The organism is Microlunatus soli, from assembly GCF_900105385.1.
Taxonomy (GTDB): Bacteria; Actinomycetota; Actinomycetes; order Propionibacteriales; family Propionibacteriaceae; genus Microlunatus; species Microlunatus soli.
The window spans coordinates 6,366,261-6,481,603 of sequence record NZ_LT629772.1 but is presented as its reverse complement, the minus strand read 5'-3'; the positions used below and the strand labels follow the sequence as shown (position 1 = coordinate 6,481,603).

The 115,343-nt window shown below is 67.4% G+C and carries 99 protein-coding genes and 1 tRNA gene (2 of these 100 cut by a window edge); 50 read left to right on the top strand and 50 right to left on the bottom strand.

The annotated features are described in order from the left end of the window. The 7 genes from secD to BLU38_RS29610 all read left to right on the top strand — a co-directional run. On the top strand, positions 1-136 hold the 3' end of the coding sequence (secD, locus tag BLU38_RS29640) for a protein translocase subunit SecD (protein ID WP_091530913.1). It extends 1,598 nt beyond the left edge of the window; only the last 136 of its 1,734 coding nucleotides appear in the window; its start codon lies beyond the left edge, outside the window; the stop codon is at positions 134-136. Further along, complete coding sequence (secF, locus tag BLU38_RS29635) at positions 136-1,473, top strand: protein translocase subunit SecF (RefSeq protein WP_091530909.1); 1,338 nt, start codon at positions 136-138, stop codon at positions 1,471-1,473. The genes secD and secF overlap by 1 nt, the downstream gene beginning before the upstream one ends. Then, positions 1,470-2,006 (top strand): adenine phosphoribosyltransferase, encoded by a 537-nt coding sequence (locus tag BLU38_RS29630; RefSeq protein WP_091530905.1) that lies wholly within the window; start codon positions 1,470-1,472, stop codon positions 2,004-2,006. The genes secF and BLU38_RS29630 overlap by 4 nt, the downstream gene beginning before the upstream one ends. A gap of 131 nt (positions 2,007-2,137) precedes the next feature. Continuing rightward, positions 2,138-3,157: a potassium channel family protein gene (locus BLU38_RS29625; protein ID WP_091533395.1), complete on the top strand. Its 1,020-nt coding sequence runs from the start codon at positions 2,138-2,140 to the stop codon at positions 3,155-3,157. 534 nt (positions 3,158-3,691) lie between these two features. Beyond that, complete coding sequence (locus BLU38_RS29620; protein WP_091533393.1) at positions 3,692-5,929, top strand: RelA/SpoT family protein; 2,238 nt, start codon at positions 3,692-3,694, stop codon at positions 5,927-5,929. Continuing rightward, the gene (locus BLU38_RS29615; protein WP_157683859.1) at positions 5,926-6,477 is read left to right on the top strand and encodes a GNAT family N-acetyltransferase; all 552 of its coding nucleotides are present in this window, start codon (positions 5,926-5,928) and stop codon (positions 6,475-6,477) included. Before BLU38_RS29620 ends, BLU38_RS29615 begins: the two co-directional genes overlap by 4 nt. A gap of 52 nt (positions 6,478-6,529) precedes the next feature. After that, complete coding sequence (locus BLU38_RS29610; RefSeq protein ID WP_157683857.1) at positions 6,530-8,086, top strand: bifunctional metallophosphatase/5'-nucleotidase; 1,557 nt, start codon at positions 6,530-6,532, stop codon at positions 8,084-8,086. Here BLU38_RS29610 and BLU38_RS29605 read toward each other — a convergent pair. The 4 genes from BLU38_RS29605 to BLU38_RS29590 form a co-directional block, all read right to left on the bottom strand. After that, positions 8,073-8,615: a GrpB family protein gene (locus tag BLU38_RS29605; protein WP_157683855.1), complete on the bottom strand. Its 543-nt coding sequence runs from the start codon at positions 8,613-8,615 to the stop codon at positions 8,073-8,075. The genes BLU38_RS29610 and BLU38_RS29605 overlap by 14 nt on opposite strands. Positions 8,616-8,635: 20 nt before the next feature. Continuing rightward, positions 8,636-9,358, bottom strand: a complete 723-nt coding sequence (locus BLU38_RS29600) for a 4a-hydroxytetrahydrobiopterin dehydratase (RefSeq protein ID WP_091530892.1) — start codon at positions 9,356-9,358, stop codon at positions 8,636-8,638. Between the two features lie 128 nt (positions 9,359-9,486). After that, positions 9,487-10,230 (bottom strand): hypothetical protein, encoded by a 744-nt coding sequence (locus BLU38_RS29595; protein ID WP_157683854.1) that lies wholly within the window; start codon positions 10,228-10,230, stop codon positions 9,487-9,489. A 76-nt stretch (positions 10,231-10,306) separates the two neighbouring features. After that, entirely contained in the window at positions 10,307-10,867 is a 561-nt protein-coding gene (locus BLU38_RS29590) for an RNA polymerase sigma factor (protein ID WP_091533391.1), read from the bottom strand. 189 nt (positions 10,868-11,056) lie between these two features. Here BLU38_RS29590 and BLU38_RS29585 point away from each other — a divergent pair, with 189 nt between their 5' ends. Then, positions 11,057-12,154: a serine/threonine-protein kinase gene (locus BLU38_RS29585; RefSeq protein WP_091530882.1), complete on the top strand. Its 1,098-nt coding sequence runs from the start codon at positions 11,057-11,059 to the stop codon at positions 12,152-12,154. A 70-nt stretch (positions 12,155-12,224) separates the two neighbouring features. Then, complete coding sequence (locus tag BLU38_RS29580) at positions 12,225-13,448, top strand: pyridoxal phosphate-dependent aminotransferase (protein WP_091530878.1); 1,224 nt, start codon at positions 12,225-12,227, stop codon at positions 13,446-13,448. Positions 13,449-13,451: 3 nt separating this feature from the next. Here the strand turns inward: BLU38_RS29580 and BLU38_RS29575 are convergent, their stop codons facing one another. Further along, positions 13,452-14,324 (bottom strand): DMT family transporter, encoded by an 873-nt coding sequence (locus tag BLU38_RS29575; RefSeq protein ID WP_091530875.1) that lies wholly within the window; start codon positions 14,322-14,324, stop codon positions 13,452-13,454. Between the two features lie 281 nt (positions 14,325-14,605). On the opposite strand from BLU38_RS29575, the gene BLU38_RS29570 reads away from it, so the two are divergent. Continuing rightward, positions 14,606-16,084 carry an aromatic amino acid ammonia-lyase gene (locus BLU38_RS29570; RefSeq protein ID WP_091530873.1) on the top strand — a complete coding sequence of 493 codons (1,479 nt, stop codon included), beginning with the start codon at positions 14,606-14,608 and terminating at the stop codon, positions 16,082-16,084. A 21-nt stretch (positions 16,085-16,105) separates the two neighbouring features. On the opposite strand, the gene BLU38_RS29565 is transcribed toward BLU38_RS29570, so the two are convergent. Next, entirely contained in the window at positions 16,106-17,428 is a 1,323-nt protein-coding gene (locus BLU38_RS29565; RefSeq protein ID WP_091530869.1) for a DUF349 domain-containing protein, read from the bottom strand. Positions 17,429-17,459: 31 nt separating this feature from the next. On the opposite strand from BLU38_RS29565, the gene BLU38_RS29560 reads away from it, so the two are divergent. Further along, positions 17,460-18,167 carry an MBL fold metallo-hydrolase gene (locus BLU38_RS29560; RefSeq protein ID WP_091533390.1) on the top strand — a complete coding sequence of 236 codons (708 nt, stop codon included), beginning with the start codon at positions 17,460-17,462 and terminating at the stop codon, positions 18,165-18,167. Positions 18,168-18,201: 34 nt separating this feature from the next. Next, positions 18,202-19,572 (top strand): histidine--tRNA ligase, encoded by a 1,371-nt coding sequence (gene hisS / locus BLU38_RS29555; protein ID WP_091530866.1) that lies wholly within the window; start codon positions 18,202-18,204, stop codon positions 19,570-19,572. Positions 19,573-19,648: 76 nt separating this feature from the next. Here the strand turns inward: hisS and BLU38_RS29550 are convergent, their stop codons facing one another. The 5 genes from BLU38_RS29550 to BLU38_RS29530 form a co-directional block, all read right to left on the bottom strand. Further along, positions 19,649-20,452, bottom strand: coding sequence for a family 1 encapsulin nanocompartment shell protein (locus BLU38_RS29550; RefSeq protein WP_091530862.1), 804 nt, complete (start codon positions 20,450-20,452; stop codon positions 19,649-19,651). Continuing rightward, a complete protein-coding gene (locus BLU38_RS29545) occupies positions 20,449-21,483 on the bottom strand; it encodes a Dyp-type peroxidase (RefSeq protein WP_091533388.1) in 1,035 nt (344 codons plus the stop codon). The genes BLU38_RS29550 and BLU38_RS29545 overlap by 4 nt, the downstream gene beginning before the upstream one ends. An 84-nt stretch (positions 21,484-21,567) precedes the next feature. Next, on the bottom strand, positions 21,568-23,358 hold the full coding sequence (selB, locus tag BLU38_RS29540; RefSeq protein ID WP_091533386.1) for a selenocysteine-specific translation elongation factor: 1,791 nt from the start codon (positions 23,356-23,358) through the stop codon (positions 21,568-21,570). Between the two features lie 58 nt (positions 23,359-23,416). Beyond that, entirely contained in the window at positions 23,417-24,748 is a 1,332-nt protein-coding gene (selA, locus tag BLU38_RS29535) for an L-seryl-tRNA(Sec) selenium transferase (protein WP_091530858.1), read from the bottom strand. A gap of 25 nt (positions 24,749-24,773) precedes the next feature. Beyond that, positions 24,774-24,869: transfer RNA gene (locus BLU38_RS29530), tRNA-Sec, on the bottom strand. Positions 24,870-24,933: 64 nt separating this feature from the next. Between BLU38_RS29530 and selD the strand changes: the two genes are divergently transcribed. The 3 genes from selD (at position 24,934) to BLU38_RS31285 (ending at position 27,589) form a co-directional block, all read left to right on the top strand. Then, positions 24,934-25,941 (top strand): selenide, water dikinase SelD, encoded by a 1,008-nt coding sequence (selD, locus tag BLU38_RS29525; protein WP_091530854.1) that lies wholly within the window; start codon positions 24,934-24,936, stop codon positions 25,939-25,941. 122 nt (positions 25,942-26,063) lie between these two features. Then, positions 26,064-27,437, top strand: a complete 1,374-nt coding sequence (locus tag BLU38_RS29520) for an OFA family MFS transporter (RefSeq protein WP_091530850.1) — start codon at positions 26,064-26,066, stop codon at positions 27,435-27,437. Between the two features lie 2 nt (positions 27,438-27,439). Further along, positions 27,440-27,589: an MFS transporter small subunit gene (locus BLU38_RS31285; RefSeq protein ID WP_172836250.1), complete on the top strand. Its 150-nt coding sequence runs from the start codon at positions 27,440-27,442 to the stop codon at positions 27,587-27,589. Here BLU38_RS31285 and fdhD read toward each other — a convergent pair. Both fdhD and BLU38_RS29510 read right to left on the bottom strand, forming a co-directional pair. Continuing rightward, entirely contained in the window at positions 27,579-28,412 is an 834-nt protein-coding gene (fdhD, locus tag BLU38_RS29515) for a formate dehydrogenase accessory sulfurtransferase FdhD (RefSeq protein WP_091530847.1), read from the bottom strand. The two genes, BLU38_RS31285 and fdhD, sit on opposite strands and share 11 nt — an antisense overlap. A gap of 21 nt (positions 28,413-28,433) precedes the next feature. After that, complete coding sequence (locus BLU38_RS29510) at positions 28,434-29,339, bottom strand: alpha/beta fold hydrolase (protein ID WP_197679921.1); 906 nt, start codon at positions 29,337-29,339, stop codon at positions 28,434-28,436. 63 nt (positions 29,340-29,402) lie between these two features. Here BLU38_RS29510 and BLU38_RS29505 point away from each other — a divergent pair, with 63 nt between their 5' ends. Next, complete coding sequence (locus BLU38_RS29505) at positions 29,403-30,284, top strand: AraC family transcriptional regulator (protein WP_231920095.1); 882 nt, start codon at positions 29,403-29,405, stop codon at positions 30,282-30,284. A gap of 51 nt (positions 30,285-30,335) precedes the next feature. Here the strand turns inward: BLU38_RS29505 and nrfD are convergent, their stop codons facing one another. From nrfD to BLU38_RS29480, 4 genes are all read right to left on the bottom strand, one after another. Further along, entirely contained in the window at positions 30,336-31,433 is a 1,098-nt protein-coding gene (gene nrfD / locus BLU38_RS29500) for an NrfD/PsrC family molybdoenzyme membrane anchor subunit (protein ID WP_091530844.1), read from the bottom strand. Then, the gene (locus tag BLU38_RS29495; RefSeq protein ID WP_091530841.1) at positions 31,430-32,476 is read right to left on the bottom strand and encodes a 4Fe-4S dicluster domain-containing protein; all 1,047 of its coding nucleotides are present in this window, start codon (positions 32,474-32,476) and stop codon (positions 31,430-31,432) included. Before BLU38_RS29495 ends, nrfD begins: the two co-directional genes overlap by 4 nt. Then, on the bottom strand, positions 32,476-35,814 hold the full coding sequence (gene fdh, locus BLU38_RS29490) for a formate dehydrogenase (protein WP_269458146.1): 3,339 nt from the start codon (positions 35,812-35,814) through the stop codon (positions 32,476-32,478). The genes BLU38_RS29495 and fdh overlap by 1 nt, the downstream gene beginning before the upstream one ends. 193 nt (positions 35,815-36,007) lie before the next feature. Continuing rightward, positions 36,008-36,796 (bottom strand): MOSC domain-containing protein, encoded by a 789-nt coding sequence (locus BLU38_RS29480; RefSeq protein WP_157683852.1) that lies wholly within the window; start codon positions 36,794-36,796, stop codon positions 36,008-36,010. Between the two features lie 98 nt (positions 36,797-36,894). On the opposite strand from BLU38_RS29480, the gene BLU38_RS29475 reads away from it, so the two are divergent. Further along, the gene (locus tag BLU38_RS29475) at positions 36,895-37,269 is read left to right on the top strand and encodes a DUF5655 domain-containing protein (RefSeq protein ID WP_091530829.1); all 375 of its coding nucleotides are present in this window, start codon (positions 36,895-36,897) and stop codon (positions 37,267-37,269) included. Positions 37,270-37,291: 22 nt separating this feature from the next. On the opposite strand, the gene BLU38_RS29470 is transcribed toward BLU38_RS29475, so the two are convergent. Then, positions 37,292-37,654, bottom strand: coding sequence for a DUF488 domain-containing protein (locus BLU38_RS29470; RefSeq protein ID WP_231920094.1), 363 nt, complete (start codon positions 37,652-37,654; stop codon positions 37,292-37,294). A gap of 129 nt (positions 37,655-37,783) precedes the next feature. On the opposite strand from BLU38_RS29470, the gene BLU38_RS29465 reads away from it, so the two are divergent. After that, positions 37,784-39,235, top strand: a complete 1,452-nt coding sequence (locus tag BLU38_RS29465; RefSeq protein WP_231920093.1) for a DUF2252 domain-containing protein — start codon at positions 37,784-37,786, stop codon at positions 39,233-39,235. Between the two features lie 21 nt (positions 39,236-39,256). Here the strand turns inward: BLU38_RS29465 and BLU38_RS29460 are convergent, their stop codons facing one another. Then, positions 39,257-39,817: a helix-turn-helix domain-containing protein gene (locus BLU38_RS29460; RefSeq protein WP_091530823.1), complete on the bottom strand. Its 561-nt coding sequence runs from the start codon at positions 39,815-39,817 to the stop codon at positions 39,257-39,259. Positions 39,818-39,891: 74 nt separating this feature from the next. Here BLU38_RS29460 and BLU38_RS29455 point away from each other — a divergent pair, with 74 nt between their 5' ends. The 7 genes from BLU38_RS29455 to BLU38_RS29425 all read left to right on the top strand — a co-directional run bounded on the left by BLU38_RS29455 (position 39,892) and on the right by BLU38_RS29425 (position 46,175). Further along, positions 39,892-41,085 carry a benzoate/H(+) symporter BenE family transporter gene (locus tag BLU38_RS29455; RefSeq protein WP_091533380.1) on the top strand — a complete coding sequence of 398 codons (1,194 nt, stop codon included), beginning with the start codon at positions 39,892-39,894 and terminating at the stop codon, positions 41,083-41,085. A 469-nt stretch (positions 41,086-41,554) separates the two neighbouring features. Further along, positions 41,555-42,478 (top strand): pyridoxal 5'-phosphate synthase lyase subunit PdxS, encoded by a 924-nt coding sequence (gene pdxS, locus BLU38_RS29450; protein ID WP_269458145.1) that lies wholly within the window; start codon positions 41,555-41,557, stop codon positions 42,476-42,478. After that, the gene (gene pdxT, locus BLU38_RS29445; protein WP_091530820.1) at positions 42,472-43,116 is read left to right on the top strand and encodes a pyridoxal 5'-phosphate synthase glutaminase subunit PdxT; all 645 of its coding nucleotides are present in this window, start codon (positions 42,472-42,474) and stop codon (positions 43,114-43,116) included. The genes pdxS and pdxT overlap by 7 nt, the downstream gene beginning before the upstream one ends. 177 nt (positions 43,117-43,293) lie before the next feature. Beyond that, positions 43,294-43,689: a MerR family transcriptional regulator gene (locus BLU38_RS29440; RefSeq protein ID WP_091533376.1), complete on the top strand. Its 396-nt coding sequence runs from the start codon at positions 43,294-43,296 to the stop codon at positions 43,687-43,689. Continuing rightward, a complete protein-coding gene (trxA, locus tag BLU38_RS29435; RefSeq protein WP_091530816.1) occupies positions 43,670-44,002 on the top strand; it encodes a thioredoxin in 333 nt (110 codons plus the stop codon). The genes BLU38_RS29440 and trxA overlap by 20 nt, the downstream gene beginning before the upstream one ends. Positions 44,003-44,130: 128 nt before the next feature. Continuing rightward, entirely contained in the window at positions 44,131-45,408 is a 1,278-nt protein-coding gene (locus BLU38_RS29430; RefSeq protein ID WP_091530813.1) for an MFS transporter, read from the top strand. Between the two features lie 56 nt (positions 45,409-45,464). Then, positions 45,465-46,175 (top strand): hypothetical protein, encoded by a 711-nt coding sequence (locus BLU38_RS29425; RefSeq protein WP_091530810.1) that lies wholly within the window; start codon positions 45,465-45,467, stop codon positions 46,173-46,175. A gap of 117 nt (positions 46,176-46,292) precedes the next feature. On the opposite strand, the gene BLU38_RS29420 is transcribed toward BLU38_RS29425, so the two are convergent. After that, a complete protein-coding gene (locus BLU38_RS29420; protein WP_091530806.1) occupies positions 46,293-47,363 on the bottom strand; it encodes a tellurite resistance/C4-dicarboxylate transporter family protein in 1,071 nt (356 codons plus the stop codon). A 30-nt stretch (positions 47,364-47,393) separates the two neighbouring features. Further along, positions 47,394-47,783, bottom strand: a complete 390-nt coding sequence (locus BLU38_RS29415; protein WP_091533375.1) for a MarR family winged helix-turn-helix transcriptional regulator — start codon at positions 47,781-47,783, stop codon at positions 47,394-47,396. Positions 47,784-47,904: 121 nt separating this feature from the next. Between BLU38_RS29415 and BLU38_RS29410 the strand changes: the two genes are divergently transcribed. The 6 genes from BLU38_RS29410 (at position 47,905) to BLU38_RS29390 (ending at position 56,710) form a co-directional block, all read left to right on the top strand. Beyond that, the gene (locus tag BLU38_RS29410) at positions 47,905-49,806 is read left to right on the top strand and encodes a chloride channel protein (protein WP_197679920.1); all 1,902 of its coding nucleotides are present in this window, start codon (positions 47,905-47,907) and stop codon (positions 49,804-49,806) included. 59 nt (positions 49,807-49,865) lie between these two features. Next, positions 49,866-51,539 carry a DNA polymerase Y family protein gene (locus BLU38_RS29405; RefSeq protein ID WP_231920092.1) on the top strand — a complete coding sequence of 558 codons (1,674 nt, stop codon included), beginning with the start codon at positions 49,866-49,868 and terminating at the stop codon, positions 51,537-51,539. A gap of 27 nt (positions 51,540-51,566) precedes the next feature. Continuing rightward, positions 51,567-55,070, top strand: coding sequence for an error-prone DNA polymerase (locus tag BLU38_RS29400; RefSeq protein WP_091530800.1), 3,504 nt, complete (start codon positions 51,567-51,569; stop codon positions 55,068-55,070). A gap of 110 nt (positions 55,071-55,180) precedes the next feature. Continuing rightward, the gene (locus BLU38_RS29395; protein ID WP_157683850.1) at positions 55,181-55,465 is read left to right on the top strand and encodes a hypothetical protein; all 285 of its coding nucleotides are present in this window, start codon (positions 55,181-55,183) and stop codon (positions 55,463-55,465) included. Continuing rightward, positions 55,429-55,596 carry a hypothetical protein gene (locus BLU38_RS31115; RefSeq protein WP_157683848.1) on the top strand — a complete coding sequence of 56 codons (168 nt, stop codon included), beginning with the start codon at positions 55,429-55,431 and terminating at the stop codon, positions 55,594-55,596. Before BLU38_RS29395 ends, BLU38_RS31115 begins: the two co-directional genes overlap by 37 nt. Positions 55,597-55,816: 220 nt before the next feature. Beyond that, positions 55,817-56,710, top strand: a complete 894-nt coding sequence (locus BLU38_RS29390; RefSeq protein ID WP_091530790.1) for a sugar phosphate isomerase/epimerase family protein — start codon at positions 55,817-55,819, stop codon at positions 56,708-56,710. Between the two features lie 48 nt (positions 56,711-56,758). Here BLU38_RS29390 and BLU38_RS29385 read toward each other — a convergent pair whose 3' ends face one another. Then, positions 56,759-57,277, bottom strand: coding sequence for an NUDIX hydrolase (locus BLU38_RS29385; protein ID WP_091530787.1), 519 nt, complete (start codon positions 57,275-57,277; stop codon positions 56,759-56,761). Between the two features lie 96 nt (positions 57,278-57,373). Here BLU38_RS29385 and BLU38_RS29380 point away from each other — a divergent pair, with 96 nt between their 5' ends. Next, positions 57,374-58,348: an alpha/beta fold hydrolase gene (locus tag BLU38_RS29380; protein ID WP_231920091.1), complete on the top strand. Its 975-nt coding sequence runs from the start codon at positions 57,374-57,376 to the stop codon at positions 58,346-58,348. Positions 58,349-58,374: 26 nt separating this feature from the next. On the opposite strand, the gene BLU38_RS29375 is transcribed toward BLU38_RS29380, so the two are convergent. Together BLU38_RS29375 and BLU38_RS29370 are read right to left on the bottom strand one after the other, a co-directional pair. Continuing rightward, positions 58,375-59,010, bottom strand: coding sequence for a GNAT family N-acetyltransferase (locus BLU38_RS29375; protein WP_157683846.1), 636 nt, complete (start codon positions 59,008-59,010; stop codon positions 58,375-58,377). 367 nt (positions 59,011-59,377) lie between these two features. After that, positions 59,378-60,349 carry a hypothetical protein gene (locus BLU38_RS29370; protein ID WP_091530779.1) on the bottom strand — a complete coding sequence of 324 codons (972 nt, stop codon included), beginning with the start codon at positions 60,347-60,349 and terminating at the stop codon, positions 59,378-59,380. Positions 60,350-60,482: 133 nt separating this feature from the next. Between BLU38_RS29370 and BLU38_RS29365 the strand changes: the two genes are divergently transcribed. The 4 genes from BLU38_RS29365 to BLU38_RS29350 all read left to right on the top strand — a co-directional run bounded on the left by BLU38_RS29365 (position 60,483) and on the right by BLU38_RS29350 (position 64,408). Then, positions 60,483-61,142 (top strand): class I SAM-dependent methyltransferase, encoded by a 660-nt coding sequence (locus BLU38_RS29365; RefSeq protein ID WP_091530776.1) that lies wholly within the window; start codon positions 60,483-60,485, stop codon positions 61,140-61,142. 175 nt (positions 61,143-61,317) lie between these two features. Then, positions 61,318-62,034: a response regulator transcription factor gene (locus BLU38_RS29360; RefSeq protein WP_091530772.1), complete on the top strand. Its 717-nt coding sequence runs from the start codon at positions 61,318-61,320 to the stop codon at positions 62,032-62,034. Then, the gene (locus tag BLU38_RS29355) at positions 62,034-63,377 is read left to right on the top strand and encodes a sensor histidine kinase (RefSeq protein ID WP_091530769.1); all 1,344 of its coding nucleotides are present in this window, start codon (positions 62,034-62,036) and stop codon (positions 63,375-63,377) included. The genes BLU38_RS29360 and BLU38_RS29355 overlap by 1 nt, the downstream gene beginning before the upstream one ends. Before the next feature lie 131 nt (positions 63,378-63,508). Continuing rightward, positions 63,509-64,408 carry a DUF4232 domain-containing protein gene (locus BLU38_RS29350; RefSeq protein WP_157683844.1) on the top strand — a complete coding sequence of 300 codons (900 nt, stop codon included), beginning with the start codon at positions 63,509-63,511 and terminating at the stop codon, positions 64,406-64,408. 33 nt (positions 64,409-64,441) lie between these two features. On the opposite strand, the gene thrS is transcribed toward BLU38_RS29350, so the two are convergent. The 7 genes from thrS to BLU38_RS29315 all read right to left on the bottom strand — a co-directional run bounded on the left by thrS (position 64,442) and on the right by BLU38_RS29315 (position 72,496). Next, positions 64,442-65,752 (bottom strand): threonine--tRNA ligase, encoded by a 1,311-nt coding sequence (gene thrS, locus BLU38_RS29345; protein WP_091530760.1) that lies wholly within the window; start codon positions 65,750-65,752, stop codon positions 64,442-64,444. A 202-nt stretch (positions 65,753-65,954) separates the two neighbouring features. Further along, positions 65,955-68,564, bottom strand: a complete 2,610-nt coding sequence (locus BLU38_RS29340; RefSeq protein WP_091530758.1) for a glycosyl hydrolase — start codon at positions 68,562-68,564, stop codon at positions 65,955-65,957. 93 nt (positions 68,565-68,657) lie between these two features. Continuing rightward, the gene (locus tag BLU38_RS29335; protein ID WP_231920090.1) at positions 68,658-69,335 is read right to left on the bottom strand and encodes an HNH endonuclease family protein; all 678 of its coding nucleotides are present in this window, start codon (positions 69,333-69,335) and stop codon (positions 68,658-68,660) included. Between the two features lie 138 nt (positions 69,336-69,473). Then, positions 69,474-70,448: a D-2-hydroxyacid dehydrogenase family protein gene (locus BLU38_RS29330; RefSeq protein WP_091530751.1), complete on the bottom strand. Its 975-nt coding sequence runs from the start codon at positions 70,446-70,448 to the stop codon at positions 69,474-69,476. A 30-nt stretch (positions 70,449-70,478) separates the two neighbouring features. Then, complete coding sequence (locus BLU38_RS29325; protein ID WP_091530748.1) at positions 70,479-71,480, bottom strand: TRM11 family SAM-dependent methyltransferase; 1,002 nt, start codon at positions 71,478-71,480, stop codon at positions 70,479-70,481. 8 nt (positions 71,481-71,488) lie between these two features. Then, entirely contained in the window at positions 71,489-72,157 is a 669-nt protein-coding gene (locus BLU38_RS29320) for a class I SAM-dependent methyltransferase (protein ID WP_091530744.1), read from the bottom strand. Between the two features lie 45 nt (positions 72,158-72,202). Further along, a complete protein-coding gene (locus BLU38_RS29315) occupies positions 72,203-72,496 on the bottom strand; it encodes a DUF1905 domain-containing protein (RefSeq protein ID WP_091530741.1) in 294 nt (97 codons plus the stop codon). A 184-nt stretch (positions 72,497-72,680) separates the two neighbouring features. Between BLU38_RS29315 and BLU38_RS29310 the strand changes: the two genes are divergently transcribed. Then, positions 72,681-73,217, top strand: a complete 537-nt coding sequence (locus BLU38_RS29310; RefSeq protein ID WP_091530738.1) for a DinB family protein — start codon at positions 72,681-72,683, stop codon at positions 73,215-73,217. Positions 73,218-73,394: 177 nt separating this feature from the next. Then, a complete protein-coding gene (locus tag BLU38_RS29305) occupies positions 73,395-75,200 on the top strand; it encodes an ABC transporter ATP-binding protein (RefSeq protein WP_091533371.1) in 1,806 nt (601 codons plus the stop codon). Positions 75,201-75,227: 27 nt separating this feature from the next. Here BLU38_RS29305 and BLU38_RS29300 read toward each other — a convergent pair whose 3' ends face one another. After that, complete coding sequence (locus BLU38_RS29300; protein ID WP_231920089.1) at positions 75,228-75,719, bottom strand: DinB family protein; 492 nt, start codon at positions 75,717-75,719, stop codon at positions 75,228-75,230. A gap of 13 nt (positions 75,720-75,732) precedes the next feature. Beyond that, positions 75,733-76,689, bottom strand: a complete 957-nt coding sequence (locus BLU38_RS29295) for an NAD(P)/FAD-dependent oxidoreductase (protein ID WP_197679919.1) — start codon at positions 76,687-76,689, stop codon at positions 75,733-75,735. Positions 76,690-76,858: 169 nt separating this feature from the next. Here BLU38_RS29295 and BLU38_RS29290 point away from each other — a divergent pair, with 169 nt between their 5' ends. The 5 genes from BLU38_RS29290 (at position 76,859) to BLU38_RS29270 (ending at position 83,412) form a co-directional block, all read left to right on the top strand. Then, positions 76,859-77,860 (top strand): TRM11 family SAM-dependent methyltransferase, encoded by a 1,002-nt coding sequence (locus BLU38_RS29290; RefSeq protein WP_091530732.1) that lies wholly within the window; start codon positions 76,859-76,861, stop codon positions 77,858-77,860. Positions 77,861-77,877: 17 nt separating this feature from the next. Then, the gene (locus BLU38_RS29285; RefSeq protein ID WP_091530730.1) at positions 77,878-78,201 is read left to right on the top strand and encodes a MazG nucleotide pyrophosphohydrolase domain-containing protein; all 324 of its coding nucleotides are present in this window, start codon (positions 77,878-77,880) and stop codon (positions 78,199-78,201) included. A gap of 94 nt (positions 78,202-78,295) precedes the next feature. Further along, positions 78,296-79,681: a sugar transferase gene (locus BLU38_RS29280; protein WP_091530727.1), complete on the top strand. Its 1,386-nt coding sequence runs from the start codon at positions 78,296-78,298 to the stop codon at positions 79,679-79,681. Positions 79,682-79,834: 153 nt separating this feature from the next. Then, entirely contained in the window at positions 79,835-81,487 is a 1,653-nt protein-coding gene (locus tag BLU38_RS29275) for an extracellular solute-binding protein (RefSeq protein WP_091530724.1), read from the top strand. Then, positions 81,484-83,412, top strand: coding sequence for a heparinase II/III domain-containing protein (locus BLU38_RS29270; RefSeq protein WP_091530720.1), 1,929 nt, complete (start codon positions 81,484-81,486; stop codon positions 83,410-83,412). Before BLU38_RS29275 ends, BLU38_RS29270 begins: the two co-directional genes overlap by 4 nt. A gap of 63 nt (positions 83,413-83,475) precedes the next feature. Here BLU38_RS29270 and aztD read toward each other — a convergent pair whose 3' ends face one another. Beyond that, entirely contained in the window at positions 83,476-84,720 is a 1,245-nt protein-coding gene (aztD, locus tag BLU38_RS29265) for a zinc metallochaperone AztD (RefSeq protein ID WP_197679918.1), read from the bottom strand. 273 nt (positions 84,721-84,993) lie between these two features. Beyond that, a complete protein-coding gene (locus BLU38_RS29260; protein ID WP_091530717.1) occupies positions 84,994-85,176 on the bottom strand; it encodes a protein-tyrosine phosphatase family protein in 183 nt (60 codons plus the stop codon). 598 nt (positions 85,177-85,774) lie between these two features. Between BLU38_RS29260 and BLU38_RS32160 the strand changes: the two genes are divergently transcribed. After that, positions 85,775-86,815, top strand: a complete 1,041-nt coding sequence (locus BLU38_RS32160; RefSeq protein ID WP_091530713.1) for a transglycosylase family protein — start codon at positions 85,775-85,777, stop codon at positions 86,813-86,815. A gap of 92 nt (positions 86,816-86,907) precedes the next feature. On the opposite strand, the gene BLU38_RS29250 is transcribed toward BLU38_RS32160, so the two are convergent. From BLU38_RS29250 to BLU38_RS29210, 9 genes are all read right to left on the bottom strand, one after another. Continuing rightward, the gene (locus BLU38_RS29250; protein WP_091530710.1) at positions 86,908-88,110 is read right to left on the bottom strand and encodes an MFS transporter; all 1,203 of its coding nucleotides are present in this window, start codon (positions 88,108-88,110) and stop codon (positions 86,908-86,910) included. A 6-nt stretch (positions 88,111-88,116) separates the two neighbouring features. After that, positions 88,117-88,869: a respiratory nitrate reductase subunit gamma gene (gene narI / locus BLU38_RS29245; protein WP_091530707.1), complete on the bottom strand. Its 753-nt coding sequence runs from the start codon at positions 88,867-88,869 to the stop codon at positions 88,117-88,119. Beyond that, positions 88,866-89,498 carry a nitrate reductase molybdenum cofactor assembly chaperone gene (narJ, locus tag BLU38_RS29240; RefSeq protein WP_091530704.1) on the bottom strand — a complete coding sequence of 211 codons (633 nt, stop codon included), beginning with the start codon at positions 89,496-89,498 and terminating at the stop codon, positions 88,866-88,868. Before narJ ends, narI begins: the two co-directional genes overlap by 4 nt. Continuing rightward, positions 89,495-91,207, bottom strand: coding sequence for a nitrate reductase subunit beta (narH, locus tag BLU38_RS29235; protein ID WP_091530701.1), 1,713 nt, complete (start codon positions 91,205-91,207; stop codon positions 89,495-89,497). The genes narJ and narH overlap by 4 nt, the downstream gene beginning before the upstream one ends. Continuing rightward, positions 91,204-94,917: a nitrate reductase subunit alpha gene (locus tag BLU38_RS29230; protein WP_091533365.1), complete on the bottom strand. Its 3,714-nt coding sequence runs from the start codon at positions 94,915-94,917 to the stop codon at positions 91,204-91,206. The genes narH and BLU38_RS29230 overlap by 4 nt, the downstream gene beginning before the upstream one ends. 150 nt (positions 94,918-95,067) lie before the next feature. Next, the gene (locus BLU38_RS29225) at positions 95,068-97,398 is read right to left on the bottom strand and encodes an alpha-L-rhamnosidase-related protein (RefSeq protein WP_091530699.1); all 2,331 of its coding nucleotides are present in this window, start codon (positions 97,396-97,398) and stop codon (positions 95,068-95,070) included. 55 nt (positions 97,399-97,453) lie between these two features. After that, positions 97,454-98,110, bottom strand: a complete 657-nt coding sequence (locus BLU38_RS29220; protein ID WP_091530696.1) for a response regulator — start codon at positions 98,108-98,110, stop codon at positions 97,454-97,456. Then, positions 98,107-99,261 (bottom strand): sensor histidine kinase, encoded by a 1,155-nt coding sequence (locus BLU38_RS29215; RefSeq protein WP_091530692.1) that lies wholly within the window; start codon positions 99,259-99,261, stop codon positions 98,107-98,109. The genes BLU38_RS29220 and BLU38_RS29215 overlap by 4 nt, the downstream gene beginning before the upstream one ends. Next, on the bottom strand, positions 99,258-100,103 hold the full coding sequence (locus tag BLU38_RS29210; protein ID WP_091530690.1) for a CPBP family intramembrane glutamic endopeptidase: 846 nt from the start codon (positions 100,101-100,103) through the stop codon (positions 99,258-99,260). Before BLU38_RS29210 ends, BLU38_RS29215 begins: the two co-directional genes overlap by 4 nt. A 380-nt stretch (positions 100,104-100,483) precedes the next feature. On the opposite strand from BLU38_RS29210, the gene BLU38_RS29205 reads away from it, so the two are divergent. Both BLU38_RS29205 and BLU38_RS29200 read left to right on the top strand, forming a co-directional pair. Further along, positions 100,484-101,710, top strand: a complete 1,227-nt coding sequence (locus BLU38_RS29205) for an IS256 family transposase (RefSeq protein ID WP_091532027.1) — start codon at positions 100,484-100,486, stop codon at positions 101,708-101,710. Positions 101,711-101,848: 138 nt separating this feature from the next. Beyond that, positions 101,849-102,589 (top strand): SDR family NAD(P)-dependent oxidoreductase, encoded by a 741-nt coding sequence (locus BLU38_RS29200; protein WP_091533363.1) that lies wholly within the window; start codon positions 101,849-101,851, stop codon positions 102,587-102,589. 18 nt (positions 102,590-102,607) lie between these two features. Here the strand turns inward: BLU38_RS29200 and BLU38_RS29195 are convergent, their stop codons facing one another. Both BLU38_RS29195 and BLU38_RS29190 read right to left on the bottom strand, forming a co-directional pair. After that, positions 102,608-104,536, bottom strand: coding sequence for a heavy metal translocating P-type ATPase (locus tag BLU38_RS29195; protein ID WP_231920449.1), 1,929 nt, complete (start codon positions 104,534-104,536; stop codon positions 102,608-102,610). Positions 104,537-104,806: 270 nt separating this feature from the next. Then, entirely contained in the window at positions 104,807-106,090 is a 1,284-nt protein-coding gene (locus BLU38_RS29190) for a VOC family protein (RefSeq protein WP_091530682.1), read from the bottom strand. Between the two features lie 155 nt (positions 106,091-106,245). Here BLU38_RS29190 and BLU38_RS29185 point away from each other — a divergent pair, with 155 nt between their 5' ends. Further along, on the top strand, positions 106,246-106,842 hold the full coding sequence (locus BLU38_RS29185) for a sulfotransferase family protein (protein WP_091530678.1): 597 nt from the start codon (positions 106,246-106,248) through the stop codon (positions 106,840-106,842). A 53-nt stretch (positions 106,843-106,895) separates the two neighbouring features. Here BLU38_RS29185 and BLU38_RS29180 read toward each other — a convergent pair whose 3' ends face one another. Both BLU38_RS29180 and BLU38_RS29175 read right to left on the bottom strand, forming a co-directional pair. Further along, positions 106,896-107,432, bottom strand: coding sequence for a mycothiol transferase (locus tag BLU38_RS29180; protein WP_157683840.1), 537 nt, complete (start codon positions 107,430-107,432; stop codon positions 106,896-106,898). Between the two features lie 89 nt (positions 107,433-107,521). Then, positions 107,522-108,916 carry an MFS transporter gene (locus BLU38_RS29175; RefSeq protein ID WP_091530672.1) on the bottom strand — a complete coding sequence of 465 codons (1,395 nt, stop codon included), beginning with the start codon at positions 108,914-108,916 and terminating at the stop codon, positions 107,522-107,524. Positions 108,917-109,174: 258 nt separating this feature from the next. Here BLU38_RS29175 and BLU38_RS29170 point away from each other — a divergent pair, with 258 nt between their 5' ends. Further along, positions 109,175-109,765, top strand: a complete 591-nt coding sequence (locus tag BLU38_RS29170) for an NADPH-dependent FMN reductase (protein WP_091530669.1) — start codon at positions 109,175-109,177, stop codon at positions 109,763-109,765. Positions 109,766-109,769: 4 nt separating this feature from the next. On the opposite strand, the gene BLU38_RS29165 is transcribed toward BLU38_RS29170, so the two are convergent. Continuing rightward, the gene (locus BLU38_RS29165) at positions 109,770-112,058 is read right to left on the bottom strand and encodes a family 78 glycoside hydrolase catalytic domain (protein ID WP_157683838.1); all 2,289 of its coding nucleotides are present in this window, start codon (positions 112,056-112,058) and stop codon (positions 109,770-109,772) included. A 38-nt stretch (positions 112,059-112,096) separates the two neighbouring features. Next, positions 112,097-112,933: a phosphotransferase enzyme family protein gene (locus BLU38_RS29160; RefSeq protein WP_091533361.1), complete on the bottom strand. Its 837-nt coding sequence runs from the start codon at positions 112,931-112,933 to the stop codon at positions 112,097-112,099. Positions 112,934-113,330: 397 nt separating this feature from the next. Here BLU38_RS29160 and BLU38_RS29155 point away from each other — a divergent pair, with 397 nt between their 5' ends. Together BLU38_RS29155 and BLU38_RS29150 are read left to right on the top strand one after the other, a co-directional pair. Next, positions 113,331-114,281: a nucleoside hydrolase gene (locus tag BLU38_RS29155; RefSeq protein WP_157683836.1), complete on the top strand. Its 951-nt coding sequence runs from the start codon at positions 113,331-113,333 to the stop codon at positions 114,279-114,281. Beyond that, positions 114,278-115,343, top strand: partial view of an ABC transporter substrate-binding protein gene (locus tag BLU38_RS29150; RefSeq protein WP_091530658.1) — the 5' portion only. It continues 257 nt past the right edge of the window; 1,066 of the gene's 1,323 nt are visible here — the first part of the coding sequence; its start codon is at positions 114,278-114,280; the stop codon falls past the right edge of the window. The genes BLU38_RS29155 and BLU38_RS29150 overlap by 4 nt, the downstream gene beginning before the upstream one ends.

The following is a 115,343-nucleotide window of genomic DNA, read 5'->3' as shown; positions in this document are numbered from 1 at the left end:
CCTGCTCAGCCGGACGAAGTTCTTCGGCGGCGGTCACAAGCTGTCGGGGCTGGACGCCTCGCACCTCGGGGTCCAGGCCCTGCCGGGCGGTCGGAAGCGACCGTTGGCACGACACGCGACCGAGGGAGAAAGCTGATGTCCAAACTTGGTCAGTTCGGTCACCGGCTCTACACCGGTGAGATCTCCTACGACTTCGTCGGCAAGCGTCGGCGCTGGTTCGTCATCTCCGGCATCCTGCTGGTCATCGTCATCGCCGGATTCCTTATCCGTGGCCTGAACCTGGGCATCCAGTTCACCGGCGGCGCAGAGTTCCAGGTCCCGGCGACGGCCAACACCGCAACGGTCAGCAAGGTCCAGGACGCGCTCAGCGGCAGCGGCGTCCGAGCCGTCTCCGACGCCGAGGTGACCAAGGTCGGCAACTCGACGATCCGGGTCGAGACCGAGGCACTGAACTCCGAGAGCGAGGTCCCGAAGGTCAAGCAGGTGTTGGCCGACGCGACCGGGGCCAACGCCGACCAGATCACCTACAGCCTGATCGGTGCGTCCTGGGGTAGCCAGATCACCGAACGAGGGGTGATCGCGCTCGGCGTGTTCCTGGTGCTGGTCAGCCTGCTGCTGTGGGCCTACATGCGGAACCTGAAGATGGCCGGAGCGGCGCTGGTCGCGCTGTTACACGACCTGGCGATCACCCTGGGGGTGTATGCCGTCGTCGGCTTCTCCTTCACCCCCGAATCGTTGATCGGGATGCTGACGATCCTCGGCTATTCGCTCTACGACACGGTGGTGGTCTTCGACAAGGTCCGGGAGAACACCCGTAACCTGACCGCGAACGCGCAGCGGACCTACTCCGAGTCGGCCAACCTCGCGGTCAACCAGACCCTGGTCCGGTCGATCAACACCACCGTGATCGGCGTGCTGCCGGTGGCCGCGCTGCTGTTCGCCGGCGGCGTCGTGCTGCACACCGGTCCGCTGAAGGACCTGTCGCTGGCACTGTTCGTCGGGATGATCTCCGGCGCGTACTCCTCGATCTTCATCGCCACTCCGCTGTTGGCGGCCTGGAAGGAACGCGAGCCGGACATGATCCGGCAGCAGAAGCGGGTCGCCGCTCGCCGTGCCAAGGACGAGGCCAAGGCTCGGGGCGAGGCCGTCGGTGTCGGCGCCGGCCGTGCTGGTCGGGGCCGGGGGACCGGCACCGCGACCGCGGTAGCCGACCCCGAGGTCGACACCGACACCGATACCGGCGACGACGGTGGCCGTGACGCCTTCCCCGAGGACGGCGAGGTCAAGGTCGGCAAGTCCACGATCACGCTGTCGGTCCGCGGCAGCGGATCCGGCGGCAGCCAACGACCCGGTGGCCGATCCACCGGGCGCAGTGACGGCAGCGACGACGCCCGCCGTGACAGACTCAACGACGCTGCGGCCAAGCGTCCGCAGCCACAACGCAAGCCGCGCAGTGAACGGAAGAAGCCATGAACAACCTCAACTGGGTCGATCTGATCCGTGACATCCCGGATTTCCCGGAACCCGGCGTGGTGTTCAAGGACATCACGCCGCTGATCGGATCACCCGGCGGCTTCTCCGCCGTCATCACCGACCTGGTGCAGCAGTCGCCGAAGGCGATCGATGTCGTGGTCGGCATGGAGGCTCGTGGCTTCATCTTCGGTGCACCGGTCGCGTTGGCGCTGGGGACCGGCTTCGTACCGGTCCGTAAGCCGGGCAAGCTGCCCGGTGAGGTGATCACCACCTCGTATGAGTTGGAGTACGGCACCAACTCCCTCAGTGTGCATCGCGACGCCATCGGCAAGGGATCGCGGGTGCTGATCGTCGACGACGTCCTGGCCACCGGCGGGACGATCGCCGCCACGGCCAACCTGATCAAGGAACTCGGCGCCGACCTGGTGGCGGTCGCCGTCGTCCTGGAGTTGGATTTCCTCGGCGGCCGGAAGAACCTCAGTGAGCAGGGGATCGACGAGGTCATCGCGCTGACCCACGTCGACGGCGACTGACCGCCGCCGGCAGTCCCACCACCCGTCCGCGAACCCAGCGTCCCCACCGAGGTCGTCCCGTGTTCGAAAGCTTCCGTCCCGATGCCGCCGACTGGCCCGATGAGCCCGGCGGCCGACGTCGGCGTACGCGGATGTCGTCCACCCGGACCCTGGTCAGCCTGCCGGCCCGGGTGCTGTCGCCGGGACGCCAGCTGGCCTTCCGCGGCCTGTTGGCGTTGGCGCTGCTCGGCCTCGTCGTGCTGATCGTTTTCCTCGACCGGGATGCCTACACCGACAGCTACGACGGCAAGGTCTCGCTGATCGACGCGATCTACTACGCGACCGTCACCATCACCACCACCGGCTACGGCGACATCACCCCGGTCGCACCGCACGCCCGGATCATGAACGCGATCCTGGTCACCCCGTTGCGGATCGCGTTCCTGGTCCTGTTGGTCGGCACCACCCTGGAGGTGTTGGCGAACGAGGGTCGCCGGATGTTCCTGGATTCCCGTTGGAGGAAGCGGATGCGTAACCACATCGTGGTGATCGGCTACGGCACCAAGGGCCGCAGTGCGGTCCAGACCCTGACCGACAGCAAGACCATGCCGAACCAGCTGCTGGTGATCGACGGCCGCCCCTCGGTGATCGCCGACGCCAACCTGCAGGGCTTCGCCGCCATCCACGGTGACGCCACCCGACGCGAGATTCTGCGCCGGGCCGAGATCAGCAAGGCCCGAGACGTCATCATCACCCTGGATCGCGATGACTCCGCGATCCTGGTGACGCTGACCGTCCGACAGATGAACCCGGGCGCGCACATCGTGGTCGCGGTCCGTGAACAGGACAACGCGCCGTTGCTGCGACAGTCCGGTGCCGACTCCGTGATCACCTCTTCCGACGCCGTCGGTCGGGTCGTCGGGCTCAGCTCGATCAGCCCCAACCTCGGCGCGGTGATCGAGGACCTGCTCACCGCCGACGAGGGGTTGGAGATCATCGAACGGCAGGTCACCGCCGACGAGGTCGGCCATCCACCGGCGGACATCCGCGGCGAACGGGTGCTCGGGGTGGTCCGCAACCGCACCCTGCGGCAGTACTACGACCCGACCGTGGCCAGCCTGGAGACCGGCGACCAGCTGGTCGTGGTGCGGCAGGCGCCCGACGACGACTGACCGGCGGCCCCGCCGCCGACGTTCTCCGGGCCCCGCCTCACCCGGGCTGCACAGCTGGGAATTAGACTCGGGGTCAGTTGTGTTGTCACTGTCGAGTGCCGAGGCGTTCGACGGGTGGTGCCGCACACCCTGGGGGGTGCGTGGTGATCGGCCCACCGAGCAGCGTGTGAGCCCGAGCGATCGGGCGAGCGCGATGTCTGGGATCGGCTCGGCACATCTCCGAGGGCGCTGAAGGGATTCGGATTGAACGAACCTGGGACCGCCGTCGGATCCGACACCGATCGAAAGGTGCCCGGCAACGGTAGCCCCGTGGCCGATCAGGATCCGGCGATCGAACGGTCGGCCGATCGACAGGGCCGATCGTCGGATGGTGCTGCGCCCAGCGGCCAGTCCAGCGCGGGCAGTCCGGACCGATCCGAACAGCCGCGGAGCAGTCAGAGCGATCAGGGCGGTCAGGGCAGGGCAGCGCGGGACGGCGGCAGCGTCGCAGTCCCGGTCCGGCTGGCCACCGGCCCGGAGCACCCCCGGGTCCGGATGCGGCAGCGGATCGCCCGGTTCGGCAGCAGCAGACCGCAGTTGCCGGTGCTGGACCCGCTGTTCCGGATCGTCCGAGCCAACCACCCCAAGGCCGATACCGCGCTGCTGGAACGTGCCTACCGGACCGCGGAGGAGTTGCACCGCGGGCAGAAACGCAAGAGCGGCGACCCCTACATCACCCATCCGCTGGCGGTCACCCAGATCCTGGCCGAGCTCGGCATGACCGAGCCGACCCTGTGTGCGGCGCTGCTGCACGACACGGTCGAGGACACCCCGTACACGCTGGCCCAGTTGAGCCGCGACTTCGGCGAAGAGGTCGCGCTGCTGGTGGACGGCGTCACCAAGCTGGACAAGGTCAAGTACGGCGAGAGCGCGCAGTCGGAGACCATCCGCAAGATGATCGTGGCGATGAGCCGCGACATCAGGGTGCTGGTGATCAAACTCGCCGACCGGCTGCACAACATGCGCACCCTGCACTACGTCCGTCCGGAGAGCCAACACCGCAAGGCGACCGAGACGCTGGAGATCTACGCGCCACTGGCACACCGGCTCGGCATGAACACGATCAAATGGGAGCTGGAGGATCTCTGTTTCGCCACCCTGCATCGCAAGGTGTACGACGAGATCGTCCGGCTGGTCGCCGAGGCTGCGCCGAAGCGGGACGAGGTGCTGGCCAAGGTGATCAGCGAGGTCACCGCCGATCTGAAGGCCGCGAAGATCAAGGCGACCGTCACCGGCCGACCGAAGCACTACTACTCGATCTATCAGAAGATGGTGGTCCGCGGCCGCGACTTCGCCGACATCTACGACCTGGTGGGCTTGCGCATCCTGGTCGACACGCCGAAGGACTGTTATGCCGCGCTCGGCGTGATGCACGTCCGGTGGAACCCGCTGCCCGGCCGGTTCAAGGACTACATCGCGATGCCGAAGTTCAACATGTACCAGTCGCTGCACACCACCGTGCTGGGGCCGGGCGGCAAACCGGTGGAGTTGCAGATCCGCTCCGAGGAGATGGACCGGCGCGCCGAATACGGTGTCGCCGCGCACTGGAAGTACAAGCAGGGCGGCGGCAAGGGCACCCCGACGACCGCCAAACCCCACGGCGGCGGCGCCAACAGCAACGATCTGGTCTGGGTCCGGCAACTACTGGACTGGCAGCGGGAGACCGCCGATCCGGGGGAGTTCCTGGATTCGCTGCGGTTCGAGATCAACTCCTCCGAGGTGTTCGCGTTCACCCCGAAGGGCGACGTGATGTCACTGCCGTCCGGGGCGACACCGGTCGACTTCGCCTACGCCATCCACACCGAGGTCGGGCATCGCTGTGTCGGCGCCCGGGTGAACGGCCGGCTGGTGCCCTTGGAGTCGGCACTGTCCAACGGCGACGTGGTCGAGGTGTTCACCTCCAAGGCCGAAGGGGCCGGTCCGAGCCGGGACTGGTTGTCGTTCGTCAAGAGCCCGCGGGCCCGGAACAAGATCCGCCACTACTTCACCAAGGAACGCCGCGAGGAGTCGATCGAGCAGGGCAAGGAGATCCTGGCCCGGCATCTGCGCAAGGCCGGGCTGCCGATGCAGCGACTGCTCACCATCGAGCATCTGACCTCGGTGGCCAACCACTTCCGGCTGGCCGACGTGGACGCTCTCTACGCGGCGATCGGTGAGGGCAATGTCGGTGCCGCGGCTGCGGTCAACCGGCTGATCAGTGTCGAGGGCGGCGAGGAGTCCGCGGTCGACGAGACCAGCGAGGATCTGGTCGTCACCGGTCGCCGGCGTCGCAAGAGCGGGGGCGGGGAGACCGGCATCGAGGTGGTCGGCGCGACGGATCTGTGGGTCAAGCTGGCGAAGTGTTGTACGCCGGTGCCCGGCGATCCGATCATGGGCTTCATCACCCGCGGCTCGGGGGTTTCGGTGCACCGCACCGACTGTGTGAACGCCGCCGACCTGAAGTCCCAGCCGGAGCGGCTGATCGAGGTCGTCTGGGCGCCCGGCGCCCAGAACTCCTATCTGGTGGCGATCCAGGTCGAGGCGCTGGACCGCAACCGGCTGCTGTCCGACATCACCCGGGCGTTGTCCGATCAACATGTCAACATCCTGTCGGCCGCATTGAACACCTCGAAGGATCGGATCTGCAAGGCCAAGTTCACCTTCGAGACTGCCGACCCGACCCATCTTGATCATGTGATCCAGGGGGTCCGCGGGATCCCCGGCGTCTTCGACGCCTACCGCATCAACCAGTGACGCGAGTGCGGACGATCGACGCCGAGGGCTGCCGGTTCCGGGCCGCGTCGCCGGCCGACGACGACCACGTGCTCGGGTTGATGACGGAGTACATGACCTGGGCGTTGGCGACCTTCGAGCAGACCTTCGGCTACCCGATGGGTGGTGACCCGGGACATACGCCGGAGTCGTTGCGACGATTCCGGCCGCCGTCGGGACTGATCGCACTGGCCGAAGTCGGCGGTCTGCCCGTCGGCGTGGCCGCGCTGCGGACCAACGATGACGGCGTGGTGGAGATCAAGCGGATGTTCGTCCGGCCGACGCACCGCGGAACCGGCATCGGCGCCGGCTTACTGGACTGGCTGTTGGACCGCTGCAGTGATCAGTTCGGCGCTCGGATCGTCCGGCTGGACAGCAACCGATTCATGACCGCGGCCCACCGGCTGTACGAATCCCGAGGGTTCACCGAACGCGATCGGTATCCGGGCAGCGAGATCCCGCCCGAGCTGCAGGACCTGTGGCGGTTCTACGAACTGCCGCTCACCCCGGCGACCGGCGACGATCGCTGACCGTTCATCCGGGTGTCACCGGCGCGGAGCACCGCACCCTAGGGTCGTGATCATGAAGAGACTACGCGTGCTCGGGCCGATCCTGGTGGCGATGATGATCATCACCGTCCTGACCCCCGGCCGGGCCGTTGCCCGAGATCGCTGTGGCCAGGACACACCGGGGCCGCCGAAGAACAACTGCACCGCGAGTCTGCTGTACTTCAACGACGCCCACGATGTCCGCCCGGTGGTCACCGACGGCGTCTCCCGTGGCGGGGTCGCCCGGTTGGCGACCGTGCTCCGGACCGATCGGCAGACCGAGCCGTACAGTGCCACGGTGTTCGGCGGCGACCTGGCCGGCGGCACGCTGTTCGGCGGTGTCTATCACGGCCACCCCATGGTCGAGGCGTTCGACACGATCGGTATCGACGTCGCCAACTTCGGTCAGCACGACTTCGACTTCGGGGTGGCGAACACCCGTGCGTTGATGGCGAAGTCGGACTTCGACTGGGTGTCGTCCAATCTCGTGGACGCCGACGGAGCTCCGTTCAGCGGTCTGCCCTGGACCGTCCGACAGGTCGGTGCCTTCCGGGTCGGCTTCCTCGGACTGACCGATGCGATGGACACCACCGGTGCCGATACCGGTGTCGATCAACGTCCGGTGATCGAAGCAGCCCGGCAGGCGTTGGCTCGGATGACGGCCGAGCAGCGGCCCGACGTCGTCGTCGCCGTCACCCAACAGGGGCCGGAGGAGAATGCCGCGCTGATCGACCAGGTGCCCGGCGTCGATCTTGTCCTGACCGAGGAGGTGGCCGAGGATCGGTCGGTTCTGACCCGACATCGGGGCACCTGGATCGCTGCACCAGAAGGAAATATCGGATCCACGATCAAGATCGACATCCGTCGGCACGGCCACCGGACCATGATCATCCCATCAGTGCTGGAGGTCGATGGCAGCGTCCGACCCGACCCCGAACTGCAACGACTCGAAGATCATTATGCTGCGGACCTGGAGCAGCGGCTGGGCAAGCGGATCAGCACCGTACGGACTGCGCTGCCGCTGACCGACAACGCCCATCGGCAGGGCGAGGTGGCGCTCGGTGATCTGGTGGCCGACGCCTTCCGGTCCGGTGCCGGCTTCGCCGACGGCAAACCGGCCGACGTCGGATGGATCCAGGGCGGTGGACTGCGAGCAGCGGTGCCGGCAGGGGACTTCACCCTGGCCAGCGGCTACGGCGTGTTGCCGTTCGGCAACAAGTTGATCAAGGTCGAAGCGACCGGTGAACAGCTCCGGTCGGCCGTCGAGCAGGGCCTGGCCGGCTACCAGGATCTCGGCGGCGGCTTTCCGCAGATCTCCGGCATCAGCTACACCTTCGACCCCGATCGGCCGGTAGGGGCCCGCGTCACAGCGATCACCGTGGGCGGCAAGCCGCTGGACCTGGCGGCGTCCTACACGGTCGCGATGACCGACTACGTCTACCGCGGCGGCGACGACGTCACCGCGTTCGCCGACAGCACACTGCTGGTCGATCCGGCCACCGCGACGATCGATGCGGACGCGTTGAACGCCTTCGTCGGTTCACTGGACGTCGTCGACTATCGCACCGACGGACGGATCATCCGGAGCTGATCGACCGCTCGGGATCGAGATCATCGATCGGTGGCAAACCTCGGGCAGCTCGTGCGCGGTTCACGATGTCCAGTACCAGCGGCTGTTTGCGGGCACCGTACGCCGAGCCGTCCTCCTCTGCTGCTGCGGCCAGCTTCAACTCCTGATACCGGGCCGCGTCGGCCGAGTGGGACCGCAACCAGTCGCGGAACAACCGCTGGTGGCAGGTCTCCCACTGGTCGGCGGTGAAGAAGTGTGCGATATGCGTCCGACACCCGGCAACCTCCTTGACCCGGACCCGATGACCGTGGGGTTGCCGGCGCAGCGACAACCAACCGTTGTCGACGAGGCCCTGGCGCCGATCGTCCAACTCGTCGAAGGACCCGACCCGGACCGCGAGGTCGATGATCGGCTTGGCCGACAGCCCGGGAACGCTGGTCGAACCGATGTGCTCGACCAACCACCTGCCGGTCCCGACAGCTCGGAGTTGCTCCGCGGCCCGGGCGTAGGCAGCCGGCCAGGACGCGTCGTAGTCAACGACCTCGGTCACATCAGAACCCAACCAGCGATTCAGCTGCCCGCGGCCGCTGAGACGTCCACACAGATGACCCCTCTGTTGCCGTCCTGATCGGCGATCACTGTCATCGCCGGTGCATCGCTGTCGTCGACGACGGTCCCGCCTGCTGCGACGGCGGCAGCGATCCGCTGCTCGGCCACCTCAGGGGCCACGTAGACCTCGAGGTGGAACCGCTGGGAGGTGTTCAGCTGCTCATCGCCCTGTGGTTCATCGACGTCGCCGAACCACAGGTTCGGAACGCGTCCGGAATCGTCCCGGATCTCGTCGCTGGGCGTTCCGCGTCCTTGGGCCGCGCTGTCCCCGGTCAGCAGTGCGGCCCACACCGGAGCGATCGTCGACGACCGCGTCGTGTCCAGACCGAGCTCGATGACAGCGACCGCTGCCGGGTCGGCGTCGAGCCGTTGGTCGGCGGCGATCTCGGTGATCCGTCGTGCCAGGTCGACGTCCTGTTGGGTCACCCATTCGACACTGAACTCGGTGCCCTCATCGTTGCGGTAGACGGCATCCTCGGTGACCAGCTTGAGGTCGACATATCCGTCACCGATCGACACCTGCGGGTGGTGTCCGACGGCGTCGCCGGCTTCGCCAACCGCCGTGATGAATCGGGCGCCGGTGGCGAAATCGTCGACCCGATAACGGGCATGCAGCCCCTGGGCCAGCTTGCGCCAGTCGGTCAGGTCCGCCGCTGCGATCCGGTCGCCCTTCAGCATGTCCATGGACCGCGACCCTAGCCGTGAACAGCCGTCAGTGTCGGGACACCGCGACGAATCTGTCGTACGAACTGCCCGAAACCGGTGCGATCGGCGAGGCCGCTCGCACTCGTACGACATTCGGATCGCGGGCACTAGCCGAGCCGCTTGGCGGCGGCAACGGCGAGAGTGCCGAGCTGTTCGGAGTCGGCGCAGAGATAGACCCCGATCGTGCCGAAGCGTTGGCCGTTGCGGATGATGATCTCGCCGCCGCAGGGTTCGGCTCCCTCGGGTGCTTCGCCGTTGGTGTTCTGGTCGCCGGGATACTGACCGATCCAGGCCGCCCAGACGCCCGGCTCGATCAGCTGCTCGCGGGGCTTGCCCAGCACCGACTCGCCGACCTCGGCATGACGGCATGGCGACTCACTGTTCAGGAGCTGGTCGGCGGCGACCTTCGCGTCGGCGGGGGAGTCGGCGACCGCGATCATCTGGTCGGCTGTGCCGTCGTCGCCCTTCTCCTCCCAGGAACCGGTCAGCGACGGGTCGTAACCGGTGAGGTCGCCCAGAGTGCGGTTGCCCGGCCCCGCCTGGTCACTGCAGATCGTCGCTCCGGTGTTCGGATCGCCGTCGCCGCCGAGATGGTAGACCCGGACATCCAGACCAGCCTTGTCGAAGGTCTTCACCGACGCCAGGTCGCTCTTCGTCGGTGGCGTTCGGGCATAGTCGCTCGGCATCGGTTCCGGCCCGGCGGTCGCGTTGCCGTCGGCCGGCGGGGTCGTGCTGTCCGCCGACCACGGCGGCCAACCGACGGTGCCACGGTCGGGGAGCACGAAATGACCCGTGCCGGCCCCCAGCACGACGGCGGCGATCCAGCAGCCGACGCTCACGCTCCTTCTCACCGATCGGCCCTTCTCATCGATCGATCGGCCGATCGATCGGCACTGACCGTTCGACCGGCGGTGGTGATCGACCGCCTCACAACTCTGCTTCCAACTGCAACCGGAGTCGTTCCCGCATGAACTTGCGGGCCTGGTGGATCCGGTCCTTCACGGTGCCCAGCGGCGCATCGGTCAGCTCCGCGATCTCGTCGTACGGCAGCGAGCCGAGGTCGCGCAGCACGAACGGTTCCAGCAGCGCAGGGTGTCGGCGTTCCAGCTCGTTCAGCGACTCCAGCAGGTCCAGCCGGGTGCCGGCGATCACACTGGTCGTCCGCGGGTCGGCCGACTCCGGGACGGCAACCGCCCCGGTGGTCTCGCCGCGGCGTTTGAGCGACCGGTAGGTGCCCCGCGCACTGTTGGACGTGATCACCGTGACCCAGCCCAGGAAGGAGCCGCGCCCGGAGTAGCTGCCGATGTTGGAACTGATCGCCAGCAGCGCATCCTGGGCGGCTTCTTCCGCGTCCTGCTGATGCGGCAGCAGGCGTGCACAGCGCTGCATCACGCGCGGCCGGAGCCGCGTCAGCAGGTCGCCCAGAGCCGCCTGGTCGCCGGCCTGGGCGGAGCGGACCAGCTCATCGAGTTCGGCGTCGTCAGTCATCGTGAGCACATCATGCCGTGGCGGCGGCCGACACCGACGAGTGGCAGGGTGACGGCGGTCAATCGTGACGCGGTTGTGTTCGAGGGGACTGCTGGTGTGGTCCGGTATCCAGTACCGCAAACACGACCACGCCGACGTCGGACCGGCCGATCGGGGTGAAATCGTCGGCAGGCCGGATAATGGGCGGCGATGAAGCAGATCGGACGGTATCGCCTGGATCGGGTCCTGGGCGCGGGCGCCTTCGCGACCGTGTGGAAGGCCTACGATCCCGACCTCGACGTACCCGTCGCGGTCAAGGTGCTGGCCGACAACTGGGCGGTCAACGCCGACGTCCGGGAACGTTTCCTCACCGAGGCCCGGCTGCTGCGCCGGATCCAGAGCCCGCGAGTGGTCCGGGTTTACGACGTCGGTGTGTCCCCGCCGGGCGGTGACCGGCCGGAGCAGCCGTATTTCGTGATGGACTTCATCGAAGGCGGTGCGCTCACCGGCCTGGTCGGTCAACTCCCCGCCGACGAGGCGGTCCGGCTGGCCGCCGAGGCCTCGGAGGCCGTTCAGGTGCTGCACGAGGCCGGCATCGTGCACCGCGACCTGAAGCCCGGCAACTTCCTGATCGACACCCGGCACGCACCGCTGCACGTGTTGGTGGCCGATCTGGGCAGTGCGAAGAAGCTCGCCGACGCCAGCGGCTACACCGTAACCACCGGCAGCCCGGCCTACATGGCTCCCGAGCAGGCGGACCAGTTCGGTGGCTTCGACAGCCGGGCCGACGTGTACGCCCTCGGTGTGGTGAGCTACGAGCTGTTGGCCGGCCGCCGGCCGTTCGCCGGGCTGACCGCGGGGGAGTTGGTCCGGCGCAGTCGGGACGTCCGACCGGAGCCGATCGCTGCCCGGCTCGGTCTGCCGCCGCAGATCGATCAGCTGCTGGCCGCCGCGATGGACCCCGATCCGGACGGCCGCCCGGCCGACGCACACACCTTCGGTACGACGCTGCGGGCCGCGCTGCCGGCCGAGACGGACACCGCCGTCGCCGGTCCGCCCGCCTGGCAGCAGGAACCGACCGTGCTGCAGACACCGCCGCAGCCGCGGGAAGCTCAGCAACAGACCTGGCTGCGCCGCGAGGTTTCGGCCGATGACCGACTCCCGGCACCGACCCGAACCGAGGACGGTACGGTCCTGCTGCCGCCCCCGGCGTCGAAGCCTCGTCGCGGCTGGCCGGCACCGGCGGTGATCCTGGTGGCGGTCGTGCTGTTCGTACTGGCGGCCGCCGTCGCCTGGACCCTGAAGTGAGCGCGGCGGCGCGCTGACGTACTGACCAGCCCGGCGCGCCGGTCGGGACGGCGGCTGGGAAGATGAAGCCGTGCGCGCCATCAAACAGAGCAAGAAGCTGCGGGACGTCCGCTACGACGTCCGGGGACCGATCCTCGTCGAGGCCCAACGACTGGAAGCCGAGGGCCACCGGATCCTGAAGCTCAACATCGGCAACCCGGCCCCGTTCGGTTTCGAGGCACCGCAGGCGATCATGGCCGACATCGTGCACCACCTCCCATCGGCCCAGGGCTACAGCGACTCCCGCGGCATCTACTCCGCGCGGACCGCGGTCGCGCAGTACTACCAGAGCCACGGACTGGCCGACGCCAAGGTCGACGACGTGTTCCTCGGCAACGGCGTCTCGGAGTTGATCACGATGGTGCTGCAGACCTTCGTCGACGACGGCAACGAGATCCTGGTGCCGGCTCCGGACTACCCGCTCTGGACCGGCGCGGTCACCCTCTCCGGCGGCACACCGGTGCACTACCGGTGCGACGAGGACAACGGCTGGCAGCCGGACCTGGCCGACATCGAATCCAAGATCACGCCGAACACGCACGCACTGGTGATCATCAACCCGAACAATCCGACCGGTGCGGTCTACACCACCGAGGTGCTGCAAGGCCTGGTGGACATCGCCCGACGGCACGATCTGGTGATCTTCAGCGACGAGATCTACGAGAAGATCCTGTTCGACGGTGCCGAGCACCAGCACACCGCGACCGTCGCCGGCGACGACGTGCTGTGTCTGACCTTCAGCGGACTGTCCAAGGCCTACCGGGTCTGCGGCTACCGCTCCGGCTGGGTGCTGGTCTCCGGACCGAAGCATCTGGCCCGCGACTTCCTGGAAGGGCTGACGCTGGTCGCCAACATGCGGATGTGTCCCAATGTCCCTGCCCAGCATGCGATCCAGACCGCTCTCGGCGGCTACCAGTCGGTCGACGAGTTGATCATTCCCGGCGGCCGCTACTACGACCAGGCGATGCTCGCCGATCGGCTGCTGAATGAGATCCCGGGCGTCAGCTCGGTGCGCCCACGGGGAGCGTTGTACTGCTTCCCGCGGCTGGATCCCGAGGTGTATCCGATCGCCGATGATCAACAGTTCGTGATCGAGTTGCTGCGGGCCAAAAAGATCTTGGTCACCCACGGCACCGGTTTCAACTGGCCCGACCCCGATCACTTCCGGTTGGTCACCCTGCCCGAGGTCGACGTGTTGACCGAGGCGATCGGCAGGATCGCCGAATTCCTCGAGGAGTATCGCGCGGCCGCGTGATGATCAGCCGACGGCGAGCGCGACGATCCCGGCCAGCACGATCGCCGAACCGATCAGTCGGGGGCGGGGATTGGGCTCGGCGAAGATCAGCCAGCCGGCGATGCTGACCAGCACCACACTGACCTCACGCCCGGGCGCGACCAGGGCAGTCGGGGCGTGCCGCATCGCGTACATGATCGAGATGTAGGCCAACGGCGAACCGATCCCCACGATCAGCGCGCCGATCAGCTGACTGCCGGCGAACTGACTGCGGATGATGGTGCCGATCGGTTGCCGAGGCCGCAGCAGGACCGGCGCCAGCACCAACACCTCGGTCAGGCTGGACAGCCAGCTCTGGATCATCGGCGAGATGCCCAACCGGGTCACGGCATAGGAATCCCAGAGCGTGTACGCCGCGATGGTCACCCCGGTCATCAGACCGAGGACGACCGCACGCGGGTCGAGCGAGACGCCGCGGCTGCCGGCGAAGCCGATCACCGCGACACCGGCGATGATCACCGCGCCGCCGGCCAGCGACACCGGACCGGGCCGTTCGGCCAGGAACAGCACCGAAACGATCATGGTCAACAGCGGGCCGGTGCCGCGAGCCATCGGGTAGACCAGGGACACGTCGCCGACCCGGTAGCCGCGCTGCAGCAGCACGAAGTAGCCGATGTGGATCAGGCCGCTGACGAATCCCGCGATCAGCACCACCGGCACCGCAGCGCGATTGCCGGCGAAGGCCGTCAACGCAAAGGGTGCCACCACCACGGCAGCGACAACGCTGGACAGCCAGACGAACCGCAGGCCGGCGCCGGAGAACCGTTTGGCGGCCAGATTCCAGGTGGTGTGGGCGATCGCGCCGAGCCCGATCAGCAGCAGAGCGACAACAGACACAGGATCCTCTTCTCGCGGCGCACGGTGTGCCGCGGCGGATCCTCCAGGCTTTTGTCCCTTGAGATGACCGGCGGCTCATCGTCAGCAACCGGTGGCGCCGCTCGGACCAGACCGTCCCGACCTCCTGCTGCGATCCGGGACGCGGAACCCTAGGCGCTATCGGGACCGACCCTAGCAGCCGCGACCGGTTGGACTCCCGACCGGGGACGCCCCGGCGCCTCCGCGGCTGATTTCATGACAGCGTAGGAATGCAAGGGTTCCGTGCCGAAGGAGGCGTGCCGATGGCCGATCATGGACCGGTCCGGATCACCGGAAACGACCTGCGCTGTGCCGACATCGTCGAGTTGAGTCGGGACGGCGCCGGCCGGATCGAGCTGGACCCGGCCGCGCTGGAACGTGTCCGAGTCGCTTGCGATCTGGCCACCCACCTGAGCACCTGGGGCAACGTCTACGGTCGGACCACCGGCGTCGGCGCGAACCGGCACGTCGCGGTCGACCCGGACCGCGCCGACGAGCACGGGATGCGACTGCTGCGCAGCCACGCCGGTGGATACGGCAGCCTGCTGCCCGACGCGTCGGTCCGGGCGTTGATGATCATCAGGCTCAACCAGCTGGCGGCGGGCGGCAGCGGGGTGCAGCCCGACCTGGTGACCGGACTCGACGCGGCGTTGCGGACCGACTCGTTGCCGCAGGTCCATTCCCACGGCCGGATCGGCACCGGTGATCTTGCGGCGTTGGCCGAGGTCGGTCTCACCCTCGCGGGCGAACGGCCGTGGGCTACGGGTGGGATCGATCCGGTCAGCATCGGCTCCGGTGACGCACTCGCGTTCATGTCCAGCAATGCGGCCACCCTCGGCGAGGCGGTGTTGGCCGCAGCTGATCTTGGTCGGCTGCTCGCCGCCGGGCGGGTGGTGACGGCGTTGACGTACTCAGCCCTGGGCGGCTCCCCGGAGGCCTACGCCGACGCCGTCCATCGGTCCCGCCCGCATCCCGGGACGCTGCAGTGCGCGGCAGCGATGCGCCGGCTGCTCGGCAACCAGGATCAGCAGCTGCCCGCCCGTCGGTTGCAGGATCCGTTCGGGCTGCGGACCTTCCCACAGGTCGCCGGCGCCGCTCAGGACGCGTGGACCTCGCTGCAGCAGATCCTGACGATCGAGGTCAATGCGGCCGCGGAGAACCCGCTGATCGACTCGGGGACCGGTCGCAGCTACCACCACGGACAGTTCGCCACCCCGCACCTTGCCCAAGCCCTTGATCATCTTCGGGCCGCGGTGGACCAGGTCGCACAGCTGTCGGCGGCCCGGCTGACCAACCTGACCGATCCCGCGCTGACCGAGTTGGCACCGTTCCTGGCCACCGGTCCGGCCGGCAGCTCCGGGATCATGATCTTGGAATACGTCACCCAGGACGCGCTCGCCGAGCTGCGGCACGCGGCCGCACCGGTCACCCTCGGCAATGCGGTGATCTCCCGCGGGTTGGAGGACAACGCCAGCTTTGCGCCGCAGGCGGTCCGGCAGACGGCCACGGTGGTGCGGACCTACCGCACGGTGTTGGCCTGCGAGCTCGTCGGTGCGATCCGGGCGCTGCGGCTGTCCGGGGTCGAGCTGCCGGACGCGCCGGTCCGGACCGCCTACGACCGGGCCGTCACGGTGCTGTCCGACAACACCGACGACCGCGTCCTGACCCCCGAGATCGACCAGGCCGAACGGCTGCTGGAGCCGTTCGCCGATCTGGAGGCCGGCGAGGTCGCCGGCCGGTGATTGTCGGTCAGCCGGAAGGAGTCAGTCGGGACGGAACTCGCTGGCAGCCTGCTGTGCCTGGGTGAGCCACTGCCGGTAGGTGGCGGCGTTGTCCCGTGCCTCCCGGGCTGCCTTGTCGTCACCACGGGCCTCGGCCTTGCCGGCCCGTTCCTCCAACGAAGAGATCTGGGCCTCCAGCTTGGCCGCGGTGTCCTCGGCACGAGCCCTGGCCTCCGGATTGGTCCGGCGCCAGTGCTCGTCCTCGGCATCGCGGATCGCCTTCTCCACCGCGCGCAGCCGGTTCTCCAACCCACGCATCGCCTCCCGCGGCACCTTGCCGATCTCGGCCCAGCGTTCGAGGAAATCCCGGAAGGCTGCCTTGGCTGCGGACAGGTCGGTGACCGGCACCAACCTCTCTGCCTCGTCCAGCAGCGCTTCCTTGGCGACCTGATTCTCCCGGAACTCGGCGTCCTGGGCGGAGAAGGCCTGTTGCTTGGCTGCGAAGAAGCGGTCCTGGATGCCGCGGAACCGCTGCCAGAGATCCTCCTCGACCTCCCGCGGTGCGGGGCCGGCCGCCTTCCACCGCGACATCAGGTCCCGGAACGCGCCGGTGGTCGGGCCCCAGTCGGTGGAGTCGGCCAGCGCCTCGGCCTCGGTGATGATCGATTCCTTGGTGGTCCTGGCTGCCTCGCGGCGTTCGGCCTGTTGGGCGAACTGCGCCTTGCGGCGACGGGTGTAGGTCGTCCGCGCGCTGGAGAACCGATGCCAGAGCGCGTCGTCGGTCGACCGGTCCAGTCGCGGCAACTGCTTCCACTGCTCCAACAGAGAACGGAACCGGTTCACTCCGCCACGCCAGTCGTTACTCTGTGCCAGCCGTTCGGCCTCGGTGACGAACCGCTCCTTGGCTGCTCTGGTCTCCTCCTGTTGTCTGGCTCGTTCGGCCTTACGGACCGCACGCTGCTCGGTGAGCAGCGGACTCAGCTCGTCCAGCCGCCGATTGAGATCGTCCAGATCCCCGACCGCATTGGCCGACTGCACCGATTCCCGCACCGTACGGACCGAGGACGCCGCGTCGTCGGGAGACAGGTTGCCGCCGCGAATGCGTCGCTCCAGCAACGAGACCTCGAGTTCCAGGGCGGTGTAGCGCCGGACGAAGAAGTCCAGCGCCTCCTCGCGGGTGGCATCGGGCACCTGGCCGACCGCCCGCTCCCCGTCACCGCTGCGGACATACACGGTCCCGTCGTCATCGACGCGACCGAACGAGGCGGGCGCAGCAGCAGCCGGCTTCGGGCCGCCGGGTGGCGGCGTGGGGATACCAGACGATGGGGGTGTCGCCTTCGCGGCACCCTGTGCGTCTTCGCTCATACCCCCCATCCTGCCCGATACGGTGTCGGCCGTGGTGATCGCATCCTTTCCGGCCGGGCCGCTGGCGGCCAATTGTTACGTCCTCGGCACCGGTGATGACGATCGCTGCGTAGTCATCGATCCCGGGATGGACGCCGCCGAACGGCTCGACACCGCCTGCCAGGAACTCGGGCTGCGCCCGTCGGCGGTGCTGCTCACCCACGGTCATTTCGACCATGTCGCCGATGCCGCCACGGTGGCCGACCGGTACGGCGCGGGCTGCTGGATCGGGCCGGCCGACCGGCCCTGGCTGACCGATCCGTTGGCCGCGCTGACGCCGGATTTCCATCCACTGGTCGCCGACTACGCCGATCCGGCGACCGCTCGGGAGCCGGCGACGATGTTGACCGCCGAACCGGCCACCGACGGTCAGTTCGCCACGCTGGACGTGGCCGGGCTGCGGATCGAACTGATCCCGGCACCGGGACACACGCCGGGCGCGACCCTGTTCCGGACGCCGTACCACGACGAATCCGGCCGGTACGACCTGTTGTTCACCGGCGACGTACTCTTTGCCGGGACCGTCGGCCGGACCGATCTACCGGGTGGAGATCAGCCGACGATGGACCGTACGCTCAGCTCGACAGTGTTGTCGCCGCCGTCGCAGCTGCCCGACGAGACGGTCGTGTTACCCGGTCACGGGTCGCAGACCACCCTCGGGCGGGAACGCGCCGGCAATCCCTATCTGCTGCACCTGTGACCAGTTCGATCCCCAGAGAGTGAGGCCGACGCCCGTGCCGCGCCCCAAGCCGCTGTCCGGTTTTCCCGAGTTCCTGCCCGAGGCCAGGATCGTGGAGCAGCATGTGCTCCGTCAGCTGCAGGAGACCTTCGAACTGCACGGCTTCGCCTCCATCGAGACCAGGGCGGTCGAGCCGTTGGACCGGTTGAACAAGGGTGGTGAGGAGATCGACAAGGAGGTCTACGTCGTCCGCCGGCTGCACGCCGAGGAGGACGGTCGGGCCAAGGGCGACGACCTCGGTCTGCACTTCGACCTGACGGTCCCGTTCGCTCGCTACGTGTTGGAGAACGCGGGCCACCTGCAGTTCCCGTTCCGCCGTTACCAGATCCAGAAGGTGTGGCGCGGGGAACGGCCGCAGGAGGGCCGCTACCGCGAGTTCACCCAGGCCGACATCGACATCGTCGGCAGCGGGACCCTGGCCGACCACCACGACGTCGAACTGCCGCTGGTCGCGCTGGACGCCCTGGAGAGGTTGCACACCGACATCGGCCTGCCGCCGGTGCTGATGCGGGTCAACAACCGTCGGCTGGCGCAGGGTTTCTATGCCGGGTTGGAGATCGAGGACGTGGCGGGCGTGCTGCGGATCGTCGACAAGTACGACAAGATCGGGCCGGATGCAGTGCAGGACCTGCTGACCGATGACCTCGGGTTGTCCGCCGCCCAGGCCGCATCCTGTACGGCGCTGGCCGAGATCAACAGCGCCGACACCTCGTTCGTCGAGCGGGTCCGGTCACTGGGGGTCCGCAGCGAGCTGCTCGACCAGGGACTCGACCAGCTTGCCGCCGTGGTCGATGCCGCGGCTGCCGCCGTACCCGGCCGGATGATCGCCGATCTGAAGATCGCCCGCGGGCTGGACTACTACACCGGCACCGTCTACGAGACCGAACTGGTCGGTTTCCCGTCGCTCGGGTCGATCGCCTCCGGCGGTCGGTACGACGCCCTGGCCAGCGACGGCAAGACCAGTTTTCCGGGGGTCGGGCTGAGCTTCGGCGTCAGCCGCACCCTGGTCCCGCTGTTGGCCAAGGGCCATCTCACCGCGAGTCGACCGGTGCCGACCTGTGTGCTGGTCGCCGTCGACTCCGAGCAGTCCCGGGATCAGGCGATCGCGGTGGCGACCAGCCTGCGCCGCAGGGGGATCTCCGCCGAGGTGGCGCCGAAGGCGGACAAGTTCGGCAAGCAGATCCGCTACGCCGACCGGCGCTCCATCCCGTACGTCTGGTTCACCTCCTCCGACACCGGTGCCGGCGGCGAGGTCAAGGACATCCGGACCGGCGAGCAGCTGCCCGCCGACCCGGCCCGCTGGGAGCCCGACGAAGCTGATCTACGACCGCAGATCAGCGGTCACTGGGGCACCGAAGGATCCTGAACCCGGCCGCTGCCTGAGCCGGGCGAAGCAACAAGGATCCTTGCCTACCAGGGCGCTCACCCCTCTCGGGCGCCGATCAACTGGTCGGCAGTGCGACACCGGCCTCGGAGGTGTAGGGCAGGAAGGTCAGCGACTCCTGCAGATACAGCTGGATGTGATTGGCATCGTGGGACTGGTAGCCGATCGACAGATCCTGACCCAGGTGCAGCGCGTAGTCGCCGCCCCGGGTGGTGACCAGCAGCGCGCCGGTCATCGCCGGTGCCCAGATGATCTCGCCGTCCCGCAACAGCCGGGTCAGATGATCAAGGATCGGGTAGCCGTGATCGCTGCTCTCGGCGACCGCGGTGTAGACCTCGGCCGACAGCAGCAGGCTGTACGGACCGTTGACCCCGGCCAGCCGCAACGAGCTGACCGCCTGGGCGACCGCGTCCGGGATCCGCGCCGGATCGGACGGCAGCGGAATCGGCGGATTGGAGCTGCTGGCGGCGATCCCGACGATGCCGGCGTCCTCCACACCTTCGAAGACTGCCCGGTCCTCGGCGTAACCGATCGCCGTCGCCGCCTCCTTCACCGGCTGCCAGTCGGAGTCCTGCGATCCGCGTTCGACGTCGTCGACGGCGTCCCGGGTGACGGCGAACGGCACCCGCAACTCCAACAGCGGTTGGCTGAGCCGCTGACGGATGATCACCTCGTCCGACGACGAGCGAAGATCACGCAGATGTCCGGTGCCGACGGCTGCCAGCTCGGGACCCGCCGGGCCGATCACGTCGACCACCCGCCGGGCGGCGATGGTCCGGGTGACGGTACGCCGTGCCTCCTCCTCGATCTGGTCCCAGGCCGCGTCGGTGATCGGGGCCAGTTCACGATGCAGATTGTTCATGCCGTGGTGCTCCTCTTCAGGCTGCCGATGTTGAGCGACCCGTCCCGAACCGTCGGTTCCGAGGTCGTGGCCTGGTCGTTGATCGTGCTTGTTTCGTTGATCATGCTGGGATCTTCGAGGAAGTCCTGGGTGGGGACGAAGAACAGGTTGCCGGTGACGGCGGTGGAGAAGTCCAGGATCCGATCATGGTTGCCCGGCGGCTTGCCGATGAACATGTTGGTCAGCATCTCTTCCAGCACAGCCGGATCGGCGGCGTAGCCGATGTAATAGGTGCCGAACGTCTGGGTCCCAACCTCGCCGAACGGCAGGTTGTCCCGCAGGATGTCAAGATCGTTTCCGTCTGCGTCGGTGATCGTGTTCAGCGCGACGTGGGAGTTGCTCGCCTTGTCGTCGTCGGCGATCTCGATGTCGGACAGCTTGTGGCGGCCGATCGCCCGCTCCTGTTCCTCGACACTCAGCGCCTCCCAGCTGTCCAGATCGTGCAGATACTTCTGCACCATCACATAACTGGCCCCGGTGTGGGCCGGGTCCTCGTCGCCGACCTGTACCGCGGCGAACGCATCGGCTCCGGTCGGGTTCTCGGTGCCGTCGACGAAACCGAGCATGTCGCGCTCGTCGAGGAACCGGAAGCCGTGCACCTCGTCGACAACGTCGGCGGACCCGGACAGCCGGCCGACGAGTTGCTTGGCCAGCTCGAAACACAGGTCCAGTTGCCGGGCCCGCAGGTGGAACAGCAGATCGCCCGGCGTAGCGACAGCTGTGTGGGTGGCGCCGACCACCGGCCGGAACGGATGCAGTCCGGCAGGGCGCGGCGCGTCGTACATCCGGTCCCACAGCTGGGCGCCGATGCCGACGACGCAGCTCAGCTCGTCCTCGGTGCGTTTGAAGCCGACTCCGCGTTTCAGCGAGGCGACATCGGCGAGCAGATCGCCGACGACGTCCTCGGCTCCTGGGCGCACCGTCAGCACCAGGAAGATCGCGGCCGGTGCCGGGTCACGCACCACGTCCTGCGGTCGCGGCTGTTCTGTCACCTGCACCACCCTGTCGTCGTAACGATCTGCCGAGGTGTGATCGACTCTACTGGCGCCCGTCGGGCGCCCGGGAGCAGGACCCGATCAACGCAGCACCTCGCGGTGGCCGGCGTCCAACCGCTTCGTCCAGCCGCGCGCATCGAGGTGCTCCAGCAGCGGGATCGCCACCCGCCTGGTCGTCTGCAGCTGTTGCCGTGCCCGGCTGGTGGTGAAGGGTTGCTCCAGGCCGGCCAGCCGGCGCATCGCCAGCGCGGGCGCGGTCGGCAGCAACACGATCCCGTCTCGCAGCCGGATGATGCGGCCGGCGCGCTCGGCCGCTGCGAGCTGGCGGCTGCCGAGGCCGAGCGCGGTGAGCTCGTCGGCCTCCGGAGCGGCGAACGGATCCGCCCCGAGCCGGACCTCCAGCTCACCGATCGCCGACTCGACGGTGCCGAGGTCGGTTGCGCTGCCCGGTCGACGCAACCGACCGTGCTGCTGCTCGAGCCCGGCGGCGTCACCGACCGCGTCGAGCAGCTCGGCATCGGGTAGCCCGAGCAGGTCGGACGCCTCGCCGCGGGTCAGACCGCCGCGGAGTGGATCCCGGTCGTGCAGTTCATCGACCGCCGACCGGAGCCGGTCCCGCCACGATCGGAAGGTGTCCTCGTGGACCCACCAGCCGCCGACGACCCGCACGCCGTCGGGGCAGGCGCCGGTTGCCAGCCCGAGGCGTCGCAGCTGCTCCCGCCGGACGGCGCCGCGTCGGGCCACCTCGATGCCGGCGTCCCCGGCGGTGTCCAGCCGACCGAGTTCGGCCCGCCGTCGGCTGCCGTCGCCGCGGCGGCTGAGTGCCGGCGGATCCGCGTCGAGTACTCGCACACCGCCCAGCACCCGACGGCTGCCCGGGTCTCGCAGCACCAGCCGATCACCGAGGACCAGCGGCAGCCGGCGGTCGATCGTCAGCCGGGCATGATCATCGTCGAAGCGACGCAACCGTACGGGGATCGCCGCGGTGCCGACATGGGCGGTGAGCTGTTGCGGCAGCGCACCGAGTGGTACACCGCTGACCCGGCGGACGTCGATCACATCGGTCGTCGGCCATTCGCCCGGAGTCAGCAGCGCATCGCCGCGATGAATACTGTCGGCGGCGATCCCCCGCAGATTCACTGCCGCACGCACCACCGGTTGCAGCCGATCGGATGGTTCGCCGCGGGTCTGCAGGCCGCGGACGGTCACCTCCCGTAGCGAGCTCCGGCCGAGCAGTTCCAGCCGGTCGTCGCGGCCGATGCTGCCGGCTGCGAGGGTGCCGGTCAGGACGGTGCCGGCACCGGCGATGGTGAACGAGCGATCGACCCACAATCGCACCCGGTCGCCGTGCGGCGCCGGTGACAGTCGGGAGAGCACCGCGTCCAGAGCGGTCCGCAGCTCGTCCAGGCCGGCGCCCGTGACGGCCGACACGGCGATCGCCGGGGCGTCTCGCAGACCGGTCTCGGCGAGCTCGGACCGGGCCTGCGCCACGACCTCGGAGACCCGGTCCGGAGCCCGGTCGGTGCGGGTGATCACCAGCAGACCGTGCCTGATCCCGAGCGCGGCGACGGCGTCGCGATGATCATCGGACTGCGCCCGCCAGCCTTCGTCGGCAGCGACCACGAAACAGACCACCGGTGCCGGACCGAGACCGGCCAGCATATTGCCCAGGAACCGTTCATGACCGGGGACATCGACGAAGGCGACCCGCCGACCGGACGGCAAGGTGCTCCACACGAAGCCCAGGTCGATGGTCAATCCTCGGCGTCGTTCCTCCTCCCACCGATCCGGTTCCATCCCGGTCAGTGCCTTGATCAACGTACTCTTGCCATGATCGACATGTCCGGCCGTCGCCACCACAAAGTTGATCATGTCCGATCGATCCCTGCCATCAAGTTCCCTGAGCCCGTCGAAGGGCACCTCCTGCCGATCATGGAACCCGACGATGCTCGTCGTCGACGAGTCCGGAGAGCGCGGTCCGGGCAGCAGCCACCAGAACTTGATCATCGGACTCGGGGACGCAGCGCAGATCGAGCAGGCACGCCCCGTCGTGGACCCGGGGCAGCACCGCCGGATCGCCGGTGCGCAGCAGCGCGGCGGCGGCCTCCGGCAGCCGGACAGCCCAACCGTGCAACGGAACTCCGGGCGCACCACCGCCGCCGACCCGTCCCTCGTGGGCGATCACCTCGGCGCCGAGTTCGGCGGCCAATCGGTCGGCGCGAGCACGGAGTCGTCCGGGATCGGCGTGCAGGGCCCGACCGACTGGAGTCTGCCCCGCGGACAGCGTCGCCTCGAGCGCGGCCAGTGCGAGCTTGTCGGCGCGGACCGCCCTGGCCAACGGATGACGTGCCAGCTTCGTGACCGCGGCCGAGCGGCCGAGCAGCACACCGGCCTGCGGCCCGCCGAGCAACTTGTCACCGCTGGCGATCACCAGGTCGGCGCCGGCGGTCAGCGCGGTGCCGATGTCCGGTTCATCAGGCAGCGACGGATCGGGTGCCAGCAGTCCGCTACCGACGTCGACCAGGAACGGCACGCCCCGGTCCGCGGTCAGCGCACTGAGCTCGGCAATGTCGACCGCAGCTGTGAAGCCGTCGATCCGAAAGTTGCTCGGGTGCACCTTCAGCACGCAGCCGGTGTCCGGCCCGATGGCGTCGGCGTAGTCGCGCAGATGTGTCCGGTTGGTGCTGCCGACCTCGCGTAGCCGTGCACCGGTCGAGGCGATCAACTCGGGGAGTCGGAAGCCGGCACCGATCTCGATCAACTCGCCGCGGCTGACCAGCACCTCGCGTCCGGCGGCGAACGCGGTGGTCGCCAGCACCAGGGCAGCGGCACCGTTGTTGACGATCAACCCATCCTCGGCCGCCGGGCAGGCGGTGAGCAGCGCTGCCCGAGCCGCCGCCCCCCGCCGCGAGCGAGCACCGGAGGTCAGGTCGAGCTCGACGTCGACATAGCCGGCAGCAATGACGAGCGCGTCGATCGCTGACTCCGACAGCGGCGCCCGGCCGAGATTGGTGTGCACCACGACGCCGGTCGCGTTCAGCACCGGCCGCAGCGCGGTGGGACGGTGCGCCGTCAGTGAATCGAGCACGGCCGCCGCGACCTCGTCCGGTTCGATCTCGCCCTGCCGGGCGCGTTGCTGGGCGCCGGTGACCAGGCCGCGAACCACGTGATCACCCAACCGGAGCCGGGCCGCGGCGACCGGAGGCAGCGCCAGCAGTTGATCGGTGCGGGGGATACGTCGACGCGGATCGTCCTCGGACACACTCACCCTCCCTGCACCGAACGGCTGGCGGAGGCGGACGGGAATCGAACCCGCCAGGCCGAGATACTCGACCTCACCGGTTTTGAAGACCGGGGGGACCACCAGGAACCCAGACGCCTCCCAGGAGGTTCAACCTAATCCGTCGGCCGAGCGGGACGATGAGCGGGCGCGGTTAGGGTGACGGTATGGCGATCCTCGACGTGGCAGATCAAACGATCCGGTTGACCGGCTTCGCCCACGGCGGGGGCTGTGCGTGCAAGATCCCGCCCGGCGAGCTGGAGGAGGCTGTCCAGGGGCTGACCGGGCAGACCGCCGGCAACGTGCTGGTCGGGCTGGACGACGGCGACGATGCCGCGGCGGTGCTGGTCGCCGATGATCTTGCGGTGCTGTCCACGGCCGACTTCTTCACTCCGGTCGTCGACGACGCCTATGACTGGGGCCGGATCGCCGCCGCCAACGCACTCTCCGATGTGTACGCGATGGGCGGCCGCCCGGTCGTCGCGATCAACCTGCTCGGCTGGCCACGGGAGGTGTTGCCCACCGCACTGATGACCGAGGTGCTGCGCGGCGGACTCGCGGTGGCCGCCGAGGCCGGCTGCCCGGTGATCGGCGGCCATTCGATCGACGACCCGGAGCCCAAGTACGGGATGGCCGTCACCGGCGTCGCTGCTCCGGATCGCCTGCTGCGCAACGATTCCGCCCGACCCGGCCTGCCGCTGACGCTGACGAAGCCGATCGGTGTCGGCCTGCTGAACAACCGGCACAAGCAGACCGGCGAGGTGTTCGAGGCAGCGATCGCCACCATGATCGAACTCAATCGGGACGCGTCGGTCGCCGCGCTGGCAGCGGGTGCCCGGGCCGCCACCGACGTCACCGGCTTCGGACTGCTCGGCCACCTGTTCAAGATGTGTCGTGCCTCCGGTGTGGCAGCGGTGATCGACAAGTCGGCGGTACCGACCGTCGACGGTGCTCTGGACGCTCTGGCCGACGGCTACGTGTCCGGCGGCACCCGCCGCAATCTGGACTGGGTCCGGCCGAACCTTCGGCTCGGTTCGGCGATCACCGAGGATGACCTGCTGCTGTTGGCCGACGCACAGACCTCCGGCGGCCTGCTGGTGGTCGGCGAGGTCCCCGGCTACCCCGTGATCGGCGAGATCGTCCCCGCCACCGACCTCGCGCTGACCATCAGCTGACGCATCAGCGTGGATCCAGGATCAGGGGGGAATCAGCCGCGAATATGCCGCTGAATCTCGCCCACGTCGCGTAGCATCCGCGGAGAACGCCAGAACCGATATCGGGGATCTGGAGGTGTGTCTTGGCTGCGTTGGGATTCTTGGACCGCGAGCGCACGGTGGCGCCGCACGGATACAGCAGATGGTTGATCCCACCCGCGGCGTTGGCGATCCACCTGTGTATCGGCCAGGTGTATGCGACGAGCGTCTACAAGGAGGCGCTGCGGGAACGTTTCGACACCAATCTGACCTCGATCGGACTGATCTTCTCGATCGCGATCGTCGCACTGGGACTGTCGGCTGCGGTGTTCGGGACCTGGGTGGACCGCGTCGGGCCACGCAAGGCAATGTTCACCGCCGCCTGTTGCTGGGCCGTCGGCTTCCTGGTCGCGGCGGCCGGCATCGCCGCCGGTCAACTCTGGCTGGTCTATCTCGGCTACGGGCTGATCGGCGGGATCGGCCTCGGCATCGGCTACATCTCGCCGGTCTCCACGCTGATGAAGTGGTTTCCCGATCGGCCGGGGTTGGCCAGCGGGATGGCGATCATGGGCTTCGGCGGCGGGGCGATGGTGGCGGCACCGCTGTCCAAGCAGCTGCTGGCCTGGTACGGCGTCGAGGCCGCGCCCGGTCCGGCGGTGACGAAGCTGTTCATCACCCTCGGCGTGGCCTACTTCGTGTTCATGATGATGGGCGTGATCACCATCCGGGTGCCGTCCCAGGGCTGGCAGCCGCCGCACTTCGATCCGGCGGCGGTGCGGGCCAAACCCTTGGTGTCGACCGGCAACGTGTCGGCGGCGAACGCGATCAAGACCCCGCAGTTCTGGCTGCTGTGGATCGCCCTGATGTGCAACGTGACGGCCGGCATCGGCATCCTGGAGAACGCCGACAAGATGATCCAGGACTTCTTCCGCGACGGCAGCAATTCGGCGGTGAGTGCCGTCGCGGCGGCCGGCTTCGTCGGGCTGCTGTCGGTCGGCAACATGAGCGGGCGTTTCATCTGGTCGACCGCCTCGGACGGTATCGGGCGCAAACCGACCTACCTGATCTATCTCGGCGGTGGCATCGTGCTCTACCTGTTGCTGGCGTTCGTCGGCGGCGCATCGGTCCCGCTGTTCGTGCTGTTCTGTCTGGTGATCATCTCCTTCTACGGCGGCGGGTTCGCCACCGCTCCGGCCTACCTGCGAGACCTGTTCGGCACCTTCCAGGTCGGCGCGATCCACGGTCGGCTGCTGACGGCGTGGTCGACCGCCGGCATCGTCGGACCGCTGATCGTCAACCGGGTGTTGGATTCCCAGGGCGAGCCGGGCAAGCTGGCGGCCGCCGACTATCGGCCGGCGCTGTTCACCATGGTCGGCATTCTCGCGGTCGGACTGATCGCCAATCTGTTGATCAGGCCGGTCGCCGAACGCTGGCAGCAGCAGGCGTCGACCGGTGACCGTTCCGAGGCCAGGAGTTGATCATGAACGAAGATCACGGATCGGGCGCGGGAGCTCGCACCGAAGGCAAGTACAAGCTGGAGTTGGTGATCACCTGGGCGATCGTCGGGATCCCGTTGCTCTACGGGATCGTCAACGCGATCAAGGCGGTCGTACAGCTCTTCACCGGCTGACCGTCCCCACCCGGTCGGCCCGGGCGTACACATTCATCGAGTGGTCCCGGAGGAATCCGACCAGTGTCAGACCGTTCTCGTCGGCCAGGTCGACGGCCAGCGAGGACGGTGCAGAAACGGCGGCCAGTAAGGGAATCCCGGCCATCACCGCCTTCTGGACGAGCTCGAAGGAAGCGCGGCCGCTGACCATCAGGATCGTCTCGCGTAGTGGCAGCAGGTCGTTGCGCAGCGCGTGACCGATCACCTTGTCGACCGCATTGTGTCGGCCGACGTCCTCCCGTACGCAGAGCAACTGGCCGTCGGCGGAGAACAGTCCGGCCGCGTGCAGTCCGCCGGTCTTGTCGAAGATCTTCTGGGCGTCGCGGAGTCGGTCCGGCAGTGCGGCCAGCACCTCGGCTCCGACCCGCATCGGATCGTCGGCCACCGACCAGGCTGCCGTCGTCCGGACCGCGTCCAGGCTCGCCTTGCCGCACAGCCCGCAGGAGGACGTGGTGTAGAAGTTGCGTTCCAGGGAGGTGTCCGGGACGGGCACGTCGTCGGCCAGGTCGACATCGACGAGGTTGTAGGTGTTGAGCCCGTCGGCGGCAGTGCCCGCGCAGTAGCGCGCCGTCACCAGATCGTCGGCGCTGTGCAGCACGCCTTCGCTGACCAGGAAGCCGACGGCGAGATCGAAGTCGTCGCCCGGTGTCCGCATCGTGACGGTGAGCGAACGTTCATTGACTCGGATCTCCATCGGCTCCTCGACGGCCAGGGTGTCCGGCCGCCGGGACGGCTTGCCGTCACGGATCCGTAGCACCGGCCGTCGTGCCGTCACCCGTCCCATCCCGAATCTCCTTCGCCGACATCAATCGCGACCCGATCCTACGTCCGCGGTGTGTGCTGCGGTGAAGGTGAGGAGGGCTGCGGCGGTCCGCTGCGGATCCTCCAGATTGGGGGAGTGGCCGAGACCGGGCATCATCGTGATCCTTGCGCCCCGAACGGCGTGATAGTCGGCGGCCGCCGCCGGGTCCCACCGCTGATCCTGATCACCGAAGATCACCAGCAGCGGCCTACCGATCGGTGCCAGCCGGTCCGGCAACGGTTGCTCTTCCAGGTAGCTGCGGATGGCAACGGAGACGGCCCCGAAGGCCTCGAAGTCGATCTCCCGAAACTGGTCGACGTACGAAGCCGGGATCGCAAACCCGGGATGGAAGCCGTCGCGGATCGCTGCCCTGATCTGATCATCGGTCAGGTCCGACCAGGCGGCGTTGCGGAGCGGGACGTCGGCGGCGATGTAGGCCGACATCCGCGGTCCGGTGTTGATCAACACGACACCGTCCAGCAGGTCGGGACGGTGCACGGCGAGGGCGGTCGCGAAGACGCCGCCGCTGGAATGCCCGGCGACCACGACCCGGCCGACACCGAGCCGGTCCAGCAGGACACCGATTCGGCGGACCTGATCGGTGACGGCGTAGTTGCCGTCGTCGGGTCGGGATGAGCGGCCGCAGCCGAGCAGGTCGATCCTGATCACCCGATGGGATCCGGTCAGCGACCCCAGCATCGGCTCCCAGGAACGGGCCGAGGCCCCGGTGCCGTGGATCAGCAGCAACGCCGGTGCGTCCGCCGGCCCGTTCTGGCAGACATGAAGGTCGACGCCGTCCAGCGTGATGAGCTCGTCGGAGTCGAGCATCCGGGGCAGGGCGTCGGCGGCGGGATGCTGATCGCCGGGCGCCGGTGGTGCGGTCGAGGTGTGATCGTCAGAAATGGTCATGGCAGCCACCGTGCACCGGTTCCGGAGGGCCGGCTTGGACAAATGTTCCCGCAGGACCAGCCGATGACGCGGAATACTGGGGTCGTGGGCACCGACGAACGGCTACCGGCCCCGCCGGCTGACGGGATGCTGTGGGACATCGCGACCCCGACTCTGTCCAGCCGGTTGCCCGGCGTCACGATGGCCGGCTTCACCGATCGCGGGATCACGCCGCCGGCGCTGCGGCTGATCCCGCATCCGGCGGTGACATTGATCGTGGTCTTCGACGGGTCGATCGCCGTCGAGGACGGAGACGGTCGACCGTATCGCGGCAGCTTCGCGATCGGGCCAGGCTACGGCGATGCGCTCCGCGCCCTGCAGGTCGACGCCTTCAGCTGCCTGCAGGTCCGGCTGTCGCCGGTGGCGGCGCACGCGCTGTTGGGCGGGTCGGCCGCCGAGTTGGACACCGTCATACCGCTGGACGCGTTGCTGGGGCCCGATTCCGATCGGCTCAACGACCGGCTCGCCGCGGCCGGGACGTGGCAGCAGCGGTTCGCCGTCCTGGACCGGTGGTTCTCCGATCGGCGCGCGGCTGCCGGGTCGCCGATCGACCCGGAGGTCGGGTGGAGCTGGCAGCGGATCGCATCCCGGCGGGGCGCCGTTCGGGTCGAGCAGTTGGCGACCGAACTCGGCTGGTCCCGCAAACGTCTGTGGTCCCGTTTCGGGTCACAGCTCGGCCTGAGTCCGAAGCGGGCAGCGAAACTGGTCCGGTTCGATCATGCCGTCCATCGACTCGTGGCGGGCGGTCCACCGGCCCTGGTCGCGGCCGAGGGCGGTTACGCCGACCAGTCCCATCTGCACCGCGATGTCGCCGCGTTCACCGGACTGACGCCGGGTACGGTGACGGCGGAACCGTTCCTGGCCGTCGACGACGTTGCGTGGGGTTGGCCCGGCCGGGGTGGCTGAGGATCGGTGACGTTGCCGCGGAGCTGCGGTGATCGTCTACGCGGCCGCCGGCTAATCGACCGTCGTGATCGAGTCGTCGGTGGTTCCGTCGGCGCGGCGTTTCGCGAGCCGGTTCTTCTGCGGCTCCACGGTGTAGCGCGGATCCTTCGCCGACGCGATTCCGGCCTCCAGGACGCCGAGTCGGGTCAGCGCGGAGGCGGCGACGAGCGCGAGTCCTGAACCGGCGGCGATACCGCGGTTGCGGCCGCCGACCAGGGCGCCCAGACCGCCGACGGCGGTCAGTGCCTTGCTCACGGCGAGCATCGTTCCGGCCCGCCCCTGATGCAGTGGTTCGGCGGCGATCGGATCCATCCGGCGTTCCATCACCGTTGTGGCCGCCAGGTCGCCGGCGGCGCCGATCACGGCCAGACCCCGGGCCGGGCCGGCCTCGCCGACCGGCGTGGTGAGCATGGCCAACCCGCCGGCGGCCATGCTGCCGGATGCGGCGAACACGAAGGGCAGGTCCTCTCGGGCGGCATTCCAGGTCGGTGTCGAGGTGTCGGACAGCAACACCGCGGTGTAGACCGCCAGCGGCGGCGCGAGCAGCGCACTGCCCATCGCGGCCGGGTCCTCCAAGCCGTGCAGCAACCGGCGCAGAGGGCCGAGGGGGAGTCGTTCACCGGTCAGCCGGTCCACCTCGGAGGCGGTGGTGACGGCGACACCGGTGGTGAACGCGCTGAAGATCCAGGCGCCGAGATTCATCGGCGAGGTGACCTTCACCGTACGGAGCAGGTTGAGGAAGCGCTCGGGCCGCCCGAGGTCGGCAACAACCAGTCCGAGCCCGGCGCCGGCCGCTCCCATCGCCGACAGCCGGGCGTTGCGGCGCAGCTTCGGCCGCCGGGTCAGCCGGGCACCCAACCCGAGCAGCGCCGATCCTGCCGAGAGACCGCCGAAGAACAGATATCCGGCGATCTCCGGTCCCCATGGCGCGGGCTTGACCACCGGTCGGCCGTAGTACGACGTGAACTCCGGCTCGGGCACCATCGGCATCTCACGCGTTCCGTCGCCACCCTGACCCGCACCCGTTCGGCCCGCGCGTCGGCGCCGGCGCTTGCCGCCGCGTCGCCCGAGGTCGGGCGGCCGCAGGCTGTCGTATTCCGAGGTGCTCATCGGCGACGTCCTCCCAGGAAGGCGATGGCGGCTGCGGCGACCATCCCGGCCGCGGCCAGTCCGGCCCGCTTGAACATCTGCGGCAGGTCCGCGGTCGGCACCCGCGGGTCCGGCGGCAGACCGTAGGCCTCGGGCTCGTCCAGCAGCAGGAAGATCGATCCGGTGCCGCCGACGCCGTCCAGCTCGTTTGCGCCGTACAGCCGGGCTTCGGTCATGCCCTGGGCATGCAATTCGGCGACCCGTTCCTTGGCGGTGGCCAGCATCTCGTCCCGATCGCCGAACTTGATCGACGTGGTCGGGCAGGTCTGCGCACAGGCGGGAGTCTGATCATCGACCAAGCGGTCGTAGCAGAGCGTGCACTTCTGAGCGATCCCGACCCGCGGCACCTCGGGCTGCTCGCCCTTGCGCTGCCCGCGCCGTTCGCCGGGTTGCACGGTCCCGTCGGTCCGCCGTTCGATGACGCCGAACGGGCAGCCGGCGACGCAGGCGCCGCAGCCGTTGCAGACGTCGGGTTGCACCACGACGGTGCCGAACTCGCTGCGGAACAACGCTCCGGTCGGGCAGACATCCAGACAGCCCGCATGCGTACAGTGCTTGCAGACGTCGGAGGCCATCAGCCAACGGAACTCCGGCGTATCCGGCGGCGCCGTATCGTTCAACGAAACCGAACCGGTGGCAGGATCGGCGACCAAGGGTCCTGAGTCTGTCGACGGACCGTGATCCGAGGGCGGGCCGACGGTCGGCATCCCAAGATCAACAAGGGCCCGGCCGGAGGCTCGTGCCTGCTCGATCCGTTCGGGTCCCTGCTCGATGAAGGCGACGTGCCGCCAGGTGCTGGCCCCGAGTTCGCCGGTGTTGTCGTAGGAGGATCCGAGCAGCTCGAGATCACCGTCGCGGGGAAGTTGGTTCCATTCCTTGCAGGCGACCTCGCAGGCCTTGCAGCCGATGCAGATCGAGGTATCGGTGAAGAACCCCTTGCGGTGTTGATGTTCCGGCCATCGTGCGTCGGCGGCCGGGTCGCTCGGACCGGAGAACTGGCCCATCAGTCCTCCTTCCCCTGATCTGTTCCCGGGCGGTGTCGGTCTCTTCCCTGGCTGCCCGGATCGGTCACGGTCTGGTTGTCGGTCTCGGTCGTCGCCCCGGCTCGAGTCTGGTACTCGGTGACCAGGTCCAGCAACTCCCGGCCGTGCGGACGGCGTCCGGCACGGATGTCGCAGGAGCCGACCTTGGATTCCTGGATCAGCACATTCGGGTCCAGCGTGATGCCGAGCAGGTCGTTGGCGGCGTCGCCGGTGATCACCGCGTCGCTGCCGACGCCCCAGTGATAGGGCATGCCGATCTGATGGATGGTACGGCCGCCGATGATCAACGGTGAGACCCGGTCGGTGATCAACACCCGGGCCTCGATCGCGGCCCGCGGCGAGATCAACGTCGCCCAGCCGTACGGCTCCAGTCCGCGTTCGGCGGCCAGCTGCGGCGACACCTCGCAGAACATCTCCGGTTGCAGTTCGGACAGGTACGGCAGCCAGCGGCTCATCCCGCCGGCGGTGTGATGTTCGGTCAGCCGATAGGTGGTGAAGACGAACGGGTACACGTCGGCGCCCGGGGTGCCGGCGCTCGGCGCACTGAGGTTGTCCGGACGGGCGAACCGCACCCGGGCCGGACTCTGCTGCTGCGGGTAGAGGGCGTTGGCCACCGGCGATTCCTGTGGCTCGTAGTGCGTCGGCATCGGGCCGTCCACCAGGCCGTGTGGGGCGAACAGCCAACCCTTGCCGTCGGACTGCATCACGAAGGGGTCGTCGCCGGCAATCGCGTCGGGCCCGCCGACACCGGGATCGGGTCGGCTGTGCGGGGCTCGATCCGGTACGAAGTCAGGCACGTCGTCACCGATCCACTTGCCCTGCTCACGGTCCCACCAGACGTAGCGTTTCCGTTCGCTCCAAGGGTTTCCGTCCGGGTCGGCGGACGCACGGTTGTAGAGGATCCGCCGGTTGGCCGGCCACGCCCAACCCCACTCCAGTGCCGTCGGGCCCTGATCGCGGCCCGGCTTGCGACGGGCCGCCTGGTTGACTCCGTCGGCGTACACGCCGGTGTAGATCCAGCAGCCGGCCTCGGTGGATCCGTCGGCCCGCAGCTCGGTGTAGGCCGACAGTGGTCTGCCGGCACCGGGCCCGGTGAGTTGCCGGCCGTTGATCTCGGCCAGCACGGCCTCGGAGTCGGGGTTGCCGTGTTCGTCGTCCGGGTAGTCCCAGGTCAGGTCCAGCAGCGGCCGGTCCCGGTCGTCGGTCGAATCGGCCAGCAACGCCCGGACCCGGTTGCCGAGATCGATGAAGAAGTCCAGGTCGCTCTGACAATCGCCCGGCGGCGCGACCGCCTGGTGCCGCCACTGCAGCAGCCGCTGGGTCTGGGTGAACGATCCGGCCTTCTCCACATGCGATGCGGCCGGCATGAAGAACACCTCGGTGTCGATCTCCTCGGTCTTCAGCTCGCCGGTCTTGATCTCCGGGCCGTCCTTCCAGAACGTTGCCGATTCGATCATGTTCAGGTCGCGGACGACGAGCCACTTCAGATGCGACATGCCGAGCCGTTGCATCCGCCCGTTGGCCGAGCCGACCGCAGGGTTCTGGCCGAGCAGGAAGTAGCCCTCTACCTCGTCGGCGAGCATTCCGGTGACGGTCTGGTAGGTGCCGTGCGGTCTGGTGATCCGGGGGAGGTAGTCATAGGCCCAGTCGTTGTCGGCAGTGGCGGCGTCGCCCCACCAGGCCTTCAGCAGACTGATCGTGTAGGCGTCGGCGTTGGCCCAGAATCCCTTCTGTTGTTTGGAGCCGACTGCCTCCAAATAGTCGGCGAAAGTGTCATGATCACCGGCCTTCGGCATCGGCAGGTAGCCGGGCAGCAGGTTGAACAGAGTCGGGATGTCGGTCGAACCCTGGATGCTGGCATGACCGCGCAGCGCCATGATGCCGCCGCCCGGCCGGCCTATGTTGCCCAGCAGCAGTTGCAGGATCGCCGCGCTGCGGATGAACTGGGCACCGAGGGTGTGCTGGGTCCAGCCGACCGCGTAGGCGAAGCAGGTGGTGCGGTCCCGGCCGGAATTCTCGGTGACCGCGCGCGCCAGGTATCCGAAGTCCTCGACGCTGATGCCGCACAGGTCGCGGACCATCTCCGGGGTGTAGCGGGCGAAGTGCCGCTTGAGGATCTGGAACACGGTCCGGGGATGCTGCAGGGTCTCGTCGCGTTCGACCTCGGCATGCTCGAGGGCGGGCCCGCCGCTGCCGTGTTGATCACCGGCCGCCCGCTGCGATGCACTGGCTCCGTGTTCTCCGGGGCCTCGGCGCGTGCCCGGTTGTCCCGTTTCGTCGGTGTCGTGACCTTGATAGGCCCAGCTGGCGGGGTCGTAGGCGCCGGTCTCGGGGTCGAAGCCGGAGAACAGGCCGTCCAGGTCCTCGGGGTCGCGATAGGCCTCGGTCACGATCGTGGCGGCGTTGGTGTAGGCGGTCACGTACTCGTCGAACCAGAGCTCATTGCTGATCACGTAGTTGATCAACGCGCCCAACAACACCACATCCGAGCCGGCCCGGATCGGCAGATGCCTGTCGGCGATCGCCGAGGTGCGGGTGAACCGGGGGTCGACATGGATGATCTTCGCGCCGCGGGCCTTGGCCTCCTCGACCCATTGGAATCCGACCGGATGGCATTCGGCCATGTTGGAGCCCTGGATCACGATGCAGTCGGCATTGGCCATGTCCTGCAGATACTGCGTGGCACCGCCACGCCCGAACGAGGCTCCCAGACTGGGAACCGTTGCGGAGTGTCAAATCCTGGCCTGGTTCTCGATCTGGATCGCGCCGGCGGCGGTGAAGAGTTTCTTGATCAGATAGTTCTCTTCGTTGTCCAGTGTCGCGCCGCCCAACGACGCGATGCCCATCGTCCGGCGGAGCCGCCGGCCCTGGGCGTCGTTCTCCTGCCAGGTGTTGCGTCGGGACTCGATGAAGCGTTTGGCGATCATGTCCATCGCGGTGTTGCGATCGAGTCGTTGCCAGTCCTTGCTGCGCGGCGGGCGATAGAGCACCTGGGTCTGCCGGCCGGGGGAGTTGATCAGTTGCTCGCTGGCCGCGCCCTTCGGGCAGAGCCGACCGCGGGAGATCGGCGAATCCTTGTCGCCCTCGATCTGGACGACCTTCTCGTCGCGGACGAACACCCGCTGTCCACAGCCGACAGCGCAGTAGGGACAGACGCTCTGCACGACCCGGTCGGCGGTCGTGGTCCGGGGCGCGATCTCGCGGGTCCGTTCGGACGTGACGGCCGGACCCCGGCCGAAGAGATCACCGGAGCGCAACTGCCGGACCACCGGCCACTCCAACGGACTCCATCGCGCCATGCGCTGAGCCTAACCCCGTCCGGTTCGTCCCGACAGAGGGGCCGATGGTGTGTCCGGCTGTGCGCGGTCGGCGCCCGCGCCGGCTCGGCTCCACGATCGCCCTGACGCCGACCGGGAGCCTGTCGTTGACCGTCGTGCTCAGATCGGTTGGAACTTTGAACGAGTTGGAACCTGACAACCGGCCGTACTCCGTTCAGCCGTCGGCGTCGACGATCAGTTCGTCCCCGACCGAGATCGTGCCTGGCTGCAGGACTGCGGCGTAGATGCCGAAGAGCGCTCCGGGTCCGAGGACCGAGTCCTGGCGGCCGCGATAGCCGGTGATCACCCGCAACGTCTGCAGGTCCACCTCGCCGGAATCGACGTTGCGGGTGGTCGCGGCACAGCGTTTCACCCCACCACCGGCCCGCAGCACCGCATCGCCGATCTGCAACCGAAGCCCGTTCCAGGAATCCTCGACGTGGGGCACCCCGCCGGAGAATTCGATCAACATCCGGAACCGGCCCGGGTCGATACTGGCAAGGCCGGCCTGTCGCGCCAGTTCCTGGACCGACCCGGTGCCGAGCAACGTCGCAGGCTGCACGTCGACGGCCGGTTCGCGGGCCTGCAGCAGTCGCACCGGGCGACCGATCAGGTCGGAGAAGAAGGTGTGCCAGATCGGGTCGGCGACCTCGTCGGCCGGCAGCGTACGGAGTCCCCACATGTCGGTGTCCGCCGCCGATCCGGGCTCGATCACCCCGGTCAGCAGTTCGTCGGCTCCGCGGCGAATGCTCAACCGCCGGCTCTGCTGCTGCCAGTGCGCGGTCAGACCGTACAGCGCCTGGTTCCGGGTGCAGCTCTGCAGCTTGCCGTTGTCGTCGATCAGCAGGAACTGCCGATCTCCGACAACGCCGCGGGCCGTCAACCGGATGGCATCGGGGTGATGCAGGGACAGGCCCTTCACCGGGGTGGTCGACAGACGCGTGACGGTGTGATCGGTCGGCACCCCGCCCAGCCTGCCATGCGTCGGCCGACCCGGCGGCACCCGCGTCCTGCTGTCGACGATCGCGCCGGGCTGTCGGACCGACGCCCTACGCTGACGCCATGACGTGGATTGTTGAAGATCATCTGCGGGGCCAGCCGGAAGCGTCGGTCGCTCTGTATGACCGGTTTGTGGAGCTGCTCACCTCGGTCGGCGAGTTCCGCTCTTCGCCCTCGAAGTCGACCATCACGTTCAAGGGGACGCACCGCGGATTCGCCGGCGCGCGACCGGACCGTCGCGGCCTGGTCGGCTATCTCGATCTGCAGCGGATCGTCGAGGACGAACGGATCACCAACGTCTCGCCTTACACCGCAAAACTGTTCGTCCATCACTTCAGGATCTCGACATCCGACCAGTTGGACGAAGAGTTCCTCGGCTGGCTCCGGGAGGCGCACGCCGTCGGTGACGGTGCGCACCGCGGCGCTCGTCACCCGTGAGGTTCCGCCGCGTTCTGCGTCGTCACCCGGTGAGCAGGTCCTTCAGCACCTGAGCTTCGCTGATCTCGGGACGCTTTGTCGCGGTCAACAGGGTCAGCGTCGACTGCGCCGCCATCGCCCTGAGGTCCGCGAGCAGGGCGGCGCGTTCCGGCTCCTCCAACTCGGCCCGGTAGCGCTCGGCGAAGTCGTCGTAACTGTCGGGATCGTGGCCGTACCACTTTCGCAACTCGGTGGACGGCGCGATCTCCTTGCACCATTGATCAAGCCGGGCCCGTTCCTTGCTGATGCCGCGGGGCCAGAGCCGGTCGACCAGCACCCGGTGGCCGTCGCCGTCCGCGGGAGGATCGTAGATCCGACGGATCTGCACACGCGCTGCGTTCGTCACGATCATCACGCTGCACCCGGAGCCGGCCGGCGTCAAGGATCGTCGGCCGGCCTCGCGCGTCCCAACGGCCCGACGAACGCCTGCCCCGTACGATGCCTGCGGGGACCAACTCAGGTGAGGGAGGGTTCGGTGGCTGATCCGGTCGGTGGCCACGTGGTGCTGCCATCGGTGCAGAGTGAGTCCTTCTTCTCGCTGCGGCAGCGTCCGATCTCCCGTGAGGAGCGGTACGCGATGGGGCGCGGGCTGCGCGAGCAGGTGCCGCGCCGTGAGTTGGGGGTGTGGTCTCCGGAGCCGGACCGTGCGGACCCGGTGGAGTTGATCATCGAATCTCACCAGGGACGGGTACCCGAGCTGATCCCGATCCGGGTGGCTCGGATGCTGTCCTCGCCCTACGGTTTCCTGCGGGGTACGGCGATCGTGATGGCCGCCGACGTGGCCGGGCTGCCGTCGACCGGGATCATGCCGGTGATCTGCGGAGACGCGCACCTGGGCAACTTCGGTTTCTACGCCTCGCCCGAGGGTGAGCTGGTGATCGATCTGAACGATTTCGACGAGGCGCATCCGGGGTGTTGGGAGTGGGATCTGCGGCGGCTGGTTGCCAGCATCTGGGTCGCCGGCCGGGAGAACGGAGCCCGTGAGGACCAGTGCGGGGACGCCGTCGCCTCCTGCGTCGCCGCCTATCGTCACGAGGTGCGGTTCCTGGCCGACGAACCGCTGCTGAAACGCGCCTACAACCATCTCGACGTCGAACGGCTGCAGGGTGCGGCGACCGAGAAGAGCCTGCAGAAGGAGATCGAACGAGCCGCACGGCGGGCCCGGCGTCGGACCAGTGACCGTGCGCTGCCGCGTTTCACCCGCGAGCATGCCGGGCAGCGGCAGATCGTGGAGGAGCCGCCACTGATCACCCGACTCCCCGCCGAGGAGTACGACGCCGTCGCCCAAGGGCTGGACGACTACCTGTCCACCATCCCGCCACAATGGCGGCGGACCCTCGGCGGCTACACCTTGATCGACATCGCGCACAAGGTGGTCGGTGTCGGCAGTGTCGGTCTGCGTGCCTACATCGCTTTGCTGGAAGGGAGTTCGCCCAGTGATGTGGTGTTCCTGCAGCTCAAACAGGCACGCCGATCGGTGCTGGCGCCGTACGTCCACGGCGACTCGGCCTGGCATGATCACCAGGGCCAGCGGGTTGCCGAATACCAACAGGCGCTGCAGACCGTGAGCGATCCGTTGCTCGGCTGGACGACCGTTGGCAGTAGGCAGTATTACGTCCGGCAGTTCCGCAACATGAAGGGCACCATCGGGCTGGACTCGATCGACGTCGCCGCCCTCACCGACTACGCCGGCATCGTCGGCCATCTGCTGGCCAAGGGCCACGCCCGGACCAGCGGTGCGTCGATGATCGCCGGCTACGTCGGGTCAAGTGACAAGCTCGATCAGGCGATGTGCCGTTTCGCGGCCGGCTACGCCGACCAGACCGAAGCCGATCATGGTCGATTGGTCGAGGCGGTCCGGCACGGCGAACTGCCGGTCGACCAGGACGCCCTCGACATCGCCGGCTCCACCTTCCGCCCGCGCTGATTCGTTCGAGCGAACGACCGCTCAGCGATCCGCCGGCGAGACGATCACGACGATCGCCTCGGCCGGGCCGTCGACGGCGACATAGCGGTGCGATTGATTGCTGGTCCAACCACGGGACTGGCCGGCGGTCAGCGTCGTCAGCCGGCCGGTCGGCCCGACCCGCAGCCGTCCGTGTCCGACGGTGAGGTGTTCGCGTACCTCCGGTCCGTGGGCAGGGGACTCGTGGCTCGCGCCTGCCGGGAACTCCAGTCGGAACACCTCGACAGTGCTGCCGTCCGGCTGGTGTCGGACGTCCAGGGTGATCGCCGACATCCCCGAATGCCCGGTGATCGCCGGACCATCCGCATCCGGCGACAGCGTGGTCCGCGCCGCTTCACCGAGCAGCGCGGTCAGCGGGACCTGCAGCGGGAGTGTCAACGCATACAGGGTCTCCAGGGTCGGGTTCCTGCGGCCGGACTCGATCTCGGACAGTGTCCCCTTGCCGATACCGGCGCGCCGGGCGAGCTCGGACAGGCTCAGCCGGCGCCCCTCACGCAGCTGGGTCAGCCGGCGTCCGACCGCCACCGCGTTCGCTCCGACCATCGGGCTTCCCCTCCTCGGTTACCGACTGCTACCGTTCTGTTCGTGGAACGTTCTGTATCCGGAACGGAGTGCTGATGAGCATAACCCGAAATCAGGCGCCGATCGCCGTCCCCGTCGGGGCCGGTGTGGTGACCGCGCTGGTCGGCTCCAGCAGCTCGTTCGCGGTCGTGCTGTCCGGGCTGCACGGTGTCGGTGCCACACCGGCGCAGGCGGCATCGGGGCTGCTCGCATTGATGGTGTTGCTCGGTGTCGCCACGATGATCCTGGCGCGTCGGTTCCGGATGCCGATCACGGTCGCCTGGTCGACACCCGGTGCGGCGCTGCTGGCCGGGAGTGCCGCGGTCAGCGGGGGATGGCCCGCTGCGGTCGGTGCCTTCTGTGTGACCGGAGCACTGTTCATGATCACCGGACTGTGGCCGGGCCTGTCGACCTTGATCGGCCGGATCCCGACACCGATCGCGCAGGCGATGTTGGCGGGCGTGTTACTGCCGCTGTGTCTGGCGCCGATCACGGCGGTGGCTGCTCACCCACTGACGGTTGCGCCGATCCTGCTGTGCTGGTTGATCCTGCTTCGCCTGGCCCCCCGATGGGCGGTGCCGGCGGCGTTCGTCGTCGCGGCCGTGGTGATCATCATCAGCAGCGCCGGGGCGGATTCGGTGCCGACACTCGGCCAATTGGTGCCCCGGCCGGAACTCACCGTGCCGCACTTCAGCTGGCAGGCGGTGATCGGGCTGGCGATCCCGCTCTACATCGTCACGATGGCTTCGCAGAACCTTCCCGGTGTGGCGGTGATGCGCAGCTACGACTATCAGGTCCCGTGGCGACCGGCGATGTTGATCACCGGCGCCGGCACGATCCTCGGCGCCCCGTTCGGTGGACACGCGATCAACCTGGCCGCGATCAGCGCAGCCCTGGCCGCGGCACCGGAGGCTGACCCGGATCGCCGCCGTCGCTGGGTTGCCGCGTTCTCCGCCGGCGTGACCTATCTCGTGCTCGGTGTCTGCTCGGCTGCGTTCGCCACCCTGGTGACGCTGGCTCCGCCCGGCGTGGTGGCGGCGGTCGCCGGCATCGCCCTGATTCCGACCCTGGCATCGTCGGTCGCCGGTGCCGTCGAACAGGCGGACGAACGCATCCCCGCGGTGATCACCTTCCTGGTCGCCGCCGCCGGATTCAGCGCTCTCGGCATCAGCTCCGCCTTCTGGGCTCTCGTCGCCGGCCTCGTCGCCCGCGCCGTCCTCCGCCGCCCCTCACCCGACCCCAGCCGCTAAGAGCGCGATTTCCGGACACTCGTCCGATCTTCGGGCGAAACCACAGTCAGCCCGATCAGAACATCCGCCAGCTCCCGAGAACGCGATATGTGGACACTCGGCCGATCTTCTGCGCGGATCAGGGCTCCGAGGGCGCGAATCCTGGACACTCGTCCGATCTTGCTGCCAAGTCCAGCCGGAGCAGGGCCGATCCTTGAGGGCGCGATTGTTGGCCTGTCGGCCGATCTTCTGGGCCGGGCGCAGGCCTGAGGTCGCGAAGTCCGGACATGCGGCCGTTCTTCTGGCCCCGGGTTGGTGGGCACCTCCGCGAGGTCTGGACCCGGGTGATCCGGTTCCGGGGGAGGAGGGGTTGGGTGTCCACTCGATCCTGATTGGACTGCTTTGACGTATCCACTCCGACGGCGATTGCGGGAGACTCGTCATGAGCGTCGATCGACGGCGCTGACACCGAGGAGTTCAGGAGCAGGCGATGACCGACACGATCCAGCGGACCGAGCAGAACGGGGCCGACCGGCACACCGGGACCACACCGGTGAAGCGCGGGATGGCCGAGATGCTCAAGGGCGGCGTGATCATGGACGTGGTCACCGCCGAACAGGCGAAGATCGCCGAGGACGCCGGGGCGGTCGCGGTGATGGCACTGGAACGAGTGCCGGCCGACATCCGTGCTCAGGGCGGCGTGGCGCGGATGAGTGACCCGGATCTGATCGACGGCATCATCTCCGCGGTCTCCATCCCGGTGATGGCCAAGGCTCGGATCGGACACTTCGTCGAAGCCCAGGTGTTGCAGTCGCTGGGCGTGGACTACATCGACGAGTCCGAGGTGCTGACCCCGGCCGACTACGCCAACCACATCGACAAGTGGGCGTTCGGTGTGCCGTTCGTCTGCGGCGCGACCAACCTCGGCGAGGCACTGCGACGGATCACCGAGGGCGCGGCGATGATCAGGTCCAAGGGCGAGGCGGGCACCGGCGACGTCTCCAACGCCACCACCCACATGAGGCAGATCCGCAGCGAGATCAACCGGCTGCGTTCGCTGTCCAAGGACGAGCTTTTCGTTGCTGCCAAGGATTTGCAGGCACCGTACGATCTGGTCCGCGAGGTCGCCGAGCTCGGCAAGCTGCCGGTCGTCCTGTTCACCGCCGGCGGTATCGCCACGCCGGCCGATGCGGCGATGATGATGCAACTCGGAGCCGAAGGCGTCTTCGTCGGGTCGGGCATCTTCAAGTCCGGCAACCCGTCACAGCGGGCCGCGGCGATCGTCAAGGCGACCACCTTCTACGACGACCCGGACGTGATCGCCAAGTTCTCCCGCGGTCTGGGTGAGGCCATGGTCGGCATCAACGTCGACGACATCCCCGAGCCGCATCGGCTCGCCGAGCGTGGGTGGTGACCCCGAGCAACTCCCGTCGGCGGGTCGGGGTGCTCGCACTGCAAGGTGACGTGATCGAGCACCTCCGCTCGCTGGAGACGGTCGGTGCCGAGCCGGTCCGGGTCCGACGGCCGGAGGATCTGCAGCGGCTGGACGGGATCGTCATTCCCGGCGGGGAGTCCACCACGATCGACAAGCTGGCCAGGATCTTCGAGGTCCGGGATCCGTTGGTGGCAGCGCTGCGCGAAGGATTGCCGGCCTACGGCTCCTGCGCGGGGATGATCCTGCTCGCCGACCGGATCACCGGTGGCACTCATGATCAACAGACCTTCGGCGGTCTGGACATCACGGTTCGCCGCAACGCCTTCGGCCGGCAGTTGGACTCCTTCGAGACCGATCTCGATCTTGATCTCGACGATCAACCGCAGCAACCGTTCCATGCTGTTTTCATCCGGGCGCCCTGGGTGGAGAAGGTCGGCGGCGACGTCCGTGTCGTCGGTCGTGTCCACCTCGCTGATCCAGCCGCCGGGTCCGTCGATGACGCCGCGGGAGGCGCCATCGTCGCCGTCCGGCAGGAACAGCTGCTGGCGACCTCATTCCATCCCGAGGTTTCCGGAGATCCACGGTTGCATGCCTACTTCCTGCGGATGCTCGACTGACGGCCCGCGATATCGCGATCTCATCGCCACCTGACGGTCCGCTCCAAGCGTGACGGGCGCCCGGCCGTCGGCTTGAGATCGCAATTTCGCGGGTTGATCACTTGACCTTGACACCGGTGTCAACGCTTATCGTCGATGTCTCAGAACATGTAGCGGCGAAGAGGTTCGGTGGACGTGATGCAGATCGGAGAGCTGGCGACCAAGGCCGGTGTGAGCACTCGTTCGGTGCGCTACTACGAACAGCAAGGACTGTTGCCGGCACGACGCCGAGCCAACGGCTACCGGGAGTTCGACGAGCAGGACCTGCAGCTGGTCACCCAGATCCGTCAACTGCTTGGTACCGGCTTCACGCTGGACGACACCCGCCCGTTCGTGGAGTGTCTGCGGTCCGGCGAACCGACCGGTGACTCATGCCCGGATTCGGTCGCGGTGTATCACCGCAAGCTGACCGAGCTGGACTCCGAGATCGCCGAGCTCGTCCGTCGCCGTACCGACCTCGCCGAACAGCTTGCGCGCAGCTGCCCTGGCTGCGCACCGACACCGGAGGAACGCGATGCAGACGCTGACCACTGAGAATTTCGACGCCACGCTCGAGCAGAGCACGCTGCCCGTACTGGTGGACTTCTGGGCCGAGTGGTGTCCGCCGTGCAAGGTGATGGACCCGATCCTCGACCAACTGCAGAAGGAGCTCGCCGATCGGCTGCTGGTTGCCAAGATCAACAGTGACGAACATCCGCAGATCTCCGCCCGTTACCGGGTCCTCGGGCTGCCCACGATGTTGCTCTTCGTCGGTGGCGAACCGGCACTGTCGATCAAGGGCGCCCGATCCAAGCGGGCACTGATGAGCCAGCTCGAACCGCATCTGGTTGCTACGGCTGTGGGCTGAGGCGCCGGTCGGGCCCTGTCCTTCGAAGCCTGTCCTTCGAAGCCTGTGCTTCGACAGGCCCAGGGCGATGAGAGAGCTGCCGACCGAGATAGATAGCCTGGCTTCCGTTCTACGGGAGAGGGCCTTCGATGTCACAGCCGACAGCATCAGCCAAGCTCGACTCCGACCAGCGGAGCGCGTTCGCCGCGTCCTGGCTCGGGTGGATGTTGGACGCGTTCGACTACTTCCTGATCGTCCTGGTCTACGCCGAGATCGGTAAGGACTTCGGTGTTTCGCTGGAACGGATGGCGTTCCTGACCACGATCACGTTGATCATGCGTCCGGTCGGTGCCTACCTGTTCGGGATCTGGGCAGACCGGGTCGGCCGCAGGTTGCCGTTGATCGTCGACGTCTGCTTCTACTCGGTGGTCGGTTTCGCCTGCGCCTTCGCCCCCAATTTCACCGTGCTGTTCATCCTGCGGCTGCTGTACGGCATCGGGATGGGCGGGGAGTGGGGACTCGGTGCTGCGCTGACGATGGAGAAGGTGCCGCGGCACCGACGCGGGTTCTTCTCCGGCATCCTGCAGGGCGGCTACTCCTGCGGCTATCTGCTCGCCTCGCTGGCCTTCCTGTTGGTGCATTCCGCGCTGGGGCTGAGTTGGCGGTGGCTGTTCGCGTTGAGCATCCTGCCGGCGCTGATCAGCTTGATCATCAGGACCAGGGTCCGGGAGTCGGAGGTCTGGGAGACCACCCGGACCAAGATGAACCGCAGCAACACCTCGATCCGTCAGGTGTTCCTCAATCCCAAGGTGCTGCGCCGGTTCATCTACCTGGTGCTGTTGATGGCTGCCTTCAACTGGATGAGTCACGGCACCCAGGACATCTACCCGACCTTCCTGAAATCGACCGAGCACGGCGGCGCCGGGCTGGCGGCGACCACGGCCAGCTGGATCGCGGTGATCTACAACATCGGCGCCGCGGTGGGCTGCGTCATCTTCGGCTCGCTGTCCGACCGGTGGGGGCGCGGCCGCAAGGGCACCATCATCCTGGGTGCGGCACTGACGCTGCCGATCATCCCGATCTTCGCCTTCTCCCAGACCGCCGGCTGGCTGTGCCTGGGGTCTGCGCTGATCCAGGCCACCACCCAGGGCGCCTGGGGCGCGATCCCGGCCCATCTGAACGAGCTGTCACCGAACGCGATCCGCGGCTTCTATCCCGGCGTCACCTACCAGCTGGGCAATCTGATCGCCGCCTTCAACCTGCCGATCCAGCAGGCGCTGTCCGGCCACGTCGGCTATCCGACGGCGATGGCGGTGACCGTCGGCGGAGCAGCGATTGCGGTCATCGTGCTGACCGCCTTCGGTCGGCAGGCCAAGGCGATCGACTTCAGTTCCGACGAACCCGCGGAGTTACGCAGCACCGGCTGAGACCTCGGGTCCTGCCAGGACTTGACCAACTCGAACTGTTGTTCGAATATAGAGCGATGACCGTCACCTCGCTAGCCAACGTCCGGAGTGCTGAGCAGAAGCTCGCCAGCATCCAGGAGCTGCGGCAACAGGTGCACCGGATGCAGGGGACCGCCACCTCCCAGCCGCTGCCGACCTTGCCCGCATTGTCCGGACTGGTTCAGCTGCGGACCGGAGCCAGCTATGCGGTGTCCACCCCGGGGCTGGCGATGTTGGCGATGGCCGGACCGTCCGCCGCCGGCTCCTGGTCTGCGGTGATCGGGATGCCGGACTTCGGTCTGGAGGCAGCGGCCGAGCTCGGAGTCGACCTGGACCGTACGGTGCTGGTGCCGGAGCCGGGGGAGGCCTGGCTGGAGGTGACCGCGGCGTTGGCCGATGTGCTCGGCGTCGTGGTGCTCCGGGTGCCCACCGCCCGATCCGGTTTCCGTCCGGTCAGCCAGCATCAGGCTGCCCGGCTGGCGCCCCGGATCCGGCAACACGACGCGGTGTTGATCTCGGTCGGTGACTGGCCACGAGCCGAGGCACGGTTGAGCATTCGTGATTCTCAGTGGACCGGGATCGGCCGCGGGCACGGCCGACTGACCGGGCGTCGAGCTCGGGTGATCGCCGAGCTGGCCACCGGCCAGGTCCGCGAGGCGCACCTGCTGTTGCCCGGTGACGATCATCAGGTACGGGTCGTCGACACCCCCGACCGCACGCCGGAGCTCTACGCCGTACGCGCCGGATGATCCTGCTGACCGGTCGACTCCTCACGGTTCAGGAACAATGCGTCGAGCCTGCCGTGATCGCGGCTAGCGGTGCGCTGCCGATCGGTTAACGCGATGCTAAGGGGGCCAGGCTCGCCCCTATCGGAGCAGCACGTCACGCGCGAGATGGCGGATCCCGGCCAGCGCCGTCAGCAGCCAGGCGCCGAGGCTGATCCAGACCCAGAGCGTGCCGAGCGTTCCGAGATAGGGCAGTCGATCGGCCCGGGCGATCGAGGTGCACGCCATCCCGTACATCCCGAGCGGGAAGACGATGCTCCACATGTTGGCGTCGTAGCGCAGCGGGACCCGATGGGTGACATGCCGCCACCAGCCCATGGCCACCAGGGCCGGCAGCAGCCAGCTCGCGATCACCCAGGCGAACAGCGCAGCAGGCCGGATCGCCGGCCGGACCAGATCGGCGAACGGCCCCGGTGGCAGCGTCGCCACCTTGCTGCCGGCCAGTGCGGTGATCGCGGCCGCGCCCATCGCGACCCAGTAGGGTGGCGTCAGATCTCTTGCTGTGAAGGGATAACTCAACAGCCGCATCACCACGAACACGCCGTCGACCAGGTAGAGGAACAGTCCCAGGCACCACGCACCCACTGCGATCAAGGGCAACCACTGCCCGGCTCCGAACGGTGTCAACACCGCGGCGGCCACCGAGATCGACTGAGCGCCGACCGCCCAGATGAACCAGGTGCCATTGGCGGCGGCTGCGATCGGGTGCTCGCCGGCGCCCAACCGGGTGGTCCAGGGGATCAGGTATCCACGAGTCAACCAGAGCACGATGGAGATCGAGAGCAGCACGGTCGCCACGACATGCTGGGTCAGGGCGATCCGGACGGCCACCACATCGATGGCGGCGACAAAGGTGTAGAACCCGAATCCACGCAGCGGATGGGTGAAGTCGTGGAGCAACTCGTGGCGGTGCGCGACGAAGCGCCAGACGTTCAGGGCGAGCAGTGCGACGAACGCACCGATCGCCACCACCAGCATGATCCGGGAGAGCACCGGGAAGTCGTGGGCGGCCAACTCGATCGAGATGATGCCGGTTGCCATCACCGCGGCGAAGTATCCGGGCGACAGCTCCCGGAGTGCCTGGTGCATCCGTTGCTGCACGGTCGGCAGCCGCGGCTCCCGATCAGCAGGATCGCCACGGAACACGATCATGACGTCGACCAGTTCATGGCGTCGATCACATCATGGCGTCGGGGGATCGAGCCAGGGGCCGAGGCGGTGCAGTTCCTCCAGGTGAACCGCCGTCAGTGCATCGAGCACCTGTCGGCCGTCCGCACTGAGCCGCAACTGGACGCGCCGGCCGTCGTCAGCATTCCTGATCCGGTCGACCAACCCGAGTCGCTGCGCACGATCGACCAGCTCGGTCGCCGTGTGGTGCCGGATGATCAATGCCTCGGCGATCTCACCGATCGTCGGGCCACCCGCGGTCCGGCTGCCGCGGATCGCCAGCAGCAGCTGGTGCTGAGTGTGGGTCAGCCCGTGTTCCTCGGCGGCCGTACGGCTCCACTGATCGAAGCGTCGTAGGGCGGTGCGGAAGGCCAACAGACGTTGGTACTGCTGATCGGTGGGCACCGATTCAGAATAGTATGTCGTGTCACGATATTGTTTGTCCGTGTCGTGCACCCGAGCACGACACGGGCGCGACGGCGCGCCGGAGGATCAAACCGACGCCCGCGAAGGAACCAGTCCGACCGTGTCTGCTGCTGCCCGGCCAACGCCTGCCCGTTCCGTCCTCACCCGGCCCGGCCGTCGGCATCGCGCCGCCGAGGTCCGCGATGTGCGACACCTCGGCGACTTCACCGCCACGCCACGGATGCTGTGGATCGCCGTCCTGGCCGTCCCCATCGGCGCTGCCGGCGCCGGCGCGGCCTGGTGCCTGTTGCGGCTGATCGGGTTGATCACCAACGCCGTCTTCTACCAACGGGTCTCCACCGAACTGATCGCGCCGGGCCGGCACGCCTGGTGGTTGGTGCTGTTCGCGCCGGTCGTCGGCGGCCTCGTGATCGGGGCGATGGCCCGCTACGGATCGGAGAAGATCCGCGGCCACGGCATGCCGGAGGCGATCGAGGCGATCCTGCTCGGCGGCAGCAAGGTGCAACCGCGGGTCGCGGTCCTGAAGCCGGTCTCCTCGGCCGTTGCGATCGGCACCGGCGGACCGTTCGGCGCGGAGGGCCCGATCATCATGACCGGCGGTGCGCTGGGGTCACTGCTGGCCCAGTTCCTGCATCTGACCGCCGACGAACGCAAGGCGTTGCTGGTCGCCGGTTCGGCCGCCGGGATGGCGGCCACCTTCAACTCGCCGCTGGCCGCGTTGCTGCTGGCGGCCGAACTGCTGCTCTTCGAGTGGCTCCCTCGCAGCCTCGTACCGGTGGCCTCCGCGGTGGCGGTCGCGACCGTGATCCGGCACCACATCCTCGGTCCCGGGCCGGTCTTCCCGGTCACCTCCGCGCTGCATCTGCACGACGTCGACTACCTCCTCGCCGCCGTCTCCGGTGTCATCGCCGCTCTGCTCGCCATCGTGGCCACCGTGCTGGTGTACGCCTCGGAGGATGCCTTCCATCGGCTTCGGCTGCATTGGATGTGGTGGCCGGCGATCGGGGGCTTGGTGATCGGAGTCGGCGGCCTGTTCGTCCCGCAGGCCCTCGGGGTGGGCTACGACGTGATCGGCGCCGAACTCGACGGTTCGATCAGCCTCGGCCTGGTGGTCGGCATCCTTGTCGTCAAGACCCTGATCTGGTCGCTGTCCCTCGGATCGGGTACGTCCGGCGGTGTGCTGGCGCCGATGTTCATGATCGGTGGTGCACTCGGAGCGGTCGAGGCGCACATCTTCCCGTCGGTCGGCCCGGGCTTCTGGGCCCTGGTCGCACTGGCCGGTGTGCTCGGCGGGGTGATGCGCTCACCGATCACCGGCGTGGTGTTCGCGCTCGAGCTCACCCACCGCTGGGATGCGCTGCTGCCGATCATGATCGCCTCGATGACCGCGTACGGCGTCTCGACGGTGCTGCTGCGACGGTCCGTGCTGACCGAGAAGATCGCCCGCCGCGGCTATCACCTGAGTCGCGAGTACGACGTCGACCCGCTGGAGATCGTCTTCGTCAGCGAGGTGATGACGACCAAGATCGTCGAATTCAGTCCCGATCTGCGGATCAGTCAGGCGTTGGCCGTACTCAACGACCCGACCGACGACTACGCCGGCTGGCGCCAGCAGCTCTATCCTGTGGTCAAGCAGGGAACTCTGATCGGCGTGGTGACCCGTGGTGCACTGCTGGCACGAACGGAGTCGCCGACGGGGATCATCAACGACGAGTTGCACGCCGAGCCCGTTGTCACCCATGCCGACCAGCCGCTGCGACAGGTTGCCGAGACGATGGCGGTCAACGACGTCAGCACCCTCCCGGTCGTCGACCGCCGGGACGACACCAAGGTGGTCGGTGTGGTCTCGCTGCCGCAGTTGCTGGACGCCCGCCGTCGGGATCAGCAGGAGGCGCGGCAGCGCGAACGGGTGCTGTCCATCAAACTGGTGAGACCCACCGGCTCGGCGCGGGGTGCCGCCGCCGTGGCAGAGGACACCGAGGAGCCCGCACCGCGCGGCTGACCCGGCATCGAGACGGCCCACATCTTGACTTGTTCGAACAGAAGTTCGAATATGGAGAGGTGAAGGGACACCAGCAGACTCTCCCCGGGATCCGGAGGCACAACGCCCCCGAACAGGTACGCACACCCCGACCCAAGCTCCCTGAGCAGCCCACCAAGGTCCCCGAGCCTGTCGAAGGGCCACGGTCCCTGAGCCTGTCGAAGGGCCAGGAACGCACCACCCGGGTGATGGCGGTCTGGTGCCCGGACTGGCCGGTGATCGCGGCGATGGAGGCGGAAAATCTGCCGCCCCATGCTGCCGTCGCGGTGGTCGCCAAGGGCGAGGTGTTCGCCTGCTCCTCAACTGCCCGGACCGAGGGTGTACGCCGCGGGATGCGCAAGCGGGATGCCGCCGCCCGCTGCCCGGAGTTGATCATCATCGACCACAACCCCGATCTGGACAGCCGTGCCTTCGAGCCGGTGCTGTCGGCGATCGAGGAGTTCAGCCCCGGGGTCGAGGTGATCCGGCCCGGCCTGTGTGCGTTGACCGTGCCCAGCCGCTATTACGGCGGCGAGGCCGAAGCTGCGGCACTGCTGGCCGAAAAGCTTGTCTCTGCAGGGATCTGGGACCTGCGGATCGGTATCGCCGACGAACTCTTCACCGCCGAGCAGGCGGCCCGGCTCGCCGTCGTCCAAGATCATCAGATCATCGAGACGGGCAGGTCGGCTGCCTTCCTCGCCGGTCTGCCGATCGGCGTCCTGGCCGAGGACAACCTGGTCGGACTGCTGCTCCGAATGGGCATCAACACCCTCGGTGACTTCGTCCGGCTGCCGGCCAAGGACGTGCTGACCCGTTTCGGACATGCCGGCGCCCGGGCTCACCGGCTCGCCGGTGCCCGCACCGGACGCAAGCTGAGCGGACGGTCGGTGCCACCGGAACACCAGCAGCAGGTGAGTTTCGCTCCCGGCTTGGAGACCATCGAACCGATCGCGTTCAGCAGCAGGCAGACGGCGGACCGCTTCGTCGCCGGGCTGGCCCGCAACGGGCTGGTCTGCACCGCGATCCGGATCGAGGTGGACACCGAGAACGGTTGGCATCATGAACGCCGCTGGGCACACCCGCGGTGGTTCGACTCGAGCGACATCATCGACCGGTTGCGTTGGCAGTTGCAGGCCGATCCGGCGCCCGATCCGGTGGTTCAGATCCGGCTGCTGCCCGATCAGTGCGAGTCGGTGGGCACCCAGTCCGAGGGGCTGTGGGGTAGTGCGCCGGATGAGAAGATCCAACGCGGGATCGCCCGTGTGCAAGGGATGATCGGCTTCGACGGAGTGTTGGCGGCGGGCATCCAGGGCGGCCGGGAACCGGCCGATCGGGAGTTGCTCACGCCGTGGGGTGAACAGCCGACCAGTGTCCGGCCGACCGGACTGCCGTGGCCGGGCAGCCTGCCGCCACCGGCTCCGACCCGGGTCTTCGAGCAGCCGCTGCCGGCTGTCGTGCTCGATCTGGAGGGGCAGCCGATCAAGCTCACCGATCGGGGCGGGATCAGCGGCGAGCCCGGCCGGTTCCGGCCGACCAAGGACGGAGATTTCGTCCCGGTCGAGGCCTGGGTCGGTCCGTGGCCGATCGACGAACGCTGGTGGGAGGAGCCGGACTCCCCACTCCGAGCCCGGTTCCAGATCGTCGCCCCGGACGGCAGCGCCTGGCTGCTGGTCGCCACCGGCAGCAGCTGGTTCACCGAGGCGAGATATGACTAGGGCGTGTCCGTTAGGGGGCACGCCCTGATGGCGTACAACAATCCACCGATCTCCTGGTCGGAGCTGGAACGCAAGTTGTCCGGTCGGCCTGCCAAGCCCTGGGAGAATCCGCACGGTGACAATGGCCCCGGCTGGTCGCATCATCGCGAGGAGTATCTGGCCAAGGACGAGGTCAAGCGACCGGACGGCCCGGTGCTGCCGTACGCGGAGCTGCATGCGCATTCCGACTTCAGCTTCCTGGACGGAGCCAGCGATCCGGAGACCCTGATCGAGGAGGCCGTCCGGCTGGGTCTGAACGCGCTGGCGCTGACCGATCATGACGGCTTCTACGGTGCTGCCCGGTTTGCCGAGGCGGCCAAGGAGTACGACCTGTCCACCGTCTACGGAGCCGAGCTGTCGTTGGAGCTGACCGCAGCCCAGCTCGGCATCCCGGATCCGCAGGGCAGCCATCTGCTGGTGTTGGCCGATGGCGTGGAGGGTTACCGCCGACTGGCCGGTGTGATCACCGAGGCACAGTTGCGTGGCGGCGAGAAGGGCAAGCCGGTCTACGATCTGGAGGAGGTGGCGGCTGCGCACGGCGGTCACTGGATGATCTTGACCGGTTGCCGCAAGGGACTCCTCCGACAGGCTCTGCGCAGTGAGTCCGGTGCGGCGGCACACGAAGCAGCAGCCGCAGAACTGGACCGGTTGACTGCGTTGTTCGGCCTTGATCACGTCACGGTCGAGCTGATCGATCACGGCCTGCCGGGAGACTCGCTGATCAATGACGAGTTGGCCGTGCTCGCTGCTGATCATGGCCTGCCGACGATCGCCAGCAACAACGTGCATTACGCCGCACCGAAGGACTATCGGCTGGCCAGTGCGATGGCGGCGGTCCGGGCCCGGCGCAGTCTGGCCGAGATGGACGGCTGGTTGCCGCCGCCGACCGCGCACCTACGCTCCGGTGCGGAGATGGCCCAGCGGTTTGGCCGCTATCCCGGTGCGGTGCGGCGAGCTGCTGATCTTGGTCGCCAGCTGGCCTTCGATCTGCGAGCCGCCAAGCCGAGGTTGCCGAAGCTGGACGTGCCGCCGGGGCACGATCCGACGAGTTGGCTGCGGGAGTTGACCCGAAGAGGCGCAGATCAGCTGTATCCGGACATCCGTGAGCAGGCCCAGGCCCGGTTGGACAAAGAGCTCGCGGTGATCGCGGAGAAGGGCTTCGAGGGCTACTTCCTGATCGTCCGGGACATGGTCACCTTCGCCAAGGAACGCGGGATTCTTTGCCAGGGCAGGGGATCGGCCGCCAACTCGGTGGTCTGCTACACCCTCGGGATCACCGCTGTCGACCCGATCCGCTACGACCTGCCGTTCGAACGGTTCCTGGCCACCACCCGGGAGGAGGAGCCGGACATCGACGTCGACTTCGATTCCGACCGACGCGAGGAGGTGATCCAGGAGGTGTATCGGCGCTACGGTCGGCGGAACGCCGCCCAGGTCGCCGACGTGATCAGCTATCGACCCAAGTCGGCGGTCCGGGACATGGCCAAGGCGCTCGGCTACTCACCGGGCCAGCAGGACGCCTGGTCCAAGCAGATCGACAGCTGGAGCACGGTCACCGACGACGATGATCATGAGATTCCTCGGCCGGTGGTCGAACTGGCCAACAAGTTGATCACCGCACCACGGCACCTGGGCATCCACTCCGGCGGGATGGTGCTGACCGAGCAGCCGGTCGGCGAAGTGGTCCCGATCGAACACGCCCGGATGGAGAATCGAACGATCCTGCAATGGGACAAGGACAGTTGCGCCTGGATGGGGCTGGTCAAGTTCGACTTCCTCGGGCTCGGCATCCTGAGCGCGATCAGCCACACGCTGGCGATGATCGATCAGCACCTGGGGGAGCATTGGGAGTTCGCCACCTTGCCCAAGGAGGAGCCTGCGGTCTACGACATGCTCTGCCGGGCCGACTCGGTCGGTCTGTTCCAGGTGGAGAGCCGGGCCCAGGTCGGCACCCTGCCGCGGCTGCGCCCACGGCGTTTCTACGATCTGGTGATCGAGGTGGCGTTGATCCGTCCCGGCCCGATCCAGGGTGGTGCGGTGCATCCCTACATCCGACGGGCGACCGGCATCGATCCGGTGACCTATCCGCATCCGCTGCTGCAGCCGGTGCTGGAACGGACCAAGGGGATCCCGCTGTTCCAGGAACAGTTGATGCAGATCGCGATGACCGTCGGTGGTTGCACCGGTGACGATGCCGACCTGCTGCGCCGGGCGATGGGTTCCAAACGGGGCGTGGAGAAGATCGAACGGCTGCGACAGAAGCTCTTCGACGGGATGGCCGCCAATGGCATCACCGGTGATCTGGCCCAGGGCATCTACGACCGGATCGAGGCCTTCGCCAACTTCGGTTTCGCCGAGAGTCACGCCCTGAGCTTCGCCCTGATCGTGTACGCCACCGGCTGGCTGAAGCTGCACTATCCCGGTGCCTACCTGGCCGGCCTGCTCCGCGCCCAGCCGATGGGCTTCTACTCACCGCAGTCCCTGGTCGCCGATGCCCGCCGGCACGGTGTCACCGTGCTCCGCCCCGACATCGTCGCGTCTGCGGTCGACACCGGCCTGGAACCCGAAACAGGACCTGAGCCTGTCGAGGGACCGGAAGCCGATGTTCAAAGAACGACCCCCTTCGACAGGCTCAGGACATCGCTTCGACAAGCTCAGGTCCCTACCGGAATGGACAGCTGCCTTGATCAACATCAGCCGCCGGTCGGTCCGTTCGATCCGGGTTGCGATGATCCGACTCCCGCTCATCGTCGCGATGGTGCTCTCGCCGTACGACTCGGACTCACCACGGTGCAGGGGCTGGGCGAACCGGCTGCCACCAAGATCGTCGAAGAGCGTGAGCGACGACCGTTCAGCAGTATCAACGATGTCGTCCGGCGAGCAGGATTGACGGTCAAGCAGGCCGAAGCACTGGCGACGGCAGGTGCCTTCGACAGCTTCGGGGTCAGCCGCCGGCAGGCATTGTGGGATGCCGGCTACGCCGACAGTCAAGATCAGCTCGAGGGGACTGCGATCGACGCTCCGCCGCCGGAGCTGCCCGGGATGAGCATCACCGAGCTGACCCTGGCCGACATCTGGGCGACCAAGATCTCTCCCGGTGAGCATCCGATCGCCCATCTGCGGACGGAGCTGGATGATCTTGGCGTGGTTGCGATCAAGGACTTGTTCGCGTCCGGTCCGGAGTATGACGGGCGTCGGATCAAGGTTGCCGGGATGGTCACCCACCGACAGCGCCCGAGCACGGCCGGCGGTGTCACCTTCCTCAACCTGGAGGACGAGACCGGGATGCTCAACGTCATCTGCACCGAGGTGCTGTGGAAGCGCTATCGCCGGATCGCACGGAACACCGCAGGCATGATCATCCGCGGAACGATCGAACACACCGACGGTGTCACCAATCTGTCGGCCGATCGGCTCGACCGGTTGGTCCAGGTGATCCCGCGGGCCGCCCAGGTGATCCCGCGCAAGTACGTCTCCCGTGATTTTCGCTGATCGCCGACCCTCGTCAACGAAGACTCACGTGTTTCGACCCATATCGAATCGCGATCAGCCTGCCCCGAACCCTCATTCAATCTTCTGCGACGACGATCAATCCTCAACCAGTGAAGGAAAACACGATGATGCGACGTATCGTGATGCTTGCGATCGCTGCTGCCGCGGCACTCACCATGACGACGACGCCCGCGCAGGCGGACGGAGGAGCCGACACCGCCGGGAAGAACGCCGGCACCGTGTGGTTCCAGTCCTACGGCGAGCACTTCACGGTCAACGACTGGACCGCGGATGGCAAGGGTGTGCGCGGAGTGATCGAGGTGTTCAGCCGAACCCGGAGACCGGGTATCGCGAGTGGATGGAACTCGACAGGGTGTTCAACGGCAACGGACTGAACGGCGCGGCAGAGCATCGCAACTACAAGATCGTCGAGAACAAACCGGTCAGATACATGGTGTGCCTGGTCGACAGCAAGAACGACAGCACACCAGAACGCTGCAGCGCCTGGGAAGACGACGTCGCCTGACTCACTGCGCCGACTCATCGCCCGAAAACGACGAATGGTGCTGTCGAGTCGGCCGGTGCCGAGCCCACCGATACCAGCGCATCATGGGTTCCCCGACGACAGGTGACTCCGAGGCGTCTCCGCCATGCCACTGTGGAATGCTTCTGGGCGGCGGAGTGAGTCTGCGACGACCTGCAGGAATCGCGGCTCCGCTGTGAGTTGACGAGAGGAGTGCGGGACGATGGCCGCGATCGGCGTGATGACAACAGAGTTCGATGGTTCGGACCTGGCGGAGGTGGCGGATCGGATCGTCGAACACGGCATCGACACCGTCCAACTCCAGCTGGGTTCGGCCGTGGCGGAGGTGGCAGTTCGCGACGCGCTGCTCTTCGGTCTGGATGTCCTGGGTCCCCATCTGGACGCGGACTTCGCGGCGCAGACCAGTGAGGTATTGCGAACCCGCGGGATCCGCGTCGCTGCGGTCGACGGCACCTACAACATGATCCACCCGGACCCGGATCGTCGTGAGCGCAATCTCCGACATCTGATCACTTTGATCGATCTGACACACCTGTTCGACACCGACATCGTCGCCGTCTGCACCGGAACCCGTCAGGACATCATGTGGCAGCACAGTCCGTTGAATGCCTCCGACGAGGCATGGTCGGACCTGCTCGATCAGCTGCGACCGGCGGCCCGGGCCGCCGAAGCCGCACAGGTGCGGCTGGCATTCGAGCCCGAGTACAACAACGTCGTCAACTCTGCCCAGAACGCTCGTCGGTTGATGGACGAGATCGGTAGCCCGGCGGTGAAGGTGCTGATGGATGTGGCCAACATCTTCCACGCCGGTGACCTGGAGCGGATGTCGGATCATCTGGACGCGGTCTTCGATCTTGTCGGTGACGACATCGTGCTGGCTCACGCCAAGGATCTTGATCATGACGCGGACGCCGGTGGACGCGCCGCAGGACAGGGCAAGCTCGACTATGCCCACTATCTGCTCCAACTCCAGCAGCACCGCTTCGACGGCGCGATCGTCCTGCACCAGTTGAAGGAATTGGCTCCGGACCGATTCGACGAAGCATTTGACCACGTCCGCCGGCAGGCACCGGCCGGTTACCTGACCACCTCCTGAGGCGAGCAGGCCGAGGCGTCCAATTGTCGGAGCTCGAGCATTGCGGGCTCAGTGATCACGGGCCGATAGGACGCTGTCCAGCCGGTCCAAGGCCGAATCCCAGCCGTAACCGGCGGTCAGCCCGGCGGTGTTCCGAGAGCGGAAGGTCAACCAGAACAGCATTCCTTCGTCTTCCTCACCGGCGGTCACAACGTGTGACCACCGGTCGGGAGCGTCCGCCGGCGCGGCCACCCAGAAGTAGTGCCGGACCATCGACGGCGCGACCGCCTGGTCCCAGATCCGGGATTCCAGATACACCGCCGGCGACCTGCTGTGCAGCCCGGTCTCCTCGGCGAGCTCCCGAACGGCTGCCGCTGCCGGCTGTTCGCCCGGTTCGACGCCGCCGCCCGGCACCTGCACGCCGGCCGTGGGATATTCGTCGGTGTGTTCCAGCACCAACAGCTCGGACGGATCGCGGGTCAGGTAGATCAACACCTTCTCCCGCCAGCCATTGCGGGCCGCGGTCAACCGCGCTTCGGTGAGTGGGACGACATGATCGAGTCGGTGTGGGCCGGGTGTGCTCGTCACCCGTGGAGTCTAGGGAAGTCATCAGCGGTTCCCTAGAACCGGGAGTCGAGATCGGCCCGCGGAGCTGCACTCGGCGGTCCGATAGGCTCGCCTACCGTGTCCGAGGAAGCACTGGTCCATAGGTCGGGGATGCTAGCTGTCGGTGACGGGCACGAGGTCTTCTGGGAGGAATCGGGTGCGCCCGGTGGCATCCCGGCTCTGTACCTCCACGGCGGTCCTGGTGGCACGCTCGGACGCGGCGGTTACCGGGAGAAGTTCGACGCGTCGCGGTTTCGCATCATCGGTCTTGATCAACGCGGTTGCGGCCGGTCGACTCCACACGTCACCGCCCCGGGCTACGACCTCGCTCAGAACACCACGGTGCAGCTGATCGGCGATCTTGAACAGTTGCGTGAGCACCTCGGTGTTGATCGTTGGCTGATCAACGGCGTCTCATGGGGCTCGACACTTGCACTCGCCTATGCCCAAGCGCACCCGGAACGCAGTCTCGGAATCGTTGCAATGGCAGTGACGACGACTGATCGATTTCAGGTCGAGTGGATCACCGAGACGGTCGGAGCGATCTTCCCGGAGGCATGGAACCGGCTGGCCGCGCATGCCGAGCAGGCAGGGATCGGGTACCACCGCGGTCAGGGCCGCGTCATCGACGCCTACGCGCAGCTGATGACCCATCGGGACCCCGCCATCCGAGATGCCGCATCGATCGCTTGGGCGGAGTGGGAGGACCACCACATCTCCATCGGCGCAGGTTTGCACCGCGACCCACGCTGGGACGACCTCGAGTTCCGACATGTCTTCGCAACCCTGGTCACGCATTACTGGGCCAACGATGCGTTCCTCGCCCCATCGATCCTGGAGCGAGCAAGCGAACTGTCGGGGATACCTGCCACGCTGATTCACGGTCGACGGGATGTCAGCGGGCCGGCCGTCACTCCCTGGCAGCTGCACCGGGCATGGCCGGGCAGCGAGCTGATCATCGACGAGGGAGAAGGGCACGGCGGGCAGAACATGATCGACACGTGGCGGGCGGCCAATACCCGGCACGCAGACCGCATCGGGGCACGTGGCTGATCTGCCTGACGGGCGACACCTTCCAGTCAGGACAACCGCGGTCGCAGTGCTATCTGGCGGCAGTCTGCGATGAAGCCGAGCCGTTCGGCGATTCGGAGCGATGCTCGGTTCGTACTCAAGGCACGCCAGCGCGCGATCCCGAATTCCTGAACGGCGTAGGTGGTGGCGACCGCCGCGACGGTTGTCGCAGCACCACGGCCGCGCGCACCCGGATCGGTCAGCACTCCGACATCGGCGGGCTGCCCGTCGAAGGGTGTCAGGTTGGCGGCAGCGACGGTCCGGCCGGCATCGTCGGTGGCGCGCCACGCCAGCTCAACGTCACCGCCGGCAAAGCCGCTTTCGCCCCATTCGGCACGATCCACTGTCGACTGCAGGTCGCGGAGTCGGCCCGGTGTGATCGGTTCGATCCGGAGTTCCGTGGGCTGCACGCTGGTCGATGGGGACGCGTCGGTGAAGCCGTGAATGCTGGGGCCCAGAACTTCCCAGTCCGGAAGGTGCAGGTGCCACCAGTTGGCGTCGGTGACAGTAACGGTCGTCGGCTGCCATTGGCGGATCGATGCCACGACGTCGGCGGGCGCCGAGACGTGCACAGTTTCGTGGCGAAGGACCGCATAGATTCCGGGGGAGTCGCGGAGCTCTGGGATGCGATGTCGAGTGATCACGGGACCGATTGCGCGCTCGGACACACCGAAGATCCGGCGCCAGAACGTATCAACGCGATCCAGCCACCCCAGGTCCACCCGAGTAGTTCAGCACAGCAGGCCGCACACTCACGTCGATTTCATGTCAGATGCCCGACCAGACTGGGCGAGGATGCAAAGAAGAGGGCATCCCTCCAAGCCTGTACGTGTCCATCGACCGACGACCGGCAGACCGGAATCGTGGACACTCGCGTCGTTTCGTCCGCTTGAGTCGAGGACGGGTCGGGAGAAGTGGACGTGTGTCCGATTTTCGCGCGACTCCTCGGCTCCGCAACTTCTCGCCGGTCTGAGGGCTGCTGCTGGGCTATCGCGTCCGAGGCTGAGGGCTTCAGAGAGGGATCAGGATCTCGCCGCCGACGTCGATCCGGCCGGCGCGCAGGGCGGATCGGTAGGCGGTGACGTTGTCGGTGTGGATGGTGCCGAGCAACAGTTGATCATCGTCCAGCGGCAGTGCGCGGGCCAGCAGCAGGCTCAGCTGGTTGCCGTAGCCGCGGCCACGGAACCGTTGATCAAGTGTGAGTTCCTGGACCACGGCGCCGTGGATGCCGCCCTTGCTCTCGATCTCGGCGGCGACGACGCCGGCCCACTCACCGTCGACTAGGACGTCGAAGATCATTCCCGCTTCGGCGAGCCGGACGAAGTCCTCGCGGTCCTCGGGCTGTGCCCACCTGCGGCGTACCCGGTCGGCTGCCTGGTCGCGTTCGTAAATCGCTCGGTAGCCCGGGTAGCCGTCGACGTGATGGGGGCGGGTGTCGAGCCCGGGGGTGACAGGTCGGGACCGGAGTTCTCCGATCTCGCCGACCAGCAGCCGCTTCTCCGACCGGCAACCGGACCACGCCGACAGCGGAGTGGAGGAGGAGAGCAGCACGAACTTCGGCTGGAAGGGGGCGAATTGGGTCCGCGCCAGGCCGATCAGCGACTCCTTGTCGGCCGGTCCCAGCACCCGATCGGCGGCCGTGATGCCGACGAAGGGCAGTTCGGGATCGCGGCCGAGATAGCGCGGGCCGGCGAGTACCGACGCGTCGGGCGACAGCGGCAGCCAGCGATCCAGGTACGCCGAGACCGGTTGGCCGATCGACGGTGCATGGGCCGCGAATCCACGGGCATGGTCCAGGTCCTGGGCTGCGGTGTTCAGCCAGAAACCGATCTCCGCTGCCAGCGCGGCAGCCCGCTCCGCCTGTCGAACCCGCTGACGGATCCAGGGGTGCAGCCCTTGGTCGGCCGACGTCACGAGCGTCGTCAGGTCGGGCAGTCGACTGCCCGAGCCGCCCGCGGCGGCCGTCTGTTGATCATCGGTCATCGACGGCAGGCTGCTGGATACCGCACGACGACGCAAGTCATTTCACTCCGACCATCGGTCGGCTCACCGGGCGGACCGTGGGCGGCGGACAGTAGGGTTTGACGGTGACCGACACGTCAGGAGGATGCCCGTCATGACCGACCACTCCGACACGCAGGAGCAGCAGGCCGCGGCAGCCGATGCCACCACCTTCTGGGATCGGCGCTATCAGGAGAAGGACCAGATCTGGAGTGGGCGGGTCAATCCGGTGCTCGCCGAGGTGGTCGGCGAACTGGAGGTCGGCAGCGCGCTCGATCTGGGCTGCGGCGAGGGCGGCGACGCGGTCTGGCTGGCCGGGATGGGCTGGCGGGTCACCGGGATCGACATCTCCGAGACCGCGTTGCAGCGGGCCCGTACCGCCGCTGAGCAGCAGCGGGTGGATGCCCGGACCAGCTTCGAACGTCACGATCTGGCGACCGATTTTCCCAGTGGCACCTTCGATCTGGTCTCCGCGCAGTATCTGCACTCGCCGGTGGACTTCCCCCGTGGAGCGGTGCTGCAGCAGGCCGCCCGCGCGGTCGCACTGGGCGGACGGTTGCTGATCGTCGACCACGGCGCGCCGCCGCCGTGGATGCCGGAGGGCCACGAACACCCGCCGTTCCCGACGGTGCAGCAGACCTTCGACGAGCTCGGGCTGATCCAGGACCATTGGCGGGTCGAGCGGCTGGAGGCGATCGAACGGCCGGCGGTCGGCCCGGACGGTCAGCAAGGCGTGCTGCTGGACAACATCATCCTGGTCTGCCGACTGGCCTGACCGCCCCGCCTCGCCGCCTCGGCGCCCTCCCGGGCGTTGGATCCCGCCCTGTGTAAGGTCGGCCTGCTGCAGGTCGGGACATCTCGGTCGGGGCACGGTCGGTGGGCCTGTCGGGACCGGAGGCGCAATCGTGCGACCGTTGGCATGTTGACTGGATCCGGTGGAAGGACGGCAGATGGCGACAGCAGGCAGGTTGCTGCTGGTCGAGGACGACGAAGTGATCGGCGAGGCGACCCAGCTCAATCTGGAGCGCTACGACTACGACGTCAGTTGGGAGCGTGACGGCCTGGACGCCTGGCGGACGTTCACCGGTCGAGAGCCGGGGACCGAGTTCCAGATCGTGCTCTGCGACGTGATGCTGCCCGGGCTGGACGGGATCAGCCTGTGCCGGCGGATCCGGGAGGCCGGCAACACGCCGGTCGTGATGATCTCGGCCCGTTCGGAGTCGATCGACATCGTGTCCGGCCTGGAGGCCGGTGCCGACGACTACGTGACCAAGCCGTTCGACATCCAGGTGCTGTTGGCCCGACTCCGCAGCGTCTCACGGCGTTCCGAACCGGCGCCCGCACCGGCGCCTGAGGCGACCCCGACGGCCGACGCCGGCGACCACGTACGGATCGGTGATCTTGATCTTGATCGGCGAGCCCTGGAACTGACCCGGTCGGGCACGTCGATCAATCTGACCCCGACCGAGATGCGATTGCTGTTGGAACTCGCCGCCAGCCCCGGGGTCGTGCTTTCCCGATCGGCCCTGTTGCAACGGGTCTGGGACTACCCGGAGTGGGAAGAAGATGATCACCTGGTGAACGTCCATGTCCAGCGGCTACGCGCCAAGATCGGCAACGACCGGATCGAGACGGTCCGCGGGTTCGGCTACAAGCTGCGGCGCTGATGGCCGCCGCCACGCTGCACCCCGGACTTCGGGTCCGGATCGCCGCGACGATCGCCTGCATCGTGGTGGCAGCGGTCGCGATCCTCACCCTGGCGGTGCACTTCCTGGTGATCCAGAACCGGATCGATCAGCAACGGGAGGCGGCGAACACCAATCTGATCGCCGCGATGGGCATCTACCGCTCGACCGGGTTCAAGAGCTTCGACGCCGAGCTGAACGATCCGCGGGTGCCGGCCGATCTGCGCACGGCACTGACCCACGACGGAGCTCACGGCACCGACATCAGCGGCGGCCAGACCCGGGTGGTCTGGGCTGCGGGCCGGGTCGGCGACGACCTGCTGAGCATCCGCACCACCTTTCCGGCGGTCGACGCGTCGGTGCAGGCGGTCGACCGTGCGTTGCTGATCGCCGGGATCGGGACCGCGATCGCGGCCACCATCGGCGGGGCGCTGTCGGCCAACGGGCTGTCCCGGCGGTTGCGGTTGGCGGCCCGGACGGCTCGCGGGATCGCCGCTACCGCGACCGGGACGACCTCGAGCGCAACGCTGCTGCCGGACAACGGTGAACGATCGCTCCGGGCAGCGGTCGGCCCGGGCGAGGACGAGGTCGGCGACCTGGCCGACGCCGTGGACGCAATGGCCAATCGGCTGGCGGCCCGGCTGCGTGCCGAGCAGCGGATCACCGCCGACGTGGCTCACGATCTTCGGACGCCGCTGACCGGTCTGACCACTGCAGCGGCACTGCTGGACGATTCGCGTCCCTCGGAGATGATCCGGGACCGGGCCAACGCGATGGCGAGCCTGGTCGAGGAACTGCTCGAGATCGCCCGTCTGGACAGCGGTGTCGAAACCGCCCAGTTGGAGTGGGTCCGCGTGTCCGACGTCGTCACCCGCGCCGTCCAACGGGGAGTTTCCAAGGGTGAGTATCCGGTCGAGGCGCTGACGGTACGCCCGGACGCCGATACGGTGACCGTGCTGACCGACGCACGTCGGCTCGAACGGGTGTTGAGCAACCTGATCCGCAACGCGCTGCAGCACGGACAGCCGCCGATCGTGATCGAGGCCTCCGGAGGCCGGATCGTCGTCACCGACAACGGTCAGGGCTTCGGCAAGGACTTCCTGGCCACCGGCCCGCAGCGGTTCCACCGGTCCTCGGCCAGTCGGGGAGGCGGTCACGGGCTCGGGCTGATCATCGCCTCCGGTCAGGCCTCGGTCCTGGGCGGACGGCTGTACTTCGACAACGCGCCCGGTTCCGGCGCCCGGGTGACCATCGAGCTACCGACCGCCCCGCCGGGGCAGGAGCGGCCACCGGGGCAGCAGGAGGTGGACACCGTCAGGCGGTGATGACGCGACGGTATGACGGTCACCGGCATCGGTGCGGTGCAGGTCGGGCTGCGGATGGAAGGTCACGAATGAGACGTGGTTGTGATGGGCACGAGATGGGCCCGCGAGACCGACACCGTACTCTCTCCGACATGACCCCACGCCGACCGGTTCGCGCTGCCTTGACGCTGGTCGTCGGCATCGCCGCGGCGGCCACCCTGGTCGGCTGCGGCAACGGGATGCAGGTTGCCGGACCGAGCGACCCGCACGAATCGGTCGTCTCCGGGCGAGCGACACCTTCCGCCGCTGGGCCTGATCAACCCACCCCCGAGCCGTCTGCCGACGACCAGAGCCCGACGCCGTCCGCCGAGCCGACCGACCAGGACGAGCCGAAACGCGACGGTTCCGGCGGCGGTTCGGCCGATGAGAAGACGTCCGACGATGCCCCGAAGCACCGCAAGGGGTCCAAGCACACCAAGAAGTCCGGCGACGGTCACCGATCCGGATCGGACGACAAGTCAGGCGAGGGTTCGCAGGACACGTCCGGCAGCAAGGACAAGTCACAGCCGGATCCGACGACAGAACCGACCGAGGAACCGTCCGACAAGCCGGACAGCACGCCGACCACGTGCACCCTGGAGGACCTGTCGATCGGTGCCCGGATCCCGGAAGGCAGCGGAGCCGCTGGCAGCAGCTATGTATTGATCACCTTCACCAACACCTCCGGATCGCCGTGCACGATGTACGGCTACGCCGGTGTCTCGTTCGTCGGCAAGAAGAACGGCACCCAACTCGGCAAACCGGCCGCCCGGGATCGATCGGCGAGCCCGGAGAAGGTCAAGCTCTCCGACGGCGAGGTGCAGACCGAGTTGCTCCGGATCGCCAACGCCGGCAACTTCGATCCGGCCGAATGCGTCCCGACCACCTCCGACGGCTTCCGGGTCTACCCGCCGTCCTCCTACACCTCGGCCTACGTCAAGTTCGAGACCGACGTCTGTCAGAGCAAGTCGGTACGCCAGCTGACCGTCTACCCGGTCGGCACCAAGAGCTGATCGAGCTGTCGGCCGCCGCCGAACAGTCCACGATCACTGCGGCCAGTTGATCTTCACCGCACGAGACGACGCTGCACCGCCGAGGATGTCGATCAGCTCACCCGATCGCAACACCGCGGAGATGTCGGCGCGCGGATCGATGATCGAGACGGTGTCGGCGGCACGCTCGGCATCACCGACCACCCCCAGGACGGCGTCGCGACGTTTGCGCGCGGCCCGGATCCTCCTGCCAAGGGTGCCGTCGGACTCGACCCGGGCCCGCAGTGCGGCCGCGGTCATCCGGTCCGCCAGCCGCCGGACATGATCATGGTGGTCGGGGTGCACCGGGAGCAGGCAGAGCTGGACGGGGGCCAGCCACAGCGGGAGCCTGCCGTCGTGGATCTCCAACAGGAAGCCGACCATCCGCTCCATTGCTCCGAGGACACCGCGGTGCACCATGATCACACCGCGATCAGAGCCGTCGGCGTCGACATACTTCAGACCGAATCGCTCGGGTTGGTTGAAGTCGACCTGGACGGTGGCCAGACTTTCCTGATGGCCGCGGGCGTCGAGCACCTGGACGTCGATCTTCGGGCCGTAGAACGCCGCTTCGCCGGCGGCTTCGCGGATCTGCAGCCCGGGACGAAGCGCGCCGACGCGGTCCAACACGCCGCGGAGTTGATCTTGGGCATCACGCCACTGATCATCATCACCGAGGTAACCGTCGCCGTCGTCCCGCAGGGAGAGTCGAAGGTGATCGATTCCGACTCCGAGGACGGTCAGCCCGCGCAAGACACAGTCCAGGGCGAGCTCCGCCTCCTGGGCGATCTGATCCGGCCTGCAGAAGACGTGGGTGTCGTCGAGGTTGATCTGCCGGACCCGGCTGAGACCGGAGAGCACCCCGGAGCGTTCGGCGCGGAACATGGCGGCCATCTCGTGGTAGCGGATCGGCAGATCCCGATAGCTGCGCTGCTCGCTGGCGAAGATCAGCGCGTGGTGCGGGCAGTTCGCCGGCCGGAGCACCAGCTGGTCACCGGCGTGATCATGATCGCCGACGTCCATCGCCGGGAACATGTCGTCGGCGAACTTCGCCCAGTGACCGGACCGCTGGTACAGCTCCTGTTTGGCGAGCACGGGGGAGTAGACCTCCGCACAGCCGCTCTCCATCGCCAACTGGTGGGCGTACTGCTCCAGTTCGCGACGGATGATCGCGCCGCCGGGAAGCCACAGGGGCAGCCCGGAGCCGATCAGGGGATTGCTGGCGAAGATGCCCATCTCGCGACCGATCACCCGATGGTCGGACGACGGCAGGGCCGCCTCGGAAGATAACGCCTCGGGCAGTGGGTCGGTGTGGTTGTCGATCATGATGTGCTCCTGGTGGACGGGGAGTTCGGACCCCGAGCACGACAAAGCCCCGGAGTCATCGACTCCGGGGCTTGGAACGAGCTGTGGGTCAGGACAACTCGGATCGGACGGCGCCGGAGTGGACCGGCGTCGTCGTTGCTGAGCGATGACCTGACATGCCGTCCAGCGTAGGCCCAGCCGTGCTCGTCCGCAACAGAGTTGGTCAGCGGCGTCGTCGGATGATCTTCGGGACCGTCAGCAGGCCGGAGCTCACTCCGTCCAGGGCCCGATCCAGGTCCTGCATCACGAACCGCTGGCCGTATTGACCCCGCGACACCTGGACCGCCCGGTCGATCGCCGTGTCCTGGGACAGCGCATTCGCGGCCGTGTTGCTGACCCGGATCTGTACGGCGTTGCTGCCGGTGACCAGCAGGTCGGACAGATCGACCTGGTAGGGCGGCGCCCACACCACCCCGGCGGTGCGGCCGTTGATGATCACCTCGGCCACCTCCCGGATCGGCGCCGCACCCTTGACCCGGTAGGACCGACCGCGGATCCCGTCCCGATCGTCGGAGCCGAGCTGGGCCGGTTGCAGCTCTCCGAAGTCCATGATCAACTGCGCCGGGTCGCCCGACGGCGTCCCGTCCGGCTGATCACTGCTCAGCTCGATGGTGCCGCGATAGACCGCGCTGCCCGAGTAGCCGTCCCGGTCATCCTCCCAGCGATGGGGAAGCGTGACGGTCCGGGGCTCCTGATCGTCGTACTGAACGGTCCAGTCCGACCCCAGCGGCATCTCCTCACCGGCTCCGGGAACGGTGGACGAGGTCGGGTTCGCGCCGTCGTGGCTGACGATCACGACGCTCTGATAGGGCTCCAGGACGATCGGGATGCTGCTGTCCGAGAACGTGCCGACCGGCTGGCCGGTCATCGGATCCCAGAGCTCGTGTCCGGCGTGCGACGTCCGTGGTGTCGCGCTGAACTCGCGACGGTGCGGTCCGGTGTTGATCAGCAGATAGGCATCGACGGCACCGGCATCACCATCGACATCGCCAGCGAGCCGGCGGTGCACCATGCCCACCTCACCGCAGACCGGCGTGATGGAGAGATCGGGGGCGAGTGCGCCACGGATCGCGGCGTCGAGATCGGTGACGGCGCCAGGGGTGCCCACGGTCGACGATCCTTCGACGGCCAACACGATTCCGCCGTCGGCCTGATAGTCGGCCAACCACTGGCGCGTGCGCTCCGGCAACCGGTCGACGGCCGGCAGGATGAACACCGGTCTGGTCGTCGGGTCGATCAGCTCCAATGCGTCGTCGTCGACCAGATCGTAGTCCCAGCCACCCGCGCGGATGGTGGCGACGATCGTCGGATCGACCGTTCGGTTGGTCTCCCGCCACAGGTCGAGGCTGCCACCGACCTCGCGGCCGAGGTGCGGATACAGATCATCGGACGGGACGTAGAGCGCGATGTCGGCCACCGGCGTGCCCTGTCGTTGCAGCCAGCTCAGCCGTTGCAGGTAGCGCATCAGGCCGGGCATCGCCGGCCACCACGGATTACGGTCGTCCAGTGCGCCGGCGGCGTAGAAGAACCAACCCAGTCCGTCCCGTTCGGTGCCCGACGGGGAGTAGGGCCAGCCGTGACCGATGAACTGGTTGACCCCGTCCAGCAACAGTTCGTGCGCCTCACCCAACAGGTCGAGCGGGGTAGCCCGGAACGTCGGCGAGTGCACCCAGGTCCAGGATTCCGCCGAGACGACCGGCAGCCCGTCCAGGTGTGCTGCCGACGACGCCCACCGGGTCTGGGTGATCGTCTGCCAGCCCCAGCCTTCACCCTCGTACAGATCGGCAAAGCGGTAGCTGCTGATCTTGGCCGGCGGTGCACCGTAACCCTGGATCCGGAACCGGACCCCATGATCGGCGGCCCAGCGCTGGAAGACCGTCACGAAGTTCTCTTCGTACAGCTCGGTGAGGGTGCGGTAGTAGTCGATCCGCAGCTGGTCGGAGGCGTCGGTGTTGATGATCAACTCGTACAGCCGGGGGAGCAGCGGATAGCCGCGGCGGCGTTCGAATTCGTCGACCAGGTCGGGTGTCCAGTTTGCGCCGTACACCTCGAGACTGTCACAGAAGACCGAGCCGATCAGCTCCGCCGGCACCGCGGCCAGCAGCGGTTCGGCGAACGTGTCCAAATGCGCTCGCGCGGCGGACGCGGAGTAATGGTCGAGGACCGGCCCGTCGGCGCCGGCGGCCGCCCGCTTGACGACCTGACCGGTCGGCCGTTCGATCGCCAGCAGCAGTTGCCGCGGTCCACTGCCTCGGGGGATCTGCAGCCGGTCGTCCGCGATCTCCAGCCGTACGCAGTCGGTCGGCGGTTCCTGTGCGCTGCCGCCACCGAGGTAGGCCGCCACCAGCCGGTCGCCGGGCCAGGTCCGGATCGGAAGATCGACCGGTTCGCCGGTGATCTCCCGACGCTCCCAGTCCAGCTGCTTGGCGGCATGGTCGGCGTCGATGTGCGGACCGCCGAAGGACCAGCCGCTGCCCAAGGTGAGATCGAAGCGGAGGCCGAGATCACGTGCTCGTTCGGCGGCATAGCGGAGATGATCAAGGAACTCGGGGCCGAGCAGTTCGGGGCTGTCGGCGCTCAGCGGGTACACGTAGGAGACTTCGACGCCGCCGATGCCGGCCTCGGCCATCACCTGGAGTTCGCGATCAAGCTCGGCCCGGGTGACATCGGGGCCGAACCACCACCAGCGCATCATCACCCGGCTGTCCGGTGACGGTTCGGCGAATCCGGAACGCAACGCGGTCAACTGGTCCGAGGGTTTGCCTGATGACATGACGGGACTCCGATGTCGAACGGTTGAATGGTTTCAACACGGAGTGTAGCGGCCACCTCACGGGCCGCGGTGGCATGGTCGGGCGACCGCGCGTCAGACGATCTCGACCGAGATCGTGCTGTTGGTACAGCCGGCGGCCAGGTCCTCCATCGCCGATTTCTCCGCGCTGTCCACCGCCAGTGTCCAGCGGATCTTGACCGCGACATACTCCCGCAGGTAACGGCATTGCTGCTGATCGGGCAGCCACTCGGCGAGATCCTGATCGCTCTTGGACTGGTTGACCGAATCGGTGACGCCGACCAGTGTCCGATAGTCATCCAGGTCGTTGGCGTAGGCCTCCCGGCGGTCGGCGGTCCAGTCGCCGGCACCGGAGTCCCAGGCCTCGGCCAGTGGGACGACGTGGTCGATGTCGATGTCGGAGGTCGAGGTCTGCGAGACGCCGTCGTAGTAGGAGTACCACCGGCCGCCGCTCAACGAACAGCCGGAGCCGACGTCCGGAGCATCCTCGGCCTCGGAGATCAGCACCTCATCGCGAGTGTCGCAGCCGTCATCGTCGGCGTCGATCCAGAGATTGAACTTGTCCCGTTCATAGCCGTCGCGATGCTCGGTCGCGACGCTCAAGTCGCCGATCGCGGTCTGCAGCGGCTCGGAGTAGCTGGTCACAGCCGAGGCTCTCAGGGCCGGGGTGAGCAGCACGCCGATCAGGATGATCATGGACGCCATCCGCAACAATGCGGCGGCGGGCAGGCGTCGAGCTTGGGTCGTGATCACGGAAGTTGCCTTTCCGTCAGGGGGCACAAACCGTCCTCACTCAACCTCAGATCGGCGCTGACGGCAATGACCGGTGTCGTGCACCAGCGGTAACACGTCGCCGACACCGAGATTGCCGACCGGTGTCGGCGGTCGTCGTCAGCGGGGCAGCACCCGGATCGGCGAACCGTCCTGCAAGGCCATGATGTCCTCGACCGCGTCGGAGAAGAAGCGCCGGTAGGTGTCGACGGTCACGTAGCCCAGATGTGGGGTCAGCACGGTGTTCGGCAAGGATCGCAACCGATGATCGCTGGGGAGAGGTTCGCGGTCGTAGACGTCCAGCGCGGCTCCGCCGATCCGCCGCTGGTCGAGGATGTCGAGCAGGGCCGACTCGTCGACCAACGGTCCGCGGGAGGTGTTGATCAACCACGCCGTCGGCTTCATGATCGACAACTCGGCAGCACCGATGGTCCCGCGGGAGCGGTCGGACAGTTTCAGATGCAACGAGACGACGTCGGACCGGCGCAGCAACTCCTCCTTGGCGACCGGCGTGACTCCCAGCTGCCGGGCATGCTGCTGGTCCAGATGGGTCGACCAGGCCAACACCTCCATGCCGAAGGCGATGCCGATCCGCGCGACTCTGCTCCCCAGTCGACCGAGGCCGATCACACCGAGGGTGTGCCCCTCGAGATCGGTGCCGATCGTCGTCTGCCAACCGCCGTTGCGCATCGATCGATCCTCGTCCGGGACGTGACGCAAGGCGGCCAGGATCAACGCCCAGGTCAATTCGGCCGCGGAACCGTCGATGCCGCGGGTCCCGCACACCTCGATACCGCGGGCGCGGGCCGCGTCGAGGTCGATCGACGCGTTCCACATACCGGCGGTGACGATCAGTCGGAGCTCCGGCAGTTGCGCCAGAATCTCGGCCGGCAACGGCGTCCGCTCCCGCACGGCGACCACCACCTGAGCGTCGATCAGCGCATCGATCAGGTCGCTGCCCTCGAGATGCTCGGCCAGGAAGGTGACGGTGCTCTCGGCACCGAGCCGTGACCAGTCGGCCGAGGACCCGATCAGTTGCTGATAGTCGTCCAGGACGACGACGTGAAGCTTCGACGGCAGCGGCTGTGTGGTCATGCGACCATCATGGACCAACCCTGCGGATGATCACCGTCGGCGGCGGGTGATCACATATCCGGTCGGCGTGGCGCCACCGTAGCGGAATCCGGCCTGATTGATGATCTTGAGCCCGCGGGTGCGTTGCACGCTGTCGGTGAACAGGCGCTTGTCTTCGGTCAACAATACGGCCCGACCGTCGGCGCTGAGCCGACGGGCAATGCCGTCCAGCAACGCGGGGTAGAGCCGTTCGTTGTCGCGATGGCTTCCGACCTGTTTGCCGAACGGCAGGTTGCCGATGATCCGATCGACCTCGCCGACCCCCTTCATCGTTCCCAACGCCTCGGCATCACCGACACGGAGGGTCGCCGGGAGCCGCAGGGTGTCCAGGTTGCGGGTCGCGACGGCGACCGCCTCGGGATCGCGATCCACCCCGTACAAGGTCGTTGCGCCGGCAAGACCGGCGGCGACCAGCAAGGTGCCGCTGCCACAGCAGGGATCCAGGACCCGATGTCCAGCTCTGATCTTGGCCATCCTGACCAGGACGTCGGCCAATGCTGCCGGCGTGGACCAGGGGAGACGTTCCAGCTTTGCGTTCCGGCGGCTCCAATGCAGCGGACCGATCTGGGCGGACCAGCCGTCATCGCCCGGGACCAGATTGAGCACCCAGTTGCTCGGCTGCTGGCGCCAACCGATCGCGGCGGTGATGGAGGCAGCGATCTCATCCCGTGCCTCGGTGGACGGTTCGGCCACCCGAAAGCCGTGATCACCGGCGAATCCCGCCTTCTCCATGATCATGATCAGCTCCGAGAGAGCGGCATCGAACGCCGGCTCCCGGGGTATGCCGGGCAGCGGGACGGCCACGCCGGTGAAGCACCGCGCGGCGGCGAGCCGTAGCAGTCGGTCGGCGACCTCCTGCACCCCGTCGTCCGGAGCGCCGCGCAACTCGACCCAGCCCGCGCCGATCGGACGGGCCGTGCCGTGGTCAGCCAGCTCGGCAGCGAGGACATCCTCGGCTCCCTGCACCGTGTCCAGCCGAAGCACCAGTGTCATCGCCCGGCTCAGCTGCGAGTCGCGGTGATGACGAACAGGGTCGGCAGCGCGGTCGACCGCTCGTCGAACCGGGTCGGCTGCAGGCCGGCCGCGAGGACGGCGTTCAGATAGCTGGACAGCTTCCGGTGGTGGGCACCGACGTGGCCGCGGACGCCACTCTGGCCGGTCGTCCACCAGCCCTCCGCGTCGTAGCCACGGTCCGGTGGCCAGCTCGGCAAAGATGTCGGATCCTGCGGGTCGCCGGGGTAGCAGGGGTGGAACAGGGTGGCGGTGAACCAGCCGCCCGGCCGCAACACCGAGCGCACCGTTGCCAGTGCGGCGTCGAGATCATCGATGTCCATCAGCGCCATATTGCAGACCACACCGTCGAATGCGGTGCCGTCCCACCAGTCCGTGGCCGTCGCCGACCCGACGTGATAACTGACACCGCGCGGTTCTTCGGACTCCTGCTGTCGGGCCCGATCGATCAGTTGGCCGGCGAGATCGACGCCGACCACGGTGGCGCCGCGATCTGCCAGCGGGCGGCTCAATTGGCCGAATCCGCAGGCCAGATCGAGAACCCGTTGATCGGAGAGATCCTCCGGCAGGTAGTCGGTCGCCGCCGACCTCCAGTCGCTGCTGTAGTCGATGAACCAGTCCGCGTGACTGTCGTACCGCGCTGTCGAAGTGGTGGACATCGGTCCAGACTAGCGACGAACACACCCGTCCACCCTCGGCACCGATCAGCCGGGCTCGCCGAGGGTCAGCCGGACCGTGATCCGATCGCCTTCTCCGATCCCCTCGGCCCGGCGGACAGCATCCTTCAACGGCACCGCGTAGCCACCGTCCTTGGGGAAGAGCGAGGTGCCAAATTCGGTGTCCCCGACCCGAACCGTCACCGGGATCACACCCCAGCCGTAGGTCAGCGCCCTGGCGACCTCTTTGATGTCGAGACACTCTTCGTCCGGCACACTGACGAAGTAGTACGGCGCCGGGCCACGCCAATGCCAGACGCTGCCACTGAATCGCAGCTCCATCGCTGCCCTCCTCCTGGTGGCCTGATGAGGGTGGTGTCCAACATCCTCGGGTTGCGCATTCTGTCAGCAGGCCCCGACACAGCGATCAGGGACACAGCGATCATGCTGCGCACCGACACGCCCCGGCGTTATCGTGGCTGTCCGGACCCGACGCGGGTCGCCGACGCGAGATGGCGGGTGGCTGATGAGTCAGATCCAGCATGCCGTACCGATCGCGGTGCAACGCTGCGTGATCTGCGGATTCGACTTCGGGACCGGGCTCGACGACTGTGTCACCCACGCGACGGAACTTCCCGAGCTGCTGCAGGAGACGCTCGGCAAGGTCGATTCGGCGGCTGTCCGGCACCGGCTGGCGCCCTGGGAGTGGTCGATGCTCGAATACGGCGCCCACCTCGGTGAGGTGATTCCGTGGTACCTCGGCCGGGTGCAACAGGTGCTTGATGAGGATCGTCCACAACTGCAGCCGATGGATTGGACGATCGAGGCCGAGGTCGGTGAATACCGGCGGCGCAGCGTGCAACGGGTCTGCGCCGACGTCGACCAGGCCTGCCGGTCACTGATCGCGATGATCAACTCCCTCGACGATGATCATCTGCGACGGGAGGGGATCGGCAGCGACGGATCGCCGCGGACGATCGAGGTGCTGCTGACCCGGGCCGATCACGAGATCATCCACCACGAGCGGGATCTGCGGCGAGCATTGGATCGCTTGCAGGGGTGACCTGAGGATGCCTGGCTGCTAGATTTGTCGTGTCCAGGCCACTCTGCCTCTGAGTCCGGGGAATCCGGACGTCATCGCATTTGGCAACGGGCGCAGCGATGCCGGCTCGACCCATGAGGATCTTCCGATCGTCATGATCAACTGTGCTGCGCTGTCGCCCTGCCCATGCCCGTGTCGATGTGTGCAGAGGTTGCCGTGTCCCGGTCCCGTCGTGTTTCGCCGTCCTCAGACCTGTCCTTCCGCAGTGCCATTGCCGTTGCGGCTCGTACGGCCCGGCGCGGGCTACGGGACGCCGCCGGCCAGGCCCGCCGGTGGTTCCTGGTTGCCGGCCTGTTGACCCTGGTGCATGCCTTGGTCCCGCCCGCAGAGGTGTGGCTGTTGAAGGCTCTGCTGGAGCAGGTCGATTCGCCGAGTCCGCAGGACGCCCGGCTGGCGATCACCCTGGCGGGATTGACGATCGTCGTCGGACTGAACTTCTCCCTCGGGTATCTGGCGCTGTCGGCGTCGCAACGGACCGGATTCCGATTGGCCCATCATTACCGGTCCCGGCTCGCCGCCGCTGCGGCTGGTCTGCATCCGCGGCAGCTCGCCGAGGCGGCCACCAATACCCGCCTGCAGGCCGCTGCCCTGGCCGTCGATCGGATGACCCGGGTGCCCGGCGACACGCTGCAACTGGTCGGCACCGCGTTGACGTCGATCGGCCTGTGCGCAGCGATCTTCGGCTTCTCCGCGGCGGCCGGCATCCTGGTGCTGTCGGCCCTGCTGCCGACCGTCCTGGCGATGACCTTCATCGCCCGATCGGAGTCGGTGGGTTGGCCGCCGATCGCTGCGGTGGAACGACGATCGACCTACGCCATGGAACAGTTGGTGCAGCAACGCACCGGCAGTGAGCTCGCGCTGCTCGGCAGCGGCCACAAGGTTGCCTCGTTGGTGTCGCAGACCCAACGACAGAAGATGATCATGCTCGACCGGCTGATCGCGATCGACATGCGATGGGAGTCGGCGGCCTCGGCGGCGACCGCCCTGCTGCTGGCCGCCGCTCTGGTGTCGATGATCATCACCGACGTCGGCGCAGCGTTGGCCGCGGCGGCTGTGGCTGGCATCCTGTCCGGTCTGTCGGCGATCCGGTTCACCGGCTTCGCGTTCGGCAACATCGTCTCCACCGCACCGCAGGCCGAGGCGTATGCCGCGGTCGTCGGAACCGCCGAGCCGGACGATCCGACGTCCGGGCCCGCGACCGTCGGACGGCTGACCGCCGAGGCAGTGAGCGTCAGCTATCCGGACGCGGCCGGTTGGGCGGTCCGGGACGTGTCCCTGACCGTCGAGAAGGGCGAGGTGATCGCCCTGGTCGGAGCCAACGGTGCCGGCAAGACGACGACGGTGAACGCCATCCTCGGTGTGGTCGAACGACAATCGGGGACGATCATGATCGACGGGATCAGTGCAGACGACCTCACCCATGCCGACCTGTTGAGCCGCATCGGTCTGCTGACCCAGGAATTCGGACGGTACGAGTTCCGGGTCCGCGATGTGGTGGCGTTGGGACGGTCGGCCGGGGAGGTCGCGGACGAGGAGCTGTGGTCGGCGCTGCGTTCGGTCGGGCTCGCCGAACTGGTGGCGTCGATGCCGGACGGCCTGGACACCCAGCTGGGGCAGCAGTGGGGTGGCGTCGGTTTGTCCGGCGGACAGTGGCAGCGGTTGGCGCTGGCCCGGATCCACCTGCGCGACGCCGGAATCTGGATCCTCGACGAGCCGACCAGCGCGGTGGATGCCGAGGCCGAACGAGAGATCTTCGCCGAACTGCAGCGGACGAAGGGGAACCGGATCACCATCGTGGTCTCGCACCGCGCCTGGACCTTGAAGGGAATGGACCGGATCTATGTCTTCGATCGGGGCCGGGTGGTCCAGGTCGGCAGCTACGACGAGTTGCTCTCCCGTGCGGGACGGTTCGCCGATCTGTTCGCCGAGCAGCTTTCCGGCTGAACCCGGCCACCGACGGAGCCGATGGGTTCATGCTCCGCGGCGACCGTCGAGCAGCTCGGCGAGGATGTCCAGGTGGCCGAGATGGCGGGCGGTCTCCTCGATCAGATGCTGCAGGATCCACCGCAACGACAGCACGGGCATCCCCTCCGGCGCATAGCGTTCCAGCTCGTCGAGCTGGTGCGCGGCCACGATCCGGCGGGACACCTCACACTGTCGGAGGTAGCGATCCACGAGACTGTCCAGCGGCTCGTCGTCGACCCAGCCGTCGTCGTCCAGCGGGCCGGCAGGTTCACCGAGGAACGACCCGACCAGCCAGTGCCGTTCGACGGCGATGAGGTGACTGACCAGTCCACCGACGGTCATCTCCGGCGACGTCGGCAGCAGCCTGCGACGAGCCTGCTCGTCGGTCAGGCCCGCGCACTTCAGCGGTACCGTCTGCCGCTGCCAGTCCAGCCAGCCGGTGATCATGGCTCGCTCGTCGGCAGACGAAGCCGGTCGCAACCGCTGATCGTTCTGCATGCTGATGATCCTGTCACTCCTCGCGCATCGCCTCGACCGCGCGTCGGGTGTCCTCGGCGATCAGATCCGCGTTGATCATTCCGCCGGCCAGCACACCGGCGCCGGCAGCCGGTGCGACGGAGGCCGAGAGGTCACTGGCGTTGCCGACCGCGTAGACGCCCCCGATATCGGTGCGACCGCCGGGGTCGGTCGGAATCAGCACCCCGTGCGGATGCTCGGCCGGCTGCCCGCCGAGTTGCTCGTAGAGCTCCGTCCGGGCCCGGAAACGCGGCCCGACGACGAGCGCATCGACCGGTATCGTCCGACCGTCGGTGAGCGTGACGCCGTCCAGCATGCTGCCGGTGCCGTCGAGATGATCGACAACGCCGGCGACGACGCTGATGCCGAGCGCCCGGAACTGTTCGGCCTGCTCGGGTTCAGGATCACCGGCGGTGTGGGTGAAGAAGGTGATCTTGTCGCTAAGCTGTCGGAAGAGCAAGGCCTGATGCGCCGACATGCCGGTGGTCGCGAGGATTCCGATCATCTGGTCCCGGACCTCCCAGCCGTGGCAGTAGGGGCAGTGCAGCACCGTCGTTCCCCACCGTTCGGCCAGGCCGGGGATGTCCGGCAGCTCGTCGACGAGTCCGCCGGCCAACAACACCCGCCGTGACCGGACGCTGGGTCCGGTGGCGGTTGCGATCTCGAACACTCCGTCCTGCTGTCGGGCGGTGGTCACCTCGCCGTCGACGATCTCGACGCCGTACCCAACCGCCTCAGTGCGCCCGAGGGCCAACAGTTCCCGAGGCGGGATGCCGTCCCGGGACAGCACGTTGTGGGCTCCGGCGGCGGGCGCATTGCGGGGTCGGCCGGCGTCGATCACCAGCACCGAGCGACGGGACCGCCCCAGGGCGATGGCCGCGCTGAGACCGGCGGGGCCGCCGCCGACCACGGTCACGTCGTAGAGTGCCTGAGCTGTCGGGTTGTCGCGCATGTTCGGGTCCTTCGGTGAGAGCGTCGGTGATGTCTCCATGGTCACCGGGGGACGACACCTGGCAAATCTTCTTGCCGAAGCGGCAAGGAGCGGAACAGTCCGACCGAGGGGCGGAGGTCGGGTCCGGCGTCGTACAGCGACCAGCCGGTAGGGTCGAGGAGTGCGAGTGATGCTGTTGCATGGCGCAGGTCTCGGCGACCTCGTCGATGCCGCCATGGCCCAGGACCTCAAGGCGACCAAGATCTACGCCGACGACAGCGCGATGATGATCGACACCGCTGGCGGCGCCTCGAAGATCACCCGGCTCGGGTATCTCAAGAATGCCTACCGGGTGATCGGATCGGTGCCGCGTCGGGGCGCGATGCAACGGTCCCTGGACGAACTCGCCCGGCGGGCGTCCGGCTGGGAACTGCCCGGCGGCAAGCAGCCGTTCCGGGTGATGTTCTCCGAGGACGGGCAGCTCGCGTCGGTGCCGCCACGATCGCGATCCCGGCTGGAGGAGTCGATTGCCCGCCGGACCCGTGGCACGGTCAACCGCCGGGGTGGGCGCGGCGGAGAATATTGGGTGCTCACCCGCCGGGACCTGGACGAGGTGCTGTTGACCAGCAGGATCCAGCTGCCCAAGCCTGGCCAGCAGCAGCCCGGCGCGCTGCGACCGGACCTGGCCAACCTGTTGGTGGGGGCGGCCGGACGGCGGCCGACCGACGTGTTCCTCGATCCGTTTGCCGGGAGTGGGGCGCTGGTCGCTTCCCGGCTCGGTAGTCCGCTCCGGCAGGCGATCTATTCCGATCTCCGCTACGGCAGCCGATCGGGTCCCCGGATCGATCCTGCACTGCAGCGGTCCCGACAGGTCACGCTGCTGAGCGAGGACGCCCGAACGCTGCCGTCCGTCGACGACCACACCGTCGACGCGATCGTGACCGACCCGCCGTGGGGCGAGTTCGAGGATCTCGGAGCCGACTACGAGGAGTTCATCGAGGACGTCCTGACCTCGTTCGACCGTGTCCTGAAGACCGACGGACGGGTCGTGATGATCACCGCGCGACGCCTCGTCGGCGCCACCCTGCGGCACTGGCAGGCCCATCGGCTGGCCGTCGATTCCAGCCACGACGTGCTGGTCAACGGCCATCCCGCGACCGTGATCGTCGGCCGGCGACAACGGGCACGCTGAACCGGCAGACTGGCCGGATGGAATTGCAAGCCTTGCAGGAGGCCGCGCGGACGATCAGGTCCCGGTATGCCCGCTACGAGGAGCGACAGTACGGTCGATCCTGGACACCGGAGGAGATCATGCTCGGGTTCGTCGGCGACGTCGGCGATCTTGCCAAGCTGACACAGTCCGCGGCCGGTGTCCGCGGTTCCGCCGAGGTTCAGGACAAGCTCGCCCACGAGCTGGCCGACTGTCTGTGGAGCGTGCTGACGCTGGCCGACTGCTACCGGATCGACCTGGAGTCCGCGTTCGGAGCGACCATGGCCGAGATCGACCGGTGGCTGGAACAGCATGAGGCATGACCAGCATGAGGCATGACCAGCATGAGGCATGACTGGGCCTCGGTTGGGCGCGGCGGATAGCGCTCGCCGCCCGGCTGTGGTGTGATCGTCAACGATGACCGTTCCGGCGAGCGACCCGCAGCGACGGCCGCCGAAGACGCGCACCCGGCCGCGGCTGACGGTGGTGCGCGCGATGAATCGCCGCGGCATCCGGCTGCTGCACGTCGCGGATCTGCTGATCGTCTACGGGCTGCTGTTCGCGATCACTGCGGTCATGATCCAGGTACGCCCCGGATTCAATGCCGCATCGCACCTGAGTCGCTACGTCTGGTCCTACGGGATCGTCGCGATCATCCACCTGGCCGTCTTCTCCTTCGGCGGCCTCTACGACCGTGAACGTCGGCTGGTGGTCCCGCCGTCGGCGTCCCGATTGATCACCCTGGTCTGGTTGGCGTCGCTGATGATCGGCGTCACCAGCTGGTTGTTGGGGGAGTTCCTGATCCCGCGAAGCGTTCTGCTGGCCTACGCGATCGTCGGGCCGGTCGGGCTCTGGATCACCCGGGCGGTGTCTCGGCGCCTCCGCGAACGCAACGCCGGCCCGGCGCGGGTGTTGTTGATCGGCAGTGCCGAGGCCTGCCTGCGGGCAGCCGAGCATCTGGGTCAGACGACGGCGGTCGTGGTCGCGGGTCAGGTCCGGGGGACCGATGACCTGGAACAACGGGTCGACCGCTACGCCGCTACCGGTGTCCTGCTGCTGGACGGCACCGGGCTGAGTGATCTTTACGCCGACGCGTTGTCCCGGCTGGAACTGCGAGGGGTGGAGACCCTGCAGCTGGTGCGTCCCCACGACTCTCTGCTGGGATTGCGCACCGTGGGTGAGATCGGCGGGATGCCGGTGGTGTCGTTGTCGGCGCACATCCTGACCGGTTCGCAGCAGCGGCTGAAGCGGTGGATGGACGTGATCGTGTTGGTGTTGACCGCACCGCTGACCATCCCGTTGATGATCTTCACCGGCGTCCTGGTCGCCGTCCGGGCCGGTGGGCCGCTGCTGTTCGTCCAGCATCGGGTCGGCCGCGACGGGGCGCCGTTCCGGATGTTGAAGTTCCGCACCATGCGACGCGACGCGGAACGGTTCTCCGGACCGGTGCAGGCGACCACCGACGACCCGCGGATCATCCGGGGGCTGGGTTGGCTGCGGAGCACCAGGCTGGACGAACTCCCGCAATTGATCAACGTGCTGGCCGGCCAGATGACCATCGTCGGCCCGCGCCCGGAACGGCCGGAGGAGATGGCCGAATACGAACGGCTGATCCCCGGCTACCGTCGACGTCACCAGATCGAGCCCGGCATCACCGGCCTGGCCCAGGTCTACGGCCACTACCACACGCATCCGGAGTTCAAGCTCGGCCACGACCTGCAGTATCTGGCGAACTGGTCACCCTTCCTCGACATCCAGATCATGCTCCGTACCGCTTGGGTCATCCTCGCCCGACGGCTGTGAACCACCCGACACCTTCGGGGTGCGTATGGCAACTTTTTGGCAAATGGGCCGAGCTATGGCGGTTGGGGTAGCGGTGCTGATGATCTTGGCCTAGGGTCCGGAAAGGCCTTTCCGATCATCATCGCGGACCACCATGCGTTCAAGGGAGAACCTGTGTCAGCATTCAGTGCCCTGCCCCTGATCGACCGCCGGAAGCTGCTGATCGGCGCGGGCGGCACCGCCCTGGTCGCCGGCGGACTGAGCGGTTGCAGCAGTTCCAAGGCGGAGACCAACTCGGCCAGCACCAACCAGTCGGTCAAGCTGCCGAGCTACATCCCGATCGAGGGCGCCAAGCCCGATTTCCCCGGCACCACCGAGGGCGTCGAACCCGCCTACAAGCTGTTCCCGACGGAGCGGAAGAAGACGGTTCCCGAAAAGCCCGGCACCGGGAAGGACACCATCACCGGGATGGTGATCAACTACGCGACGGTGCCGCCAGGAGTCAGCAAGAACCCGTTCTGGCAGGGACTCAACGAACGGCTCGGCATCGATCTCAAGCTCCAGATCACCCCGAACGCCGACTACATCCAGAAATTCTCCACCGTGATCGCCGGCAACGAGTTGCCGGACATGATGCTGACCCAGGTGGTGGCCAACTTCCCGTCACTGCTGGAGAAGCGGTTCAGCCCGCTGGACGAGTATCTGGGCGGCGACGCGGTCAAGGACTACCCGAATCTGGCCAACATCCCGACCCAGGTGTGGAAGTCGGTGATCTACAACGGCAAGATCTTCGGGCTACCGCTGCCACGCGGCCTGATCGGCACCTACAACTTCATCCGCGCCGACCGGTTCAAGGAAGCGGGGGTCTCCACCGAACCCAAATCGCTGGCCGAACTGCTCGATGCCGGGAAAGCTCTCACCGATCCCAAGAAGCGGCGGTGGGCGTACTCCATGATCGGTCAGCCGCGGGCACTGCTGGCACGGATGAACGAGGAGCCCAACGTCTGGCGCAACGAGGGTGGCACCTTCACCCACGCCTACGAGACCGACGCCTACAAGCGCAGTGTCAGCGATCTGATCGCAATGTGGAAGTCCGGCGTGATGCACCCCGACGCGTTCAATCCGCAGCAGCCGTTCAAGGAGCTCTTCGCCGCCGGCAACATCGCGATCAACGCCAGTGACGGTTACACCGGCTTCAACAGCTATCAGAGCACCGGTGCGGCCAGTGAGGGTTTCGAGCTCGGCCTGATGCCGGTCTACAAACGCGACGGCGGCGAGCTCGCGCCGTGGGCCCTGGGATCAGGCAGTTTCGGCATGGCGTCGATCAAGAAGATGGACGCCGAGCGGGTGAAGCTCTGCCTGCGCCTGGCCAACTACCTGGCCGCACCGTTCGGCAGTGAGGAGTACTACTACCTGTCCTACGGCGAGGAGGGCGTCGACCACAAGGTCGACAAGGCCGGCAACCCGACACTGACCGACTCCGGCAAGGTCAACGTGGCGATCCCGATGCGCTACCTCGGCGACGGGCCGAAGGCCAGCTACTCCCCGGGGCGGCCGCAGGACGCCAAGAAGCAGCACGACTACCAGTCGATGGAGGTCCCGCACGGCGTGGCCAATCCGGCGATCGGGCTCTTCTCCAACGCCCAGGCGACGAAGAACGCCACCGCGGACAAGGCCTTCCTGGACAGCGTCAACGAGATCATCCAGGGCCGCAAACCGTACTCCGGCTTCGGCGACGTGCTGTCCACCTGGAAGTCCGCCGTCGGCGACGAGATGCGCAAGGAATATCAGGACCAGCTCCAGAAGAAGGGATCGGGCGACAAATGATCATGCCCGTTCGCAGCGCCGTCACCGAGCCCCGACCGTACGCTCTTCCCGACGATCCCGATCTGCCGTACGGCCGCGGCGAACTGACCGCACTGATGCCGCCGTCGCTGGTCCGATCGGTCTTGGGCGACTGGCATCCCTTCCCGACCGTCGACGAACGGGAGCCCTGGCGCAACCTGCCCGATCAGGTACGGGACCGGTCGATCGAGACCGCCGATCAGGCGCTGAACGAACCGTGGCCGGATCTGCGGGCCTCGGTGTTCGCCGATTTCCAGCGCAACGGCAACCGGTCCCGCTTCGAGTTGTCACACTTCGGCCGCCGTCGGATCCTTCGCGATCTGGTGCTCGGTGCGGGCCTGACCGCCGAGGATCGGTTCACCGATCCGATCATGGACGCGGTCTGGTCGATCAGCGAGGAGTCGTTCTGGGGCGTGCCGGCGCATTCCTTCTCCCGGCGCCACGTTCGGCTGCCATTGCCGGCGACCGACGAGCCGGTGATCGATCTGTTTGCGGCCGAGACCGGCGCTCAACTCGCCTGGACCCGCTACCTGATGGGGGATCGACTGATCGCCGCCGGCGGCGATGCCTTCGACGCCAGAGTGGTCGGCGAGATCGACCGGCGGTTGATCACTCCGCTGTTGGAACGGGACGACTGGTTCTGGCTGTCCCAGCAGGGCCGGACCCCGAACAACTGGAATCCGTGGGTCTGCTCCAACCTCCTGGTGGCCACGCTGTTCACCGAGAACGACGCCGATCGTCGGGCGGCGGTTGTGAGCAAGATCATCGCCGCACTGGACGCCTATGTCGATCAACTGCTGCCCGACGGCGGGTGCTCCGAAGGTCAGTCCTACTGGGCGGTCGGGCCGGCCAAGTTGCTGGACTGCCTGGACGCCTTACGCGGTGCGAGTGACGGACAACTGGACGGATTTGCGCTGCCGGCAGTCGCTGCGCTGTCCCGCTACCCGGTGGCGATGCATGTCGACGGTCGGGACATGATCCAGCACGCCGACGGCCACGGGCAGTGGCTGCTGGAGTCCTCGGTGCTGCACCGGGCCGGTCGACTGTTGGGCGATCCGCAGGCCGAACAGTTGTCGATCTTCCTGCGCGACGCTGCCAATCCTCGACCGGAACGAGCGCGGACCAATCTGTGGCGCGGTCTGTCGGAGATCTTCGAACCAGGCTTCCTGGAAGCACCTGCCACCGACGCTCCGTTGATCAAGGAACGCTGGTTTCCCGATCTTCAGGTGTTGGTCGCGCGGGAACAGCAGGGGAGCAGCGATGGGTTCCTGCTCTGCATGAAGGCCGGACACAACGCCGAACATCACAACCAGAACGACGTCGGCGGCTTGTCGATCGCCGTCGACGGCCACCCGTTGATCGTCGACCCGGGTGTCGGTGTCTACAGCAAGAAGACCTTCAGTCCGCAGCGCTACGAGTTGTGGGAGATGAACAGCGACTGGCACTGCCTGCCGATCATCGACGGCACCGTGCAGTCGGCCGGCGCAGAGTTTGCCGCGAGGTCTGTGCAGCAGGTCGACGACGACCAGGGGGTCAGCGTGTCCGCGGAACTGATCGACGCCTGGCCGTCGGGGACGGGGATGGACAGCTACCGGCGGACGGCGCGGTTGGATCGAGCACGGCGACAGGTGGTGATCACCGACGTGTGGCAGGGGAACGGCAGCCCGACCGTGGTGCTGCCGCTGACCTGCGCCCGGGAGCCACGGATCGACGGCAGCGCCGTGACCTTCGGCGTTGCCGGCAGCTCGGTCACGCTGCGAGTCGACGGGGCAACGTCGATCCGCAGCGAGACCAAGCAACTCGACGACCCCAACCTGATCGGGCTCTGGGGACCCGAACTGTGGCGGTTGTTGATCACTCCGCAAGCGGTCGATCATGGACGGCTCGAGTTGACCTTCACCCGATAGTCCAACGGTTCCTGAGCTTGTCGAATGGGACCTCTGGCTCAGGGATCTCGGTCGTCCTGGGGATCAGCTGTGGTCGGCGGGCTCGCCGACTCCGCTGATCTCGTTGGGTACCTGCGGCAGCTTGACGGTATCGACCCGCTTCCCGGTGGGCAGATAGACCACGTGCACCGCGGAGTTGGCCGGATCGGTCACCCAGGCGGTGTCACCCTCCACCAGCAGTGTCGGGCGTGGGTCCTGCCAGGCCACCGGTTCCTTCCAGGCATCCAGCACCTTGATCCGTTGGGTGACCTTGCCGGTGTCGGGATCGATCACGTGCAGCTTGCCGTCGGTGCCGAGGACCAGCGCTTCACCCTCCGGCCCGCGACCGAGGGAACGGAAGGAGTAGCTGGCGCCGATCTCGACCAGCCGGAACTTCTCGTCCTCGGTGTCGATCAGGCTGATCCTGGTCGGCCGTTCGATCTCGGCGTCCGGATCGGTCTTGTAGTCGCCCAGGACGACATCGGACTCCGGTGACCCTGCCTGATTGCCGACCCGTCCATAGTTGTCCGGACTGTCGACCTTGACGAACTTGCCGTCCTTCCACAGCAGCACACCATCGGTGCAACCGGCGAGGATCGTCCCGTTGCCGGCTGCGGCCTCGCCGTGCAGATCGGGACAATCGTCACTGGCCGCTATCTGCTGGTGGTCTCGGTCCAGCACCGCTGCTCCGGTCCGACCTTCCTCGGTCCCGACGCTGACCAGCATCCCGCCCTGCTCGGTCGGGACAGCGACTCCGTGATGCGGTGCGGGAGCGGTCCACACCGGTTCGGCGGCCGGCTTCGCTGCCACCGTGGCGGGATCCAGCAGTCGGACGGTGCCGGCGGCGTCACTGAACAGCGCGACCTTGCCGGCATGGCGGACCACGTGCCCCGGCTCCGGCGCGGTGTAGCTGACGTCGGTGAGCGCCGCACGACCGGCGAAGTAGTGGCTGTGATCGCCGTGCGCCTTGACCTCGACCCCGGTGTCGAGCACCCGGAAGCCGTCGCCGGTCGACACCATCAGATGCCGTTGGTCCCCGGCCGGGTTGAGCCGCAGGAAGCCCGGTAGCTTCAGATCGGCGACCGGCTGCAGGTTGTCCCGATCCAGCACCAGGATGCCGCCGTCGTAGCTGACCGAGATCCGTGTCCCGGTCACCTCGGTCCGTTCGGCGGCAGGGGTGCGTTCCGGAGCCGCACTCGGTCCGGAATCGGCGGCACAACCGGCAGCGGTCAGCAGCCCGGCCGTCGCAGCTGCGATCAGCCCGGCTCGCCAGGGTCGAGTAGTCGTCATGATCAAACTTTCTAATGAGAATGATTGTCGTTACGACCTTAAGTGATCGGATGCCGGTGTGCAATCACCGGGCACAAGCCTGGCTTGGATGGCTGCCGCCGGCCGTGAAGTGGGTGACATGCAGGTGCGCCGACCAACGGCGAGCCAGTTCGGGTGCGACAGTCACGAGGGTGCGACAGGCGATCGGGTGCACCGAGCTGACCGCGGCTTCCGGTGAGCCGGTTTCCCAGAGCTGTCGGCCGGATTTTCACCGGGACGGCTACACAGCGGACGCTACGCAGGAACGGGGCGGTTCCAGTCGGCGAACTGGGCGACGAGCGTTTCCTGATCGGGGGTTTCGATCGCCTCCGCGCAGTAGAGCTGCCGGACCCATCCGACGGCGTCGCCGGCGGACAGGTGTCCGGTCAGGTCGGCTGAGCGCAGCCAGCGCGGTACCGGTACGTCCGTGACCTCCACGGCAGCCGACCTCGACCCGCTGGCCGGCCGCGCCGCGACGCCGGAGCTCCTGGAGTGCAGCCGCCATCGCCGGCCGGTCGCCGGGGACGCCGAAGCCCGGCCGATCGAGCAGTGCGTGCTGCCACGGAGGCTGCCAGCGGCGATCCGATACAGTCCGAAGTCCGGTATGTGGACGCGCGCACACGGTTCGAGCGGATCGAAGGAGACGGCCGTGACGCGGGTCCCGTCCGGAAACCGATCGGGTCCCGGTGCCGATGCATCTGGTGGGTCCGATGATGATGTCGGGAGTCGGCACAGGGCGCCGGATCGGCCCGAGCGGCCAGCTCAGGCCCTGCTCGGCACAAGCAATAATTGTGCGGATCTCCACCACGTCGGGCTCGGAGGTTCCTCTCCGACTGGCTCAGGAATACGTCGGTTCTTTGCCCACCGTATTGCTCTCATTGTCTCGAAACGATAACGTCCAGGACCGTGCCCGGGAATCCCCGGTCATCGTCGCCGGGGAAGCCGGCTCGATCACGGACCAGAAGACGTCCGAGATCTCCTGCTGGTCGATGCCAAAGAGCATCGGGGCGACGCCAGGAATCGAGGGGAGAAGTACATGCCCGCAACCGGCCGACAGCCGGTCGCTCGACGTGTGGATCTGAGTCGTCCCGCCGAGCCGGCAACGTTTTTCAAGCGAGCTCATCAGCAGCCCCGGCGGGCCGTCGCGCCCGCCCGTACCGCGCAGCCGAGCAAGGCACCCAAGGCCGCTGTCGGCGTCCTGGCCAGTGCTGCACTGGTCGGCGGGCTCGGACTGGCGACCGCTGAACCGGCGTCGGCCGCACCGATCGGACACGACCTGCCGAAGCTGAGCAAGGGCAAGTCCGGAGCTGCCGTCACGCGGCTGCAGCGTGAGCTGTCGGCCTACGGCCCGAACGTGTCCGACACCGGCTACTTCGGCACGAAGACGACCAAGCGTGTCAAGCGCGTGCAGCGGCTCAACGGTTGGAAGCAGACAGGTGTCGCCGGAAGCCGCGTCTGGCACGAACTGCTCACCGACGGCCACCACGTCAGCTCGCCGAAGATCGCCTCCTTCACCGGCGGCAAGCGATCCAGCAGCGCTTCCACCAAGTCCAGCCGTCCGCGGCTGCACCACGGCGATCGCAGCGGATCGGTCAAGAGGCTGCAACGCGAACTGTCGAAGTACGGGCCGAGCGTCCCGACCACCGGATACTTCGGCGACATCACCAGCTCCCGGGTGAAGAACCTGCAGCGGCGCGAGGACCTCAAGGTCACCGGCGTCGCCGGCAAGGCCGTCTGGAGGGTCCTGCTGAATGACGACAACAAGCCGTACAAGGGCTCGTCGCACAAGAAGGCCCGCAGCTCGAGCAAGAAGGTGAAGGCCGCCAGCTACAGCTCGCGGAACACCGTGTGGGACCGGCTGGCCCAGTGTGAGGCCGGCGGTAACTGGTCGATCAACACCGGAAACGGGTTCTACGGCGGGCTGCAGTTCACGCTGCAGACCTGGCGGGGCTACGGTGGCTCGGGAATGCCGCACCATGCCTCCCGCGCCGAGCAGATCCGGATCGGCAAGAAGGTCCAGAAGGGTCAGGGCTGGGGCGCCTGGCCGGCCTGCAGCAGCAAGCTCGGACTGCGCTGACACCCCGAACACAACAACACCCCGGGCCACGGTCCGGGGTCAGAGCCTCAATCATCGGCCGTCGACGCTGCTGCGTCGGCGGCCGATGGCGTTCAGGCCCGATCGATCCTGTTCAACAGCGTGAAGGCGAGTCCGCCGGCTGCGAGCAGGGTGAGCAGCCCCAGCCCGAAGCCGTAGTCGGGGAGCAAGACCTGGTACGTGGCTCCCATGATCAGCGGCGGGAAGAAGCCGCCCAGACCGCCGACCGCGCCGACCACACCGGTCACACTGCCGACCCGGTCCGGCGGCGCCAGCACCGCCACCCAGGCGAACACCCCACCGGTGCCCAGGCCGAGGAACAGTGCCAGCAGCACGAAGGTGCTCCCGGACCCCAGGTCCGGCGGCGGCTGGAACGCCACCACCACGGCCAGGATCGCGGTTCCGGCCAACGAGATCGCCACCACCTGGCGCGGGCCGAGCCGGTCGGAGAGTGCGCCGCCGATCGGGCGGGCGATCACCGCGGTGATGGCGAAGATCGCGGTCCGGGTGCCGGCCTCGGTGAGATTGAACGAGTAGACGTCCTTGATGTAGCTCGGCAGGTAGGTGGAGAACGCGACGAATCCGCCGAAGCAGATCCCGTACAGGAAGGCCATCTTCCAGGTGATCGCGAGCCGCGCCGCGCCGGCGATCTTGGGGAGGACGGGCAAGTCACTGGGCCTCCAGGACGGCGCGTTCCGCAGGGCGAACCAGCACATCGCCGCACCGAGCAGGACAGCGACGGCAATGATCAGGTGGGTCGCGAAGTAGCCGAACCACTCCACGAAACGCGGCGTGAAGAAGGCAGAGAAGGCGGTTCCGCCCATCCCCGCACCGAAGATGCCGGTCGCCATGCCTCTCTTGGCCGGCGGATACCAGGCGTTGACGAACGGAATACCCACGGCGAAGGTCGTACCGGCGATTCCGAGCAGGAATCCGAAGATCAACAACAACGGGTACGAGGCCGCCGCACCGGCGACGCCGACCAAGATCACGAACGGTGCGGTCAGCGCCAGCAGCACGGTGAACATCAGCCGGCCACCGAACTTGTCGGCGAGCGCCCCGGCGATGATCCGGCCGAGCGAGCCGACCAGCACCGGGATGGCGACCAGGAATGCCTTCTGACCACCGCTCAGGCTCAGCAGCTCGGTGTAGTGCACGCCGAGCGGAGCGATCACGTTCCAAGCCCAGAAACTGATGCCGAAGGCGACGGTCGCAGCGGCGAGGTTGCGGGACTGTCCGCGGATCGCGGTCGGTGCGGACGCTTCGGTGGTGGCCATGCCGGATCACCTCGTGCGGTCGCGGTCCCGGGTCCCGACCGGGCTCCAGCCGGGGCGCGGTGCCCGGCTCCCGGTGGGGCCGGCGTCGCGGCTGCGGTAGACGATGTAGGGACGGAACAGGTAGTGCACCGGCGCTGTGAAGGCGTGCACCAGTCGAGTGAACGGGAAGATCGCGAACAGCAGCATCCCCACCAGGGTGTGGATGTGGAAGGCCAGCGGCGCTGCGGCCATCGAACCGATCTTCGGCTGCAGGATGAACAGCGAGCGGAACCAGGGCGAGACACTCTCCCGATAGTTGTGGGCCTCGCCACCTCCCAGACCGCCGTGGAAGAGCGTGGTGAAGAGTCCTACCACCAGCGCCGCGACCAGGACGACGTACATCGTCTTGTCGTTCTTGGTGGTCGCCATGAACACCGGTCCGGTGGTGCGTCGCCGGTAGATCAGGATCGAGATCCCTGCCAGGGTGCAGATACCGGCCACCGTGCCCAGCCCGAGGGCGATGATGTGATAGCCCTCTTCGGAGAGCCCGATCGCGCTGGTCCAGGACTCTGGTATGACCAGGCCACCGAGATGGCCACCGATCACCACCAGGATGCCGAAGTGGAACATCGGCGACGCCCAGCGCAGCAGGCGGGATTCGTACAGCTGGGACGACCGGGTGGTCCAGCCGAACTTGTCGTAGCGATAGCGCCAGATCGTGCCGCCGATCAGGACCACCATCATCAGGTAGGGGAGAATGCCCCAGAGGAAGAGATTCATCGGTATCCCTCCAGCCCGACGGCCTCCACCGGTGGCGGCCCGGCCAGTTCCTGCACTCCCGCGCGATCCTTCGGGGATTGACCGGGCAGCGTCGAACAGACCGCGACCAGGACGTCGGCGAACGGCGACCCGCGGTCGGCCAGGGCCAACCTGATCAGCTCCAGCGACGGTCGGTACTGCTGCAGCAGCCGGGTGCCGGCCTGCGGGTCGACGATCGCCGCGAACTCCAGCACGATCGTCAGATGATCGGGGAGTTCTTGATCATCGGTCAGCCGAAACCCGCTGAGCCGGTACTGCTGCTTGAAGTCCGCCAGGGCCTGCCCGCGCCGCCGGGTGTCGCCGTCGGTCCAGTAGGACAGGTGCAGCGCGAGGTGCCGATCAAGATCGAAAAGCTCGACGTAGGTCCGTCGTCGCTGTGCCGCCGGGGTCGAGGACCAGGTGTCCAGGAAGCGCAGCAGCGCGTCCCGGCCGGTGCCCGGTGCCAGCTCGGTCATCGCCGCGGTCAACTGTGGCAGTCGATCGGACACCTCCTGGTCGGGATAGCTCAGGCACCACGAGGCGACCTGCCGGATCAACCGATCGGCGGTCGAGGTCTTCGGAACCGAGCGACCGATCTTCTCGATGATCATGATTCCGAGACCTCGGCCGGCTGCTCGGCTTCCTCCTGTTTCGACCCGCTCTGTCTGGACGGCTCGGGGAACAGGCCGGCGGGGGTGCCGTTTCCGTCCCAATTGAGCAGATTGACCCGGCCGCGGAGATCGCCGGCGTCGGTCGAGGTGTCGGACTGCTGGCGCTGCCGCAGTCCCTCGAAGGTCTCCATCGCGACCGGCGTCGGACGGCCGCTGGCCTCGCCCATCGGGCCGGAGGCGTACATCCCGGGTCCCTCGTCGAAGTCGAGCGAACAGCCCAGTTCCTCCAACTCGTGGGCCTGTTCCACGTGGGCCGGCGGGATCACGTAGCGGTCGGAATACTTGGCCAGGGCGAGCAGTCGATACATGCTCATCACCAGTTCCTCCGACATGCCGACCGCGTCGGCGATCTCGGACCGGCCGGGTCTGTCCAGGGTGATGTCGCGCATGTAGGCACGCATCGCCGCCAGCCGGTGCAGGACACCGAGGATCACGTTGGTGTCACCGGCGGTGAACAACTCCGCGAGATACTCCACCGGGATCCGCAGCGACTCGATCGCCCCGAACAGGTTGCCGGCGTCCTCGCCGTCATGGCCCTGCTCGGCCAGCAGGTCGACTACCGGCGACAACGGCGGGATGTACCAGACCATCGGCATCGTCCGGTACTCCGGATGCAGCGGCAGGGCCACCCGATAGACCTTCGCCAGTTGGTAGACCGGGGATCGTCGGGCCGCGTCCATCCAGTCATCCGGGATGCCCTGTTCGCGGGCGCCGCGGATCACCTCGGGGTCGTTCGGGTCGAGCATCAGGTCCAGCTGGGCCTGGTAGAGATCTTGATCGTCGGGTACCGAGGCGGCCTCGGTGACCGCGTCGGCGTCGTACAGGAAGAGCCCGAGGTAGCGCAGCCGGCCGACACAGGTCTCGGCGCAGACGGTCGGGATGCCGACCTCGATCCGCGGATAACAGAGCGTGCACTTCTCGGCCTTACCGGACTTGTGGTTGAAGTAGATCTTCTTGTACGGGCAGCCGGTGATGCACTGCCGCCAGCCGCGGCAGCGTTCCTGGTCGACCAGCACGATGCCGTCCTCGCTGCGCTTGTAGATCGCGCCGGACGGGCAGGAAGCCATGCAGCTCGGGTTGAGGCAGTGCTCGCAGATCCGCGGGAGATAGAACATGAACGTCTTCTCCAGCTCGAATTTGATCTTGTCCTGCGACTCCTGCCGGACCTTCTGGACCAGCACGTCGTCGTCACCGTGCTGAGCAGAGCCGCCGAGATCGTCGTCCCAGTTGGCCGACCAGGTGATCTTGGTGTCGTCGCCGGTGAGCAACGACTTCGGCCGGGCCACCGGGGTGTCGTCGTCGAGCGGCGCGTCGATCAACATCTGGTAGTCGTAGGTCCACGGCTCGTAGTAGTCGGAGATGTTGGGTTGCACCGGACTGGCGAAGATCGTCGCCAGCCGCCGCAGCCGGCTCCCGGTCCGCAGCCGCAGCCTGCCGCGCTTGTCCAGCTGCCAGCCGCCGCGCCACCGGTCCTGATCTTCGTACCGTCGCGGATACCCTTGTCCCGGCCGGGTCTCGACATTGTTGAACCAGACGTATTCGGTTCCGGCACGATTGGTCCAGGTCTGCTTGCAGGTGACCGAACAGGTGTGACATCCGATGCATTTGTCCAGGTTCATCACCATGCCCATCTGGGCCATCACCCTCATCGGTACTGCACCTCCTGGCTGCGACGGCGGACCGTGGCCACGATGTCGCGTTGGTTTCCGGTGGGCCCGAGATAGTTGAACGTGTAGGAGAGCTGGGCATAGCCGCCGATCAGGTGACTCGGCTTGACCAACAGCCGGGTGACGGAGTTGTGGATCCCACCCCGGCGGCCGGTGCGTTCGGACTTCGGGACGTCGATCGTCCGTTCCTGGACGTGGTGGACGAACACCAGCCCGTCGGGGATGCGGTGACTGACGATCGCCCGGCCGACGAAGACGCCGTTCGCGCTGTCACACTCCACCCACTCGTTGTCCTCGACGCCGATCGCGGTCGCGTCGCCGGTACTCATCCAGACCGTCGGCCCGCCGCGGGAGAGCGACAGCATCAGCAGGTTGTCCTGATACTCGGAGTGGATCGACCACTTCGAATGCGGTGTCAGGTATCGGACGGTGACCTGCGCGCCGTCGCGACCGAGTCGAGGTTCGCCGAACAGTGTGTGCATGTCCAGCGGCGGCCGGTAGATCGGCATCGCCTCGCCGAGATCGGCCATCCAGTCATGATCAAGATAGAAGTGCATCCGACCGGTCAGGGTGTGGAACGGCTTCAGCCGTTCGATGTTCTGGGTGAACGGTGCATAGCGGCGGCCACCGGTCTCCGACCCGGACCACTCCGGTGAGGTGATCACCGGCTGCGGCGAGGTCTGGGTGTCGGCGAAACTGATTCGGCGTTCCTCCGATCCCTCGGCAAGATCGGCCATCGGTCTGCCGACCCGACGCTCGAGCTGGCGGAAGCCCTGGACCGCCAGCGCGCCGTTGGTCGTCCCGGAGAACCGGAGGATCGCCTCGGCCAGCTTCGCGTCGGTGTCGATCGCGGGCCGTCCGTCGGTGCTGCCGCCCAACATCACACCGTTGCTGTGCTTGAGGCCGTCGACCTGTTCGGTGACGTCATAGGTGATGGCTTTGACCGTGAAGCCGAGTTGGTCGGCCAGGGGACCGACCGCGGCCAGCTTGTCGGCGATCTTGGTGTAGTCGCGTTCGACGACGGTGAAGTTGGGCATGGTCCGGCCCGGCGCAGCCTCGACGCTGTCGTCGGTCAGCCAGTCTCGGACCTCACCCCGTGGTTGTGACGTTTCGCCCGCCGTGTCGTGCTGCATCGGCACTGCGACAAGGTCGCGACGGGTCCCGAGATGATCTTCGGCAAGTTCGGAGAAGCGACGGGCCAGGCCGTGGAACAACTCGAAGTCGGTACGACTCTGCCACGGTGAGTCGATGGCGGGGGAGAAGGCGTGCACGAAGGGATGCATGTCGGTCGAGGAGAGGTCGTGCTTCTCGTACCAGGTCGCTGCCGGGAAGACGATGTCGGAGTGCAGTGTCGTCGACGTCATCCGGAAGTCGGCCGACACCAGCAGGTCGAGCTTGCCCTGCGGTGCCTCGTCATGCCAGGCCACCTCGATCGGGCGCGGCGCCTTCGGGTTCTCACTGCCGAGCACATTGGCCTGGGTGCCGAGCAGATTCTGCAGGAAGTATTCGTCACCCTTGGCCGACGACCCGAACAGGTTCGACCGCCACAGCACCAACGTCCGCGGCCAGTTCTGTTCGGCGTCGATGTCGGCGATCGCCGGCTGCAGCCGCCCGGATCGCAACTCCTCGGCCACGTAACCGGCCGCGCTGTTGGCGGTGCCGGACGAGACCGCTTGTTGCGCCTGGTCTGCGACATCGAGGGGGTTGGCCGCGAACTGCGGATAGAACGGCATCCAGCCCAGCCGCGCTGACTGGGCGATGGTGTCGGCGGTGTGCTTGCCACGGAGGCGGTCTCCGGCCAACGGGGAGAGCAGCGAATCGGCGGTGTAACCGTCGTTGCGCCACTGCCCGGTGTGCATGTACCAATAGGAGGTGCCCGGCACCGTCCGCGGCGGACGGGACCAGTCCAGGGCATTGGCCAATGAGATCCAGCCGGTGATCGGCCGGCACTTCTCCTGGCCGACGTAGTGCGCCCAGCCGCCGCCGTTGCGCCCTTGGCAACCGGTCAACATCAACAACGCCAGCACCGCCCGATAGGTGGCATCACCGTGGAACCACTGGCAGATGCCGGAGCCCATGATGATCATGGAGCGGCCTTGGGAGTCGATCGCGTTCTGGGCGAACTCGCGGGCGATCCGGATGCACTGCTCGGCGGGGACACCGGTGATCTCCGCTTGCCAGGCAGGGGTGTAGGGGTGTGCGACGTCGGTGTAGTCGGTCGGCCACTCGCCTGGCAGACCGTCCCGGCCGACGCCGTACTGGGCCAGCATCAGATCGAAAACCGTGGTCACCAGGTGATCACCGACCGTCGTGACCGGAACACCGCGGCGCAGCACCTCACCCTCGCCGGTCGGCGAGGTGAACGCCGGCAGCATCACCTCGGCGACGTCGCCGGAGCCGTACAGGCTCAACCGCGGTGTCATCCCGTCAAGATCAAGATTCCAGTGGCCCTCGCCGGACTCCGCATAGCGGTGACCGATCGAGCCGCCGGGCACCACCGGCTGCCCGGTCGCATCGTCCAGCAGCACCGTCTTCCAGGTGTCCTCCGGTGCGGTCTCCCTGGTGTCCAGGTCCGCGGCAGTCAGGAACTTGCCGGCCGCGAGTGAGCCGTCGTCCCGCAGTTCCAGACGGATCAGAAACGGCAGGTCGGTGAACTGGCGGACATAGGAATTGAAGAATTCGGTCTGCCGGTCGACGAAGAATTCGCGCAACATCACGTGCCCCATGGCCATCGCCAGTGCGGCGTCGGATCCGGCCTGGGCAGGCATCCACTCGTCGGCGAATTTCGTGTTGTCGGCGTAGTCCGGACTGACGGCCACGACCTTGGTGCCGCGATAGCGCACCTCGGTCATCCAATGTGCATCCGGGGTGCGGGTGACGGGGACATTGGAACCCCACATCATCAGGTAGGTGCTGTCCCACCAGTCGCCGGATTCCGGGACATCGGTCTGGTCTCCGAACACCTGCGGGCTGGCGACCGGGAGATCGGCGTACCAGTCGTAGAACGACGTCATCACACCGCCGATCAATTGGATGAATCGGGTCCCGACACAGTGGCTGACCATGGACATCGCCGGGATCGGCGAGAAGCCGGCGCAGCGGTCCGGCCCGTAGGCCCTGATGGTGTGGACGTGCGCGGCTGCGGCGATCTCCAGTGCCTCGTCCCAACTCACCCTGATCAGGCCGCCCTTGCCGCGAGCCTGTTGGTACCTGCGCCGGGTCGTCGGATCGCCGACGACCGCCGCCCACGCATCGACCGGATCGCGATGCTGCCGTTTGGCCGCCCGATAGGCCTCGATCAACACCTCGCGGGCATACGGATAGCGCACCCGGGTGGGGGAGTAGGTGTACCAGGAGAACGCGGCGCCGCGAGGACAACCGCGAGGCTCGTACTCGGGACTGTCCGGGCCGACCGACGGGTAGTCGGTGGCCTGGCTCTCCCAGGTGATCACCCCGTCCTTGACATACACCTTCCATGAACAGGATCCGGTGCAATTCACGCCATGGGTGGAGCGCACAATCTTGTCGTGGCTCCACCGATCGCGATAAAAGGCGTCGCCCGAGCGGCCGCCTTTACGGAAGACGACGCGGCGGTCTTCGGATTCTTCCCAGCGGGTGAAGAATCGACCTGCTGTCAAGAGTGCGCCGGCTGCTGGACCATCGACCCCCGAGGAGGATCTGCTCCCAGTCATGATCACCACGCAACCACCGATGTGGAGTCGGCGCAAGGGGTCAGCCGGTGATCAGCAAATGTATTTCATGCCCGATCAAGCCGTCTTTGACCGATATTTCTCCTCGTCAGACGCCGAAAATCACCACGACGTCGTCACCGGTTGTGGAGATCACCGATCCAAGAGCATCCCCGTCGGAAGATCGATCGTCGGCTCGGCAGCTGCCTCGGCCCGCACCGAAAGAGCACCGAACGGCGTGGGCACCGTTGCCTCGGCCCATTCCAGCGGCCCCAGCTGCGGGCGGATGATCACCCGACTCATGCCGGGCTCGATCGGACGAATGCCGAGCAGTGTGGTGGCCGTGTGCACGATCGGATGGGCGCCCCAGGCATGGCAGTCGCTGCGGGTCGGCTCCGGCTGTTCGACAACCGTCCGCAGACCGGTGTCGAGCAGGTCGAACCACAGTCCCATCCTGTTGATCATCGCGTCGGGGCGACCGATCCGGCCGTAGGCATCGAAGAGATAGTGGTCGAAGTAGACCGTCGTCCGAGCCAGGTCGGGATCGCTGCTGTCGATCGTTCGGGCGACCGCGTCGGCACCATCGGCGGCCCCGGCGAACAGCGCCAGACATTGGGCGTGCTCGCTGAACGTCGTCCGACCGAGATCGTCGGCGTACAGTCCGCGCTCTGCCGACCAGAAATGATCTTCGGCCGCGGAGCGCACCGTGTCGGCGAGGGTGCGGTGGTGTTCGGCCAGGACTGCGGCGCCGGCCCAGTCCTCCAGATCGGCGGCCAGTCCAGCGACGTGCGCCAGCTGGAGATTCAGCACCCCGGAGACGCCCCAATGAGCGTCCACCGGCGCGCCGTCGGACCATCTCGGCACCCAATCGGTGAAATTCCACCCATCCAGGCCGTGGAACAGACCTTGCCCATCGACGCCGCGGCGATGCGCGTCGAGGACCGCTCGGACGCCTGGCATCAGATCGGCCACGAAGCCCAGATCACCACGCCACAAGGCGAAATCGTGCACCATGGCGATCCACCACAGGGAGAACGGCGGGATGGTCTGACGGATCCGGGACGGGTAGCGACTCCTGGTCAGCCCGTCGGTGCCGCGGCTGCGGTCGAAGGCGAGCAACGCCTGCCGGGCCAGCCGGTCGTCCCCGGTGGCGACGTAGGCGACCAGGTTCTGGATCCTGGTGTCCCCGGCATACTGCAGCTGCTCGTAGTAGGGACAGTCCATCGTCGTCTCGTGCGAACACATCTGGAGCGTTCGGAAGGCGAGCTTGCGCACCGCGGGCAGCCGCTGGTCGGAGGCGTCGAAGGCCCCGAGATCGTCGAACGGATAGTGATTCTCCACGAAGGTCAAGGACTCGATCGTCAGCGGCTGGTCGGCCGTGCTGACGACGATCTCGACATAGCGACCCGCTTCCCACCACAGCGTGGTGTGCAGTTCCTGTTCACCGCCACCGGCGATGAACAGGTCACCGACACCGTCCTGGTCGGCGCCGCGGGATGCGAACCGTTTACCGTCGACCTGATCGCGATCCCCTTTGCCGCCGTCGGCGTCGAGGAGACTTTCCTGCCAGTGCACGCGAATCATCGCTGCCTCGCCTCCGCTGAGCCGGAGCTGCGGGTAGGCACAGACGTAGTCGTCGAGGTCGATGATCACCCGGCGACCGGTGCCGGCCGGTACCACCACCGCAGGCCCGCCCGTCAGCAGCTGCTGCCAGGCTTTCGCTTCCGTCGGCAGGTCGTCGGCCGGGGAGATGATCAACCGGTGCGTGTCGCCGCCAGGATGGTCGGCGACCTGCCGGACCCGGCTGCCGGTGAACTCCTGCGCCCGTTGGGGCGGCAGCAATGTCGGTAGCAGCAACCGGGTCGGCGGCACGTCGTTGGCGTAGGCGGCGCCGAAGCCCGGCTCGGCGCTCTCGGCCGGATCCCAGGTCAGACCGTCCGCGCCGCTGGCCCATCCCCAGGGAAAGAGTCGGCCGTCGAGTTCCAGTTTGGCGCCGCAGCCCCAGGCAACTCCCTTGGATCGGAGCCGGTGCCCGGGCAACTCGGCGACCTGCCACGGAGCGCGGCCGGTGCTCAGACGGCCGTCCTGATCGGCGAGCAGTAGTCCGGGAGACCGGGAGAACTGGGCCAGTGGTGCGTCGTCGCCGAGACTCCACACTCGGGCAGCCAACCGGTGCTGCCCCGCACCGGCGGTGAGCAGGTAGCTGGCGAAGGACCAGTGCTCGAGGTCGCCGCGGTCGGGGCCTCGGTCGATCAACTCGCCGTCGAGATAGAGCTCGTAACGTTCGTCGGCGGTGACGTGGATGGTCGTCTCGATCGGGCCGGTGAACTCAAGGCGGTATCCGGTGACCATGCCTTGCTCCGATCGCCCGGGGCGGCGGATCCAGGATGCCGGCCAGTGTGCCTTGTCCGACCAGCCTCCGGTCGAGGAGGCGACAAAGGGGTCGGTGTCGATCATGATCCGTCGGCAGGTTGCGGTAGCCATGACCTCAGTCTGTCCTACCCGGTCGGGCGATCGCGGACGGGTGCCGCGATCATGATCAACTCACCAGGCCGCGGCGGTAGGCGTACACGACGGCCTGGACCCGATCGCGCAGATCGAGTTTGGTGAGAATGCGGGAGACGTAGGTCTTCACGGTCTCCGGACTGATCACCAGGGCGGCGGCGATCTCGCTGTTGGACCGTCCGTCGGCGATCAGCCGCAGCACCTCCAGTTCCCGCGGTGCGAGTGGAATATCCTCCGGCGCTTCGTTGGCACGGATCCTGGAGGCGTAGCGGCCGACCAACTGGCGGGTCACCTCAGGTGCCAGCAGCGCGGATCCGGTGGCGACGGTCCGGATGCCGGTCAGCATCTGGTCGGGCGGCGCGTCCTTCAGCAGGAAGCCGCTCGCTCCCGCCCGGAGTGCCCGATAGACGTACTCGTCGAGGTTGAAGGTCGTCACCACCAAGATCTTGATCGGATCGGTGACCTCGCTGCCGGCCAGCTGCTCGGTTGCTTCGATCCCGTCCATGACCGGCATCCGGACGTCCATCACCACCACGTCGGGGCGCAGTCGACGAGCGAGGTCGACCGCCACCCGGCCGTCCGCGCATTCGCCGACCATGATCATGTCGGGTTGGGCGTCGATGATCGTGGCAAAGCCGGTCCGGATCAACGCCTGGTCGTCGCAGACCAACACCCGGATCGGGCCCGTCATGTCGGATCTCCGGTCGGAATGCTTGCTCGGACGACGAACCCACCGTTGGGCTGGGAGCCGGCAGTGAAGTCACCACCGAGGATCTGCACCCGCTCGTCGAGGCCTCGCAGTCCGCGGCCGCTGCCTCCGGGAGACGTCGGGACCGCAGCCGAGCCCTCGGTGATCACCTCGACGCTGATTTCTCTCGTGTGGTGGGAGATGCGAACCACCGTGGCACGGCCGTGTGCATACTTCATCGCGTTGGTCAACGCCTCCTGGACGACCCGGTAGGCCGTCGACTCCGCACTGTCGAGGCCATCCGGCGCGGTGCCCTGCTCGATGAGTTCGACCGGCTGGCCGGCATCACGAGCCTGCCGCACCAGCGCCGACAGATCTGTCGGCTGTGGCGCTACCGGTGCGCTGCCGTGGCCGGGATCAAGGAGATCGAGCAGCTGGCGTAGGTCGGTGATGGCTCGGCGGCCGGTCCCGGTGACGGCGGTCAGTGCCTGATCCAGACGTTCCGGATCGGCCGTGAGATACCGCGCCGACTCGGCCTGGACGACCATCGCGGTCACGTGGTGGGTCACGACGTCGTGGAGTTCTCGAGCGATCCGGGTGCGCTCGGCGGTTCGGGTGTCGACGGCGATCCGGTGACGCCGTTCGGCTTCGATGCTCCGGGTGTGACGCAACCAGGCGCCGACGGCCCAGCCGAGTGCCAGCGCCAGGTAGAAGAAGATCAGGTCGTCCGGCCGCTCGGTCGACCCGAGCCGAACGAGGACGAGCACGAACAGCAGGTATCCCACCGAGAGCAGCACCGCGGTCAGGCGTCGCCGCCGATCGAGATGGGCGCCGGCGCTGACCAGCGCGAGTAGCAGGGCGGTGCCGGCGACAGTGTGATAGCCGAGGAACTGATCGAGAGCGAAACCCACCGCGACCAACCAGACGCACACACCGGGCCGACGTCGCCGTACGACCAGCGGCACGCATTCCAGCACGATCACCGCAAACGCGGGAGCGTCGAGCGGTCTGTTCGGCAGGCCTCCGATCTGCGTCCCGTAGCCGGCGAACGCCGGCACCAGTGAGGCGCCGGCGAGCAGCACAGCGAGCGGAGCGTCCCGGAGGGTGACGTCCAACCGACGCCACCGATCATGGATCCGCCGAAGGTCGTTCACCGGGAGAGCGTAGCGTTCACGTCGGCCACGACCCGACGCCGTCGGATCGGCACCAGTCGGCCACGCCGATGGGCGACGATCATGAACAGCACCGTCACGGCGGCGCCGGCCAGTACCGAGAAGATGCTGGCCTCGGGTCCGAACTCGCCACCGGTGAGCACCGTCGGGCCGGAGGTGACGCCGTTCAGCAGACCTGTCGTCGCCCCGTTGCCGGACACCTCGGTGCCGAAGATCGCGGCCTCGGCGAGGTTCCAACCGAAGTGCAGGCCGATCGGTAGCCACAGCGAACGGGTCGCGGCATAGGTCGCTGCCAGCATCCCACCGGCTTCGATGGCGATGGCGATCGCGCCCCACAACGTGGCGTGCGGGTTGAGCAGATGCGACAGACCGAACAGCAGACCGGTCAGGGCCAAGGCGATCCAGCTACCGGTACGTTCCTCGACGATCCGGAACAGGACACCGCGGAACAGCAACTCCTCGGTCACGGCAGCCGCTGCCATGAAGCCGATCAATCCGACCAGGCCGCCCAGCGAGCCCCAGCCGGCGATCCGATAACCACCGAGCAGTGCAATGGTGGCGATCACCGCGGAGAACAGTGCCAGGCCGAGCACGGAGCCGGCGGCGATCCTGCGAGCGGCGCCGGGCCATCCCGCCTCCGACGGTGGTCGACGTTCGGTCAGCCGGACGATCCACCGATAGCCCACCACGGCCAACACCGCAGTCGCCAGTCCGAAGATCAATGTCAAGGCCGGGTTGCCATCCACCGCAGCCACTGCCTGGCTGCCCACGAAGGCGATCACCGCCACAATTCCGAGCTGTCCGATCTGCTTCACCAATCGCATGCCGACTCCCTCTTCAGATGCCGCCGGCCGGGTGCCGCGGACCTCTTGAACGCTACGGATCGGGCGCTGCAGAAACGTCGCCGTCCGGTGGACACTTTCGTGTAGCTCGTACGGGGGACACGGTCACCCCTCGCGCTGCACGAAGGTGCGTGAGCAGGATCTACGACCCGCGAATCTTGGACATTCGGCCGCAAATCGACCGCATCCGCCCAGCCGCTGTGCGCGATTTTCGGACAGTCGTCCACTATTCGACCCGCTCCAGGTGTGAGTCCCTTGGAGTGGTGGGGTTTCGGGGTTCGGTGAGTCGTCGCTGTTGAGGGCGCCACCGGCGGGATTCTCGGTGTGTACCGCCAAGTACTCACTGAAGGATGGTCCCACCGATGGCGTTGTCCCAGTCTGTCGCATCCGAGCTGCTTGCAGCGTTTCGTGCCGGTGAAGGCGTTGACCTGATCCGGGAATCGGTTCGGATGGTGATGCAGGAACTGATCGAGACCGAAGCGACCGAACAGATCGGCGCCGGCCCTTATGAACGCACCGACACACGCACGACTCAGCGCAACGGATCTCGTCCGCGGCTGGTCTCCACCCAGGCCGGTGATGTTCAGCTCCAGATCCCGAAGCTGCGGCAGGGATCGTTCTTCCCGGTGATCTTGGAACGCCGACGGCGGATCGATCAGGCCTTGTATGCGGTGGTGATGGAGGCCTGGGTGAACGGTGTCTCGACCCGTGCAGTCGACGATCTTGTCGTCGCTTTGGGCATCGGGACCGGTATCAGCAAGTCCGAAGTGAGCCGGATCTGTGCCGGTCTGGACGAGCAAGTCACCGCGTTCCGGACCCGGCCCTTGCACCACACCAGCTTTCCCTACGTGTTCCTCGACGCGACCTACCTGCATGTCCGACGCACCGGACAGGTCACCTCGATGGCCGTGGTGGTGGCGACCGGGGTGACCGCCAGCGGCGGCCGGGAGATCCTCGGTATCGACGTCGGCGACAGCGAGGACGAGGTGTTCTGGCGCGGTTTCCTCCGCACCCTGCGCGAGCGTGGCCTGTCCGGAGTCCAACTGCTCATCTCCGACCAACACGCCGGTCTGGTCGCCGCTCTGGACCGGCAGTTTCAAGGGGTGGCGCATCAACGCTGCCGGGTCCACTTCGCCCGCAACCTGCTCGCGCTGGTGCCCAAGTCCCACAAGGACATGGTCGCCTCGGTGTTCCGAACCGCGTTCGCCCAACCCGACCCAACAGCAGCTGCAGCGGTCTGGGACCAAGTCCGAGACCAACTCGCGCAAACCTTTCCCAAGATCGGTCCGCTGATGGACGACGCGAAAGCCGAAGTCCTTGCCTTCACCACGTTCCCCCGTAGTCACTGGGCCAAGATCTGGTCGACCAACCCGATCGAACGGATCAACCGCGAGATCAAACGCCGCGCCCGCGTCGTCGGAATCTTCCCCAACGAGGCCAGCGTCATCCGCCTCGTCGGCGCCGTGGTCAACGACCTCCACGACGAATGGCAAGTCGCCGAACGCCGCTACCTCTCCGAAACCAGCATGGCCAAACTCCGCCCCGACAGCGATACTGGACCCGTTGCCGCGATCGAGACCGGCAACTAGACACCGAGAATCAACTCGAAAACCCACCACTCAGCGGGGCTCTATCCGCTCCAGCCGTGCGGGGCGCGAATCTCGGGCACTCGGCCACATTTCGATCGCGGAATGTCACACAACCTGCTCAGCCGGTGTCCGGTGAGCATGACGCAACCACAGAGTTCGGTACTGATCACCGGAGCCAACAAGGGACTCGGGCTGGAGGCCGCGCGCCGACTCGGGTCCCGAGGCTGGCGGGTGTTCCTCGGCTCACGCGACCCGGGGCGTGGCCGAGCAGCCGCGGACAAGCTCGCCGTCGCCGGGATCGACGTGATCATGGTCCCGTTGGACGTGACCTCGGATGAATCGGTGACGGCGGCGGTCGACGTCGTCGGCCGGCACACCGATCGGCTGGACGTCCTGATCAACAATGCCGGCGCGCCGGGGCATGTCATCACGCCGGCCGATGCGACCGTCGACGAGCTTCGTCCGGTCTTCGCTGCCAACGTGGACGGTCCGGTCCGAGTCACTCACGCATTTCTCCCGCTGTTGAGGACTGCCGACCATCCCCGGGTGGTGATGGTGTCCAGTGCCGGCGGTTCGTTCGCCGTCGTCACCGACCCCGATCAGCCGGTCGCTACCATGCACGAGCTCGCCTACAGCGCATCCAAGGCCGCGTTGAACATGATCACCGTCCGTTACGCCCAGGCGTTGCCGGAGATCAAGTTCAACGCGGTGACTCCCGGAGAGGTCGCCGAACACACCTTCGCTGCCACGGACATGAATCATCACACCGGTCAGCTGACGGTGACCGAGGGCACCGATTCGATCATCGCCGCCGCCCTGATCGGCCCCGAGGGGCCGACCGGGACCTTCACCGACCGGGTCGGTCCGGTCGGATGGTGAGCAGCCACGGTGATCGGATCAACGGGGTCGTAGATCCAATCGGCGCAGCAATTGAGCATTGCCGGCGACGATGATCGTCGACAGCGACATCAGGATCGCACCGACCGACATCGGCAGCACGAACCCGATCGGCGCCAGCACGCCGGCGGCCAACGGCACCGAGATCAGGTTGTAGCCGGCCGCCCAGGCCAGGTTCTGCCGCATCTTCCGGTAGCCGGCCACGGACAGCCGGATCACCGAGAGCACCGAGCGCGGGTCGGAACTGGCCAGGATCACGCCTGCCGAAGCGATGGCGACATCGGTTCCGGCGCCGATGGCGATCCCGACATCGGCCCGGGCCAGCGCCGGTGCGTCGTTGACGCCGTCGCCGACCATCGCCACCGTACGGTGCTCGGCCTGCAGTGCCGCGACGGTCTCGGCCTTGTCCTCCGGACGCACTTCGGCGTAGACCCGGTCGACGCCGATCCGGTCGGCAACCGCCCGGGCGACCGGCTCGGCGTCACCGGTGATCATCACCACCTCGATTCCCAACCGGTGCAGGTCGTCGACGGCACTGACCGACTCCGGCCGGACCTCGTCGGCCAAGGCGAGCGCACCGATCAGTTGATCATCGTCGAGCACGTGCAGGACGGTGGAGCCCCGTTCCCGCCATCCCGCTACGGCGTCCAGTTCCTGCCGACCCATCTCGGCGAGCAGGCGCGGACCGCCGACCCTGATCCGGTGACCGTCAACGGTGGCCGACACACCGACCGCGGGCGAGGAGGAGAAGTCCGTCGCTGCGGGGACGGCCAGGGCCTTCCTGCCAGCGGCCTGAACGATCGCCCGTGCCAACGGATGTTCGCTGTCGGCCTCGGCGGCAGCGGCCAGTGCCAACGTCCGATCGGCATCGAACTGATCACTGCCGACGACATCGGTCACGGTCGGCTCGCCCTTGGTCAGGGTGCCGGTCTTGTCGAACAGCACCGTGTCGACCCGGCGCATCGTCTCCAGCGCCAGTCGGTCCTTGATCAACACGCCGCCCTTGGCAGCACGTTCGGTCGCGATCGACACCACCAACGGAATGGCCAGGCCCAAGGCATGCGGGCAGGCGATCACCAGCACCGTGATCGTCCGGATCACCGCATCGTCCGGTGATCCCAGCAGCGACCACACAACCGCAGTGATCACGCCGGCGCCCAAGGCGAACCAGAAGAGCCACGCCGCGGCTCGGTCGGCCAGACGTTGTGCCCGCGAGGACGAGTTCTGTGCTTGCTGCACCAATCGTTGGATCCCGGCCAGCGCCGTATCGTCGCCGGTTGCGGTCACCTGCACCCGCAGTCCGGAGTCGGTGGCGACGGTTCCTGCCACGACCTGATCGCCGACCGAGCGGCGCACCGTACGGGATTCGCCGGTGATCATCGACTCGTCCAGCTCGGCGGCGCCGTCGACGATCCGACCGTCGGCAGGTACTGCGCCGCCGGGGCGCACCAGCACGGTCATGCCGGTGGTCAGGTCCGCCGGGGCGATCCGCTCGATCTGTTCGGCACCGTGCGCGTCGGAGCTGACCAGCTCGGCCTCATCGGGCAACAACGCCGCCAGCGAGTCCAGCGCCGAGGTCGTCTGGGCCAGGGAACGCATCTCGATCCAGTGGCCGAGCAGCATGATCACGATCAGCAGCGCCAGCTCCCACCAGAAGTCGAGCTGGCTGTCCAGGACCGACAGGCTGGCGCCCCAGGAGGCGAAGAACGCAACGGTGATCGCCAGGGCGATCAGCAGCATCATGCCCGGTCGGCGAGCCCGTAGCTCGCTGACGGCACCGGTGAGGAACGGCCGGCCACCCCAGCCGTACATGATCGTGCCCAGGACCGGCGACACCCAGACCAGCCAGGGCCACTGGGGGAGCGGGTAGCCGATGATCATCGCGAACTGTCGGGACGCGATCACTACCGGTATCGCGATCACCAACATCACCCAGAACAGCCGCCGGAACTGACCGACGTGATCATGATGTCCACCATGTCCACCATGTCCGCTGTGATCGCTATGGCTGGAGTGGTCAGCGTGGTTGGTGTGGTCAGCCGGGTCCGATCGGTCGTGATGGCTCGCGTGGTCGTGATGGTCCGCGTGATCGTGGCGATCCGCTGGGTTCCGGGTCAACTCATTCATCGTGTCCTCCGCAGTGCGATACCCCTAGGGGGTATCTGTCGCACTCGGTTATACCCGCTTCCTGCCCGCAGTTCAAGGGGTCGGCGGAGGATCGGCGATGGCCTTGCCGATGTCCACCTCGTTGCCCTCCGGGTCGGCGATCGTGCCGCCGTCGCCGCGGGTGTAGTGACCGCCGGCGGCAAGTGCTGCCTGTCTGCGTGCGGCCACCTGGTCGTCGGGTACGTAGAGATCGAGGTGGATCCGGTTGCGTTGCTCCCGTCGGGCCGTGTCGGACGGGTCCATCGCCTGGAAGATCATCGGTCGATTGAGCCGTCGGGGATCGTAGATGTCGGTGACGTACTCCCGCGGATCGGATCGATAGCCGAGCACCGCCCGCCAGAACTCCCTGACCGACGACACGTCCACGGCGTCGATGCAGACCTGGACGAAGCGCAGCCTGGTCGGATCAGCGGTCAGGCCCAGGCTCCGGGCGAGATGCTGAACGCGACGGGCGGCCACCGGGAACCGGTCGTCCTCCCATCGGTCCTTCCCGGTGTCGATCATCACCCCGGCAGATCGAAGGTCGATCATCAGCGACAGTCCGACATCGTCGGCAACCCGAGCCACACCGTCGGCGAGGTCGACGGACTGCTCGAAATCTGTGGTGGGGTAGAAGACCATGCCACCGAACGGCAGCCACCAGTCCGCTGTCTCAGGCCCTTCGTCCAGGCCACGGGCCGGGACGTAGTCGACCTCGTTGCCTTCGGCATCGGTCAGCAGCAATCTGCCGTCGGTCGGTGCCCAGTCACCCTTCCCGCCGAGATTCCGCGCGGCGGCGACCCGTTGTTCGGCGACCTCGGCGGGGACGGAGACGTCAAGGTGGACCCGGTCCCGCAGCGGACGCGGTGTCGCCGGGTAGAACCAGACCCGAGGATCTCGTCGCAGCGGGTCGAGCAGGTCGTCGTGCTCGGTGTCCTCGTAGCCGAGCAGGGTCTGCCAGAACGGCGCCAATCTCGCTCTGTCCTCGGTGTCGATGCCCCACTCCATGTCCTGCAGCACCGACGGATCCGCGGTCAGCGCCAGGGCACGGGCAGCGGCGGAAATGCCCTGCGCCAGTGCGAGATCGGCGGTGGTCCACCGTCCAGACGAGGGGATCGGGATCCGGACCTGGACACCGACCCCACGAATGTCGACATTCGGTTGCAAGCTGCCGGCCACCTGATCGTCGGCCCGCAGCTCGATGATCCGACGCAGCAATGCCACACCATCGCGATGTGACGCCGCCCCGAACCAGGCACCGACGCCGGCGGTGCTGAGCACCCGCCAGTCCTTCGCCCCGTCCTGGAACTCCCAACCGCGAATCTGATCTGCCGCCATGTCGGCAGCCTGCCAGCGACGGCCGCCATCCGCCAGAGTGCCCGATGCACCCGAGTCCGTTGCAGCACAGAATCCTGGGCGCCCTTGGACCGCTGACGGTATCGTGATCGATCGATCAACGGAGATCGATGATCCGGGCATTTCAGGAGAGTGGCATGCTGCGCATCGTCGGAGCCGGACTGCCCCGTACGGGCACGGCGTCCTTGCGTCGGGCCCTGGAGCGGTTGTTGGGCGGACCTTGTCTGCACATGTCGGCGATTCCCGGGCACCCCTTCGATCTCGGCGCCGATTGGGACCGCGCACTGGCCGGTCGAGCGGTCGACTGGGAGTCGACCCTGACCGGATATCTGGCGACCGTCGACTGGCCGGCCTCGGCATTCTGGCGAGACATCCTGGCGGCCCACCCGAAGGCGAAGGTCCTGCTCTCCCGCCGCGACAGTGCGCAGACCTGGCTGCAGAGCATGGAGACGACGATCCTGCCCGTCGCTCGGCTGGCATCCCAGCCCGGCTGGAACGGCGGACGAGGCTTGAACACGTTGCTCGAACGCTTCGCCGGCACAGAGGCCTGGGACGACTCGGCCATATTGACCGCCCGGTACGAACAGCATCTCGCCGATGTCAGAGAGGACGTGCCCGCCGAGCGTCTCGTCGAGTGGCAGCCCGGTGATGGATGGACTCCGCTCTGCGCCGCTCTTGATCTTGAAATCCCCGACATCGAGTTTCCATGGCTGAACCGACGTGAGGACTGGTAGCCGGCGGCCTCATCAAACGCGACGGCGAGATCGCGCGATCGGTCGCTCGATGATCAGGGCGGGTCGTTGCCGGTCAGCCCGTCGATCGATTCACGGACGATCGATGCCTGGCCGGTGTGCAACAGATTCTCCTCCAGGATGTCGACCAGGGCACAGCGACGGTTGACGATGTAGTCGTCACCGCCCCACGGCACGGTCTTGTCGAGCCCGCCGTCCTTGATCATGACTTCCCAGGCCTGGCGGGAACGAGCGATGGTGTCGTACCAGAGCGCGTACAACTGCTCCGGGTGGTCGGTGACCGCAGACTCCCAGTCCCACCGCGGCTGTGCGGCGCGATCGACCGCGTCCCACGGGGCCGGAACGGACTGTTCCTGGGCCCAGGCGGTCCAATGCGCCTCGACGCCGGCGAGATGCTTGATCAGCCCGGCGATCGTCAGCTTCGACGGTGGATGGACTTGCCTCAGGCGATCGGCATCCAGTCCGCCGGACTTCCAGGCGAACTGGCGATGGACCCGATCGAGGGCGAACAGCAACAGCTCTCCCTCGCTGCCGCTCGGACAGTCCTCGATCGGTATGTCGTTGTAGTCCATGAGCGGAGCATAGAGCCGTTCCCTGTGGCTTGGATAGGCCTTCGTGACGACCGCGCAGGCACGCGATCGGCCCGCCGCAGCGCGGTCCATCAGGCCCGGACCGAGACCTGCTCCGACGCCTGGGGCGCGCCGACCCGCCGTGACATGATCACCGCAACGGCACAGAGCGCGGCCACCACGACCAAGATCAACTGACCGCCGGAACCGACCCGCTCGATCGCGATCCGGCCCAACAGCATGCCGACAATGATCACCGCGCTGGACCCGCTGGTTGCGGTCAGCAGACTTGCGGCAGCGGCACCGCGTCCTTGCTCGGACTCGGGCGTCAGCGCCAGTCGCGTCACGTTCAGCGTCGGCGAGACGATGCCGATGCCGACGCCGGCCAGGGCCCAACCACCGTACGGAACGGCCAGCGGCACCAGGTCGACCATCGGGAGTGTCCCGAGCAGCAGGCTGCCGATCATGATCAACGAGAAACCGAGACGGAGACGTCGTCGGACAGACGTCCGGGACTGGACCTGGTTGCTGCTCTGCAACCAACTGCCGATCGCCCAGCAGACCCCGGTGATGGTCAGCACGAGTCCGGCGATCGCCGGTGAGACCCCGCGGGTCTGTTGCACGTAGAACGGGAGAAAGCTTCCGACGGTGCCGAAGGACAGATTCAACACGGCCAGCAGGGCGAAGACCGCCGGTAGTCCCGGGCGGAACCGGAGGAGCCCTGGCGGCCCGAGGCGGCTCATCAGCCCGACAGTGGCCACCGCGAGGAGCAGGGCGATGATCATGGTGATGGTCGACCATGGTTCACGGCCCTTCCCGAACGGTGTCAGGACCGACATCGCTGCCATCAATCCGGTCCCGAGCACGGCGTAGCGCAGTGGCGTGCCCTGGGCTTCGCCGGCCGCGCCGGTATTGCCGGAACGAGACAGTCGGATCAGGAGGACGCCGACCGGTAGCGCCAGCAGCGCGCAGCCGAAGAACACCGGTCGCCAACCGACCAGCTCGGCGGTCCAGCCGGCAAGTTGTGGCCCGAGAATGGAGGGCAGCAACCAGGCAGTGGAGTAGAGAGCGTAGATCTTCGGGCGCAATGCCTCCGGAAGGGCGGCGACGACCATCACCGTCAGCGCGATGTCGAACATCGCTTCGGCGAACCCGGCGAAGATCCGACCCAGGACCACCGTGATCATGCTCGGGCTGGTGGCGACGATCACGTTGCCGAGGATGAAGCAGACGACACCGGTGATCAGTGGCTGACGTGCGCCCGACCGGTCGGCCCAGACCCCGGCCAGCGCGGCCCCGAGCAAGAAGCTCACCCCCGGCGCGGCAAGAGCGAGACCGAACCAGGCAACACCATCGAGTTGCCGTGCTGCGTTGGGCAACACGGTCGAGGTGGCACGATCGGCCAGAGCGCCGAGGGTCACCAAGGTCACCGCGCCGATCACGAAGGGCGCATAGGCACGCTGCAGCAAGGATTCTTGGCCGGGCATGGACCAACTGTGCAATCTCAACCGCAGTTGAAGTCCAGTCCCTGTCCGAATCCGGTGCGCCGTCCGCAGCGCACTACCGATGACCAGCACTGAGGAATCGGTGTCGAGGGCGAACGTCGTCCGACCGGCTGTTGATCATCACGACGCAGCGTTCCGTCACCCGCCCAGCGCACCAGTCCGGCCGCCGAACGTCACCGTGCTGGGGATATCCTCGGCTCGGTCTGGTGGATCGGACGCAAGTCGCGGACCGTTGATCGCATGACCAGACACAAGTTGATCATCATCGTCGGAAGCACTCGCGAGGGCCGGTTCGGGCCGGTGGTCGGGTCCTGGATCGCCGAACAGGCTCGCGATCACGGCGGATTCGACGTCAACGTGATGGACCTCGCCGCGGTGGACATTCCCTTGTCCCTACCCGCAGCGCCGCCGAAGTTCGCCGGCGACTCCTATCCGAGGCCCGTCGGGATGCAACCGCTGACCCGTGCGCTGGGGGAGGCGGACGCGCTGATGATGGTGACCCCCGAGTACAACCACAGCTTCCCGGCGTCCTTGAAGGCGGCGATCGACTGGCACTTCGACCAGTGGGTGGCCAAGCCGGTGGGCTTCGTCAGCTACGGCGGAGCCGGGGGCGGTCGCCATGCGGTCCTGCACCTGCAGAACGTCCTCACCGAACTGCACGCCGTGCCGCTTCCCGACGGTGTCGCCTTCCCCAAGTACTTCAGCAGCTGGGAGGACGGCCAACCGTCCGAGCCCGATGCCGCCGGCCAGGCGAAGCTGCTGCTCGACCAGTTGGCTTGGTGGGCAGGCGTCCTCGGGCCCGCCCGTGAGCATGATCGCTTTCCCGGCTGACGGCTCATCGGGTGGCCGTGCAGCGGATGGTGTGGCGCCCTGCCGCCAGGTCGTTGTCGAGCTCCAGCCAGCGGCTGTCGAGCCGGGTTCGGACCGGCCGGCCGTCCAGGTCGATCGTCTGGTCGGTGGCCTCGGCAGCCGGCAGGCCGAACCGTGCGCGCGTGCCGGCCGGCACCGTGATGACGTAGTCGGCCCCGTCGGCAGTCCGTCGTCCGTCGACCTCGATCGAGCCGGTCGGCACCGGGATCCGAGCCGCCGCCTGGGTGAGGGCGCCGAGTTGCGGCCGCACCAGGAAGCGTCGGAATCCCGGCTCGATCGGACGAACGCCGAGAATTCCCTGTGGCAGCAGGAAGGCCGGGGTCGCACCCCACGGATGGGAGTGGGTCAGATTGGGCTTGAACTCGACATCCCAGGCCTCCATCGCGGCACCGGCGCCGACCTCGAGCATGTGTCGCCAGCTCCGATTCCCTGGCGCGGTGATCATCGGGATCGCGACCTGACCGGCGCCATGATCGAACAGGCCTTCGAGCAGGACAGGTGCACCGAAGACACTGCACGCCATGCCTCGACCGGCCAGGAAGCCGATCACCGACCCGACCCGGTCCTCAGGCACGACCCCCGCCCACAAGGCGTAGGCAGCGGCGTGGATCGCGTGATGGCCGAGTCGGCGGCCGCTGTCGTCGAGTCCGTCGACGTAGCTTCCGTACCCGGAATCGAACAGCAATCGGTCGATCGCCGAACTCAGCCGACCGGCGATAGCTCGGTACTCGTCCGCCACGCCGGGGTCGCCGACAGCGTCGGCCAACTCGGCTGCCGCCCGGAAGCACCGGTAGGACAATGCATTCAGCACGGTGTTGACCGCACCGAATCGGTAGCCGTCCCGCTCCGAGGGCGGCCAATCGACAAGATCACGGTCGAAACCGCCACGGTCCATGTCACCGGTGGAACCGTCGCTGCCCGGTTTGCGGACCAGGCCGGTGCCGGGATCGATCCATCGTGTCGGCAGCAACTCCGTGAGCCGCTCGTATTGTGGGCGTAGTTGATCAAAATCACCGGTGCTGTACCACAGATCGTGGATCGCCAGCACGGCGAACAACGGCCACTCGGTCGGCCACGTCCGGTGGGCGATGGTGAAGTCGACGGAGTAGCGGGCCAGGGCCGGGTCCCGGTCGAGCGCCAGATGGGCCCGTTGCTGCAGATAGGCATCTGCCTCGTACGGCAGCCGTTCGCGCGTCCAGGAATCGACGTACAGGTTGAGGTTGAGGGCCTTGACCGTGTGCTTGCACAGATCCCACACCCGATCCAGGACGAGGTCGGAGGAGGAGAACTCTGCGGCATCGTCGTCGAAGTCGTAGATCAGTGCGGCCGCTCGGATATCGGTCAGGTCGGGGTGGCCGTCGAGAAAGCGGATCTCCAGGTAGCGGAAGACCCGCAGCCCCCAGGTCGCCAACTCCTGCTCACCCTCGGTCAGAGTCCAGGTGTCGCGATACACGTTGCCCGCGGTCAACTCGAACCGCACGTGCGGATCCGGCGAATCGGTGTCCACCAGGACCTCGCCGAATCGGAGCTCGATCCGATCACCGGCCTGCGCGACGGCCCGGATGATCGCCCCACCGGCCCAGCTGCGGCCGAAATCGAGGACGATCCGCTCCCGGTCGGCGGACAGCTCCCGAGCGACCGGGAACGCCTCCCGGCGCACCGGAGCGAGCGGCGAACCGACGGGACGATCGAAGGCGGGTCGAGCGACGGCGGCCGGCCACTCCTGCTCGAACTCGGCTGTGTCGAATCCGTGCGGATAGTGTCGGGCGTCGAGGTCCTCTGCCGGAGCGGGATAGCACGCAGTGCCGATACTGGCCGCCGGCGGATAGCACGCAGCACCGGAGATCGCTTGCCAATCAGTGCCGGTCCCGACCCGCGTCAGGTTGCCGTCGACGAGTTCGATGACGAGTTCGGCGGCGCAGCGATGGTCGTCGGTCGTGTAGAGCAGTGCGCCGATGGCGTTGGATCCATCGACGATCAGATCGGTGACGTCGTAGCGGTCGACCCGTGTCTCGCCGCCGATCGGGCGTGCAGGACCGACTCCGACGACCTGCCCGTTGAGGTGTGCCCGATAGACGTATTGCCGGGACGGCTCGGTCGATGCGGCCGTGATCAACAAGGTCGCCCGGGTCATCCGACCATGATCAACGACCACTGTCTGTCGGACGAAACACCAGTCGGCCGACGCGTCCACACACCAGATCGGTGTCGCTCGGATCATCAGGTCTGACGGCTCTGTCAGCTCGGTCTGCATCGCAGGAATACTACTGTCCGGTCGCCACGGGTCGTGGATCAGCCCGCCCTGTCGATCGCAGCCCTGATCTGATTCGTCCACTCGATGCCGATCCGGCGGCCGTCGGGGAACTCGTCGTTTCGATCCCAGCGCCACATGGTGATCATGGCGAGCATCAGCAGCCGGCACTGCTGTAGGAGCTCTGGGTCGGCCCCGGGATACACCTCGCCGACACCATCCGGCGCATGAGCAAGATCGAATTCGACCGGACCCCGACAGCTGGTCTCCAGGTCGACGAACACCGGACCGTCGGCGGTCGACACCAGGTTGCCCGGATGCGGCTCGCCGTGCAGCAACTGGTCCGGTGCGGCCGCCGAGGTGACGGTCTGTCGCAGCCGCCGCAGCGTTTCGTCGAGCATCTCCCGATCTGCATCGCCGAGTTCCGGGGTGTCCGCCCTGTTCGTCACCAGTTGCTGAGCCTCAGCCACCCGGTCGGTGAAGTGCGGGGTCGGGAAGTCCACCGTCCGCATCCCGGCATGCAGCCGTGCGAGGGCGGCGGCATACTCCGTCGGCGGAGGCTCGGCAGTGGTGACGGGCCGGTAGTGGGTCCAGAAGGTGATCATGAAACCGTCGCGGTGGTGGACGATGGGTTCGATCCGTCGATCCGGGACAGCCACCGGGCAGTCGGCAGCAGCGAGCTGCTGAGCAAGATCGATCTCGAAGCGGCCGTCGCCCTGGCCAGGAGGAATGATCCTGGCGACCACCTCGGCCGGCGTCACGCGAACGGTCAGTTTGTTCGAGTTGTGCAGGACGACGGCATCGTCGGCACGCAGGCCGTGAGATTCGACGACCGACGTTGCTGCCGCAATGGCCCGGCTGACCTGTGCATCCTGCATGGAAGGTCACGCTAATGTCTTGCGCCCGAAATCCGCTACATCATTCGACCGCCTGGAGCAGCGATCTGCTGCGTGGGCGTCGGCTGACATGCGCCCGGTCAGCGCGACTCCGCCGCCTTGCAGCGCACTACTCCAGACGCCCGACCGACGCAGCGGGTTCCGAGTGCAGGACACCAGCCGCCCGGGCCGTGCACCGCATCGAGATCGTCAGTGTGGACGGCGGCTGTCCCGAGTGAGGTCCGAGGCGTTCTCAGCGTGCGGACAGGGAGTTTGCCAAATCCTTGTCAACACGGGTAGACCTATTGCTCAACACGCGTCACACGCGTGTGACATCCCACCTCGGGCCGGAGCCCGGACCGAGGAATCCGGGGAAACAAAGCGACAGAAGAAGGTCACTGTGGAACGGATCATCCTGGACGTCGATCTCGCGATGGGCGCGCCGGGCAGCGACATCGACGACGGCTTCGCCCTCGCGTTGGCCCTGGCCGACAGCGACATCCAGCTGGACCTGGTGACGACGGTCAACGGCAACACCGATGCCGGCACCGCGACCGCCCTCACCCTCGAGCTGCTGCATCGACTCGAGCGCACCGACATCCCGGTGCACCGCGGCGCGGAGCGACCCCTGCTTCGTCCGCAGGCACGACAGGGGAGTGTGCCCGACGATGTCGAGATCCGCTCGCCGCAGCCGCAGCCGGCGCCGGCGGCGATGGTCGAGCATGTGCTGGCCCATCCCGGCGAGATCACGTTGGTGGCGGTCGGACCGCTGACCAACGTTGCACTCGCGCTGCGACTGCATCGCGACTTTGCCGGCTCACTCAGGCGGTTGGTGATCATGGGCGGGATCTTCAACGGCCACACCCACAGCGCGTCGATGCCCGGCGAGTTCAACATCTGGAACGATCCCGAGGCAGCGCAGATCGTTCTCGAATCGGGAGTACCGACTCGTTGGGTCGGGCTGGACGTGACCACCCAGGTGCAGTTCACCCGATCCGAGGCGCAGACGCTGGCAGCCGATCAGCGGCCGTTCGCGGCCTTTGCCGGCGAATACACCGTCGCGTGGATCGACCACTTGGCCGAGTCCCGCACCGAGACCGATTCCTGTGCGATGCACGACCCGCTGGCGGTCGCCGCAGTGACCCATCCGGAGCTGCTCACCTGGCGTGATGCGTACGTGCAGGTCGAGACGACCGATCGGTCCCGGGGAGCAATGATCACCGACTACCTGGACGTCGGCTGGACCCCGGACGGCTCGACGAAGTCGGTCAGCGCCAACGCCGAGGTCGCTGTCGCCGTCGACATCGACGGCTTCCATGATCATCTGCTCGACCATCTGAAGCTGCTGTGAGGCGACGAAGCCTGCTCGGCCTGGGTGGCCTGTTGGCGGTGGCCGGCTGCGCCGGAGGCGGCGCAGATCAGGCGGCCACCACCCGCAGGGCCGCCGATTGGGACATCCCGGGCACCGATCCGGAGGCCGTGCTCAACGTGGTCGGCATCATCGATCCGCAGACCGACACGATCAATGACGTGATCGCCGCCTTCGAGAAGGCCCATCCGCGGATCAAGATCAACTATCAGTACGTTCCGTTCGACAGCCTGAACAGCGTGCTGGACTCCCGGATAACCTCCCGGACAGGCGACCCGGACGTCTTCTGGGTGGATCAGCCACGAGTACCGGCGTTGGCCGTCCGCGGCTATCTGACCGACCTCACCCGGCAGTTCACGCCACTGACCGGCGCACTGCAGCCGTCCTCGGTGCGCAACGGTATCTACGAGGACAAGCTGTACGCCCTGCCACTGTCGGACTCGACCCAATTGCTGTACTACAACAAGGAGATCCTCGCCGAAGCCGGCATCGCCGAACCTCCGGCTGCGCTCGACAAGCCGATCAGCTGGCAGCAGCTGCGCCAGGACGCGCGCCGCGCGCAGCAACGGGCCGGCGCCCAGAACGGTCTGCTGCTCGGTCAGGTCAATCGCTATTACCAGTTGGAGCCGTTGCCGGTCTCCGCGGGCGGTGGGGCCGGTGGATCGGGACCACACAACCTGACGCCGGCCGTCGACAACCCGGGCTGGAACTCCGCGATGGACTTCTACCGATCACTCTTCTCCGATCGGATCAGTCCGCGGGGGATGGCACCGGAACAGGTCGACTCGACCTATCTGGCCGGCCGCACCGCCTACCTGATCGAAGGCGACTGGATGGTGAGCAAGCTCAACGACTCCGACCTGCGTTGGGGTGTGGCCAGGCATCCGGTCTGGCAGGGCGGCAGGCCAGCCACCCCGAACGGTTCCTGGTCGGTCGGCATCAACCCGTTCTCCGGTCAGAAACCGGCGGCGGCGATCTTCCTGCGTTGGCTGGCCGTCGACGGCAAGGGCGGCTACTCCAGCTACCGGAGCGCGGCCGAACTGC

Bases quoted from the DNA above. Each gene is read 5' to 3' on its own strand.
- BLU38_RS29455 (WP_091533380.1), top strand. From the start codon at position 39,892: ATGAGCATAACCCGAAATCAGGCGCCGATCGCCGTCCCCGTCGGGGCC.
- BLU38_RS29295 (WP_197679919.1), bottom strand. From the start codon at position 76,689: ATGCGCGACAACCCGACAGCTCAGGCACTCTACGACGTGACCGTGGTC.
- aztD (WP_197679918.1), bottom strand. From the start codon at position 84,720: ATGACGACTACTCGACCCTGGCGAGCCGGGCTGATCGCAGCTGCGACG.
- BLU38_RS29175 (WP_091530672.1), bottom strand. From the start codon at position 108,916: ATGCCCGGCCAAGAATCCTTGCTGCAGCGTGCCTATGCGCCCTTCGTG.
- BLU38_RS29220 (WP_091530696.1), bottom strand. From the start codon at position 98,110: ATGACGGGCCCGATCCGGGTGTTGGTCTGCGACGACCAGGCGTTGATC.
- nrfD (WP_091530844.1), bottom strand. From the start codon at position 31,433: ATGAGCACCTCGGAATACGACAGCCTGCGGCCGCCCGACCTCGGGCGA.
- narJ (WP_091530704.1), bottom strand. From the start codon at position 89,498: ATGATCATCGAGAAGATCGGTCGCTCGGTTCCGAAGACCTCGACCGCC.
- BLU38_RS29370 (WP_091530779.1), bottom strand. From the start codon at position 60,349: ATGACCGATGATCAACAGACGGCCGCCGCGGGCGGCTCGGGCAGTCGA.
- BLU38_RS29195 (WP_231920449.1), bottom strand. From the start codon at position 104,536: ATGTTGGTGATCGCGATACCGGTAGTGATCGCGTCCCGACAGTTCGCG.
- BLU38_RS29160 (WP_091533361.1), bottom strand. From the start codon at position 112,933: ATGCAGGATGCACAGGTCAGCCGGGCCATTGCGGCAGCAACGTCGGTC.
- BLU38_RS29270 (WP_091530720.1), top strand. From the start codon at position 81,484: ATGATCATGCCCGTTCGCAGCGCCGTCACCGAGCCCCGACCGTACGCT.
- BLU38_RS29310 (WP_091530738.1), top strand. From the start codon at position 72,681: ATGAGTCAGATCCAGCATGCCGTACCGATCGCGGTGCAACGCTGCGTG.
- narI (WP_091530707.1), bottom strand. From the start codon at position 88,869: ATGAATCTCTTCCTCTGGGGCATTCTCCCCTACCTGATGATGGTGGTC.
- BLU38_RS29430 (WP_091530813.1), top strand. From the start codon at position 44,131: ATGTCACAGCCGACAGCATCAGCCAAGCTCGACTCCGACCAGCGGAGC.
- fdhD (WP_091530847.1), bottom strand. From the start codon at position 28,412: ATGGGACGGGTGACGGCACGACGGCCGGTGCTACGGATCCGTGACGGC.
- BLU38_RS29325 (WP_091530748.1), bottom strand. From the start codon at position 71,480: ATGACACTGGTGCTTCGGCTGGACACGGTGCAGGGAGCCGAGGATGTC.
- BLU38_RS29570 (WP_091530873.1), top strand. From the start codon at position 14,606: ATGGCCGATCATGGACCGGTCCGGATCACCGGAAACGACCTGCGCTGT.
- BLU38_RS29390 (WP_091530790.1), top strand. From the start codon at position 55,817: ATGGCCGCGATCGGCGTGATGACAACAGAGTTCGATGGTTCGGACCTG.
- BLU38_RS29185 (WP_091530678.1), top strand. From the start codon at position 106,246: ATGCTGCGCATCGTCGGAGCCGGACTGCCCCGTACGGGCACGGCGTCC.
- BLU38_RS29165 (WP_157683838.1), bottom strand. From the start codon at position 112,058: ATGCAGACCGAGCTGACAGAGCCGTCAGACCTGATGATCCGAGCGACA.
- BLU38_RS29350 (WP_157683844.1), top strand. From the start codon at position 63,509: ATGACCCCACGCCGACCGGTTCGCGCTGCCTTGACGCTGGTCGTCGGC.
- trxA (WP_091530816.1), top strand. From the start codon at position 43,670: ATGCAGACGCTGACCACTGAGAATTTCGACGCCACGCTCGAGCAGAGC.
- BLU38_RS29360 (WP_091530772.1), top strand. From the start codon at position 61,318: ATGGCGACAGCAGGCAGGTTGCTGCTGGTCGAGGACGACGAAGTGATC.
- BLU38_RS29330 (WP_091530751.1), bottom strand. From the start codon at position 70,448: ATGACCACACAGCCGCTGCCGTCGAAGCTTCACGTCGTCGTCCTGGAC.
- narH (WP_091530701.1), bottom strand. From the start codon at position 91,207: ATGAGGGTGATGGCCCAGATGGGCATGGTGATGAACCTGGACAAATGC.
- BLU38_RS29550 (WP_091530862.1), bottom strand. From the start codon at position 20,452: ATGAACAATCTGCATCGTGAACTGGCCCCGATCACCGACGCGGCCTGG.
- BLU38_RS29460 (WP_091530823.1), bottom strand. From the start codon at position 39,817: ATGGTCGGAGCGAACGCGGTGGCGGTCGGACGCCGGCTGACCCAGCTG.
- BLU38_RS29290 (WP_091530732.1), top strand. From the start codon at position 76,859: ATGCTGTTGCATGGCGCAGGTCTCGGCGACCTCGTCGATGCCGCCATG.
- BLU38_RS29510 (WP_197679921.1), bottom strand. From the start codon at position 29,339: ATGACCATTTCTGACGATCACACCTCGACCGCACCACCGGCGCCCGGC.
- selB (WP_091533386.1), bottom strand. From the start codon at position 23,358: ATGATCAACTTTGTGGTGGCGACGGCCGGACATGTCGATCATGGCAAG.
- BLU38_RS29600 (WP_091530892.1), bottom strand. From the start codon at position 9,358: ATGGACATGCTGAAGGGCGACCGGATCGCAGCGGCGGACCTGACCGAC.
- BLU38_RS32160 (WP_091530713.1), top strand. From the start codon at position 85,775: ATGCCCGCAACCGGCCGACAGCCGGTCGCTCGACGTGTGGATCTGAGT.
- BLU38_RS29355 (WP_091530769.1), top strand. From the start codon at position 62,034: ATGGCCGCCGCCACGCTGCACCCCGGACTTCGGGTCCGGATCGCCGCG.
- BLU38_RS29305 (WP_091533371.1), top strand. From the start codon at position 73,395: ATGTGTGCAGAGGTTGCCGTGTCCCGGTCCCGTCGTGTTTCGCCGTCC.
- BLU38_RS31285 (WP_172836250.1), top strand. From the start codon at position 27,440: ATGAACGAAGATCACGGATCGGGCGCGGGAGCTCGCACCGAAGGCAAG.
- BLU38_RS29285 (WP_091530730.1), top strand. From the start codon at position 77,878: ATGGAATTGCAAGCCTTGCAGGAGGCCGCGCGGACGATCAGGTCCCGG.
- BLU38_RS29440 (WP_091533376.1), top strand. From the start codon at position 43,294: ATGCAGATCGGAGAGCTGGCGACCAAGGCCGGTGTGAGCACTCGTTCG.
- BLU38_RS29420 (WP_091530806.1), bottom strand. From the start codon at position 47,363: ATGATCGTGTTCCGTGGCGATCCTGCTGATCGGGAGCCGCGGCTGCCG.
- BLU38_RS29280 (WP_091530727.1), top strand. From the start codon at position 78,296: ATGACCGTTCCGGCGAGCGACCCGCAGCGACGGCCGCCGAAGACGCGC.
- thrS (WP_091530760.1), bottom strand. From the start codon at position 65,752: ATGATCGACAACCACACCGACCCACTGCCCGAGGCGTTATCTTCCGAG.
- BLU38_RS29585 (WP_091530882.1), top strand. From the start codon at position 11,057: ATGAAGCAGATCGGACGGTATCGCCTGGATCGGGTCCTGGGCGCGGGC.
- BLU38_RS29610 (WP_157683857.1), top strand. From the start codon at position 6,530: ATGAAGAGACTACGCGTGCTCGGGCCGATCCTGGTGGCGATGATGATC.
- BLU38_RS29180 (WP_157683840.1), bottom strand. From the start codon at position 107,432: ATGGACTACAACGACATACCGATCGAGGACTGTCCGAGCGGCAGCGAG.
- BLU38_RS31115 (WP_157683848.1), top strand. From the start codon at position 55,429: ATGGAACTCGACAGGGTGTTCAACGGCAACGGACTGAACGGCGCGGCA.
- BLU38_RS29170 (WP_091530669.1), top strand. From the start codon at position 109,175: ATGACCAGACACAAGTTGATCATCATCGTCGGAAGCACTCGCGAGGGC.
- BLU38_RS29190 (WP_091530682.1), bottom strand. From the start codon at position 106,090: ATGGCGGCAGATCAGATTCGCGGTTGGGAGTTCCAGGACGGGGCGAAG.
- BLU38_RS29495 (WP_091530841.1), bottom strand. From the start codon at position 32,476: ATGGGCCAGTTCTCCGGTCCGAGCGACCCGGCCGCCGACGCACGATGG.
- BLU38_RS29475 (WP_091530829.1), top strand. From the start codon at position 36,895: ATGACGTGGATTGTTGAAGATCATCTGCGGGGCCAGCCGGAAGCGTCG.
- BLU38_RS29205 (WP_091532027.1), top strand. From the start codon at position 100,484: ATGGCGTTGTCCCAGTCTGTCGCATCCGAGCTGCTTGCAGCGTTTCGT.
- BLU38_RS29620 (WP_091533393.1), top strand. From the start codon at position 3,692: ATGCGGCAGCGGATCGCCCGGTTCGGCAGCAGCAGACCGCAGTTGCCG.
- BLU38_RS29200 (WP_091533363.1), top strand. From the start codon at position 101,849: ATGACGCAACCACAGAGTTCGGTACTGATCACCGGAGCCAACAAGGGA.
- BLU38_RS29230 (WP_091533365.1), bottom strand. From the start codon at position 94,917: ATGACTGGGAGCAGATCCTCCTCGGGGGTCGATGGTCCAGCAGCCGGC.
- BLU38_RS29340 (WP_091530758.1), bottom strand. From the start codon at position 68,564: ATGTCATCAGGCAAACCCTCGGACCAGTTGACCGCGTTGCGTTCCGGA.
- selD (WP_091530854.1), top strand. From the start codon at position 24,934: ATGGCGATCCTCGACGTGGCAGATCAAACGATCCGGTTGACCGGCTTC.
- BLU38_RS29425 (WP_091530810.1), top strand. From the start codon at position 45,465: ATGACCGTCACCTCGCTAGCCAACGTCCGGAGTGCTGAGCAGAAGCTC.
- BLU38_RS29505 (WP_231920095.1), top strand. From the start codon at position 29,403: ATGACGCGGAATACTGGGGTCGTGGGCACCGACGAACGGCTACCGGCC.
- BLU38_RS29400 (WP_091530800.1), top strand. From the start codon at position 51,567: ATGGCGTACAACAATCCACCGATCTCCTGGTCGGAGCTGGAACGCAAG.
- BLU38_RS29250 (WP_091530710.1), bottom strand. From the start codon at position 88,110: ATGGCCACCACCGAAGCGTCCGCACCGACCGCGATCCGCGGACAGTCC.
- BLU38_RS29210 (WP_091530690.1), bottom strand. From the start codon at position 100,103: ATGCGATTGGTGAAGCAGATCGGACAGCTCGGAATTGTGGCGGTGATC.
- secF (WP_091530909.1), top strand. From the start codon at position 136: ATGTCCAAACTTGGTCAGTTCGGTCACCGGCTCTACACCGGTGAGATC.
- BLU38_RS29300 (WP_231920089.1), bottom strand. From the start codon at position 75,719: ATGCAGAACGATCAGCGGTTGCGACCGGCTTCGTCTGCCGACGAGCGA.
- BLU38_RS29590 (WP_091533391.1), bottom strand. From the start codon at position 10,867: ATGACTGACGACGCCGAACTCGATGAGCTGGTCCGCTCCGCCCAGGCC.
- BLU38_RS29630 (WP_091530905.1), top strand. From the start codon at position 1,470: ATGAACAACCTCAACTGGGTCGATCTGATCCGTGACATCCCGGATTTC.
- pdxS (WP_269458145.1), top strand. From the start codon at position 41,555: ATGACCGACACGATCCAGCGGACCGAGCAGAACGGGGCCGACCGGCAC.
- BLU38_RS29625 (WP_091533395.1), top strand. From the start codon at position 2,138: ATGTCGTCCACCCGGACCCTGGTCAGCCTGCCGGCCCGGGTGCTGTCG.
- BLU38_RS29315 (WP_091530741.1), bottom strand. From the start codon at position 72,496: ATGGAGCTGCGATTCAGTGGCAGCGTCTGGCATTGGCGTGGCCCGGCG.
- BLU38_RS29225 (WP_091530699.1), bottom strand. From the start codon at position 97,398: ATGGCTACCGCAACCTGCCGACGGATCATGATCGACACCGACCCCTTT.
- BLU38_RS29320 (WP_091530744.1), bottom strand. From the start codon at position 72,157: ATGTCCACCACTTCGACAGCGCGGTACGACAGTCACGCGGACTGGTTC.
- BLU38_RS29365 (WP_091530776.1), top strand. From the start codon at position 60,483: ATGACCGACCACTCCGACACGCAGGAGCAGCAGGCCGCGGCAGCCGAT.
- BLU38_RS29565 (WP_091530869.1), bottom strand. From the start codon at position 17,428: ATGAGCGAAGACGCACAGGGTGCCGCGAAGGCGACACCCCCATCGTCT.